Origin of the sequence: Streptomyces sp. NBC_00440 (assembly GCF_036014215.1) — a bacterium.
In the GTDB taxonomy this organism is placed as follows: Bacteria; Actinomycetota; Actinomycetes; order Streptomycetales; family Streptomycetaceae; genus Streptomyces.
The window spans coordinates 855,501-970,843 of the sequence record NZ_CP107921.1 but is presented as its reverse complement, the minus strand read 5'-3'; the positions used below and the strand labels follow the sequence as shown (position 1 = coordinate 970,843).

General features: G+C 70.9%; 96 protein-coding genes, 2 pseudogenes and 1 riboswitch (2 of these 99 cut by a window edge). Of the genes and pseudogenes, 59 read left to right on the top strand and 39 right to left on the bottom strand.

Translation table 11 applies throughout. From position 1 onward, the window contains the following. The 9 genes from OHB13_RS04350 to OHB13_RS04310 all read left to right on the top strand — a co-directional run. Positions 1 to 1,648 carry the 3' portion of a mannose-1-phosphate guanyltransferase gene (locus tag OHB13_RS04350; protein ID WP_328375781.1) on the top strand. The gene continues 848 nt to the left of window position 1, outside the view, so the window shows 1,648 of its 2,496 coding nt (coding positions 849-2,496); its start codon lies off the left edge, out of view; its stop codon occupies positions 1,646 to 1,648. A gap of 97 nt (positions 1,649 to 1,745) precedes the next feature. Then, complete coding sequence (locus OHB13_RS04345; RefSeq protein WP_266859156.1) at positions 1,746 to 2,669, top strand: DUF881 domain-containing protein; 924 nt, start codon at positions 1,746 to 1,748, stop codon at positions 2,667 to 2,669. After that, positions 2,666 to 2,998, top strand: a complete 333-nt coding sequence (locus OHB13_RS04340) for a small basic family protein (RefSeq protein WP_164266945.1) — start codon at positions 2,666 to 2,668, stop codon at positions 2,996 to 2,998. Before OHB13_RS04345 ends, OHB13_RS04340 begins: the two co-directional genes overlap by 4 nt. Before the next feature lie 20 nt (positions 2,999 to 3,018). Next, positions 3,019 to 3,918, top strand: coding sequence for a DUF881 domain-containing protein (locus OHB13_RS04335; protein ID WP_266859158.1), 900 nt, complete (start codon positions 3,019 to 3,021; stop codon positions 3,916 to 3,918). An 82-nt stretch (positions 3,919 to 4,000) separates the two neighbouring features. Beyond that, positions 4,001 to 4,933 carry an FHA domain-containing protein gene (locus tag OHB13_RS04330; RefSeq protein ID WP_266861248.1) on the top strand — a complete coding sequence of 311 codons (933 nt, stop codon included), beginning with the start codon at positions 4,001 to 4,003 and terminating at the stop codon, positions 4,931 to 4,933. Between the two features lie 17 nt (positions 4,934 to 4,950). Continuing rightward, the gene (gene ftsR, locus OHB13_RS04325) at positions 4,951 to 5,694 is read left to right on the top strand and encodes a transcriptional regulator FtsR (RefSeq protein ID WP_266859159.1); all 744 of its coding nucleotides are present in this window, start codon (positions 4,951 to 4,953) and stop codon (positions 5,692 to 5,694) included. A gap of 53 nt (positions 5,695 to 5,747) precedes the next feature. Then, positions 5,748 to 6,221, top strand: a complete 474-nt coding sequence (locus OHB13_RS04320; protein ID WP_164266948.1) for a bifunctional nuclease family protein — start codon at positions 5,748 to 5,750, stop codon at positions 6,219 to 6,221. Positions 6,222 to 6,407: 186 nt separating this feature from the next. Continuing rightward, positions 6,408 to 6,980, top strand: a complete 573-nt coding sequence (locus tag OHB13_RS04315) for a MerR family transcriptional regulator (RefSeq protein ID WP_401603659.1) — start codon at positions 6,408 to 6,410, stop codon at positions 6,978 to 6,980. A 56-nt stretch (positions 6,981 to 7,036) separates the two neighbouring features. After that, on the top strand, positions 7,037 to 8,644 hold the full coding sequence (locus OHB13_RS04310; protein WP_328375779.1) for a DNA polymerase IV: 1,608 nt from the start codon (positions 7,037 to 7,039) through the stop codon (positions 8,642 to 8,644). Here OHB13_RS04310 and OHB13_RS04305 read toward each other — a convergent pair. Continuing rightward, entirely contained in the window at positions 8,560 to 8,937 is a 378-nt protein-coding gene (locus OHB13_RS04305; protein WP_328375778.1) for a PRC-barrel domain-containing protein, read from the bottom strand. The two genes, OHB13_RS04310 and OHB13_RS04305, sit on opposite strands and share 85 nt — an antisense overlap. Positions 8,938 to 9,077: 140 nt before the next feature. Further along, a riboswitch (glycine riboswitch) is annotated at positions 9,078 to 9,176 on the top strand. Between the two features lie 187 nt (positions 9,177 to 9,363). Here OHB13_RS04305 and gcvP point away from each other — a divergent pair. Next, positions 9,364 to 12,249 carry an aminomethyl-transferring glycine dehydrogenase gene (gene gcvP, locus OHB13_RS04300; RefSeq protein WP_328375776.1) on the top strand — a complete coding sequence of 962 codons (2,886 nt, stop codon included), beginning with the start codon at positions 9,364 to 9,366 and terminating at the stop codon, positions 12,247 to 12,249. 110 nt (positions 12,250 to 12,359) lie between these two features. Here the strand turns inward: gcvP and OHB13_RS04295 are convergent, their stop codons facing one another. Together OHB13_RS04295 and OHB13_RS04290 are read right to left on the bottom strand one after the other, a co-directional pair. Continuing rightward, positions 12,360 to 12,563 carry a DUF5999 family protein gene (locus OHB13_RS04295; RefSeq protein ID WP_323183871.1) on the bottom strand — a complete coding sequence of 68 codons (204 nt, stop codon included), beginning with the start codon at positions 12,561 to 12,563 and terminating at the stop codon, positions 12,360 to 12,362. 299 nt (positions 12,564 to 12,862) lie between these two features. After that, entirely contained in the window at positions 12,863 to 13,453 is a 591-nt protein-coding gene (locus OHB13_RS04290; RefSeq protein WP_328375774.1) for a hypothetical protein, read from the bottom strand. Between the two features lie 529 nt (positions 13,454 to 13,982). On the opposite strand from OHB13_RS04290, the gene OHB13_RS04285 reads away from it, so the two are divergent. Further along, entirely contained in the window at positions 13,983 to 15,506 is a 1,524-nt protein-coding gene (locus OHB13_RS04285) for a glutamate--cysteine ligase (protein ID WP_328375772.1), read from the top strand. Positions 15,507 to 15,593: 87 nt separating this feature from the next. On the opposite strand, the gene OHB13_RS04280 is transcribed toward OHB13_RS04285, so the two are convergent. Beyond that, positions 15,594 to 17,396, bottom strand: a complete 1,803-nt coding sequence (locus OHB13_RS04280) for a substrate-binding domain-containing protein (RefSeq protein WP_328375770.1) — start codon at positions 17,394 to 17,396, stop codon at positions 15,594 to 15,596. A gap of 184 nt (positions 17,397 to 17,580) precedes the next feature. Here OHB13_RS04280 and OHB13_RS04275 point away from each other — a divergent pair, with 184 nt between their 5' ends. Further along, positions 17,581 to 18,360 carry a CPBP family intramembrane glutamic endopeptidase gene (locus tag OHB13_RS04275; RefSeq protein WP_266859171.1) on the top strand — a complete coding sequence of 260 codons (780 nt, stop codon included), beginning with the start codon at positions 17,581 to 17,583 and terminating at the stop codon, positions 18,358 to 18,360. 100 nt (positions 18,361 to 18,460) lie between these two features. On the opposite strand, the gene OHB13_RS04270 is transcribed toward OHB13_RS04275, so the two are convergent. Then, positions 18,461 to 19,270, bottom strand: coding sequence for a PhzF family phenazine biosynthesis protein (locus tag OHB13_RS04270; RefSeq protein ID WP_328375768.1), 810 nt, complete (start codon positions 19,268 to 19,270; stop codon positions 18,461 to 18,463). A gap of 140 nt (positions 19,271 to 19,410) precedes the next feature. Here OHB13_RS04270 and OHB13_RS04265 point away from each other — a divergent pair, with 140 nt between their 5' ends. Then, entirely contained in the window at positions 19,411 to 20,010 is a 600-nt protein-coding gene (locus OHB13_RS04265; protein ID WP_266859175.1) for a PadR family transcriptional regulator, read from the top strand. 75 nt (positions 20,011 to 20,085) lie between these two features. On the opposite strand, the gene OHB13_RS04260 is transcribed toward OHB13_RS04265, so the two are convergent. Continuing rightward, a complete protein-coding gene (locus tag OHB13_RS04260) occupies positions 20,086 to 20,514 on the bottom strand; it encodes a type II toxin-antitoxin system Rv0910 family toxin (RefSeq protein WP_266859177.1) in 429 nt (142 codons plus the stop codon). A 281-nt stretch (positions 20,515 to 20,795) separates the two neighbouring features. Between OHB13_RS04260 and OHB13_RS04255 the strand changes: the two genes are divergently transcribed. From OHB13_RS04255 to OHB13_RS04245, 3 genes are all read left to right on the top strand, one after another. Further along, complete coding sequence (locus OHB13_RS04255; protein WP_328380208.1) at positions 20,796 to 21,368, top strand: Clp protease N-terminal domain-containing protein; 573 nt, start codon at positions 20,796 to 20,798, stop codon at positions 21,366 to 21,368. Between the two features lie 31 nt (positions 21,369 to 21,399). Then, a complete protein-coding gene (locus OHB13_RS04250; protein ID WP_328375765.1) occupies positions 21,400 to 22,386 on the top strand; it encodes an EamA family transporter in 987 nt (328 codons plus the stop codon). A gap of 182 nt (positions 22,387 to 22,568) precedes the next feature. After that, positions 22,569 to 23,531, top strand: coding sequence for a DMT family transporter (locus tag OHB13_RS04245; protein WP_328375763.1), 963 nt, complete (start codon positions 22,569 to 22,571; stop codon positions 23,529 to 23,531). Between the two features lie 49 nt (positions 23,532 to 23,580). On the opposite strand, the gene OHB13_RS04240 is transcribed toward OHB13_RS04245, so the two are convergent. Further along, positions 23,581 to 24,270, bottom strand: coding sequence for a pyridoxamine 5'-phosphate oxidase family protein (locus OHB13_RS04240; RefSeq protein WP_328375761.1), 690 nt, complete (start codon positions 24,268 to 24,270; stop codon positions 23,581 to 23,583). Positions 24,271 to 24,319: 49 nt separating this feature from the next. On the opposite strand from OHB13_RS04240, the gene OHB13_RS04235 reads away from it, so the two are divergent. Continuing rightward, positions 24,320 to 25,651, top strand: coding sequence for an aminotransferase class I/II-fold pyridoxal phosphate-dependent enzyme (locus OHB13_RS04235; protein WP_328375759.1), 1,332 nt, complete (start codon positions 24,320 to 24,322; stop codon positions 25,649 to 25,651). 41 nt (positions 25,652 to 25,692) lie between these two features. On the opposite strand, the gene OHB13_RS04230 is transcribed toward OHB13_RS04235, so the two are convergent. Next, complete coding sequence (locus OHB13_RS04230; protein ID WP_443062922.1) at positions 25,693 to 26,694, bottom strand: DMT family transporter; 1,002 nt, start codon at positions 26,692 to 26,694, stop codon at positions 25,693 to 25,695. 74 nt (positions 26,695 to 26,768) lie between these two features. On the opposite strand from OHB13_RS04230, the gene OHB13_RS04225 reads away from it, so the two are divergent. Beyond that, positions 26,769 to 27,698 carry a LysR family transcriptional regulator gene (locus tag OHB13_RS04225; protein ID WP_328375755.1) on the top strand — a complete coding sequence of 310 codons (930 nt, stop codon included), beginning with the start codon at positions 26,769 to 26,771 and terminating at the stop codon, positions 27,696 to 27,698. A gap of 65 nt (positions 27,699 to 27,763) precedes the next feature. Here OHB13_RS04225 and OHB13_RS04220 read toward each other — a convergent pair whose 3' ends face one another. After that, entirely contained in the window at positions 27,764 to 28,225 is a 462-nt protein-coding gene (locus tag OHB13_RS04220) for a pyridoxamine 5'-phosphate oxidase family protein (RefSeq protein WP_328375753.1), read from the bottom strand. A gap of 152 nt (positions 28,226 to 28,377) precedes the next feature. Between OHB13_RS04220 and OHB13_RS04215 the strand changes: the two genes are divergently transcribed. Further along, the gene (locus OHB13_RS04215; protein WP_328375751.1) at positions 28,378 to 29,028 is read left to right on the top strand and encodes a cysteine hydrolase; all 651 of its coding nucleotides are present in this window, start codon (positions 28,378 to 28,380) and stop codon (positions 29,026 to 29,028) included. Here OHB13_RS04215 and OHB13_RS04210 read toward each other — a convergent pair whose 3' ends face one another. From OHB13_RS04210 to OHB13_RS04145, 14 genes are all read right to left on the bottom strand, one after another. Next, complete coding sequence (locus tag OHB13_RS04210; protein ID WP_328375749.1) at positions 29,029 to 31,146, bottom strand: LpqB family beta-propeller domain-containing protein; 2,118 nt, start codon at positions 31,144 to 31,146, stop codon at positions 29,029 to 29,031. Between the two features lie 418 nt (positions 31,147 to 31,564). Continuing rightward, on the bottom strand, positions 31,565 to 32,692 hold the full coding sequence (locus OHB13_RS04205) for an NADH:flavin oxidoreductase (protein WP_266859196.1): 1,128 nt from the start codon (positions 32,690 to 32,692) through the stop codon (positions 31,565 to 31,567). Between the two features lie 201 nt (positions 32,693 to 32,893). After that, on the bottom strand, positions 32,894 to 34,450 hold the full coding sequence (locus OHB13_RS04200) for an AMP-binding protein (protein WP_328380207.1): 1,557 nt from the start codon (positions 34,448 to 34,450) through the stop codon (positions 32,894 to 32,896). 2 nt (positions 34,451 to 34,452) lie between these two features. Next, positions 34,453 to 35,145, bottom strand: coding sequence for a 4'-phosphopantetheinyl transferase family protein (locus OHB13_RS04195; RefSeq protein ID WP_328375746.1), 693 nt, complete (start codon positions 35,143 to 35,145; stop codon positions 34,453 to 34,455). Then, a complete protein-coding gene (locus OHB13_RS04190; RefSeq protein WP_328375744.1) occupies positions 35,142 to 36,275 on the bottom strand; it encodes an acyl-CoA dehydrogenase family protein in 1,134 nt (377 codons plus the stop codon). The genes OHB13_RS04195 and OHB13_RS04190 overlap by 4 nt, the downstream gene beginning before the upstream one ends. Next, the gene (locus tag OHB13_RS04185; protein WP_266859200.1) at positions 36,268 to 37,446 is read right to left on the bottom strand and encodes an acyl-CoA dehydrogenase family protein; all 1,179 of its coding nucleotides are present in this window, start codon (positions 37,444 to 37,446) and stop codon (positions 36,268 to 36,270) included. Before OHB13_RS04185 ends, OHB13_RS04190 begins: the two co-directional genes overlap by 8 nt. After that, complete coding sequence (locus tag OHB13_RS04180; RefSeq protein WP_266859202.1) at positions 37,443 to 37,706, bottom strand: acyl carrier protein; 264 nt, start codon at positions 37,704 to 37,706, stop codon at positions 37,443 to 37,445. The genes OHB13_RS04185 and OHB13_RS04180 overlap by 4 nt, the downstream gene beginning before the upstream one ends. 76 nt (positions 37,707 to 37,782) lie before the next feature. Continuing rightward, positions 37,783 to 38,949, bottom strand: coding sequence for an acyl carrier protein (locus OHB13_RS04175; RefSeq protein WP_328375740.1), 1,167 nt, complete (start codon positions 38,947 to 38,949; stop codon positions 37,783 to 37,785). 74 nt (positions 38,950 to 39,023) lie between these two features. After that, positions 39,024 to 39,737 carry a maleylpyruvate isomerase family mycothiol-dependent enzyme gene (locus OHB13_RS04170; RefSeq protein WP_328375738.1) on the bottom strand — a complete coding sequence of 238 codons (714 nt, stop codon included), beginning with the start codon at positions 39,735 to 39,737 and terminating at the stop codon, positions 39,024 to 39,026. 64 nt (positions 39,738 to 39,801) lie between these two features. Beyond that, entirely contained in the window at positions 39,802 to 41,115 is a 1,314-nt protein-coding gene (locus OHB13_RS04165; protein ID WP_328375736.1) for a pyridoxal phosphate-dependent aminotransferase, read from the bottom strand. Then, on the bottom strand, positions 41,112 to 42,494 hold the full coding sequence (locus OHB13_RS04160) for a KamA family radical SAM protein (protein ID WP_328375734.1): 1,383 nt from the start codon (positions 42,492 to 42,494) through the stop codon (positions 41,112 to 41,114). Before OHB13_RS04160 ends, OHB13_RS04165 begins: the two co-directional genes overlap by 4 nt. Then, positions 42,494 to 44,173, bottom strand: a complete 1,680-nt coding sequence (locus OHB13_RS04155) for a carbamoyltransferase C-terminal domain-containing protein (RefSeq protein WP_328375732.1) — start codon at positions 44,171 to 44,173, stop codon at positions 42,494 to 42,496. Before OHB13_RS04155 ends, OHB13_RS04160 begins: the two co-directional genes overlap by 1 nt. 29 nt (positions 44,174 to 44,202) lie before the next feature. Then, positions 44,203 to 46,656 (bottom strand): ATP-grasp domain-containing protein, encoded by a 2,454-nt coding sequence (locus OHB13_RS04150; RefSeq protein WP_328375730.1) that lies wholly within the window; start codon positions 46,654 to 46,656, stop codon positions 44,203 to 44,205. A 189-nt stretch (positions 46,657 to 46,845) separates the two neighbouring features. Continuing rightward, positions 46,846 to 48,102 (bottom strand): condensation domain-containing protein, encoded by a 1,257-nt coding sequence (locus tag OHB13_RS04145; protein ID WP_328375728.1) that lies wholly within the window; start codon positions 48,100 to 48,102, stop codon positions 46,846 to 46,848. A 468-nt stretch (positions 48,103 to 48,570) separates the two neighbouring features. On the opposite strand from OHB13_RS04145, the gene OHB13_RS04140 reads away from it, so the two are divergent. From OHB13_RS04140 to OHB13_RS04100, 9 genes are all read left to right on the top strand, one after another. Beyond that, a complete protein-coding gene (locus tag OHB13_RS04140) occupies positions 48,571 to 50,316 on the top strand; it encodes an AMP-binding protein (RefSeq protein ID WP_328375726.1) in 1,746 nt (581 codons plus the stop codon). A gap of 68 nt (positions 50,317 to 50,384) precedes the next feature. Then, positions 50,385 to 51,605: an MDR family MFS transporter gene (locus OHB13_RS04135; RefSeq protein ID WP_328375723.1), complete on the top strand. Its 1,221-nt coding sequence runs from the start codon at positions 50,385 to 50,387 to the stop codon at positions 51,603 to 51,605. Then, complete coding sequence (locus OHB13_RS04130; protein ID WP_328375721.1) at positions 51,602 to 52,885, top strand: ATP-grasp domain-containing protein; 1,284 nt, start codon at positions 51,602 to 51,604, stop codon at positions 52,883 to 52,885. The genes OHB13_RS04135 and OHB13_RS04130 overlap by 4 nt, the downstream gene beginning before the upstream one ends. Further along, positions 52,882 to 53,955: a protein kinase family protein gene (locus OHB13_RS04125; protein WP_328375719.1), complete on the top strand. Its 1,074-nt coding sequence runs from the start codon at positions 52,882 to 52,884 to the stop codon at positions 53,953 to 53,955. The genes OHB13_RS04130 and OHB13_RS04125 overlap by 4 nt, the downstream gene beginning before the upstream one ends. A gap of 138 nt (positions 53,956 to 54,093) precedes the next feature. Continuing rightward, positions 54,094 to 56,514, top strand: a complete 2,421-nt coding sequence (locus tag OHB13_RS04120) for a SpoIIE family protein phosphatase (protein WP_328375718.1) — start codon at positions 54,094 to 54,096, stop codon at positions 56,512 to 56,514. 175 nt (positions 56,515 to 56,689) lie between these two features. Continuing rightward, entirely contained in the window at positions 56,690 to 57,433 is a 744-nt protein-coding gene (locus OHB13_RS04115) for a FadR/GntR family transcriptional regulator (RefSeq protein WP_266859228.1), read from the top strand. Between the two features lie 309 nt (positions 57,434 to 57,742). Next, complete coding sequence (locus OHB13_RS04110; RefSeq protein WP_266859229.1) at positions 57,743 to 58,621, top strand: cyclase family protein; 879 nt, start codon at positions 57,743 to 57,745, stop codon at positions 58,619 to 58,621. A 22-nt stretch (positions 58,622 to 58,643) separates the two neighbouring features. Continuing rightward, entirely contained in the window at positions 58,644 to 60,224 is a 1,581-nt protein-coding gene (locus OHB13_RS04105) for an AMP-binding protein (RefSeq protein WP_328375715.1), read from the top strand. A 76-nt stretch (positions 60,225 to 60,300) separates the two neighbouring features. Continuing rightward, entirely contained in the window at positions 60,301 to 61,362 is a 1,062-nt protein-coding gene (locus OHB13_RS04100) for an SMP-30/gluconolactonase/LRE family protein (protein ID WP_328375713.1), read from the top strand. Positions 61,363 to 61,544: 182 nt separating this feature from the next. On the opposite strand, the gene OHB13_RS04095 is transcribed toward OHB13_RS04100, so the two are convergent. After that, positions 61,545 to 63,083 (bottom strand): class I adenylate-forming enzyme family protein, encoded by a 1,539-nt coding sequence (locus tag OHB13_RS04095; RefSeq protein WP_266859235.1) that lies wholly within the window; start codon positions 63,081 to 63,083, stop codon positions 61,545 to 61,547. Positions 63,084 to 63,500: 417 nt separating this feature from the next. Here OHB13_RS04095 and OHB13_RS04090 point away from each other — a divergent pair, with 417 nt between their 5' ends. From OHB13_RS04090 to OHB13_RS04040, 11 genes are all read left to right on the top strand, one after another. Next, positions 63,501 to 64,643 (top strand): acyl-CoA dehydrogenase family protein, encoded by a 1,143-nt coding sequence (locus tag OHB13_RS04090; RefSeq protein ID WP_266859237.1) that lies wholly within the window; start codon positions 63,501 to 63,503, stop codon positions 64,641 to 64,643. A 2-nt stretch (positions 64,644 to 64,645) separates the two neighbouring features. Further along, the gene (locus OHB13_RS04085; protein ID WP_328375710.1) at positions 64,646 to 65,575 is read left to right on the top strand and encodes an acyl-CoA dehydrogenase family protein; all 930 of its coding nucleotides are present in this window, start codon (positions 64,646 to 64,648) and stop codon (positions 65,573 to 65,575) included. Next, positions 65,572 to 66,519, top strand: coding sequence for an acyl-CoA dehydrogenase family protein (locus tag OHB13_RS04080; RefSeq protein ID WP_266859241.1), 948 nt, complete (start codon positions 65,572 to 65,574; stop codon positions 66,517 to 66,519). The genes OHB13_RS04085 and OHB13_RS04080 overlap by 4 nt, the downstream gene beginning before the upstream one ends. Then, positions 66,516 to 67,349 carry an enoyl-CoA hydratase/isomerase family protein gene (locus OHB13_RS04075; RefSeq protein ID WP_266859243.1) on the top strand — a complete coding sequence of 278 codons (834 nt, stop codon included), beginning with the start codon at positions 66,516 to 66,518 and terminating at the stop codon, positions 67,347 to 67,349. The genes OHB13_RS04080 and OHB13_RS04075 overlap by 4 nt, the downstream gene beginning before the upstream one ends. A gap of 1 nt (position 67,350) precedes the next feature. Beyond that, positions 67,351 to 68,475: an acyl-CoA dehydrogenase family protein gene (locus OHB13_RS04070; protein ID WP_328375705.1), complete on the top strand. Its 1,125-nt coding sequence runs from the start codon at positions 67,351 to 67,353 to the stop codon at positions 68,473 to 68,475. Between the two features lie 163 nt (positions 68,476 to 68,638). Continuing rightward, positions 68,639 to 70,069 carry an MFS transporter gene (locus tag OHB13_RS04065; RefSeq protein ID WP_405945002.1) on the top strand — a complete coding sequence of 477 codons (1,431 nt, stop codon included), beginning with the start codon at positions 68,639 to 68,641 and terminating at the stop codon, positions 70,067 to 70,069. 176 nt (positions 70,070 to 70,245) lie between these two features. Then, entirely contained in the window at positions 70,246 to 71,889 is a 1,644-nt protein-coding gene (locus tag OHB13_RS04060; RefSeq protein ID WP_328375701.1) for an ABC transporter ATP-binding protein, read from the top strand. Beyond that, complete coding sequence (locus OHB13_RS04055; RefSeq protein WP_328375699.1) at positions 71,886 to 73,655, top strand: ABC transporter ATP-binding protein; 1,770 nt, start codon at positions 71,886 to 71,888, stop codon at positions 73,653 to 73,655. The genes OHB13_RS04060 and OHB13_RS04055 overlap by 4 nt, the downstream gene beginning before the upstream one ends. A gap of 93 nt (positions 73,656 to 73,748) precedes the next feature. Continuing rightward, positions 73,749 to 74,261, top strand: coding sequence for a GNAT family N-acetyltransferase (locus OHB13_RS04050; RefSeq protein ID WP_328375697.1), 513 nt, complete (start codon positions 73,749 to 73,751; stop codon positions 74,259 to 74,261). Positions 74,262 to 74,612: 351 nt separating this feature from the next. Beyond that, positions 74,613 to 76,085 (top strand): MFS transporter, encoded by a 1,473-nt coding sequence (locus tag OHB13_RS04045; protein WP_405755763.1) that lies wholly within the window; start codon positions 74,613 to 74,615, stop codon positions 76,083 to 76,085. Positions 76,086 to 76,095: 10 nt separating this feature from the next. Beyond that, positions 76,096 to 76,614, top strand: coding sequence for a DUF6314 family protein (locus OHB13_RS04040; RefSeq protein WP_328375695.1), 519 nt, complete (start codon positions 76,096 to 76,098; stop codon positions 76,612 to 76,614). A gap of 311 nt (positions 76,615 to 76,925) precedes the next feature. On the opposite strand, the gene OHB13_RS04035 is transcribed toward OHB13_RS04040, so the two are convergent. The 4 genes from OHB13_RS04035 to OHB13_RS04020 all read right to left on the bottom strand — a co-directional run bounded on the left by OHB13_RS04035 (position 76,926) and on the right by OHB13_RS04020 (position 81,350). Further along, entirely contained in the window at positions 76,926 to 77,525 is a 600-nt protein-coding gene (locus tag OHB13_RS04035) for a transglycosylase SLT domain-containing protein (protein WP_328375693.1), read from the bottom strand. A 544-nt stretch (positions 77,526 to 78,069) separates the two neighbouring features. Beyond that, entirely contained in the window at positions 78,070 to 78,876 is an 807-nt protein-coding gene (locus tag OHB13_RS04030; protein WP_266859256.1) for a lysozyme, read from the bottom strand. Positions 78,877 to 79,283: 407 nt separating this feature from the next. Continuing rightward, on the bottom strand, positions 79,284 to 79,670 hold the full coding sequence (locus tag OHB13_RS04025) for a hypothetical protein (RefSeq protein WP_328375691.1): 387 nt from the start codon (positions 79,668 to 79,670) through the stop codon (positions 79,284 to 79,286). A gap of 852 nt (positions 79,671 to 80,522) precedes the next feature. Next, the gene (locus OHB13_RS04020) at positions 80,523 to 81,350 is read right to left on the bottom strand and encodes an alpha/beta fold hydrolase (protein ID WP_328375689.1); all 828 of its coding nucleotides are present in this window, start codon (positions 81,348 to 81,350) and stop codon (positions 80,523 to 80,525) included. A gap of 489 nt (positions 81,351 to 81,839) precedes the next feature. On the opposite strand from OHB13_RS04020, the pseudogene OHB13_RS04015 reads away from it, so the two are divergent. The 7 genes and pseudogenes from OHB13_RS04015 to OHB13_RS03985 all read left to right on the top strand — a co-directional run. After that, a pseudogene (locus OHB13_RS04015) lies at positions 81,840 to 82,072 on the top strand (site-specific integrase); the annotation flags it as partial. A gap of 76 nt (positions 82,073 to 82,148) precedes the next feature. Then, positions 82,149 to 83,000 (top strand): HipA family kinase, encoded by an 852-nt coding sequence (locus tag OHB13_RS04010; protein WP_328375687.1) that lies wholly within the window; start codon positions 82,149 to 82,151, stop codon positions 82,998 to 83,000. Continuing rightward, complete coding sequence (locus tag OHB13_RS04005; RefSeq protein ID WP_328375685.1) at positions 82,997 to 83,395, top strand: DUF3037 domain-containing protein; 399 nt, start codon at positions 82,997 to 82,999, stop codon at positions 83,393 to 83,395. Before OHB13_RS04010 ends, OHB13_RS04005 begins: the two co-directional genes overlap by 4 nt. 145 nt (positions 83,396 to 83,540) lie before the next feature. After that, entirely contained in the window at positions 83,541 to 84,302 is a 762-nt protein-coding gene (fabG, locus tag OHB13_RS04000) for a 3-oxoacyl-ACP reductase FabG (RefSeq protein WP_266859259.1), read from the top strand. A 37-nt stretch (positions 84,303 to 84,339) separates the two neighbouring features. After that, positions 84,340 to 85,095: an SDR family oxidoreductase gene (locus tag OHB13_RS03995; RefSeq protein ID WP_328375683.1), complete on the top strand. Its 756-nt coding sequence runs from the start codon at positions 84,340 to 84,342 to the stop codon at positions 85,093 to 85,095. Between the two features lie 112 nt (positions 85,096 to 85,207). Continuing rightward, the gene (gene ung, locus OHB13_RS03990; protein ID WP_266859263.1) at positions 85,208 to 85,891 is read left to right on the top strand and encodes a uracil-DNA glycosylase; all 684 of its coding nucleotides are present in this window, start codon (positions 85,208 to 85,210) and stop codon (positions 85,889 to 85,891) included. 121 nt (positions 85,892 to 86,012) lie between these two features. Further along, positions 86,013 to 86,450, top strand: coding sequence for a hypothetical protein (locus OHB13_RS03985; protein ID WP_328380205.1), 438 nt, complete (start codon positions 86,013 to 86,015; stop codon positions 86,448 to 86,450). 33 nt (positions 86,451 to 86,483) lie between these two features. On the opposite strand, the gene OHB13_RS03980 is transcribed toward OHB13_RS03985, so the two are convergent. Both OHB13_RS03980 and OHB13_RS03975 read right to left on the bottom strand, forming a co-directional pair. Continuing rightward, positions 86,484 to 86,978 (bottom strand): hypothetical protein, encoded by a 495-nt coding sequence (locus OHB13_RS03980; RefSeq protein WP_328375680.1) that lies wholly within the window; start codon positions 86,976 to 86,978, stop codon positions 86,484 to 86,486. A gap of 307 nt (positions 86,979 to 87,285) precedes the next feature. Beyond that, positions 87,286 to 87,798, bottom strand: a complete 513-nt coding sequence (locus OHB13_RS03975; protein ID WP_328375678.1) for a DinB family protein — start codon at positions 87,796 to 87,798, stop codon at positions 87,286 to 87,288. 273 nt (positions 87,799 to 88,071) lie between these two features. On the opposite strand from OHB13_RS03975, the gene OHB13_RS03970 reads away from it, so the two are divergent. After that, positions 88,072 to 88,977, top strand: coding sequence for a Gfo/Idh/MocA family protein (locus OHB13_RS03970; protein ID WP_266859268.1), 906 nt, complete (start codon positions 88,072 to 88,074; stop codon positions 88,975 to 88,977). On the opposite strand, the gene lnt is transcribed toward OHB13_RS03970, so the two are convergent. Next, the gene (lnt, locus tag OHB13_RS03965) at positions 88,901 to 90,472 is read right to left on the bottom strand and encodes an apolipoprotein N-acyltransferase (protein WP_328375676.1); all 1,572 of its coding nucleotides are present in this window, start codon (positions 90,470 to 90,472) and stop codon (positions 88,901 to 88,903) included. The genes OHB13_RS03970 and lnt overlap by 77 nt on opposite strands. A 141-nt stretch (positions 90,473 to 90,613) precedes the next feature. Next, entirely contained in the window at positions 90,614 to 91,138 is a 525-nt protein-coding gene (locus tag OHB13_RS03960; protein WP_328375674.1) for a nuclear transport factor 2 family protein, read from the bottom strand. Between the two features lie 140 nt (positions 91,139 to 91,278). Here OHB13_RS03960 and OHB13_RS03955 point away from each other — a divergent pair, with 140 nt between their 5' ends. The 5 genes from OHB13_RS03955 to meaB all read left to right on the top strand — a co-directional run bounded on the left by OHB13_RS03955 (position 91,279) and on the right by meaB (position 101,299). Beyond that, positions 91,279 to 92,064, top strand: coding sequence for a crotonase/enoyl-CoA hydratase family protein (locus OHB13_RS03955; protein WP_328375672.1), 786 nt, complete (start codon positions 91,279 to 91,281; stop codon positions 92,062 to 92,064). Between the two features lie 257 nt (positions 92,065 to 92,321). Further along, entirely contained in the window at positions 92,322 to 96,029 is a 3,708-nt protein-coding gene (locus OHB13_RS03950; RefSeq protein ID WP_328375670.1) for a S8 family serine peptidase, read from the top strand. A 164-nt stretch (positions 96,030 to 96,193) separates the two neighbouring features. Then, entirely contained in the window at positions 96,194 to 98,098 is a 1,905-nt protein-coding gene (locus OHB13_RS03945; protein ID WP_328375668.1) for a methylmalonyl-CoA mutase family protein, read from the top strand. Further along, the gene (gene scpA / locus OHB13_RS03940; RefSeq protein ID WP_266859279.1) at positions 98,098 to 100,302 is read left to right on the top strand and encodes a methylmalonyl-CoA mutase; all 2,205 of its coding nucleotides are present in this window, start codon (positions 98,098 to 98,100) and stop codon (positions 100,300 to 100,302) included. The genes OHB13_RS03945 and scpA overlap by 1 nt, the downstream gene beginning before the upstream one ends. A gap of 1 nt (position 100,303) precedes the next feature. Then, positions 100,304 to 101,299, top strand: a complete 996-nt coding sequence (meaB, locus tag OHB13_RS03935; RefSeq protein ID WP_266859281.1) for a methylmalonyl Co-A mutase-associated GTPase MeaB — start codon at positions 100,304 to 100,306, stop codon at positions 101,297 to 101,299. A gap of 62 nt (positions 101,300 to 101,361) precedes the next feature. On the opposite strand, the gene OHB13_RS03930 is transcribed toward meaB, so the two are convergent. Then, on the bottom strand, positions 101,362 to 102,759 hold the full coding sequence (locus OHB13_RS03930; protein ID WP_328375664.1) for a hypothetical protein: 1,398 nt from the start codon (positions 102,757 to 102,759) through the stop codon (positions 101,362 to 101,364). A gap of 195 nt (positions 102,760 to 102,954) precedes the next feature. On the opposite strand from OHB13_RS03930, the gene OHB13_RS03925 reads away from it, so the two are divergent. Genes OHB13_RS03925 through OHB13_RS03915 form a run of 3 tightly spaced genes read left to right on the top strand, consistent with a single transcriptional unit; the run spans position 102,955 to position 105,812 of the window. Beyond that, complete coding sequence (locus OHB13_RS03925; RefSeq protein ID WP_328375662.1) at positions 102,955 to 104,244, top strand: molybdopterin-dependent oxidoreductase; 1,290 nt, start codon at positions 102,955 to 102,957, stop codon at positions 104,242 to 104,244. After that, on the top strand, positions 104,244 to 104,729 hold the full coding sequence (locus tag OHB13_RS03920; protein WP_328375660.1) for a hypothetical protein: 486 nt from the start codon (positions 104,244 to 104,246) through the stop codon (positions 104,727 to 104,729). The genes OHB13_RS03925 and OHB13_RS03920 overlap by 1 nt, the downstream gene beginning before the upstream one ends. A gap of 9 nt (positions 104,730 to 104,738) precedes the next feature. Then, the gene (locus OHB13_RS03915; RefSeq protein WP_328375658.1) at positions 104,739 to 105,812 is read left to right on the top strand and encodes a slipin family protein; all 1,074 of its coding nucleotides are present in this window, start codon (positions 104,739 to 104,741) and stop codon (positions 105,810 to 105,812) included. A gap of 146 nt (positions 105,813 to 105,958) precedes the next feature. Here the strand turns inward: OHB13_RS03915 and OHB13_RS03910 are convergent, their stop codons facing one another. Beyond that, positions 105,959 to 106,834 carry an undecaprenyl-diphosphate phosphatase gene (locus tag OHB13_RS03910; protein WP_266859288.1) on the bottom strand — a complete coding sequence of 292 codons (876 nt, stop codon included), beginning with the start codon at positions 106,832 to 106,834 and terminating at the stop codon, positions 105,959 to 105,961. A 124-nt stretch (positions 106,835 to 106,958) separates the two neighbouring features. Continuing rightward, positions 106,959 to 107,663, bottom strand: coding sequence for a TVP38/TMEM64 family protein (locus OHB13_RS03905; RefSeq protein WP_328375652.1), 705 nt, complete (start codon positions 107,661 to 107,663; stop codon positions 106,959 to 106,961). A gap of 409 nt (positions 107,664 to 108,072) precedes the next feature. Between OHB13_RS03905 and OHB13_RS03900 the strand changes: the two are divergent. Together OHB13_RS03900 and OHB13_RS03895 are read left to right on the top strand one after the other, a co-directional pair. Then, a pseudogene (locus tag OHB13_RS03900) lies at positions 108,073 to 108,756 on the top strand (GTP-binding protein); the annotation flags it as partial. Between the two features lie 189 nt (positions 108,757 to 108,945). After that, positions 108,946 to 110,079, top strand: coding sequence for a hypothetical protein (locus OHB13_RS03895; protein WP_328375650.1), 1,134 nt, complete (start codon positions 108,946 to 108,948; stop codon positions 110,077 to 110,079). On the opposite strand, the gene OHB13_RS03890 is transcribed toward OHB13_RS03895, so the two are convergent. Further along, positions 110,051 to 110,728, bottom strand: coding sequence for a hypothetical protein (locus tag OHB13_RS03890; protein WP_328375648.1), 678 nt, complete (start codon positions 110,726 to 110,728; stop codon positions 110,051 to 110,053). The genes OHB13_RS03895 and OHB13_RS03890 overlap by 29 nt on opposite strands. A gap of 210 nt (positions 110,729 to 110,938) precedes the next feature. Continuing rightward, positions 110,939 to 111,547, bottom strand: a complete 609-nt coding sequence (locus OHB13_RS03885) for an SMI1/KNR4 family protein (protein WP_328375646.1) — start codon at positions 111,545 to 111,547, stop codon at positions 110,939 to 110,941. An 84-nt stretch (positions 111,548 to 111,631) separates the two neighbouring features. Here OHB13_RS03885 and OHB13_RS03880 point away from each other — a divergent pair, with 84 nt between their 5' ends. Beyond that, complete coding sequence (locus OHB13_RS03880) at positions 111,632 to 112,477, top strand: spermidine synthase (RefSeq protein ID WP_328375644.1); 846 nt, start codon at positions 111,632 to 111,634, stop codon at positions 112,475 to 112,477. Here the strand turns inward: OHB13_RS03880 and OHB13_RS03875 are convergent. Further along, positions 112,439 to 113,812, bottom strand: a complete 1,374-nt coding sequence (locus tag OHB13_RS03875; RefSeq protein WP_328375642.1) for an MFS transporter — start codon at positions 113,810 to 113,812, stop codon at positions 112,439 to 112,441. The two genes, OHB13_RS03880 and OHB13_RS03875, sit on opposite strands and share 39 nt — an antisense overlap. Before the next feature lie 124 nt (positions 113,813 to 113,936). Beyond that, on the bottom strand, positions 113,937 to 114,986 hold the full coding sequence (locus OHB13_RS03870; protein ID WP_328375640.1) for a hypothetical protein: 1,050 nt from the start codon (positions 114,984 to 114,986) through the stop codon (positions 113,937 to 113,939). Between the two features lie 110 nt (positions 114,987 to 115,096). Here OHB13_RS03870 and OHB13_RS03865 point away from each other — a divergent pair, with 110 nt between their 5' ends. After that, on the top strand, positions 115,097 to 115,343 hold the 5' portion of the coding sequence (locus tag OHB13_RS03865; RefSeq protein WP_266861256.1) for a DUF4442 domain-containing protein. Its footprint extends 191 nt past the window's final position; 247 of the gene's 438 nt are visible here — the first part of the coding sequence; it begins with the start codon at positions 115,097 to 115,099; the stop codon falls past the right edge of the window.

Below are 115,343 nucleotides of genomic sequence, written 5' to 3'. Positions count from 1 at the left end.
GGAGCACACCGTCGTCGGTTCCAACGTGGTCGTCAAGACCGGTGCTTTCCTGCACAAGGCTGTCATCCACGACAACGTGTACATCGGCCAGCAGTCCAACCTGCGCGGCTGCGTGATCGGGAAGAACACCGACATCATGCGGGCCGCCCGCATTGAGGACGGCGCCGTCATCGGGGATGAGTGCCTCGTCGGTGAGGAATCCATCATCCAGGGCAATGTTCGGGTGTATCCGTTCAAGACCATCGAGGCGGGTGCGTTCGTCAACACCTCGGTGATCTGGGAATCCCGGGGCCAGGCACATCTTTTCGGTGCTCGCGGAGTCTCCGGAATCCTGAATGTCGAAATCACCCCGGAGCTGGCCGTACGGTTGGCCGGCGCGTACGCCACCACGCTCAAGAAGGGCTCCACCGTCACCACCGCGCGTGACCACTCGCGTGGTGCGCGTGCCCTCAAACGGGCGGTGATCTCCGCCCTTCAGGCCAGCGCCATCGACGTACGGGACCTGGAGAACGTGCCGCTGCCGGTGGCCCGGCAGCAGACCGCCCGCGGCAGTGCGGGCGGCATCATGATCCGGACCTCGCCCGGTGTGCCCGACTCGGTCGACATCATGTTCTTCGACGAGCGCGGGGCGGATCTCTCCCAGGGCAGGCAGCGCAAGCTGGACCGGGTGTACGCACGCCAGGAGTACCGCCGCGCCTTCCCCGGTGAGATCGGGGACCTGCACTTCCCGGCGAGCGTCTTCGACTCGTACACCGGTTCCCTGCTCCGCAACGTGGACACGACGGGGATCGCGGACGCCGGGCTCAAGGTCGTGGTCGACGCGTCCAACGGCAGTGCCGGTCTCGTCCTGCCCAGCCTCCTCGGACGGCTCGGTGTCGACGCTCTTGTCATCAACCCGGGACTGGACGAGTCACGCCCGACGGAGACCGCCGACACCCGTCGCGCCGGGCTGGTCAGGCTCGGTGAGATCGTGGCCTCGGCGCGGGCGGCGTTCGGAGTGCGGTTCGACCCGGTGGGCGAGCGGCTCTCCCTCGTGGACGAGCGTGGACGGATCATCGAGGACGACCGCGCTCTGCTGGTGATGCTGGATCTGATCGCGGCCGAGCGACGCAGCGGACGCGTCGCGCTGCCGGTCACGACCACGAGGATCGCCGAACAGGTCGCCGCCTACCACGGGACGCAGGTGGAGTGGACGACCACTTCGCCCGACGACCTGACCCGGGTGGGCCGCGAGGACTCCACCATCTTCGGCGGCGACGGACGCGGTGGATTCATCATCCCCGAGTCCACCAGCGTCTTCGACGGCACCGCGGCCTTCGTCCGGCTCATCGGCCTGGTCTCGCGTACGCAGTTGACGCTCAGTCAGATCGACGCCCGGATTCCGCGTGCCCATGTGCTCCGCCGTGACCTGGCGACGCCCTGGGCCGTCAAGGGTCTGGTCATGCGCCGGGTGGTGGAGGCGGCCGCCGACCGGTCCGTGGACACCACGGACGGGGTGCGGGTCGTCGAACCCGACGGCCGCTGGGTGATGGTGCTGCCGGCCCCGGCCGAAGCCGTCACTCATCTGTGGGCGGAAGGGCCGGACGACGCGTCCGCGCAGGTGCTGCTCGACGAGTGGTCGTCGATCGTGGACGGCGCAGGTCAGTGAGGTCGTAGCGGTGTACCGGACGGCCTGACCCCGGGCCGTCCGGTACACCGATGGGGCCATTGGGAGCCTGTGGCTGCGACGTGCGACGATGTGCGGCATGCCGAAGCAGCCCCCCGTTCGGAGCGCAGCCTCCCCGCCGCCGCGCCCCGATGCGTCGATGTCGCTGCTCAACAACGTGATGGACCACAGCCTCGACGACGGCTACGCCGAGGCCACCGCCCGGCGGCGGGCCGAGGGCAGTGTGGGGATGCCGCGTTCACTGCGGGCCAAGCTCGGTCTCGCCGCGGGTCTTGTGCTCGCCGCGGTCGTGGTCACCGTGGGCGCCGCGCAGGCCAGAGTGACTGCGCCGGTGGTCGCGAAGGAGCGCCAGGAGCTCATCGACCGTATCGACTCGGAGACTTCGTCCGCAGATGCGGAGCAGAAGAAGGTCGACGGGCTGCGCGACTCGGTGGGTGAGCAGCAGCGCAAGGCACTCCAGAAGCACGGGGGCGACCAGGGCGGTCCGGTGGCGCTGCTGTCCGGAGCGACAGCGGTGCACGGGCCCGGAGTGAAGCTGGTCATCGACGACGCCAAGGACAGTTCCCAGAGCGACGGCGGGGGGCCGCGCGAGAGCCCCGGGTTCTCCGACACGGGGCGGGTACGGGACCGGGACATGCAGCAGTTCGTCAACGCGCTGTGGCAGTCGGGCGCCGAGGCGATCGCCATCAACGGCCAGCGCCTGACCGCTCTGTCGGCGATCCGCGCCGCGGGTGACGCCATACTGGTCGACAACAGGCCGCTGGTACCGCCGTACACGGTGCTGGCGGTGGGGGACGGGAAGCAGTTGCTCAGCGAATTCGATGACAGCGTCGGCGGACAGTACCTGAAGGTCCTGAAGGACAGCTATGGCATCCGCACCAGCAGTTCCGACCAGGCCGACGTGCGCCTTCCTGCGGCCGCGAGCCTGATCGTACGTACAGCAAAGCCGAAGGCCGCCGGCACCGACCAAGGCGCGGCCGACACAGGGAAGGGCACATCGTGATCGCCGTACTGGGCCTCGTCGTGGGAGTCGTGGTCGGACTGTTGGTCCGGCCCGAAGTGCCGGCGATGGTCGAGCCGTACCTCCCCATTGCCGTCGTGGCCGCCCTCGACGCGGTCTTCGGCGGTCTGCGGGCCATGCTCGACGGAATCTTCGTGGACAAGGTCTTCGTCGTGTCCTTCCTGTCCAACGTCGTGGTGGCCGCGCTGATCGTCTTCCTCGGCGACAAGCTGGGCGTCGGCGCGCAGTTGTCCACCGGCGTGGTCGTCGTCTTCGGCATCCGTATCTTCTCGAACGCCGCGGCCATTCGCCGGCATGTGTTCCGGGCGTGAGGCCGATGGGTGACGAGCCGATGAGCAACGACGAGAATCCGCCCGACCCGCGGGATCCGGGTGACCCGCGGAGCCCGCAGGAGCCACCGCGCGATCCCGGCGGCAGGTCCGGGCGCTTCCCCGGCGCGCTGCCCGCGGAGAAGCCCGCACAGACACCGCAGGGAGACGCCACGGGGGCGACGCCCGCGGCGCAGCCGAGGCAGGCCGGACGGCAGCGGCTGATCGCCGCCCTCTGGCCACCCCGGGTCACCAGGGCGCAACTCGTCGTCGCCCTGCTGCTGTTCGTACTGGGTCTGGGACTTGCCATCCAGGTCCGCTCCAACAGCGACAACAGCCCGCTGCGCGGCGCACGCCAGGAGGACCTGGTGCGGATCCTCGACGAGCTCGACAACCGCACCCAGCGCCTGGACGACGAGAAGCAGCGTCTGCAGAGCCAGCGCAGCCAGTTGGAGAGCAGCTCGGACCAGGCCGAGGAGGCCCGCAAGCAGACGGACGAGAAAGCACGTCAGCTCGGCATCCTGGCCGGCACGGTGGCCGCCCAGGGCCCCGGCATCACCCTGCTCGTCAACGACCCGCACAAGACGGTCGAGGCGGACATGCTTCTCGACACGGTCCAGGAATTGCGGGCGGCCGGTGCCGAGGCGATCCAGGTCAACGGTGTCCGGGTCGTGGGGGACACCTACTTCTCCGACGCGGGCGGCGGGATCCAGGTGGACAAGGAGAAGATCAGTGCGCCGTACACCTTCAAGGTCATCGGGAAACCGGCCGACTTGGAGCCCGCGCTGAATATTCCGGGCGGAGTGGTGCAGACTCTGGAGAAGGAGCAGGCCACAGCCACTGTGACGCCTGAACAGAAGATCGTTGTGGACGCCTTGCGACCAGCGAAGCGGCCTGACTACGCTCGGTCTTCCGGGCAGTGAGGCGGGGGCGCGTGAGAGCCGCGGGACAAGGCCATGAGGTTGCGGGGGGTCGGCGCACCGATAGCGGGGTGCGTGGTGGAAACTGTCTGGGGGGTACGGACGTTGTAAGGATGTCCGGTTCGGCAGGTGTGTTCATCGAGAGTTCGTCCTGCCCCACGGGCGGGTCTGTTTCGGTCAAGGGGAATCGCCCGTGAAGTTGTTTGGGAAGTTGTTCGGCAAGAGTGCACGTGAGGACAGCGCACGGCACCGCGCCCCACGCCACATGGAGGGCGAGGACCAGGGTGGCGACCGCCCGCTGTTCCGGGACGAGGTGGGTCGGTCCGGTCGCGACATTTCGGGTGATCAGGGTGCGTCGTCTGTTGACCCTGCGGGTCAGGGCCGCATAGGTTTTGGTGAAGCATCAACCTCAAGTACGAGTCGAGGGTTGCCCTCCGATCCGTACGCAACCAACGCCCACGCAGGGCAGTCGCGGCAGGAGGATGCGTCCATGCCGGTTTGCACGAGGTGCGGCCACCACAATGCCGAGGACAGTCGGTTCTGCTCCAACTGCGGAGCGCCGTTGCGCGCCGGGGTGCCCGAGCGGCCCTCGGAGACCACTTCGACGATCTCCATCTCCGGGCTGGAGGCGTACGAGGCGGAGGTGACAGGTCAGACCGCTTCGCCGTCGCTCTCTCCGGAGGCCCAGGCGGCCGTCGACGCCCTGCCCCTCGGCTCGGCGCTGCTCGTGGTCCGCCGCGGTCCGAACTCGGGCAGTCGCTTCCTGCTGGACGGCGATCTGACCACGGCCGGCCGGCATCCGCAGAGTGACATCTTCCTCGACGACGTCACGGTGTCGAGGCGGCATGTGGAGTTCCGCAGGGGCGCCGACGGCGGATTCACCGTCTCGGACGTCGGCAGCCTGAACGGCACGTACGTCAACCGTGAGCGCATCGACGCCGTCGTGCTCTCCAACGGTGACGAGGTGCAGATCGGGAAGTACCGGCTGGTCTTCTACGCGAGCCAGCGGGGCGTGTGACCCGTCAGGGAAGGCCCATGCTGCAATCATCGACGGGCGGTGCCGGCGACGGCACCGCCACCGGGGACGACCGGCTGGTCAGTATCGGCACGGTCCTGAATCTGCTTCGGGAGGAATTTCCCGAAGTCACGATCTCCAAGATCCGTTTTCTGGAGGCCGAGGGGCTGGTCGAGCCGCAGCGCACCTCGTCCGGGTACCGGAAGTTCGGTACCGCGGACGTCGAGCGGCTGGCTCAGGTCCTGCGGATGCAGCGTGACCACTATCTGCCGCTGAAGGTCATCCGGGACCATCTCGACGCACTGGGCCGGGGCGAGCAGATCCAGCTCCCCGCGCCCGGTGCCGTCCGCGAGCCCGAGGACGGAGCTCCGGGCGGCGGCGCGGGTGAACCCACGGCGTCCCGGGTGGGCCGGGACGAGCTCCTCGCCGCCGCCGGGATCAGCGCGGACGACCTCGCCGAGTGGGAGTCGTACGGTCTGCTGTCGCCGCTCCCGGAGGGCGGATACGACGCGGAGGCCGTGAATGTGGCCGGGCTTGTCGCGGATCTGGGCCGATTCGGTCTGGAACCGCGGCATCTGCGCGCCATGAAAGCGGCCGCCGACCGTGAGTCCGGGCTGATCGAGCAGGTCGTCGCCCCCCTTCGGCTGAACCGCAATCCGCAGACCAGAGCGGATGCGGAGACCACCACGAAGGACCTGGCAGCACTGACCGTGCGGCTTCACGCGGCGCTCGTGCAGACCTCTCTCAGGGTCCGGTTGCACTGATCATGGGGGTGCCCGACTACCCAAACCTGCCGGGCACGTCCTAGGGTTGCTGTGTGAACGAGCTCGACGTTGTGGGTGTCCGGGTGGAAATGCCCTCCAACCAGCCGATCGTGCTCCTGCGTGAAGTGGGAGGCGACCGGTATCTCCCTATCTGGATCGGCCCTGGTGAGGCGACTGCGATCGCCTTCGCTCAGCAGGGCATGGCTCCAGCAAGGCCGCTGACCCATGACCTCTTCAAGGATGTCCTCGAAGCGGTCGGCCAGGAGCTCACGGAAGTGCGCATCACCGACCTGCGCGACGGGGTCTTCTTCGCGGAGCTGGTCTTCGCGAGCGGGGTCGAGGTGAGTGCGAGGCCCTCCGACGCCATAGCGCTCGCCCTGCGCACCGGGACGCCGATCTACGGCAGCGACGGGGTGCTCGACGATGCGGGAATCGCCATTCCTGACGAGCAGGAGGACGAGGTGGAGAAGTTCCGCGAGTTCCTCGACCAGATTTCTCCGGAGGACTTCGGGACCAACAGCCAGTGACGCTCCGCTCGGGTCGTCAGCGCATCCGGCAAGCCTTTCCCCGAAGAGGGGCACGCGAAACCACTCTTAGGGTGATTATCACTCGGCGTGCCGAGTGTGGCGATCGTTGACGCACCTCAAGTGACTGCCTACCGTCGAGTGGGCAGTTCAAGGACGGAGGTCGGCGTGAGAAGCACCGGCGAAGATATGGCAGGGGATTTCCCCGGACTGGGTCCGGGGGACGGAGTGCCGTATCCGCTTCACGGCTCAGCGGCCGAAACGACGACCGACACCGTCGGCTACCGGGGACCGACCGCCTGCGCGGCGGCCGGGATCACCTACCGGCAGCTCGACTACTGGGCGCGTACGGGACTGGTCGAGCCGAGTGTGCGGCCCGCCCAGGGGTCCGGCACCCAGCGTCTCTACAGCTTCCGCGACGTGGTCGTCCTCAAGATCGTGAAGCGGTTCCTGGACACCGGTGTGGCCCTCCAGAACATCCGGACGGCGGTCCACCACCTCAGAGACCGCGGGGCCGGCGACCTCGACCGTATGACGCTGATGAGCGACGGCGCGACGGTGTACGAGTGCACCTCGCCCGACGAGGTGGTCGGTCTGCTGCAGGGCGGCCAGGGGATCTTCGGGATCGCCGTCGGGGTCGTGTGGCGGGATGTGGAGAGCGCCCTCTCACAGCTGCACGGCGAGCGGGTCGACACCGGTGAGACCCTCATCGGCCACAACCCGGCCGACGAGCTGGCCAGGCGCCGCAACCGCGCCGTCTGACGGGCCTCCGCGCTGCGGGGACCCGATTGTCAGTGCCGTGAGGCAGCATCGGTGGTGTGAGAGCCGCGCCCACCATCCTGCATCTGGACATGGATGCCTTCTTCGCCGCCGCGGAACAGGCGGCGAAGCCGAGCCTGCGCGGGAAGCCGGTGGTGGTCGGCGGGCTCGGGCCGCGCGGAGTCGTGTCGACGGCCTCGTACGAGGCCCGGGTGTTCGGGGTGCATTCGGCGATGCCGATGGCCCAGGCCCGCCGGCTCTGTCCGAACGCCGCCTATCTGGTGCCGCGCTTCGCGCTCTACCGCGAGGTGAGCGGCCAGGTCATGGAGCTGCTCGGGCGGCTCTCGCCGCTGGTCGAGCCACTGAGCCTGGACGAGGCCTTCGTGGACCTGGAGGCGGGCGGAGTCGCAGACGGCAGGCGATCGGCGAGGCGCGCCGGTGAGCAGCTGCGCAGGGACATCCTGGCGGTCACGGGGCTCAGCGGGTCGGTGGGTCTCGCCGGCTCCAAGATGCTGGCGAAGATCGGCTCGGAGCGTGCCAAGCCGGACGGCCTGGTCCTGATAGAACCGGGCACCGAGCGCGAGCTGCTCGCGCCCCTCTCCGTACGGATCCTGCCGGGCGTGGGGCCGGCGACCGGTGAGCATCTGCGCAGGGCCGGGATGACCACCGTGTCCCATCTGGCCGAGGCCGGTGAGGACGAGCTCGTCCGGCTGCTGGGCAAGGCGCACGGCGCCTCGCTCTACCGGATGGCGCTCGGTCACGACGACCGGCCCGTGGTGTCCGAGCGGGACGCCAAGTCGGTCTCGGTGGAGGACACCTTCGACGTCGACCTGCACGACCGGGTGCGGGTGCGGGCGGAGGTGGTGCGGCTGGCCGGACGGTGCGTGGAGCGGCTGCGGGACGCCGGGCGGTCCGGGCGGACGGTGGTGCTGAAGGTCCGGCGGTACGACTTCTCGACGCTGACCCGCTCCGAGACGCTCCGGGGGCCCACGGACGACCCGGAGGTCGTCCGCGAGGCCGCAGGTCGGCTGCTGGAGGCCGTGGACACCACGGGCGGCGTGAGGCTGCTCGGGGTGGGGGTCACCGGCCTCGCGGACTTCACCCAGGAGGACCTTTTCGCGCAGGCGGCCACGGAGCGGGCGGCCGAGCTGGAGCACGCGGCGGCGGAAGAGGCGGCGCCCGGTCCCGCGGCGCCGCCGGAGCCATCCGCGGACGAGCCGCCGCCCGGCACCGGTCACCGCTGGCTCGCCGGGCACGATGTGCGCCACGACGAGTACGGCGCGGGGTGGGTGCAGGGCAGCGGCGTGGGCCGGGTGACGGTGCGGTTCGAGGATCCGTACGCGACCGTGCCCGGCCGGGTGCGGACCTTCCGGGTCGACGACCCCGCGCTGAGGCCGTCGGATCCGCTGCCGTTGGTCCGGGCTGCCCCGACTGCCCCGACGGGATCCGATGGCCCGTGCGGTGCGGATGGATCCGGCGGACCGGGCGGACCGGACGGGACAGTCGTGGGGGAGGAAGCGGACACCGGTGAGAGGCCCGGAAAGTCCGGGGAAGCAGTGCCTGGCGAGGGGGAGCCGGGTGGTCAGGCGCGTTCTTCTTCGCCCGCGAGCCGGCCGAAGTCCCGGTCGGGGGGCGGCGGCGTGGGGGCCGAGATACCGAGCCCGTAGTGGTGGTAGAGCTGGAGTTCCTGCTCGGGTGAGAGATGGCGGCCGACACCGAAGCCCGGTGCTTCCTTGATCAGCGTGCGGTCGAAGGGCACCCGGAGGGCTTCGCTGACCAGTTCGCTCGGCTTCAGCGGGACGAACGCGTCCCGGCTGAACAGCCCGGTGCGTACCGCGGCCCACTCGGGCACTCCGGTGGCGTCGTCGAGGTAGACCTCGTCAACCGTGCCGATCTTGAGGCCATTGCGGTCGAACGCCTTGCGGCCTATCAGGCTGCGCGGATCTATGTCGGTCTGCACGGTCCCTCCAACTGATCGCAACGGATCACGATGTCTCCCGCCCCCTGCGAAGGTCTCCCCCTCAGGGAAGTCCAGATCCGGGGCATCGGCCACTCGAACACCGTGCGAAGTGGCTCGCTGGTAGGCTGGCCCATGGCTGCTGACCCCGCGCGGGAGAGCCCTTCGGATGCGATGTCCGGGGGCGCCGAAGGAGCAAATCCTCCCCGGAATCTCTCAGGCACACGTACCGCGCGGACGAGGTCACTCTGGAAAGCAGGGCGGGCGTCGGGCGGGCACGTCCGGATCCCTACCTCACCGACGGTGAAAGCGGGCACGTCGAGCGACGGGCCGGTGAAACTCTCAGGTTGAGATGACAGAGGGGGAGGCCGTCCGGGTACCCGTGCCGTGGTACCCCTCGCAGGTCGTTACGACCAGGAGGCCTCCGCCATGACTGCTCACCGCATTCCGCTCTCCCAGCTGGAGCGTGGCATCCCCTTCGAACAGCGCCACATCGGGCCCGACGCGGGGGCCCAGGCCAAGATGCTCGCCCATGTCGGTTACGGATCGCTCTCGGAGCTCACCGCGGCCGCCGTCCCCGAGGTGATCAAGAGCGCCGAGGCGCTGAACCTCCCGGACGCGCGCACCGAGGCCGAGGTCCTCGCCGAGCTGCGTCTCCTCGCCGACCGCAACCAGGTCCTCGCCCCGATGATCGGGCTCGGCTACTACGGCACGTTCACACCGCCGGTCATCCTGCGCAACGTCATGGAGAACCCCGCCTGGTACACGGCGTACACGCCCTACCAGCCGGAGATCTCCCAGGGGCGCCTGGAGGCGCTGCTGAACTTCCAGACCGTTGTCGCCGATCTGACGGGCCTGCCCACCTCGGGCGCATCGCTGCTGGACGAGGGCACCGCGGCAGCCGAGGCGATGTCCCTCGCGCGCCGCGTCGGCAAGGTCAAGAACGGTGTCTTCCTGGTCGACTCCGACGCCCTCCCGCAGACCGTCGCGGTGATCGAGACGCGCGCCGAGCCTGCCGGTGTCGAGGTTGTCGTCGCCGACCTCAGCGACGGCATCCCGGCCGAGGTGGCCGAGCGCGGCGTCTTCGGCGTACTGCTCCAGTACCCCGGCGCCTCCGGCCGGGTCCGGGACATCGCGCCCGTCATCGAGCAGGCGCACGAGCTCGGCGCCGTCGTCACCGTCGCCGCCGATCTGCTGGCGCTGACGCTGCTCACCTCGCCCGGCGAGCTGGGGGCGGACATCGCGGTCGGTACGACCCAGCGGTTCGGTGTCCCGATGGGCTTCGGCGGTCCGCACGCCGGGTTCATGGCCGTACGTGAGAAGTTCGCGCGCAGCCTGCCGGGGCGGCTCGTCGGAGTCTCCGTCGACGCCGACGGAAACAAGGCGTACCGGCTGGCCCTGCAGACCCGTGAGCAGCACATCCGCCGCGAGAAGGCCACCAGCAACATCTGCACCGCGCAGGTGCTCCTCGCCGTGATGGCCGGGATGTACGCGGTCTACCACGGCCCGGACGGCCTGCGTGACATCGCCCGGCGCACCCACCGGTACGCGGCGATCCTCGCCGAGGGGCTGCGCGCCGCGGGCGTCGACGTCGTGCACGGCGAGTACTTCGACACCCTCACCGTACGGACCGCGGGCAAGGCCGCCGAGGTCGTCGCCGCCGCCCGCGAGGGCGGGGTCAACCTGCACCAGGTCGACGCCGACCTGGTCTCCGTCGCCTGCGACGAGACCACCACGCGCACCCAGCTGGCCGCCGTCTGGGCAGCCTTCGGCGCCGATGGCGACATCGAGGCGCTCGACGGGCGGACCGCCGACGCGCTGCCCGCGGGGCTGCTGCGCCAGGACACCGTCCTCACCCACCCGGTCTTCCACCAGCACCGTTCCGAGACGGCGATGCTGCGCTACCTGCGCAAGCTCGCCGACCGCGACTACGCGCTGGACCGCGGCATGATCCCGCTCGGCTCCTGCACCATGAAGCTCAACGCCACCACCGAGATGGAGCCGGTCACCTGGCCCGAGTTCGGTGCGATCCACCCCTTCGCCCCGGTCGAGCAGGCGCAGGGATATCTGACGCTCATCCGCGAGCTGGAGGAGCGGCTGGCCGAGGTCACCGGATACGACAAGGTCTCCCTCCAGCCCAACGCGGGCTCGCAGGGCGAGCTGGCCGGTCTGCTGGCCGTGCGCGCCTACCACCGGGCCAACGGCGACACCGCGCGCACCGTGTGCCTCATCCCGTCGTCGGCGCACGGCACCAACGCCGCCAGCGCCGTGATGGCCGGTATGAAGGTCGTCGTCGTGAAGACCCGCGAGGACGGCGACGTCGACGTCGAGGACCTGAACGCCAAGATCGAGCAGTACCGCGACGAGCTGTCCGTGCTGATGGTCACCTACCCGTCGACCCACGGGGTCTTCGAGGAGCACATCACCGACATCTGCGCCGCCGTGCACGACGCGGGCGGCCAGGTGTACGTCGACGGCGCCAACCTGAACGCACTGGTCGGCCTCGCCAAGCCCGGCAAGTTCGGCTCGGACGTCTCGCACCTCAACCTGCACAAGACCTTCTGCATCCCGCACGGCGGCGGCGGCCCCGGTGTCGGCCCCGTCGGCGTACGGGCCCACCTGGCGCCGTACCTTCCCAACCACCCGCTCCAGCCGGCCGCCGGCCCCGCGACGGGTGTCGGTCCGGTCTCGGCCGCCCCGTGGGGCTCGGCCGGCATCCTGCCGATCTCCTGGGCGTACGTACGTCTCATGGGTGGCGAGGGGCTCAAGCGGGCGACGCAGGTGGCCGTGCTGGCCGCCAACTACATCGCCAAGCGCCTCGAACCGCACTACCCGGTGCTGTACACGGGCCCCAAGGGGCTGGTCGCGCACGAGTGCATCGTCGATCTGCGGCCGCTGTCGAAGGCGACGGGTGTGAGCGTCGACGACATCGCCAAGCGCCTCATCGACTACGGCTTCCACGCGCCGACGATGTCGTTCCCGGTGGCCGGGACGCTGATGATCGAGCCCACCGAGAGCGAGGACCTGGCGGAACTCGACCGGTTCTGCGACACGATGATCGCGATCCGTGCCGAGATCGAGAAGGTCGCCTCGGGCGAGTGGGCGGCGGACGACAACCCGCTGTGCAACGCCCCGCACACCGCGGCGGCGCTGGGCGGTGAGTGGACCCACGCGTACACCCGCGAGGAGGCCGTCTTCCCGGCCGGCGTCTCGCCCGCCGACAAGTACTGGCCGCCGGTGCGCCGGATCGACGGGGCCTTCGGCGACCGCAACCTCGTCTGCTCCTGCCCGCCGCTGGACGCGTACGACAACTGACGGACATGCGGGAGGGCCGGTTCGGGGATGTCACCCGGGCCGGCCCTTCGTCGTCTGTGCCAGTGCTGTCGCTGTGGCTGTGCAGTTCTGTTTCTGCGGACGTAACAGGGTCAGGCCGCGGTCGCCAGTCCCGAACCCAGGGGGCGGTGCGGCGCGATGATCTGGCCGTCGGGCAGCAGTTCACCGGTGTCCTCGAAGATGAGAACGCCGTTGCACAGCAGACTCCAGCCCTGCTCCGGATGGTGCGCGACGAGGAGCGCGGCCTCCCGGTCGGCGGAGGTGGCAGACGGGCAGGTGGGCTGGTGCTGGCACATGGATGCGTTCTTTCGCTGCGTTGTAGTGAGTGTCCTGCGGCTCGATGCGGAATTCATGGCCGCCCCCCGATCAGTCGGTGATCCCAGTGTTGCCCTACGGACGTCAATCCGCAGGTATTTCACGGCAGCACTTGCTACAGCATAAGGACGCATCACCCGTGCGGACGGTTCAGCTCAACTTGACTGCCTGTTCGGGTGGTTCGAAGGTGGCCCGACCGGGCTAGACCGGATGGGCAGGAAGAGCGCCGCGCCCCGCGACCTGATGTGGTCACGGGGCGCGCGGTGGTGCTCGGCAGCTGTCAGGCGGACGAGCTGAGCAGCGGGGGTGACAGCCTCATCGTCATCACCGGGAGCAGCTCCGACACCCGGTGCGGGCGGTGCGCGGCGATGCCGGGCGGTGCGGGTGCGAGGGGCACCAGCAGGTCCGTGGGGGCCGGCATCGTGCCGGAGACCGAGGCGTCGGCGCCGGTGTCACCGTGCAGCCACAGCGTCAGCATGTAGAGCTCCGGCACGGACAGCAGCCGGGGCTGGAACGGTGTGTCCATCGCCTCGGCCCGGCGCAGCGCGCTTCCGGTGGCGGTCGCGTACGGGCCCTCGAAGAAGTGCGAGAAGGTCCAGCCGTCGGCGGTGAGTTTGGTGTCCGCAGCGGCCACGGCGCGATCGCCGCTGCGGATCAGGAAACGCCAGCCGGTGAGCCGGGTACGTGGGGTCCCGCCGCTCGGCATGATCTGGTCCAGTACGTAAACAGGAAGGGGCAGTTCGGGGGTGAGCGGTCCCGGGGCGGAGCGGAGAGCCGGGGTTCGGGCCTCGCGTACGGCAGTGGGGGAGCCGAGTGCCGCGAGGACGCTGCGCAGGGCCGGCGCGGGAGCCGGAGGGACATACAGCGGCATGATGTGGTCGCCTCTCACTTCGGAGACACGTTGATGCGTGGGCTGTGCGGACAGCACTGTCAGCAGGCAGGGGCAGAGGGGGGCCGTGGGGCGTGGAGGGGTACCGCACTCTCCGGGGGCCGGGGCGCCAACTCTCTGCCTCGTCTGCGGAGTTTATACGACACGTGTTCACGCGGGGTTTCAACTAGCTGACGCGGATATTGCAAACAAGTTGCTATTCGGTCTTTCTCCTGCGGAGATTATCCCGGTTTAGCGTAGGCGCGCTCCTGTGGCCTCACGGTTCCCCGTGCGAGTGGTCGGCCGAAAACCGTCGGTCGTTTTCACCGGGTCACGGAGTCGCACAGGCTTGGAAATTGCACCGGGCGTCTGCCCGGCGAATGTGCCAAACGTCATGTGCCACACGTCATCTTCTCGTCACCTTACTCGCTCCGGAATCCGGGTGGGGGGAGTTACGGATCACCGAGTGTGGGCATTATCGACCGTGACCCGGGCGGCCGTTGCCGCCGCACACGCGTGGAGGGGTGCCCCGATGGGGGAGAAGCTGGAGGCGGACGGTGTCGATCCGTCGGGCAGGCAGCGGTACCGGAGGAAGCTGCAGCAGTGTCTGGAGGTACTGGAGAGACTATTGGAGGAGAAGAGGTTCGACCGCCCGAGAAATCTCATGGGGATGGAGATCGAACTCAATCTCGCGGGCGCCGACGGCATGCCCCGGATGATGAATGCCGAGGTGCTCGACCGCATCGCGAGCCGTGATTTCCAGATGGAACTCGGGATGTTCAATCTCGAAGTGAATATTATCCCGCACCGGTTGGGCGGCCGTGTCTTCGACCAGCTCGCCGAGGAGCTCCGTACCGGTCTCGCATACGCGCACAGAAAAGCGGCCGAAGTCGACGCGGGGATCGTGATGATCGGAATCCTGCCGACGCTGGAGCTGCAGGATCTCGGCGCCGCGAACCTCTCGTCGGCCGACCGCTACACCCTGCTCGACGATCAGATGCGCGCGGCCCGCGGTGAGGACTTCGACCTCGACATCACCGGCGTCGAACGGCTGACCTGTTCCTCGTCCTCGATCGCGCCCGAAGCGGCCTGTACCTCGGTGCAGTTGCACCTGCAGGTCACTCCGGCGCGGTTCGCCGATGTGTGGAACGCGGCGCAGGCCGTCGCCGCCGTGCAGGTCGCGCTGGGTGCCAACTCGCCGTTCCTGTTCGGCAAGGAGCTGTGGCGGGAGTCCCGGCCCCCACTCTTCCTCCAGGCGACCGATGTGCGCCCGCCGGAACTCCGGGCCCAGGGGGTGCGGCCGCGTACCTGGTTCGGTGAGCGCTGGATCGACTCGGCGTACGACCTCTTCGAGGAGAACCTCCGGTACTTTCCGCCGCTGCTGCCGCTGTGCGACGACGAGGACCCGCTGCGGGTGCTCGACGACGGCGGGGTGCCGGGCCTTCAGGAACTCGTCCTGCACAACGGGACCGTCTACCGCTGGAACCGCCCGGTCTACGACGTGGCCGACGGTGTGCCGCATCTGCGGGTCGAGAACAGGGTGCTGCCCGCCGGCCCCACCGTCACGGATGTGATGGCCAACGCGGCCTTCTACTACGGGTTGGTGAGGGCGCTCGCCGACGACTCCCGCCCGGTGTGGCGCCGGCTGCCCTTCGAGGCCGCCGCGCGCAACTTCGACGCGGCCTGCCGGTACGGGATCGACGCCGAACTGGAGTGGCCCGGGCCCGGGCGCTCAGGTGGCGTCACGGCGGTGCCCGTGGTGCGGCTCGTCAGGGACGAGCTGCTGCCGCTGGCCGCCGCCGGGCTCGACGCCTGGGGGATAGAGGCCACGGACCGCGACCGCTGCCTGGGTGTCATCGAGGAGCGGTGCAGGCGCCGTACGAACGGCGCCTCCTGGCAGGTGGACACGTTCCACCGGGCGCTGGAGACGGGGCTCGGGCGGCGCGAGGCGCTGGCGCTCACCACCCGGCGGTACGCCGAGCTGATGGCGGGCGGCGAACCGGTGCACTCCTGGCCGGAGGGTGTTCCGGCTACCGCGAGGGCTCGCGGGCGGTGAGCGCGCCGGGGACGGTGACGGCTCGCGGGCGGTGAACGCGCGGCGGGGCGCTGCCCGCCGATGCCCGGCCGGCCGGTCAGCGCCCGGTCAGCGCCCGCCGACCGCCATGACCGCTTTCAGCAGGACCGAGTTGATCTGAGAGGGGTCGCTCACCTGGTACCCCGCGCCACCCGTCGCCCTGGCGACCTGCTCGACCTCGGTCCTGTCCGTGTCGGGGCCCACCGCGATCATGATGAGCGGCACGGGGCGCTCGGGATCGGTGAGCTCCCGGAGCTTGGCGATCAGGGCGCTGCGGGAGATGCCGTGGTCGTCCTCGTTGACGCCGTCGGTGAGCACCACCACCGCGTTGAACTTCCCGCGGGCGTAGGTCTTCCGGGCGTCCTGGAACGCCGCCAGCGTGGTGTCGTACAGACCGGTGGCGCCACCTCGCACGGGCCGCAGCGCGGAGAAGGCTGCGGCGAGCCGGTCGCGCTGGGTCCCGCCGCGCTGGGTCCCGCCGCGCTGGGTCCCGCCGCCCTGGGCCGGACCGCCGAGGCGGACCGTCGGCACGCGCTTGCGGTAGTCGCGCGTTCCGTCGAGGTGTGTGGCGAAGTCCCAGAGCCCGATCTCGTCCTCCGGCGTGAACTGGTCGAGGGCCTTGAGCAAGGACGCTCTGGTGATGTCCATCCTGGTCTGCCCGCCCTTTCCCGGCACCGGGGTGGACATCGAGCCCGACGCGTCGACGACGGTGGTCAGCCGGGCACTCTGGACCGTGATGGTCCACATGCCGAGCGTCTCGTCGAGAACGTCCTCGGACGGCGGCTCCGGGGAGGCGTCGGTGTACGGCTGCGGGGTGCGCCCGCCCGCCGCCTCCACCCGGCTCGCCGTCGCGGGACGGTCCGGGATCCTGAAGCCCTGCCGGTCCAGCACGGTGCGGCTGACGCCCTCGCCGAGATAGGTCATGAACCGCATCGCTGCCCGGCTCTGATCGGTGGTCAGCGCCGCCTCGTCGACCACCGTGTACGGGTAGTCCAGCTGGGGCGTGCCGTCCTTGGGGTAGAAGAGCCGCAGCTTCCGGGCGCCGCCCCGCGACGTGTTGTGCGCGAAGGCCGCCTGCTCGGACAGGACCAGGGCCTGGTTGCGGTGGGGGTCGTCCTTCTCCGTACCGGACCCGTCCTGCGCGAGTGTGGCGAGCACCTTGGAATCCGCGTCCGAGATGCGCCGGGACAGCACCTTGGCGGTGGCGGCGACCTGGGTGTCGCCACTCGCTGCCTGGCCCGGTGACTGGGCGATGCTGCTGAGGGCGAGCAGCCCGGTGGCGCTGCGGGCCGGGTCGGCCGCGCCGATATGGATCTTGCCCGAGCCGGTCGCAGCCGCGGTGAGCCCGGCCCAGGTGTAGGTCTTCTCCGGCCAGCCCAGCGCCTTGGCGGCCGAGGGCACCATGGCCAGGGTGACCGGGGACTCCGCGATGCTGGACGCGGGTGTGAGCGGGACGTTCTCGCCGGTGTCCTGGGCCCGGTCCACCCATGCCCCGGAGTCCGGCAGCCATATCTGGTACCCCGGCTCGGCGCTGCTGGTGCCCAGATCGTGCGCGACCTCGTACGAGTCGCGTGCTGTGACCGTGATGTCCAGGCACTGGCCGTCCGACCGCACATGGTCCTCGCGGGCCCGCTCGGCAGCCGTGCGTACGGCCGGGGTGATATCGGGCGATGCCACCATGCGCAGTTTCACCGCGGAGCCGTGGCAGGGACCGGAGAGCCCGAACACGCCGCGCTCGACAGCCACGCCCGTGCCCGCTGCCGCACCGAGGACGAGCACGGTGGCGATGGCGACGGTACGACGCCGCCGAGCACCGGAACGGGGCCGGGTTGCCGGTGCCGTGAGGTCATCGGGCAAGCTGTGACGTCCCATGCGGTGGTGCTCCTCCCCTGAAGGACGAACAAGGAAAAGGGGGAGCGCGCCACCGAATTGGCGCCCGTCCCCCGGCCTGTCGTGCACGATCTTCGTACCTGTATTCGAGACCCTAGTGGCACGGTGGTGGGGATGAGGCGCGATTGGCCAACTGGAGGCAGGTGTGCAGGCGGAGGGCGAGCGCGTGGCTGATTTTGTTCCCACACAGGGGGTGCCGCAGCGGTTCTTGCGGTCCGAGACGGTGCTGGTACTCGCACTCTCGCTCGGCGCGAGCGGCGTTTCGGCACTGATCAGCTTTATCGGGGCACTGACGAAACCAGGAGGGCTCAAACACCAGGCCGCCAATCTCAACGGGTCGTACGCGCCGGGGCGGCCATGGCTGGATCTCGCCTGGCAGCTCTTCGGGATCGCGACGGCCCTGGTGCCGGTCGCGCTGGTGGTGCATCTGCTGCTGCGCGAGGGGTCGGGCCTGCGTGCGATCGGCTTCGACCGGACACGGCTCCGGGCCGACCTCGGCCGTGGGGTACTGATCGCGGCGGGGATCGGCAGTGTGGGCCTCGCTTTCTATCTGGGCGCGCGGGCCACCGGGTTCAACCTGACCGTGGTGCCGGAGTCGCTGCCCGATGTGTGGTGGAAGATCCCGGTACTGATCCTCTCGGCGGTGCAGAACGCTGTACTGGAGGAAGTCATCGTCGTCGGGTATCTGCTGCGCAGACTGGGGCAGTTCGGGTGGACCCCGATCGCCGCTCTGGCGGCGAGCGCGGTGCTGCGCGGTTCGTACCACCTCTACCAGGGGGTCGGCGGGTTCCTCGGAAATGTGGCGATGGGCGTGGTGTTCGTGCTGCTCTACCGGCGCTGGGGGCGGGTCGGACCGCTGGTCGTCGCGCACTCGCTGCTCGACATCGGGGCGTTCGTCGGATACGCGCTGCTGGCCGGGAAGGTGGGGTGGCTGCCCACCGGGTGAGCGGCCACCCCACTGTGGATCGGCGCTGCGGCGGCCGGCCCTCTCGCGGTGCTGCGACGGATGGCCCGTCCCGGCGCCCTGAGAGGGCCGGCCGTCCTTCTCAGACGTGCAGTTCGCCGTCGATGACGGTGACCGCGCTGCCGGTGAGCAGCGTCCGGTCGCCGCGCAGTGCCGTCCGTACGAGGCCGGAGCGGGCCGAGGCCTGGAGGCCCGTCAGGTCGTCGCGGCCCAGCCGGGCCGACCAGAACGGGGCCAGTGCGGTGTGGGCGCTGCCGGTCACCGGGTCCTCGTCGATGCCGACGCGGGGGAAGAAGCAGCGCGACACGTAGTCGTAGCCGAGCGAGGGGTCGTCCGCCTCGGCGGTGGCGATGATGCCCCGCCGGGAGTGGGCCTTCAGCGCCGCGGAGTCGGGCGACAGTGAGCGGACCGTCTGCTCGTCGGCGACCTCGACGAGCAGGTCCCCGATGTGCGGCCCGGTGTCCCTCACCCCGGTGATCCGGGCCCCGAGCGCCTCACTGAGACCGACCGGGACGGCTTCCTCGGTGAGCGGCGACGTGGGGAAGTCCAGCGTGATCGCGCCGTCCTCGCCGACCGTCGCGGTGAGCAGTCCGCAGCGCGCCGCGAAGCGGACGGTGCCGGTCGCCGCGCCCGTGGTGTGCAGGACATGGGCGGTGGCCAGGGTGGCGTGGCCGCACATGTCGACCTCGGTGGCCGGGGTGAACCAGCGCAGCGCCCAGTCGGCCTCGCCGCCGGCGGGCAGCGGGTGGGCGAACGCGGTCTCGGAGAGGTTCACCTCCGCCGCCACGCTCTGGAGCCAGCCGTCGTCCGGAAAGGAGTCGAGGAGCAGCACCCCGGCCGGGTTGCCGGCGAAGGGGCGGTCCGTGAAGGCGTCGACGATTCGTATGCGCATGGGACAGACCGTAGGCGCGGGGCAACACCACAGGCCAAGGCCACTCGCGGGGGAGTGGCCCGGAAAAGATTGCTAAACGAACAGTCCCGATATATCGTTGACGCATCGCGACAGATCAACGATGTAAGGAAGTGAGTGCGATGCGTTCCCATGGACACGCACACGGACATGGACACGGCGGCCCCGGCCGTCACGGCGGGGACTTCGAGGAGCGCCGCGGCGCCTTCGGGTCGTTCGGTCCGCCGTTCGGTGGCCCGTTCGGCGGGCGCGGCGGCAGGGGCGGACCCCGGGGGAGGGCGCGCCGCGGTGACGTACGCGCGTCGATCCTGGCGCTGCTCAAGGACCGGCCGATGCACGGTTACGAAATGATCCAGGAGATCGGCGAGCGCAGCGGCGGGGCCTGGCGCCCCAGCCCCGGCTCCGTCTATCCGACGCTCCAGCTCCTTGAGGACGAGGGGCTGATCGCCAGCGAGAGCGAGGGCGGCAAGAAGCTGTTCACGCTCACGGAGCCGGGGCGCACGGCGGCCGACGAGGGCCCGGACGCTCCCTGGGAAGGGGCCGGGCGTGGCGGTGACTGGGAGACGGTGAACGAGATCCGTCAGGCCGGCTTCGGTCTGATGGAAGCGTTCGGCCAGGTGTTCCGGACGGGTACGCCGGAGCAGCGCAAGAAGGCGATGGCCGTGATCAGCGAATCCCGGAAGAAGCTCTATCTGATTCTGGCCGATGAGGATGAGGACTGAGACCGGTCCAGCGGCCGAGGCGGCGCCCCCACGGACATCCGTGGGGGCGCCGCTGTCGTACGGGGCCTGCCGGGCTCAGGTCACCAGGCCGGCGAGTTTGCGCAGGGACTCCTGGAGTGCGGCGGTCGCCGAGTCCTTGAGCTTGCCGGCCATCAGCGACACGGCGGCCCCCGTGAACTCGCCGTCGATCCGGACCACGGTGGCGTCGCCCTCCGGGGTGAGCGAGTAGCGCATCGCGAGGCTGACACCCATCGGGCCCTTGCCGCGGGTGACCAGCAGGGCCCCGGGCGTCAGCTCGTCGACCGTCCAGTTCACCTCCGCGGGGAAGCCCATGAGCTTCATGTTCTCCTCGAAGGTGGCCCCCACGGCGAGGTTGGCCGGGCCGCCCTTCGGGAAGCTGGTGTGTGTCGCGTTCCACTCGCCGTACGCGCTGAAGTCGGTCAGCTGGGACCAGACCTTCTCGGCCGGTGCTTCGATCCGAGCCTCGGCGCTGACTTCGGCCATGCGACCACCCCTTCTCGTCGGGTTGTGATGTCGCGGAACGTAGCCCCTGGACCCGGAACATTCAATACTGATGAACCGTCAGGTCTCATCGGCCGGTCCGCGGGTGGACGGAGGGGCGGGCCTAGGAGCCCGGCGTGTGCGGACACGGGGGCCCGGGCGTGCGGACACCCTCCAGGGGGCGTGCGCCCGTTTCGCGCGCAATCGCCGTCTCATCCGTAAGGAGGAGAGTCCCGGCGGGCGTGCCCAACTTCCGTCGGACGGGTAAATGCTCCCCGGCGGGGATGTTCCGGGCGCGGGTGGCTGATGAGCTGGGAGATGTGCATAGCCCTACCCAGCCGGACGACCAGCCCGCCCCGTCCCGAGCCGACATCGAAGCCAGGCTCACCGTGGAACTGGCGACGGTCGTGGCGGGCGCACGCCGGCGTGCGCTGCGTGACGGCGACCGGCAGATCGACACGGCCCATCTGCTGCACTCGGTGATCGAGACCGACCCCGAGGTGCGGGCAGCCTTCGAGGGCGGCCCCCAGGTGGCCAGGGTGCTCGGCTATCTCGTGCAGCGCAGCATCGGCTACGGGCTGCGCTGGCAGGGGTCGGTCGAGGACTCGGGGGCCGTTCCGGTGGTGACCGAGCCCGGGGTGGCGGGCTGGTCGCCTGCCGCTGTCGCGGCCATGGAGGGCGCCCTGGAGAGAGCGGGGAAGGACGGGAACCGGCGGGCGAGCGGGCTCGACCTGCTGGCCGCGCTCGCCCGCGACCGCGAGTGCCGCGCCGTGGAGGTGCTGGGCCGCGCAGGAGTGGACGCGGAGTTCCTCGCGGGGCGCCTGGAGGGCGGCACCCGGCAGACCCGTCGGTGGTGACGCGCCCGATCCCACCTGCGATGATGTGCCGATGCGTGCGTCTCGGGGAAAGAGCGTCGGCCTGGGACTCGCCCTGGTGTCGGCCTTCGCGTTCGGTGGATCGGGTGTCGCGGCCAAGCCGCTGATCGAGGCGGGTCTCGACCCGCTGCAAGTGGTCTGGCTCCGGGTGGCCGGGGCCGCCCTGGTGATGCTGCCCGTCGCCTGGCGCCACCGCGACCTCGTACGGCGCAGGCCCGCGCTGCTCATCGGTTTCGGACTGCTCGCCGTCGCGGGCGTCCAGGCCTGCTACTTCGCGGCCCTCTCCCGTATCCCGGTCGGTGTCGCCCTGCTGGTCGAGTACCTGGCGCCCGCGCTCGTCCTGGGCTGGGTCCGGTTCGTGCAGCGCAGGCCGGTGACGCGCGCCGCCGCCCTCGGGGTGGTGCTCGCGGCCGGGGGGCTCGCCTGTGTGGTCGAGGTCTGGTCGGGGCTGAGCTTCGACGCGATCGGGCTGCTGCTCGCGCTGGGCGCCGCCTGCTGCCAGGTCGGCTACTTCGTCCTGTCGGACCACGGCGGCGACGGCGACGACCGGACCGACCCGCTGGGCGTCATCGCGTACGGACTCCTCGTCGGCACCGCCCTGTTGACGGTGGTCGCCCGCCCGTGGCGGATGGACTGGTCACTGCTGGCGGGTCAGGCGGACATGAACGGGACACGGGTGCCCGCCTGGCTGCTGCTCGGCTGGATCGTGCTGATCGCCACCGTCGTCGCGTATGTCTTCGGCGTGGTCTCGATCCGCAGGCTCTCCCCGCAGGTGGCCGGGGTGGTCGCCTGTCTCGAAGCGGTCATCGCGACCGTGCTCGCCTGGGTGCTGCTCGGGGAGCATCTCTCCGCGCCGCAGATCGCGGGCGGGGCGGTGGTGCTGATCGGTGCGTTCGTCGCCCAGTCCTCGGCGCCGAAGCCCCCTTCGGGCCCGGTGGCGGGCGCAACTCCCGCCGTGGGGGCCGAGTTGCCCGCAGCGGAGCGGAGCGCGAACCCGTGAACGAGGCCTTCGGTTAGGGTTTGGCCATGCATTTCACCGTACTGCCGCCCCCCGCTGCATAGCGCGGGCGGCCGCATCCACTGACGGAGACCGGGCTCGGGTTGTTCCCGAGCGGCTCGTCGCTGCCCGCGCACGGAGTTCAGCGACCGCCCTTTCTCAGTCTTCCCTCATGGAGCACGTACGTGACGCATACGCCGAACCCTGCCGCCGGGCTGTCCGTCCGCCGGAGTCTCATCTATCTGTCCGTGGCCGGAGCGGCCTGGGGCACCGCGGGGGCCGGGGCCTCGCTGCTCTACCGGGCCAGTGATCTCGGGCCCGTCTCCCTCACGTTCTGGCGCTGCGCCGGCGGCCTGGTGCTGCTGCTCGCCGTGCGGGCCGTGCGCCGCCGACCGCGCGGTGTGCCCCGCCCCGCCGAACCCCGCACGCGTCCGGCTCTGCGCACCGCTGCCACCGGCCTGGCGTTCACGCTCTTCCAGGTCGCCTACTTCGCCGCGGTCCAGCTCACCGGGCTCGCCGTGGCCACCGTCGTCACTCTCGGCGCCGGGCCCGTGCTCATCGCCGTCGGTGCCCGGCTGACTCTGGGGGAGCGGCTGGGCGCCGGCGGGATCACCGCCGTCGCGGGTGCGCTCGGCGGACTTGTGGTGCTCGTCCTGGGCAGTGGCAGCGGAGCCGTACGCCCCGCCGGGGTCGGCTGGGCGCTGCTCTCCGCCGCCGGATACGCGGCGATGACCCTGCTGACCCGGTGGTTCGGCCGGAGCGGTGGCGGCGACCCGTTGTCGACGACGGCCTGGTCCCTCGCCGTCGGTACCGTCGTCCTGCTGCCGCTCGCCGTGGCGGAGGGGCTGTTCCCGCACACCGTCGATCTTGGCAGGGTGGTGGGCCTGCTGGCCTATGTGGCCGCGGTGCCCACCGCGCTCGCGTACGCCCTGTACTTCACCGGGGCCGCGGTCGTCCGGTCCGCCACGGTCTCGGTGATCATGCTGCTGGAACCGGTGAGCGCGGCGGTCATCGCTGTCGCCCTGCTCGGGGAGCGTCTCACCACGGCCACCGTCCTCGGCACGCTGCTGCTGCTCGCGGCCGTCACCGGTCTCGCGTACGGGGAGATGCGGGCGGCCGCGGCGCGGCGCCGCCCGGTACCGGTCTGAGCCGGTCCGGGGCGGCGGCAGCCTCTCGCCCACGCTTCCCGGAGCGGGATCAGCGCCGGTCGAGGTAGCCCGGCAGGGCGATGGCCGGGTCCAGGTCGTCCGACGGGACCGGTGCGCCGTATCCGCGGGTCAGCGGTACGACACCCGACCAGTACGGGAGGGTGAGGTCCTCGGGCTCGTCGTTGGGGCCGCCGGCGCGGACCTTGGCGGAGACCTCGTCGAGGTCCAGGCGGACCACAGCAGTTGCCGCCAGCTCCTTGGCGTTCGCCGGGCGTGAGTCGTGCGACCGGCCGGGCACGGCCTGCTCGACGATCGCGTCGAGAGCGGTGCGCCGTTCGTCGGCGCCGGTGACCTGGCGGGCCGTTCCGTGGACCACCACCGACCGGTAGTTGATCGAGTGGTGGAACGCGGACCGGGCCAGGACGAGACCGTCGACATGGGTGACCGTCAGGCAGACCGGGATGCCGGGGTCCGCCTCGCCGGCCGCCCGCAGCGGGCGGGAGCCCGTCGAGCCGTGGATGTAGAGGCGCTCGCCGACCCGCGCGTACAGCGTCGGCAGCACGACGGGCGCACCGTCGCGGAGGAATCCGAGGTGGCAGACGTATCCCTCGTCCAGTACCGAGTGCACCAGTTCACGGTCGTACGAGGCCCGCTCCCGGGAGCGGGTGGGAACGGTCCGCGCGGTCGGTACGTAGGGCGCGTCCTGCTGCCGGGGAGAGGCCGGAGGGGTCTCGGACATCGCGTTCTCCATGTTGCGTACTCCATTGCATTAGTGCATAATCTCGTTTGTGCTAGGAGAATATGGGATCGAAGGGCGCCGTGCAACGGACATCGCGGCGAGCGTGGAGCGTGCGGTCAGCTCCGGTGCGCTCGCGCCGGGGCAACTCCTGCCGCCGTTGCGGGAGTTGGCGGAGCAGCTGGGGGTCAATCCGAACACCGTCGGCGCCGCGTACCGGACCCTCCGCGACCGCGGAGTGATCGCGACGGCGGGCCGCAGGGGGAGCCGGGTGCGGCCCCGGCCGGCCAGCACGGCGCGTGAATCGATCAGGGCCGACATCCCCGCCGGCGTACGGGACCTGGCGTCGGGCAATCCCGACCGCGCCCTGCTGCCCCCGCTCGCCGGGGCCCTGGCGGTCGCGGCCGCGCGCAGCGACGAGCGGGCCGTGCTCTACGGGCAGGCGGGCGTCGACCCGGAGCTCGAACGGCTGGCGCGCGCGGCCCTCGCCGCCGACGGCGTGCCCGAGGGGCCGGTCGCCGTGGTGTCCGGTTCGCTCGACGGGATCGAACGGGTGCTGGCCGCGCACCTCAGGCCGGGTGACTCCGTCGCCATCGAGGATCCGGGCTGGGGCGCCCTGCTGGATCTCGTACCGGCGCTGGGGCTGCGCGCGGTGCCGATGGCGCTCGACGGCGAGGGGCCGCTGCCGGGAGAGGTGGAACGGGTGCTGCGCGAGGGGGCGCGCGCGCTCGTGGTCACCGCCCGCGCGCAGAATCCCACCGGCGCCGCGGTGAGTTCAGCGCGCGCCGAGGTACTGCGGACCGTCCTGCGCGACCATCCCGGCGTCCTGCTGATCGAGGACGATCACGGGCACGGGATCGTGGATCTGCCGCTGAGCCCGCTGGCGGCGGTGGCGGACAACTGGGCTTTCGTGCGGTCGGTGTCCAAGGCGTACGGGCCCGATCTGCGGCTCGCCGTGCTGACCGGTGACGCGGTCACCGTGGACCGGGTGCTGGGCCGTCAGCGGCTCGGCCCCGGCTGGGTCAGCCATCTGCTCCAGGGTGCGGTGGTCCAGCTCTGGAGCTCGGGGGCCGTCGATGTCTCCGCGGTCTCGCTGTCCTACGGGCGGCGCCGGGAGTCGCTGGTCAGGGCCCTGGCCGAGCAGGGCATCGACGCCTGCGGCCGGAGCGGGATGAATGTGTGGGTGCCGGTGCCGGACGAGACCGGGGTGGTGGCGCGGCTGCTGCACTCCGGCTGGGCCGTCGCCCCCGGCGCCCGCTTCCGGATGGCCGCGCCGCCGGGGGTGCGCGTCACGATCTCCACGCTGGGCCCGGACGACATCGGTCCGGTCGCGGACGCCGTCGCGTCGGCGGCCGGACCCGCGCCGGGCAGGCGCTACGACTGACCGTGTCCGGCAGGCGCTACGGCTGACGTGCCCGGCAGGCGCTACGACTGGCCGCCCCCGGCCGATGTCACGGCTGGCCGGCCCCGCCGCCCGGCCCCGCGCCTCCTCGGCCTGCTCTGTGTCAGGGCGGCGCCGGCCAGCACGATCACCGCGCCGACCGGGGTGTTCCACCCGATGTTCTCGCCCAGCACTGCCACGCCCGCCGCGGTGGCGATCACCGGGATGAAGTACGTGACCATCTGGGCGGTGGTCGGGCCGACCTCGGCCACCAGGCCGTACTGCAGCAGCAGGGCGACGCCGGTGCCCAGCGCGCCGAGGGCCGCGACGGCGAGCAGCGGCACCACCGGGAAGGACCTGGGCAGCGCGGTGAACAGCGGGGTGACCAGGGCGAGTTCGACGGTCGCCACCAGGAGCTGCGAACCGGTGAGGGCGAGATGGGAGCTGCCGGTGCCCGCCAGGGTGCGCCGTACGTAGATCCAGCCGACCGGGTAGCAGAGGGACGCCACCAGGGCCATCGCGGTGCCTCTGAAGTCCAGTCCGGAGAAGCCCTGCCAGACGCCGAGCACCGTCAGGACACCGAGGAATCCGACCCCGAGCCCGGCGACCCTGCGGCGGGTCGGGCGGTCCTCGGAGAGCGCGACGAGGGAGAGCGCCATGCCCCACAGCGGGGAGGTGGCGTTGCAGATCCCGGCGAGCGTCGAGGGGATCGTCTGCTCGGCGTAGGCGAAGAGAGAGAACGGCGCCGCGTTCAGCAGCAGGGCGGCGACCGCGAGATGCCCCCAGGTCCGCGCCCCGCGCGGCAGCCGCTCGCGCCTGAAGGCGATCGCCGCGGCCAGCACGGCGGTGCCGAAGAAGAGGCGGCCGAAAGTGACCTGGAACGGCGCGTAGCCGCCGGTGCCCACCTTGATCAGCAGAAAGCTGAAGCCCCAGATGAGCGAGAGCAGGGCGAAGCGGATGCGCCAGTCGACAGCGGGGCGGCGGGTGGTGGGCGGCGGTGCGATGACCGGTGCTGACACGGTCCTGGCGGGAATCGCGGTGCTCATACGGACCACTCTGGACCGTGCTATCTCGTAGCACAAGCGAGATTATGTGGAGTGGTTGCCTTAGCATTGCTTACATGTTGAATCTGGAGCGTCTACGCATCCTCGACGCGGTGGCCCGGCACGGCTCGGTGAGCGGAGCGGCCGACGGGCTGCACGTGACCACCTCGGCTGTCTCCCAGCAACTGGCCAAGCTGGAGCGGGAGGCGGGGCAGCCGCTGCTCGCCAAGAACGGCCGGGGGGTCCGCCTCACGGACGCGGGGCGGCTGCTCGCCGACCACGCCGCCCGGATCCTCTCCCAGGTGGAGCTGGCCCAGTCGGATCTGGAGGCCCAGCGCGGCCGGGTGGTCGGGGAGCTGAGGATCTCGGCCTTCCCCACCGCTGCCCGCGGGCTGCTCCCCGGAGTGCTCGCCTCGCTGCGGGCCGGCCATCCCCAACTGGCGGTCTGCTCCCAGGAGCTGGAGGGTGAGGACGGTGTCCGGGGTGTGGTGCGCGGCGACCTCGATGTGGCCGTGGTGCTCGACTGGTACAACAAGCCCACGGCGATGCCCGAAGGGATGGCCAAGCGCGCACTCTTCGACGACATCGCCGATATCGCGGTGCCCGCGGACCATCCGCTGGCCGGCGCGGCCGAGGTGGAGCTGGAGGCGTTCGCGCAGGACGAGTGGATCACCTGGCCGGAGGGCGAGTTCTGCCGTGAGTGGCTGATGTTCACCCTGGGGGGCAAGGGGTTCGAGCCGCGGATCTCCCATGTCGCGGGTGAGCACCCCACGCAGATGGCGCTGATCGCCGCCGGGCTCGGGGTCGGTGTCGCGCCGCGGTTGGGGCGGGGCCCGGTGCCGGACGGCGTGCGGGTCGTCACCGTACGGGACGCGCTGCGGCGCCATGTGTACGCGATCTGGCGCGCCGACGCCGACCGCCGGCCCTCCATCCGGGCGGCGGTCGACGCGCTGCACGCGGCCGGTGCGGGTCTGGAGGGCGCGGGCCCGGACGGAGCCGGTGGCTGAGCGAGGCCGGGTGGCGCGCGGGCTCAACGGCCCACCGGTCAGCCGAGTTCGCCCAGCCGGGTTTGTCAGCCGAGTTTGCGGAAGTCCCAGGAGACGACCGCGTCCGGGGTCAGCCGCAGCCAGGCGTGGCGCCCGTCGTACGGCATGAGGTCCATCCCGAAGTTCTTGCGCGCGAACAGCTTCTCGGGTGCGTCGAGTTCGGGGCAGGGCTCTCCCGTACGGGGCGCCTCGCCGACCATGACCGCGCTGCCGGAGAGTTCCACGCCGCGCAGCTCGCCGTACTCCTCGCCGTCGTCGACCACCACGGCCAGGCGCGGGTCCCGGGACAGCTGCGACCATCGGCGGCTGCGGGTCAGCGAGTAGAGCCAGAGCGATGTGCCGTCCCAGAGGAACCAGAGGGCGCCGACGTGCGGACGGCCGTCGGCCGAGACGGTGGCCACCCGGCAGGTGCGCCGCTCGCCGAGGAAGGTGTCGCGCTCCGCGTCCGTCATCATGATCCTGCGGCCTCGGCGCTGGGTGTCGGTCATGGGGCGTCTCCCGCTGTCTCGGCTGTATCTGACTGTGTGTCAGGAATCAGGTGTCAGAAATCATGGAGTCTCTTCCTTCATGACGCAATGGGCGTTAGCCTCGCGCGCCCGGCCCTGCCCGGTGGGCCGCGTTCCACGAGAGGTGAGGGCCCATGCCGTCGTCCGAACAGCTTGCGCAGCAGCTCGACCCCGCCACGGCGGTGCTGCTCACCGTCGAGTGCCAGGAGGGCGTGGTCGGCCGGGACAGCGCCCTGCCCGAACTGGCCGCCGAAGCAAGGTCGTCGGGGGCCCTGGGGCGCGTCGCCCAGTTGGTCGCCCGCGCACACGAAACAGGGGTGCAGGTGGTGCACGCGGTGGCGGAACGGCGCCCCGACGGGCGGGGCGCCAACCGGAACGCCCGGCTCTTCCGGGCGGCCGGCCGGCTCCCCGTCCAGCAGCACACCGGCTCACCGGCGGTCAGGGTCGCCGAGCCGGTCGAGGTGGCGGACGAGGACCTCGTCGTACGGCGGCTGCACGGCCTCTCGCCCATCGCCGGCACGGACGTCGACGCGCTGCTGCGCAACATCGGCTGCCGCACACTGGTCGTCACCGGGGTCTCCGCCAATGTCGCCATCCCCAACGCCGTCTTCGACGCGGTCAATCTCGGCTACACGGTGGTGGTTCCGGCCGACGCCATCGCGGGGGTGCCCGCCGACTACACCCCCGCGATGATCCGCAACACCCTCGCGCTCGTGGCGACGATCACCACGACCGACGACGTACTCGCGAGCTGGAAGCAGTCCGGGAATCCGGCGGGCGACTGATCAGGACACGTCGGCAGTCCGTGCCAACGCCCGCTGGATGAAGTCGAGTTCCAGGGCCAGCAGCCGGTCCGCCACGCCTTCCGCGTGGACGAGGTGCCCCGCACCGGACAGCGGCAGGACGGTGTGCGGCCGGCCGGCGGCCAGCAGCGCGGCCGACAGGCGCAGCGTATGGGCGGGCGCCACATTGTCGTCGGCGAGTCCGTGCACCAGCATCAGCGGGCGGGAGAGCCGGTGCGCGTGGGGGAGCAGCGAGGAACGTTCGTACCCCTCGGGCTGGACGTCCGGGTGGCCGAGGAAGCGCTCCTCCCAGTAGCTGTCGTACAGCCGCCGGTCCGCGGGTGCGGCGCCCGCGACCGCCGCGTGGAACACATCCGGGCGGTGCAGCACCGCCCCGGCGGCGAGATAGCCGCTGTACGACCAGCCCCGGATCGCCACCCGCCCCAGATCCAGGGCGTCGTACCGTTCCGCGGCCGCGTGCAGGGCGTCGACCTGGTCGTCGAGCACCGGCCCCAGCCGGTCGCCGACGATGGCCCGCTCCCAGGCGATGCCCCGGCCGGGGGTGCCGCGTCCGTCCGTGGCCAGTACGGCGAAGCCCTGCTCGGCGTACCACTGGCAGACGGCGGTGTACCAGCCCCGCCCCCTGGTCACCACTTGCAGGCCGGGCCCCGCGTAGGGGCTGAGCAGCACCGGCAGCCGTTCCTGCCCCGGCGCGTACCAGGAGGGCAGATGCAGGCGGCTGCGCAACTCGCGTGCGCCGAGGGTGAGATGGACCGGCGCCGGGATGACGAGCGGCTTCTCGGTGAGCACCGCGATCCGCCCGTCCGGCCGCCCGGCCCGGCGCACCGTCACCGACTGGCCGTTCTCCGTCATGCTGTCGACGACCAGCGTGGAGCCACCGGCGGCGGCCGTGTGCACACCGGGGTCCTGCGTCAGCCTGACGAACCCGGGCCCCTCCTCGTACGACCAGACATGGACCTCCGTCGGCTCCTCGCTCGCGGTGAAGAAGACCCGCTCGCCCACCGAGCCCACCACTTCGCGCACATACAGGCCTTCGGGACTGATGGCGTCGCCGATCCGGATTCCGCGCACATCGCCACGGACCCAGGGCAGGATCCGGACACCTCCGGGGGTGTGCGGCGGTGTGCCGGGCTGGAATCGCACCCAGTTCTCGTCGGACATCCGGGACAGCACCTCGTACCCGCCGCCCGCCGGGTCGGCGGCGACGACCCACACCGTGCGCTGGTCCCGGGTCTGGAGGACGGCGACGGGCCCGGCACTTCCCCAGGACGCGGAGACCAGGTACTCGAAGGCGGGGGCGGTCCAGGCACCGGGCGGGGTCTGCTCTTCGGGCACCGCGTGGGGCAGCGGGAGGGGGGTGCGGTCGCCCCCGGTGCTGATCACGAGCAGCGAGGTCTCGGCGTTGGGGGTGCCGGCCGCCGGGTAGCGGATGGCCACGGGGGGCTTCTCCGGGTCGGCGGGGTCGGCGATGTAGCGGCGGCGCACCATCGAGGTATCGACCCGGGCGACGAGCAGCGCGTCGCTGTCCGGGGACCACCAGTACCCGCGCGACCTGCCGATCGAGGCGGTCGCACAGTAGTCGGCGAGACCGTAACCGACATCGGCGTCCTCGGGCGCGGCGAGCAGCCGGTCGGCCGTCCCGTCGGTCCGTACGACGTGCAGGGCGCCGTCGGTGACGTATGCGATCAGGGTGCCGTCCGGCGAGGGCCGGGCGTCGGTCACCGGTCCGGCGGTGCGGATACGGAACGGGGCGGCGGTGGCCGACGCGTGCTCCGGGGCGCCCGGCGGGCTGTCGGGACGGTGCTCCGGGCCGGACTCCGCGCGGACGGTCCAGAGTTCGCCGTCCGCGGCGTAGGCGACGACCCGTGCGTCCCGGTCGGCGGCGTACGCGGTCACGCCCCCCGAGGGTGCAGGGTGACCGGCGAGAAGACGCTCCTGCCCGTCCTCGTACATCCAGAGGAGACCGCGTGCGTCGGTGCCGGACGCGGACCGTACGAACAGCACGCGTTCGCCGTCCGGGGAGACGGTGAACTGCCGGGGGGTACCGAGGGTGAAGCGGCGGGTCCTGGCGAACTGGCGGGGGAATCCGTTGATGTCCATGGCTCCATGTGCTTTCCGTGGGTGTGACCGGGAGGAACAGAAGAAACGGGCGGGAACAGAAGAGGGAGGGAACTGAAGAGGGCGGGAACAGAGGAAACAGTCCGGAACAGAGAAAGATCGTCGCCCTCTGTCCCCCGGAGCGACCCGGCGGAATCGCGCCGAAATCACAGCGGCCCCTCTCACGACGGTGCGTGGGAGGGGCGCTTCCGGGGACCGTCGAGGCCGACGATCTCGGTGTGTACGTCTTTGTGTACGACTTATTGCTGTGTGTCTTGGGGGACCGGGCTGCCGCGTGCGAGGCGTCTGAACGGCAGGCTCTCCCCGCGGCGGGCCGCGGGTCTGTCCTGGGTGTGCCGGAAAACCTATCAGTGGGGCTGCCCGGCGAGGTGACCGGGTCCGCCGGGAGGCCGGGTGCCGGTCAGCTGAGCGTGCTCAGCGCCGCCGGGTCGTAGGCGGCCAGTTCACCGAACCGCCCCTCCAGCACCTTGGCCGCCCACTGGGGGTCGTGCAGCAGCGCACGGCCCACGGCGACGAGGTCGAACTCGTCGCGCTCCAGGCGGTCGAGAAGGTTGTCGATCCCCTTGACCTGCGAGCCCTCGCCGCGGAAGGCGCTGCTGAACTCGTTGTCCAGGCCGACCGATCCGACGGTGATGACCGGCTTGCCGCTGAGCTTCTTCGTCCAGCCGGCGAGGTTGAGGTCGGAGCCGTCGAACTCCGGCTCCCAGTATCGGCGTGTGGAGGCGTGGAAGACGTCCACCCCGGCTCCGGCCAGCGGGGTCAGCAGGGCGTCCAGCTCCTCGGGGGTCCCGGCGAGCTTCGCCTCGTACGACTGCATCTTCCACTGGGAGAAGCGGAAGATCACCGGGAAGGTCGGCGAGACCGCCGCGCGGACCGCGGCCACGATCTCGGCTGCGAACCTGGTGCGGGCCACCGCGTCACCGCCGTACGCGTCGGTCCGCCGGTTGGTCCCCTGCCACAGGAACTGGTCGATGAGGTAGCCGTGGGCGCCGTGCAGTTCGACCCCGTCGAAGCCGATGCGCTCGGCGGCGGCCGCGGCCTCCGCGAACGCGCCGATCACGTCGTCCAGGTCCTGCTGCGTCATGGCCTTGCCGTCGTCCCCGGTGCCTTCGGGGAGGCGGAGGCCGGAGGGGCCCATGGCCGGTGCGTCGGGGAACGGGGGCCGCCCGGCGGTGCGGGCCATACCGATGTGCCACAGCTGCGGCACGATCGTGCCGCCCGCCGCGTGCACGGCGTCCGCGACCTTCGCCCAGCCCGCGAGCTGGTCATCGCCGTGGAAGCGCGGAACGCGGTCGCTCTCCCCGGCCGACGCGTGTCCGACATAGGTGCCTTCGGTGACGATCAGGCCGACACCTGCGGCGGCCCGGCGCGCGTAGTACGAGAGCACGTCATCGCCCGGTATGCCGCCGGGCGAGAACTGCCGGGTCATCGGCGCCATCGCGATCCGGTTGGGGACGGTCAGGCCGTTCAGGACGACGGGCCGGGACAGGATCTGCGCCGCACGGCTGGCGGAGGCGGTGGTGGTCACTTTGACGGGCTCCTCGGGAAACGGCTGACCGGAACTGGCACGCGGTGTGCCGTCGGGGTCAACCGGAGACAGGCTCCGGTCATTCCGCCATTCTGTTGTGACCCCGGATACGTCTGCGAACCCGGCGTTCCGCGGTGGCCCCGAAGCCACCGGGGAACAACGTCCATGACCCCGGATGCTTCCGCCGACGCCCGTACCCCGTCAGCCCCGCGCGCCGGAGCCCTCGCCCAGAGTGGCGCCGAGTGCCGCACGGTCGACCTTGCCGTTGCCGTTCAGCGGCAGGGCGGCCAGCCGGGTGAGGACGGCGGGCACCATATAGGCGGGGAGGCGGTCGCGGAGCGCCGCGCGGACGTCGTTCGCACTGTCGGCGGCCCCTGTGTAGGCGGCTGCGATCTCGGTGCCCGCCCGGGTCGCCAGCGCGACGGCCGCCGCGTCGCTCACTCCCGGCTGACCGCGCAACGCCGCTTCGACCTCGCCCAGTTCGACCCGGTACCCGTGCACCTGGACCTGCTGGTCGCTGCGCCCGATGTGCACCAGCGGCAGGTCATGCGACCCGGCGCCTTCGTCGGGCGGCAGCAGGGCGACGCGGTCGCCGGTGCGGTACCAGTGCGTGTCGGTCAGCGCGGTGGCCGGATCGTACGGGGCTCCGTCGGCTTCGAGGAACCGGCCGGCGTTGTTGTCCGGGTCGAGGTAGCCGGGGAAGCGCTGCGGGCCCCGTACGCACAGCTCGCTCCCGAACAGACGGTGTTCCATCCGGGGGTTCAGGGTGCCGATCGGCACGGTGCCGTTGGCGGCGGCCGGCCAGTGCTCCGGGTCGTCGGGCAGCCGGTACGCGGTGCAGGTGACGGTCAGTTCGGTCGGACCGTAGGCGTTCTCCAGGGAGCTGCCGGGGGCGGCCCGCTGCCACGCCCGCGCCTGCTGGAGTGTCAGCGGCTCCCCGCAGAACATGCTGGCCCGCAGCGTCGGCATGCTTCCCGGGCCGAGCGCGCGCAGCCGCTTCGCGAGCGAGATGACCGACGGTACGGAGTTCCAGTGCGTGATGGCGTGCCGGTTGACGAAGCGGACCGGCGCCAGCAGATCGGCGCGGGCCGGTACGACCAGGGCGGCGCCGCTTCCCCACGCGGTGTACATGTCGAAGACGGAGGGGTCGAAGGTCAGCTCGAAGGTCTGCGAGAAGCGGTCGCCGGGGCCCGCCGCGCAGCGCGGTACGGCGTGGGCGAGGTAGGCGCAGATGTTCCGCTGCCGGATGGGGACGCCCTTGGGGACCCCGGTGGATCCTGAGGTGAACATGATGTACGCGAGGTCATCGGGGCCCGCTCCCACGGCGGACGGCTCCGGAGCGGGGGAGTCCAGGTGGCGGAGCAGCTCACCTTCCGTCATTTCTGTTGTCCGCACGTCCAGTTGGCCGGGGTGCTCGGCGGTTCCGTCGCTGAGGACCCTGTCCAGCGACGCCTGGCGCACGATCGCGGCGTTGCGCTCGGTGGGGAACGCGGGACCGAGCGGAACCACGGCGGCGCCGATGCGCTGGATGGCCAGGTATCCCGCGTACGCGACGACGCTGCGCCCTGCCAGCAGCCCCACTCTGCGCGGCGGCGCCCCGTCCCCGCCGCTGACGAGCGCCGAGGCCAAGTGGTCGGCGAGAAGGGAGAGTTCGGTGTACGTCAGCTCGGTGTCGCCGGTCTCCAGCGCCGTACGGTCGCCGTGGGCCGCGACCGATGCCGCGAACCAGTCGTCGAGGGTGTGCCGTGGGGCGGGCATGTTCACGGTCTGTCCTTGTCGGATGTTGGGGTCTCGCCGGATGCCGGGGTGCTGCCGGACGTATCGGTTCCGCACGCGGCCGGTGCGGGGCGCGTGGAGAACGCGCAGCTGAACGGGGTCTGTGACCGGTCGCGCAGACTGATCCAGCGGTACGCGCCCCAGTGGCCGTGCCGGGAGCCGGGACGTACGTCGATGGTCCAGGGGCGGCCGGAGACACCCGCGCCGCTGGCCTTCACACAGGCCTCCTGGACGGTCCACACCCAGGCGACCTCCTCGGCGGCCCGCTCCGGCGGCAGCGCGGTGACCCGGTCGGCGTGGCCGTGCAGCACCCGGCGGGCGAACAGGGCCGACACGGATTCCGCGGGCTGCTGGAGATCCACGCCGACGGCCCGTCCGACGGCGACCCCGGCCGCGACCGCGCCTCCGCTGTGCGACACGCTGATCCCCACCCCGGGCAGTCCCGCGATACGGGGTCGGCCGCGCTCGTCCGCAGCGATCCGGGCCCCGTCGGCCGCCGGGTGGACGGCGGTGATCAGCCGGCGCAGCAGCCCGCGCCCGGCGAGGAATTCACGGGCGCGCCACTCGGGCAGCAGGGCCGCGCGGCGCAGATCGTCCCGGTGGGTGCTCGGTGGGGTCCGGCCGGCGGCGGCCTCGGCCACCCAGACCCGGTCCGCGACCTCCAGCACGGTGTTCACCGCAGTACGTCCGGCCGTGCGGGCTCGGCCAGGATGCTCTCGGCGGCGTCGGCCAGCGCGCCGAGCACCACCTCGTTCGCACCGCCGCCGATCCCGAACAGCGCGGCCTGGGCGCGTACTTCCTGGATGCCGCCGGTGGTGAAGCCCGCCGCGCCCCACAGCTGACCGCATTCGGCCAGCACCTCGCTGACGGTGGCGCCCGCGGCCGCCTTGAGCGTGGCGGCTGCCGTCGTGTCGTACCTGGACACCACGGGCTCCCCGAACTCCGCCACCAGTGCCTGGAGTTCGCGCAGCCGCAGCAGGCAGCGGGCGAACCGCTGGCGTACGGATTCCAGGTCCCACAGGGTGCCGTCCCCGTGCGCGCGGGCGGCCAGATGGCGCCGGGTGTCCCGCAGGGTGCGGCGGCACAGGGACACGCCCCACTGTGCGCCGGCGAGCCGCTCGGTGGCGATATGGCGGGCGAAGAGCGGCAGTCCGAAGCCGGCCCGGCCCACCACCTGGTCCCGCCCGACCCGTACACCGTCGAAGGTGAGGTGGCCGGCGCCCGAGTCCGCGAAGAGGGCCGAGTCCGCGGGGGTCACCGCCACGCCCGGTGCGTCGGCGGGCACCAGGACCCAGGTGAAGTGGGTGAAGTGCCGCCCGGGGCGGTGCCGGGCGAGGACGAGGTGGTGACCGGCGGTGGTGGCGTTGGCGATCCAGTTCTTCCCGCCCGTCACCACCAGGGTGTCGTCCTCGGCCCGCACCTCGGTGCGCAGCGCCGTGAGGTCGGTCCCCGCGGTGACGTCACTCGCTGCCAGCGAGACCGCGGTCCGGCCCGCGAGCGCCTCCTTCAGGGCGGACCGGGCCGCGGGCGCGGTACCGGCCGCGAGGACCGGCAGCGCGGTGGCGAGCTGAACGCTCACCGACAGCGTGGCGGCGATCGAGAAGCGGGCGTCCACGGCGGCCAGCAGCCCGTCGAGACCGTCGAGATCGGCCCCGGCCCCGACCGAGCCGTCACGGTAGGCGCGGGCGGTCAGACCGCCCCGGCCCAGCGCCGCCCAGACCCGGTCGCCGCTCGCCGTGGCGGGCAGCGCGTCGAGCGCGGTCCAGTCGGGGCCGCCCGGCCGCTCCCGGCGGGATGTGTCAGGCAAAGTTCACCCCCTGGTCCCGGAGCGCCAGCCGGCCGTCGGCGAGGTGCAGCCGGTCGTTGCTGTAGTTCAGCGCCGCCGAACGCAGATCCCGCAGGGCGCGTTCGAGGTGGGTGGGGGAGTCCTTGAGATAGCCGTGCCGCAGCCCGAGCGCGGTGACCAGGCCGTCCACCGCCGCGTGGCACTCGTCGGCAGCGGTGATCTTCAGCGAGTTGAGCAGCAGCTGACGTGCCGGGGCCGAGAGGTCGCCGCCCGACTCCACCACCCCCAGCGCCCGGGTGAGCAGCGCGTGCACCGCCTCCAGACGCTGCCGGGACCGGGAGATCCGGGAGAGCAGGAGTTCCGACGTCAGGTCGAAGCGTTCGCGGCCCGCCGGGCTGCGCAGCAGTCGCAGGACACGGGAGAGGGCGCCGGCCGCCGTGCCGAGCCACACGGCCGACCAGCCCAGATGGGCCAGCGGACCGAAGACCTGGGCGGCGATCTCGTGGAACCCGCCGTGCTCGCCCACCACTTGGCGGGCCGGCACGCTGCCGGACAGCTTGAGCGCGCCGCTGTGGCTGGCCCGCATCCCCATCGGCTGCCACTCCCCTGAGCCGCTGATGCCGAGCTGGCTCCGGTGCGCGTACACCAGGGACACATCGCTGTCGGTGACGGCGCCGGGGCTGCGCATCGTGATGAGGAAGCCGTCGGCGTACCCGCCGCCGGTCACGACCGGCGCGAACCTGTCGATCACCAGCTGCCCGTCGCCGCCGGTCAACTGGGCCTGAGCGCTCAGCAGATGACCGCCCTTGCCCGCCTCGGTCGTCACCGACGCCAGATAGATCCCGCCCTTGGCGATGTCCGGCAGCAGCTCGTCGCGGAGCGCCCGGTCGCCGTACCGGACAATGGCCTCCGCCTGCTGGCAGTGCATCGCGAAGATCATGCCCACCGACATGTCGCTGCGCCCCAGCGTCTGCGCCGCTGCCACCAGGTCCGCCACGGTGCCGCCGAGCCCGCCGTGCGCGGCGGGCACCATGAGTCCGAGCAGACCGGTGCTGCGGAGGGCGTCCAGCGCCTCGACGGGGAACTCCGCGTCCCGGTCGGTCCGCGCCGCGTGCTCGCCGGTCACCGCGGTCACCTCCGCGAGCGCGGCCGTCAGGTCCAGCGGGCCGTTCGCCGCGGGCTCCGTGCTCATGCGCCCACCTGGCCGGCGGAGCCGTCGGAGAGCTGCGCGGAGATCACGTGCCAGAGGCTGCCCGCGGTGGCGAACGTCGTGTCGTTGAGCTCCTCGTCGGGCAGGGATATCCCGAAGGTGTCCTCGACGGAGAACAGCAGCTCGATGGCTTGCATCGAGTCGACGCCGAGCCTGCGCAGATCCGTGCCGGGGGTGATGACGACGTCGGGTCCGGCGTTCTTCAGGAAGGGGCGGAGCAGTTCGGTGAATCGGGAGTCCATGGCGGAGCCTCTCGGGTGGGACGGTGAGACGAAGGGGCTTACGTTCGGATCAGGCCTGATCAAGGAGCGGGCATGGTCAGTGGGCGATACGGCACAGGTCGTCGACCCGGCGGAGGTTCTCCGGTACGAGGTCGGCGGCGGCGAACTCCGTCCCGAGGTCGTCCTCAAGGCGCTCGATGATCTCGATCAGCCGGAAGGAGCCGAACGAGGCGAACGAGTCGAAGGCGGCACCCGCCAGCAGTTCGGCCTCGGAGACGCCGAGCACGGCCCCGGCCACGGCCGCCACCCGCAGGCGCAGCGCCTCGTCCGGCGGGGCGGGGGACGCGGACGGTTCCAGGTGGATCTCCAGGTCGGCCGCGAGTACTTCGCGCAGGCGCTCCACGAGCTGCGGCGGTTCGGCCCTGCCCCGCGAGACCCGGCGGTGGGCGAGATACGTCTGCTCGACGACCTTGTCCCAGGCGCGCAGCTGCGCCTCCTCGGCCTCGCTCGCGGAGGACCGGCCGGAGTAGAGCTCGCGGTATTTCGCGTGCAGCCGGCGGCTGCGGGCCAGCAGCCAGGTCTCCACCGTGAGCTGCTCGACGGCGCGCGCCCGGTCCGGCCAGGTCTCGTACGCGCCGAGGTACTCCCGTACCGCGTCGTCGTCCGCGGTCAGCACGGGCGGCAGGGCGGTGAGCGGCGGCAGGTCTCCCGGGCCGATCCCGACCGCGTCGGCCGGTCCGATGCCCGCCAGATCCGCGTCGGAGAGGACCCAGCGGCCGGGCACCGCGGGCCCCCAGGTCGTCTCGCTGCGGTAGGCATCCGTGATGTGCCAGCCGTCCGGCCCGGCGGTGAGCAGGAAGCTGTGCTCCATGTGCGCGTGCCCGTGGTACGGCAGCCAGGGCAGCCGGAACGAGTCCGCGATCACATAGTGGGTGGAGCCGCGCCGGGCGACGGCGGCCGGCAGTTCGGACCCGGACAGCCGCTCACGCCGTTCCGCGCGCAGTCCCAGCAGGCCGGGCAGCGTGCTGAGTTGCTCGTCCGGCGGGGGTTCCACCGTCGGCAGCCCGTCGGGCCGCTTCCAGGTGCGGAAGTCGAGGGCCGCCCCCGCCCGCAGATGGGTCCCGGCGCCGTGGTGGTGGTCCGCCAGTACGGCCAGATTGACCTGCACACAGTCCAGCAGGCCGGTGTGGACCGAATCGAAGTCGAAGTGTTCCGGCCCACCGGGGCGCGGGGCGCCCGTACTCGGTATGTCCGTGTCCGCCATGTCCGCTCACATTCCTTGACTCATCGGTCTCTGCTGCGCCTGCCCGCGCCCTGTTTCCCGTCCGCCGCCAACGGTCAGAGCCACGGCGGGAGTACGGGCAGCCCGGCTGTCGACGTGAGGCCCGTACCGCCCGACCGGCCCGCCAGCCAGGCGAGCGCGTCCGCCGGCGTGCCGGTGACGTCCGGGCCGCCCGTGCCGAACCGGCCGAGGACATCTCCTCCGGTGTCGCGCAGGGTGAAGTCCGGTACGCCGTCGGCCTCCGCGTAGTAGCCGAGCACGTCGGCCAGGATGATCTGCCGCGCCGACGCGGGGATGTCGTCCCATCCGTAGCCGATGTCCAGGTCCACATGGTGCAGTTCGAGTTCGCGCAGCCGGATCACCAGAATCCGCTGCGGGGTGCAGAGTTCCCCCGTGAAGGGCCTGACCGTCGCCTGCCACGCGGCGGCGGGCAGCGTTTCGATCGTGTGCTGGAAGTGCTCGGCGCTCTCCCGGACGTCGGTCAGCTGGACCGCGGCGGGACGGCCTGCGCCCGCCTCGATCTCGGTGTCGCGGGCCCCGCGGTTCGCGTACTGGGGTGTCTCCACCCCGGTCCGCGCCCACTCCAGCAGCCGTTCCAGTGCGGGGGCCTGGCGTGCCAGATGGCTCAGGACATGGCCGCGGGTCCAGCCGGGCAGCCGGGACAGCTCCGGGACGTCCTGGTCGCGGAGCCCGGTCAGCCCGGCCAGCAGCCGGTCCGCCGCGGCGGCGATCTCCTGGAACGACTCCCGGGTGGGGGCGATCTCCTTCAACGGGACTCCTTCTGCGTCTGCGTCTGCTTCTGCATCTACGTGGACGTGCGGTTCGGTTCCGGGCTCAGCTCTGTTCCGGGCCGCTCTCCGCTCGGCGTGGTCTGCCGCTGTCCGGCCGGGTGAGCCGGGCGAACCCGTCGGCGATGGTGGACAGCGTGGCCGCGATGTGCGGGAGGCGCGCCGGATCGTCGGCCAGCAGGGCCTCTTCCTGCTGCCGCTCATCGCCGTACAGCAGGCTGGTGGCCGCCTTGAACCGCAGCGCGTGCGGCCGGTCACCGAGCAGATGACCGCCCAGGACGACGATCCCGGAATCGTCGAGCAGCCGTGCCGCGAGGGACGCCGAGTCCGTGATGCCGCGCGCGGCCAGCCGGTCGCGCAGCGGCTCGAAGTCCGGATAGACGTAGAACCCGCCGGCCGGCGGCCGGCACTCGGCCCCCGCTTCGACCGCGATCCGGTGCACCGCCCGCGCCACCGCACCGTGCAGCCGGGCGCTCGCCCGCTTCCTGGCGACGATCTCCGGGGGCTCCGCGAACGCGTACTCCGCGACCTGCTGCATCGGCCCCGCGAGCGTCGACCACAGCTCGCTGGCCGCCGCGACCACGGAGTCCCGCAGCAGTTCACCCGCCTCGCCCGCGGGGAACCGCGCGGCGCCGATGCGCCAGCCGCCCAGCCCCAGCGTCTTGGAGAGACCGGTGGTGACGACGGTGCGCTCCGGGGCCACATCCGCCGGGCTCAGGAAGGGCGTGGCCCGCGGGTCGTGGACGATGTCCCGGTAGATCTCGTCGGAGACGATCAACAGGTCCTCGGCCTGCGCGACCGCACAGATCTCGCGGACCGCGGCGGGCGGCGCGAGCGTCCCGGTCGGGTTGTCCGGCAGCGTCAGCACCAGCAGCCGGGGGTCGCCGCCGGTCCGTCTGGCCCGCCGGATCGTCTCGCGCAGCGCACCGGGCTCCGGCATACCGCCGTACTCCCGTGGGATCGGCACCCCGAAGACCTGCTTGCCCGCGTACGCGGCCTGCGGCGCATAGGTGTTCCAGGCGGGCTGCGGCAGCAGCACATCGCCGGGGACGGCGAGCTGTACGGCCATCAGCAGCGGCTTGCTGCCGGGGCCGACCACGATCCGGTCGGCGTCGGTCGGCAGCCCGCGGCGTGCGAAGTACCCGGCGACGGCCGCCCGTACGCCCTCGGCGCCCGCCACCGGGCCGTACGCGGAGCGGGACGCGCCGATGGCCAGCTGTTCGGCGAGCTGCGGCAGCACCGGCAGTCTGGCCTCGCCGAACGCGAGGTGGATCAGGGAGTCCCCCCGGGCCCTGCGCCGGTCCACCAGCTGGTTCAGCGCCAGGTTCGGGGAAGGCGGTGCGAACGTCACTGCGGTCATGTCCGGTTCCTCTCCGGCAGCCCGTGCGCGCCGTCACCCGCGGGGCCGGACGTTCCGGCACCGCCCGGGGCGCCGCCGCGCACGGCCGCCGCGATGTCTGCGGGGGTCGAGGGGTCGAGTTCCAGCTCGTCGAGCCAGGCGGCGTCCGGCGAGTAACGCGCCCGGAACGGCCTGCCCACCAGCGCGGGATCACGAGCCTGGAGCATCCGCAGCCGGAAGAACGCGCCCTCGGCTGTCTCCTCCACCCCGTCGACCACGACCTTGCCCGGCGTCGCCGACATGACGGGCCCCCGTACCGTGCGGGCCAGGCCCGGCAGCGTGCGGTACGCCTCGGTGAAGATGTCCGCCGCCCTGGCGAGCGGCACCTTGAAGTAGTCGTACGGTCCGGTGTCCCGCTCCACGAACAGGTAGTACGGCACCGCCCCGGCTGCCAGTTCCGCACGCCACAGCGCGCTCCACACCCGGGCGTCGTCGTTGACGTGCCCGATCAGCGGGGCCTGGCAGTAGACGACCGCGCCGGTGGACCTGATCCGGGCCACGGCCCGGCGCGCGAGGTCGCTCTCCAGCTCCCGCGGGTGGCTGAAGTGCGCCATCACGGCGAGCTGCCGCCCGGACGCCACCACGGACTCGAACAGCCGCAGCACCTCGTCGGCGTCCGGGTCGGTGACGTACCGATGCGGCCAGTAGGCGACGGACTTGGTGCCGATCCGGACCGTACGGACGGACTCGACGCCCAGCAGCGGTTCGATGTGGGCGCGCAGCCGCTCGGTCGACATCACCATCGGGTCGCCGCCCGTGACCAGGACGTCGTGCACCTCGGGATGGCCGCTCAGGTACTCGACGAGCCCCGACGGGTCGGGGGCCGCGAAGCGCAGATCGGCGTCGCCGATGAACTGCGCCCAGCGGAAGCAGTACGTGCAGTACGCGTGGCAGGTCTGCCCCTGGCCGGGGAAGTAGAGCACCGTCTCGCGGTACTTGTGCTGGAGCCCGGGGAGCTGGACGCCCTCCTGGCTCGGCACGTTGAGCTGCTGCTGGCCGGACGGATGCGGATTGAGCCGCTCGCGGATGTCCCGTACGGCCTCGCGCAGCAGGAGCTTGTCCGACGGGTCGCCGGAGAGCTTGGCGAGCTGGTCCTCGTCGGAGCGCGCCAGCATCCCGCTCTGCGGGAACGTCAGCTGGAACATGGGGTCTTCGGGGACCCGGTCCCAGTCGATGAGGTGTGACAGCACATATTCGTTGACCCGGAACGGCAGCACGAGCGACACCCTGCGCACGGTCTCCGTGATGTGTTCGGGCAGCCCGAACCGCCGGGCGATGTCGTCGATGTGGCGCGGCCCGAACGCCCGGAACCTGTCGGGATCCCGCTGTCCGGCCGGCATCAGTTCGGGCCTCCTGTCCGGTTCGGTTTGCGGTACAGCTCGTCGCCCAGGACCAGGAAGTCGAGGTCCATGGAGCGGAACGCCCGCACCGCGTCGGCCGCGGTGTTGACGACGGGTTCGCCCTTGTCGTTGAAGGAGGTGTTGAGCAGCACCGGTGGCACACCGTCCCGCCGCAGGCCGTCCAGGGCCGCCCCCACCGCCGGTGCCTCGTCGCCGTGCAGTACCTGCGGGCGGGTGGTGCCGTCGACGTGCACGACACCGGGTGCGACACCGCGCCCGAGTTCGGTCGCCCTGGCCGCGCCGAGCATGTAGCGGCTCAGATGCTCCTGCTGCTCCCAGAGCAGGGCGCCGTAGTCGGGCCGGGTGACCCCCGCGAAGGGGCGCCACTGCTCGCGGTTCTTGATGGAGTTCACCCGGGCGTGCACCGCCGCGGTGTCCGGTACGGCGATGATCGACCGGCGGCACAGCGCACGCGGCCCGACCTCCGCCCGGCCCTGGGCGACCGCCCCGACCTGGCCGTCGATGAGCAGTGCGGTCAGCTCGTCGGTGTCGAGATCGCTGCGGAGCAGTCCCGAAGTGTCCGGCCTGCCGGGCCCGTTGGTGTGGTCGTAGCCGTGGATGTCGGTGCCCAGATAGGGGCTGAGCGCCCCGGCCCGCCGCTTCGGCGGCCGTACGGTCCAGGCGGCTCCGAGCGCTACGCCCGCGTCGTGCGGCACCGGCGGGACGTACAGCGGTCCGGGCAGCGTGCCGTTGGTGCTGCAGTTCAGCGCCACGCCGCCGCTCATGCAGAGCTGTTCGACACCGGACGTCTTGCGGGTCAGCGCCGCGAGATGACTGACGGTCTCCTCGATGAGCCGCTGTGCGGTGTAGGCCACGAGAATCGCGCGGGGGTCATCGGTGAGTGCCTCCTCGGGGGCGCTCGGCGCGGCGGCGCCCGCGATCCGGGTGTAGCGCTCCCGCCACCGGGCGACCGTCGTGTCGTACTGCTCCTTGATCTCGTCGGCGGTGGCGTGCCCGGTGCTCTCCGCCAGCGGCTCGACGGCCAGCCGGAAGTCGTCGGCCCGGATGTCGACCAGGGACTCGACGTCAAGACCGGCGGCGCGGCCGTACGCGGCGAGACCCATGGTCTTGCCCGCGTTGAGGAAGGAGAAGCCGAGCCAGGTGGACGCGGCGTCGTAGGCGTACCCCAGCGACGCGGTGCGCTGCCAGGTCCGCTCCAGGCGCGGTTCGGCGCCGTCCTCGTACGTCCAGATGGTGGAGGACTCGTTCTCGCCGTGCCCGTCGACTACCAGGACCCCGGCCCTGGAGAAGGGCGATGCGTAGAACGACGAGGCGGCGTGCGCCTGGTGGTGGGGTACGCGGACGACCTCGGGCGTGCGCTCGCCGAAGTCCAGGCCGACGGCGTACGCCAGGAACTCCGCGTCGGTCGCGAACCGGCGCGGGTACAGCTGCTCGCTGTCCCAGCCGAGCGCGACCACATCGATGTCGGCGGCGGAGATCCCGGCCTGTTCCAGACAGAACCGGGCAGCGCCCAGCGGTTTGCGGTAGAGCGAGTGCCGGCGCCGGTTGCACCGCTCCTCCTCGGAGAAGGCGACGATCTCACCGTTCCCGTCGATGAGGCAGGCGGCGCTGTCGTGCCACCCGGCGGGAGGGGCGTTGACTCCAAGAATCCACGTCATGCGCGTCTCTCCTCGTTGGCTGTGGTCAGTCACGGAAGTCGGGTGAGGGTGTGCCGCACGGCACGCTGGGCGCGGCCGAGCGCGGCCGCGCACTCGTCCGGGCTGTCGCCGACGGCGATCAGCGCGGCGAGGCGGGGCACGATGCCGCGTGGGGGCAGCAGCAGTTCGCTGCCCGGGGCGACGAGCGGGACCGCTTCGACGATGCCGGGTTCGGCAGCGGCGGCGGTCAGATCGAGGGAGTCCACAGTGCAGTCGTGCTCGGGGTAGACGAAGCGGACCTCGGCGCAGCGGTCCCGGGTTTGGGTGAGGTCGGGGGTGCGGCCGAGCGCGATGTCCACGGCGGCCGTGACCGGGCAGACGCCGGTGGCGAGCGTGCCGAGCAGCGGGATGAAGTCGCCGCCGAGCCGGCCGTTCACCTCCACGACGCGCGGCCCGGTGCGGGTGAGGCGCAGCTCGGTGTGGGTCAGGCCGGTGCGGACACCGAGGACCGTATGGGCCCGCGCCACCACGGACCGCACCTCGTCGGCCCAGGGCTCGTCGCGCCAGGGGGCGACCCGGTGGCCGGTCTCCTCGAAGTACGGGGCGAATCCGAGCTGCTTGTGCGCGACGTTGACGATGCGGACCGCCCCGTCGGAGACCGCGCAGTCCACACTGATCTCCGGGCCCTCCAGATACTCCTCGACGATCGCGCCGTCCAGGGCGCTGATCCCGGGGAACGAGGAGGTGCGCGCCTGCTCGAAGGCGCGGGCGAGCTGTTCGGGGCCTTCCACGAGGCTGACCCCGATGCTGCCGGCAAGCCCGCGCGGTTTGACCACGACCGGCCAGCCGAGCGCCTCGGCGGCCTCCGCAGCCTCCGCCCGGCTGTGCACATGGCGGTACGCGGCAGAGGGGACCCCGGCCGCGCCGAGCAGCCGCCGGGTGGCCAGCTTGTCGCGGCAGCGCCGGGCCGCCTCGGGGCTCATATGCGGCAGCCGCAGCAGCCGGGCGACCTCGGCGGTGGTCTCCAGGAGGGTCTCGTCCCAGGTCAGTACGGCGCCGGGTCCTTCATGGCCGTCCAGCAGTTCCGCCACGGCCCGCGCGGTGGCCGTGGCATCGGAGGTGTCCGCGGTCCGGAACCGGTCGCCCACATAAGGGCGTTGCCAGTCGACGGCGGTGCTCTGGACGAGGGCGGCCTCGACCCCTGCGGCGACGGCGCTCAGCGCGTACGAGCGGTAGGGCGGATTGCCGCAGCCCACGACGGCGAGCCGGCCGGGCCGCCGGACGTCGACGGGGGCGCACACCAGCGAGGCTTCCCGGATCGTGCGGCGGACGGCCTCCGTGACCCCGGCGCTGTCCCGCCCGCGGAACCGGAACCGGATGCCGGCGTTCTCGTACCCGCTCTCGCTCAGCAACGCCCCGTCGTGCGGGCGTACTTCGGCGTACGGTCCGGGCGCCGCGTCGGAGGCCCGGGGCCCGGTCGCCGAGAGGACCCGGCAGGGCATCGGCACCGAGGGCGGCACCAGCAGCCAGCCCGCCACATCGGCGGGTCCTTCGAAGGCGGGCGCGGATGCGTTCCCGATGCCCGTCTGCTGGGCGACGGCCACCGCCATCAGGTCGATACCGTGCACCTCACGCCAGATGAAGGGCACTTCGGCGCCGCCCGGCCTCGCCCCGATCTCCAGGACGGTCAGTGCGCCGCTCCCGCTCTCGAAGAGCTCCAGATGGAAGACCGCGGGCCCGGCGAAGAGGGCACCGGCCGTCGCCGCGGCGATCTCTCCGATCCGGCCGAGGAGTACGGGGTCGTCGATCTCGACGGAGCCGAGTGCGGCGCCTGCGGTGAACTCCAGACAGGTGCTCAGATAGCGGGACGCCCGCCACGCGCCGAGGCCGTCCCCTGCGTCCCCCGTGTACACGCCGTCGACGTGCAGCACCTCGTCGGGCAGCCACGGCTGTACGAGCATCTCGGTGTCGCGCGGGAACGCGTACGCCCGGAGCGCGTCGGGGGAGTCGAGCCGGCGGATTCCGTTACTGGCCGTGCCCCGCCGCGGTTTGACCAGCACCGGCCAGCCGTGCCGGGCGGCGAAGGACCCGACCGCGGCGTGGTCCGGCGCGTCGGCCGTCGCGGGGACGGGGACGCCCGCGGCCGTGAGCCGCTGGGCCATCAGCAGTTTGTCCCGCAGGGGTTCCAGGTCCTCGCTGCGCTGTCCGGGCAGGCCGAACTCGCCGCGCAGATCGGCGGCCAGGTCGAGATCGGTCTCCTGGAGCGCCACGATGCGGGTCGGCGGCCCGGTCTGCTCGGCCAGTGAGCCGATCGCGTCACGGACCTGTTTGACGTTCTCCGTGCTGTCCACGAGCCGTACGCCCGCGGCCTGTTCGTGCGGCAGATGGCGGGCGGCCCGTTCGGTGGTGACATAGCTGACGCGGTGGACGGCGTGGTCCAGATACGCGGCGTAGTCGGCATACCGGTCGGTCCAGCGGTGGATGACCATCACGTGTTCGGGCACTGAGATGCCTCCTGGGGCAGGAACGAGCACGGGCGGGGCGGGGAGGGCGGTACCGGGGCGGCGGGCCGTCCGGCGCGTGTCGGGGTGGGGGCGGGCGCCCCGCCGGTGCGGGCCGACGGCGGTGGCGCGCCCGGGTGCGCCGGGCGTTCCGTGCCGGACGGCGGTTTCGCGGTGCTGACCGTGGGCCGGTCAGCACTCTCCGGCGGCGGACAGGAGCGTGTGGTGCATGTCCCACAGCAGTTCCGCACACTGCTCGCGGCCGATGTCCTTGGCGGTGAGCCGCACCGACAGACCGGACGCGCTCTCCTGGACGCGGGCGTAACAACGCGGGCCGATCGAGGTGAAGGGCTCCTCCCAGGTGATGGCGGGCTCGTCAACGGGTGCCGGTTCCCCGGAATCGGGAGGCTGCCGCTCCGGCAGGGTCACGTAGTTGAAGGCACAGGCGGGTTCGGGCGCCCCCGGCCTGCCGGCGAGCAGCGCGGCCACCGCGGTGACGTCGTGCGCACCGTGGCGGAAGGCACCGAGGCTGCTCCAGTGCGTGGCGGACGCCAGCTTGCGCAGGTCGTCCTCGCGGGCGCCCTCGATCAGGGCGGGCACCCACTGGTTCATCGAGGTGACCACGTTCTTCCAGCGGGCGGAGAAGCGGTTGGCGCTCATCAGCTGCACCAGCAGGGCGTCGGTGCCGCAGATCCGGGCCACGCTGCGGGCGTAGGCGGCGAGGACGACGCTGGAGGGGGACACCTCCGCCGCAGCCGCGACCGTACGGGCGGCGGCGCGGGCGGGTCCGGAACGCAGGGTGGCCTGGACGGCACCGGCACCGGCACCGGCCGTGGCCGGCAGGGCGACGGGCGGTGCCCGGTCGAGAAGCCGGTCCCAGTGGTCGAGTGCGGCGCTCTGCCGGCGCAGGCCCGCGGGGGTGAACTGGTCGGCGGCCAGCTCGGCGGGGCCGGGTGCGGGGACAGGTCCGGCTCCGGACGGGTCGGTGAGCGCCCCGGTGAACTCCTGGTGCAGCACTTCCTCGGCCCAGGCGTCAGCGGCGATGTGGTGTTTGACGAACAGCAGGTGGGAGGCGGTCCCCGCCCGGGTCAACAGGGCGGCCCGCCAGCCGTGTTCATCGCCGAGGCGGAAGCGCAGGGAGGCCGGGCCCGTGACGAAGTCCCCGGGTGGAGTGCCACCCGTCTCGACCACCAGCAGCGAGTCGGAGAAGTCATCGTCGGGCGTCAACTGACCTGGTGAGCCGGGATCCTGGAGGTCGTAGCGCGTCCTCAGCGACGGATGGCGGGCGACAACGGCCCGCAGGGCCGTGCGCACCTCCTCCGTGCCGACGCCGTGGGGGAGCGCCCAGAGCGCGGCGTTGTTCGCCTCGTGCCACCGGGTGCTCGGCAGATCCCGGATGTCGTGCCAGACCGAGAGCTGGCCCAGCGAAAGCGGTCCCGCCACAGACATCCACCCCCTCCATAGACATGAGCCAAGACTTTCGCATCGTGAAATCAATTTTCCACGTACCGCTGACGCTGCCACACACTGTTGAAGCCTGTCCAGGTTGAACGGCCCCCCGCCGCCCCTTCGCTCACCGCTCATCACCACGCAACACCGGTCTGGAGAAAGGGAGTTGGGACTTCGTGAAAATTGACCGCACTCGCACTCCCGCGCGTGGCGCGCCCCTGTACCGGTCGCGGAGTGAGCCACATCACATGCCATCCCTGGCGTCTCCGTGAGAGTCTGGGCCCGCCCTTCGGAAGTAGGTTTCCGCGATGCGAAATATGCAGAGTCGGATACGAGAAGAGCGCGACGGTAGCCGTCGGCCGGGTCCCGCGCGGCACGCTCCCGCACCCGGTCGACCTGCCGGAGAGGCGGAAGGGCCGGCCCGCCCCCGGACCATCGTTCCCGCACCAGACGAGGGGCCTCAGCAACGTGACGCAACAGCCGTACCACCAGGCCGGTGACGCCGGGGAGTTCCTGCACGACTTCCTGCTTCGTGCGGTGGGGACGACCCCGGACCGCCCCGCCGTGGTGGAGTCCCCCCGGCCCGGGCAGACCACCGTGACGACCTACGGCGAACTCGGCTCCCTGGTGCACACCTACACCGCGGCGCTGGAGGAACTGGGCATCGAGACCGGCGCCCGGGTGATTCTGGAGGCCGAGACGACCGCGCTGTCCGTCGCGATGTTCCTGGCCTGCTCACGGGCCGGCCTCACCTTCATCCCGGTGAGCCCCGAAATGTCGGGCCGGCGGCTGCTGTCCATCATCGCGACCGCGCGGCCCGCCCTCCACCTCCAGGCGGCGGACGGCGAACGTGCGGACATCCCCCACGAGGTCGGGGCGGCCAGGTTCGGGCCCGGAGGGCTGGCCGTGGAGCGGATGCCGGACTGGCGTACCCCCCGGCGGCGTACCCCCTGTGTCACCGACCCCGCCTACATCATCTTCACGTCCGGTACCACGGGGCGGCCCAAGGGCGTCGTGATGAGCCACCGGGCCGTGGTCGCCTTCTACCGGGGCATGCTGGGCCACCGCCTCGCCACCCCCGACGACCGGATCGCCAGCACCTCGCCCCTCCAGTTCGACTTCTCGCTGCTCAACATCGGCCTGGCGCTGGGCAGCGGAGCATCGGTCGTCCCCGTCCCGCCGCGACTGGTGCGCTGGCCGAGGCACTTCCTGCGGGTGCTCCGGGAGACGGGGGCGACCCAGGTCAACGGCGTACCGTCGATCTGGCGCCAGGCGCTGCGGTACGAGCCCGCGCGGCTGGCCGCGCTCCAGGGGCTGCGCCGCGTCCTCTTCTGCGGCGAGGTGTTCCCACCGGCCGAGCTGCGCCGGCTCCAGGAACTCCTGCCACGGGCGGAGTTCACCAACTGCTACGGCAGCACCGAGTCGATGGCCTGCTCGTTCGAGCCGGTGCCCCGCCCGCTCCCCGAGACGGCGGATCAGCTCTCCATCGGCATCGCCCATCCCGGCGCGGAGCTGCTTCTCGTCGACGGCACGGGCGAGATCGTCGAGGAGCCCGGCGTACCCGGCGAACTCCATCTGCGCAGCCCCGCGCTGTTCACGGGGTACTGGGACGACCCGGTGGCCACCCGGGCCGCGCTGGTGCCCGATCCGCTGTCCCCGCAGTCGGGCCAGCTGGTCCTGCGCACCGGGGATCTGGGCGTACGGGGCAAGGACGGGGAGTTCTACTTCTGCGGCCGGGCCGACTCCCAGGTGCAGATCAACGGCAACAGGGTCGAACTGGGCGAGGTGGAGCAGCAGTTGCAGGCGTACCCGGGTGTCACGGCGGCCGCCGTCCTGGCGCTTCCGGGGCCGGACGGCGGGCAGCATCTGACGGCGTTCACCGTGCCGGCCACGCGCCGGACCGGCACTGACGGGCCCCACGGCGAGGCGAACGCGTGGGACGCGGGCGCCCTGCGGGACTTCTGCGCGCGGACGCTGCCCCCGTACATGGTCCCGCAGGAGTTCCACCTGGTGGACACGCTGCCCACGACGGCGAACGGCAAGGTCGACCGCGCGGCGCTGGCAGCGGGTGTCGGTGCCGTACCGGAATCCGGTGGCGGCTCCGTAAAGGGCTCACCGGGCTCACCGGATTCAGCAGGGGCGCCGGATTCCACAGGACGGCCGCCCGGGATTCCCGTCCGGGCCCCGGCCGTTCTGCGCGGGTGCGGTCGCTGAGTCCGCCCGGTCCGCGGTGATCCGGCACCGAACCCGCCCCGTAGGAGAGAGCTTTGAGCAGAACCGACATGCCAGCGACCCGCCCCGCCGAGCAATCGGAGAGCCGGCTGCGCACCTTCGTGCGGGTCCGCGCGGGCGGGCTGCCCGGGGCTTTCTGGGTGCTGTGGGGCGGGACCCTGGTCAACCGGCTCGGCTCCATGGTCAATCCGTTCCTCAGCCTCTATCTGACCGGGATCCGGGGCGTCCCGATCGGCACCACCGGGCTCATTCTCGCCACGGCCGGCCTGGGGTCGGTCATCTCGCAGCCGCTCGGCGGGTTCATCGCCGACCGCTTCGGCCGCCGGGTGGCCCTGAGCGGCGGCATGCTGGCGAACGGCGCGACGCTCCTGACGCTCGGGCACGCCCACAGCCTCGGCGTGCTCGTCCCGGCCTGCTTCGTACTCGGCATCACCATCGACTTCTTCCGCCCCGCCGCCCAGGCCCTCGTCGCGGACACCGTCCCCACCGCCGACCGCACCCGTGCCTTCGGTCTGCTGCTGTGGTCGGTCAATCTCGGGTTCTCGATGGCGATGGTGCTGGGCGGCTACCTCGCCTCCCACGGCTACCAGTTGATCTTCTGGCTGGACGCCGGAGCCTGCTCGGTCTTCGCCGCACTGGTGTGGCTCGCCGTCCCCGAGACCCAGCCACCCGCCGGCGAGCACAGCCCCGGCGGATTCCTCACCCCCGTGCGCGACCGCACGATGCTGGCCTTCGCCGGCATCATCGTGGTCTACGCGACCGTCTTCCAGCAGGCTTTCGCCACGCTGCCCCTGGCGATGCGGGGCGAGGGCCTGTCCAGTACCGCGTACGGCACGGTCATGGCGGTCAACGGGCTGGTGGTCATCGCCGCGCAACCCCTGATCGGCCACCGGCTCGGGGCCTTCGACAAGAGCCGGGTGCTCGCCACCGGCTTCGGCGTCGCCGCCGTCGGTACGACCGTGATGGTGTTCGCCTCCACGACCCCCCTGTACGGGCTCGCCATCGGGGTGTGGACGCTGGGGGAGATCCTGGTCTTCGCGATGACCGCGTCCGTCGTCGCCGACCTGGCACCGCCTCATCTCCGTGGGAGATACAACGGGTTGATCGGGATGGCCTGGGGTACGGGCTTCCTGCTGGCGCCGGTCGCGGGCACCCGGCTGCTGCTCGTCGGCCCGACGACGCTCTGGCTGACCAGCGCGTGCCTGTGCCTTGTCGCGGCGGCGGGCCAGCTCTCGCTCGCTCCGGTCCTGCGCCGCAGAACGGCGCAGTGAGCACTCACCTCACCGACCTCCTCGAAGGGGACCCCACCGTGCAGAAGGTGCTGCTGATAGAGGCCGACGTATCCGCGGGCGAGGACATACTGACCGCGGCGGCGGAGCTCGGCGTCGAGGCGCATGTCGCCACCCACGAGGACGTGTTCCGTTCCTACCGGCCCGAGTTGAAGGCGAAGATCAGCGGCACCGTCTTCACCGACTTCGCCGATCCGCAGACCGCTCTCGACGACCTCGCCCGTTTCTGCCGGGAGACGGGTATCGACGGGATCGTGGCCTGCTGGGAGTTCCTCTCGCCGCTGGCCACCCGCCTCGCGGACCGGCTGGGGCTCCCCGGCCATCGCCCGGAACTCGCCGACGCCTGCCGCAACAAGCGCCTCATGGCCGAGGTGTTCGCCGCCCACGGGGTTCCCGCCCCGCGCACCGTCGTGGCCCGGGACCCCGGGGAACTGACCAGGCGCGTGGCGGAGAGCGGACTCGGCTTCCCCCTCGTCGTCAAACCGGCGGAGAACGCGGCATCCATCGGAGTCTCGGTCGTACGCTCGCCCGCGGAACTCCCCGAAGCCGCCCGGCTGGCCCAGTCGCAGACCCACAAGACCTCGCACGGTCTGGCCCTCGACATCACGCTGCTGGCCCAGGAGCACGTGGACGGCGACGAGTTCAGCGTCGAGTCCGTCATCTTCGACGGCGAGATCCACCATCTGACGATCACCGAGAAGCTCACCACCGGAGGGACGAGCCGCGCCGAACTGGGCCACACCGTGCCCGCGGACACCGCACCCGCCGTCGGCGCGGCGCTGTACGCGGCGGCCACCGCCGCGATCAGGGCGCTGGGGCTCCGCAACGGCGTCGCCCACACCGAGGTGAAGGTCAGCAGCGGGGGAGCGCCCAAGGTCATCGAGGTGGGCGCGCGGCCGCCGGGTGACCACATCATGAGGCTGGTCAGGGAAGCGCTCGGCATCGACGAGGCGCGTGCCTGCCTCCAGACGGTGCTGGGCCTGCGGCCGGACGTCGCACCTCGGCGCGGCGCGGCCGCCGCCATCCGGTTCATCACCGCTCCGGGGGCCGGAGTTCTCCGGTGGACCAGCGCGCTCCCCTGCGGCGACCACGTGATCGCGACGGCCATGTCGAAGATGCCGGGTGACGAAGTGGGCGGCCCGTACGACAACATGGGCCGCATCGGACAGATCATGCTCCGCGGAGCCACCGCGGCGGAGGTCAACAAGGTGGCGGCCGAGGCCATGGAGGCGATCACGGTGGAGATGGTGACCCAGTGGTGAGGGGCACGGAACCCTGCACGGTGCCCGGTGCCCGTCCGGCCGGGTACAGCACCGTTTCCACGTCCCTGGCCCTGCACAGTGACCGGCGACTGAGCAAACTCGTGGCCGCCGCCGCACCGCTCGGCTCCGGCATCGGCGGAAGCTCGGCACTGCTGGAAGTCGCCGGTACACCGGTCTTCGTGAAGCGGGTGCCACTGACCGAGCGGGAACTCCGTCCGGATCACGTCCGCTCCACGGCGAACATCTTCGGCCTGCCTGCCTTCTGCCAGTACGGCATCGGTGGGCCGGGCTTCGGGGCCTGGCGCGAGCTCGCCGCTCACACCATGACCACCAACTGGGTGCTCGCAGGGCAGTACCAGGGCTTCCCGCTGATGTATCACTGGCGCGTACTGCCGGGCGCGGCCCCGGCCCTTCCGGAGGAACTCGCCGACGTGGAGCGGGCCGTGGCCTATTGGGGAGGCGGGCCGGAGGTGCGCGCCCGTATCGAGGCCCTTGAGCAGGCCCCGGCGAGCCTGCTGCTGTTTCTGGAGTACATCCCACAGACGCTGCACGCGTGGCTCTCCGAGCAGGTGCGGGCCGGTGACGAGACCGCCGGCCGGGCCTGTTCCCTGGTCGAGAAGGAACTGGTGGCCGGCACCTCCTTCATGAACGACCGCGGGCTCCTGCACTTCGATGCCCACTTCGAGAACATCCTGACCGACGGCCGTCGCCTCTACTTCGCGGATTACGGCCTGGCTCTCTCGTCCCGGTTCGACCTGTCGCCCGGCGAGGCGGACTTCTTCGACAGGCACCGGACGTACGACCGCGCCTACACCCTCAGTTACCTGGTGAACTGGCTGGTCAGTGGCGTGTACGGGTGCGCGCGGCCGGAGCGGGAGGCCATGATACGCGCGTGCGCCGCAGGGGAACGTCCCCCGGCGGGCCCGTCAGAGGTGACGGCGGTCCTCACCCGCCATGCGCCGCTGTCGGCGGTCGTGACGGACTTCTACGGCAGGCTTCAGGACGAGAGCCGGGAGATTCCGTACCCGGTCGAGGCGATCCGCCGGATCCTCGATTCGCGCGTCTGCTGAGAGCCCATGCCCCGAGAGGGTGGCCGGTACACGAAGCCGCGGAGTTGAAGCGGACCCTGCGGCGGCGCATCCTGGACACGGCAGGCGCAGGGGAGCCATCCGATGCCGTCGGCAGCCTCCAGCCATGAGACGGGGCGTATGAACATCGACGACGCCGTTCCGGAGCAGGGACAGGCCGGAGGACACCCGTCCCAGTGGGCCGTGATCACGGTTGACGAACAGGGTGTCGTCACGGGATGGAGCCCGGCTGCCCGGCATCTGCTCGGTTACGCCGACACCGAGGCCGTCGGAGGGCCGATGGCGCGCTTCCTCGATCCGGCCACGGCTCCCCGCTTCTGGACATTCCCCGCGGACCGCAACGACTGGGCGGGTGAGATCACGGCGCAGCGGCAGGGCGGCGGCCCGCTGACCCTGACCGCCTCCGGCCACCGGTTCGCCGGCCACGGCGCACGCCGGCAGTGGGTCCTGCTGCTGGCCCTCCCCGGGCCGCCGCACCCCGCGGAGGAGGAACGGCCCCTGCTCGACTGGGTGTTCGCGGGATCACCGTTCGCGCTGACGGTCTACGGCCGGGACCTGCGGTGCAGGCAGCAGAACGCCGCCATGTCCCGTCTGACCGGAGAGCCGGAGGGTGACCGGCGGGGCAAACGCCCCTCCGAGTCGTTCTCCGGCCCCGACGTACAGGACTGGGAGAACCGCCTGCGCCGGGCGATCGAGACCGGTGAACCGGTCCCTGACACCGAGCTCCACGCTCACGTGCCCGCCCACCCCGGCCAGGACCGCATCTACACCGCCTCCGCCTTCCCCCTCCATGACCGGCACGGAGCCGTTCTCGGCATCTGTGCGACAGCCACCGACATCACCGAGCAGCACCGGGCCCGTCAGGCATGGGCCCTGCTCAATCAGGCCAGTACCCGCATCGGCAGCACCCTGGACGTCATGCGCACGGCTCAGGAACTGGCCGACGTCGCAGTCCCCGGGATCGCCGACTGGGCCAACGTCGACCTGCTGGAGACCCTGCTCCAGGGCGAGGAACCCACGCCTTTCACCGCCGGGGTGGAATTGCGCCGGGCCGCGAACCGGTCCGTACACGAGGGATCCCCGGAAGCGCTGCACCAGGTGGGAGACGTGGGCTTCTACCCGGCGGACTCACCACCCGTCCGCTGTATGGCCACCGGAGAGTCCGTCATCCACCGGATGACGGACCGCGCCGCCGTCTCATGGCTGGCGCAGGACCCGGTGCGTGCCGACAGCTTCCGCCGGCACCGCTTCCAGTCGGTCATGGTCGTCCCCGTGCGTGCGCGGGGGACCGTCCTCGGCGTCACCGTCCTGCTCCGGCGCTCCGGAGAACCCTTCACGGACGACGACCGCCGCCTGGCGGAAGAACTCGTGGCGCGGGCCGCCGTCTGCCTGGACAACGCACGGCGCTTCCAGCGTGAGCGCGCCGCCGCCCTCACACTCCAGCGAAGCCTTCTCCCGCACCGGCTGCCCCCGCAGACCGCGGTCGACACGGCCTGGCGCTACCTCCCCGCAGGCAGCCAGTCCGGCGTCGGCGGCGACTGGTTCGACGTCATCCCGCTGTCCGGCGCCCGCGTCGCCCTGGTCGTCGGCGACGTCGTGGGCCACGGCATCGCCGCGGCCGCCACCATGGGCCGCCTCCGCACCGCGGTACGCACCCTCGCCGACGTCGACCTGCCCCCGGACGAACTGCTCACCCACCTGGACGACGTGGTCACCCGCCTCGCCACCGAGGGCCGCACCCCCGACGCTGCCGCCGGGCTCGCGGCCACCTGTGTCTACGCCGTCTACGATCCCGTCTCCCACACCTGCTGCATCGCCCGCGCCGGGCACCCTCCGCCGGCCGTGATCGCGCCCGACGGCACGGTGGAATACCTCGAACTGCCCCTGGGAGCCGCACTGGGACTCGGCAGCCAGCCCTTCGAATCCGCCGAGGTCGACCTCGCCGAAGGCAGCCTGCTGGCTCTCTTCTCGGACGGCCTGATCAACTCCCACGAGAACGGCACCGACGACGGGCTCCGCCTGCTGGGCCGCGTGCTCGCCCAACGCACGCCGTCGCTGGACGAGTTGTGCGACAGCGTGCTCAAGGGCCTGCTCCCGGCCCGCCCGGCCGACGACGTAGCCCTCCTGATCGCCCGGACGCGAGCCCTCGCCGCGGACCGTGTCGCGGTACTTCCGGTGCCGGCCGACCCCGCGTTCGTGACCTCGGCCCGTTCCTGGGCCAGCCGTCAGCTGAACGAGTGGGGACTGGACGATGAGGCCTTCGTCATCGAACTGGTCGTCAGTGAACTGGTCACCAACGCCATCCGTTACGGTCGGGTGCCCATCGAACTCCGGCTGATCCGGGACCAGTCGCTCATCTGTGAAGTGTCCGACAGCAGCAGCACCACCCCCCATATGCGACGGGCCCTGCTCTCCGACGAGGGGGGCCGCGGTCTGCTCCTGGTCGCTCAGCTCACTCGGCGCTGGGGCACCCGCCACTCCCACGAAGGGAAAACGATCTGGTGCGAACAGCCGCTGCCCGCGGACGCCGCCGCACACTGAACCACTGAGTTGCCTACAGATGAGCCCGGTGAGGATGAGGGGCCTTATTTGGTCACATCCCGCAGATCCACGCGGGCTTTGTCCCAGGTCAACTATAATGGGCCGCAGAAAGAGTGCTCTCTATGCACTGCGGTGTTGCCAAGGCAATGATTCTCAGACAGGGCAGATCTTCTCCATGACGGGTGACCCGAAGAGCGACGCTGCACCTGCCGGGCGCGGGAGCCGGCGACTCGCCGAGACTGTGGCGGGGCTGATCGAGAAGGACATCGTGAAGGAGGGCTGGCGCACCGGGTCGGTCCTCGGATCCGAACGGGAACTGATCGAACGCTACGGCGTGAGCCGTGCCGTGTTCCGCGAAGCCGTGCGGCTCATCGAGCATCACCAGATGGCGCGTATGCGTCGTGGTCCGGGTGGTGGCCTCGTCGTCACCGAACCGGATCCCGGCATCGTCCGCGATGCCGCGCGGGTCTATCTCCGGCATGCGGCCGTCAGCCGGCGCCAGCTGTTCGAGGCGCGGATGGCCCTCGAACTCGCAGGTGTCACCACGGCGATCGAGAACCTGACAGAGTCCGGAATCGCCCGCCTGACGGACGCGCTGGCGACCGAGCAGGAGCTGATCGACCGCGGTGTGACACTCGGGCACGCGCGGAACCTCCACAGTGTGATCGCCGAGTTGGCGGGCAATCCGGCGATCACCCTCTTCGTCGAGGTGCTGGCCCAGCTCGACCAGGACATGGTGCAGGACGAATGGGAGTCCGGCGACCAGCCGGACGAGGGCAGCCGCGATGCCGCGGTCAAGTCCCACCAGGCGCACCGGGCGATGGTCGCGGCGATCGTGGCGGGCGACGCTCCGCTCGCGCAACACCGGATGCGGCGGCACTTGCAAGCCGTGGCGGAGCTCCTGAAGAACGAGTCGTAACCACAAGTCCCCCCGGAACCGCCCGGAGCCCCTCGCCGTATAAAAAGTGCACTCTTTATCGGCGAAGGGGAGGGGCGGCGCTCCCGCCGCGCTCCCGGGCTAGGCAACTTACGTCCGATCCACTGCCGGGCTAGACCTTGTTCGAGTAATGAGTACACTGAACTGAAGCTGAGCAGAACGGGATACGCGGAGCGCAGTTGTGTCGTGGCTCCGGCGCGGACAGCGGGATCGGCGGCGGAGCCGATCGGTGTGCGGCCGGCCACGTCGCGATGCCGCGGATGAACCAGCACTCGCGAAAGGGACGTCCTCATGAACTCGCAGACCGGGCCGCACCACCAGGCAGACGACCTTCTCCGCAATCTCGGCGTTCCCACCAGAGGCGCGGTGTACGACCTGTCCTCGGGCTGGTGGCGGCACATGCCCACCTTTGACGGCTATCCGCGTTTCGAGGTCCTCACCTACAGCTCGCCGCAGGGCCAGCGGGCATCGCAGCGGTTCCCGTTCGACAATCCCGATGAGAACCAGGTCCAGATGGGCTATGTGTCCGAGCTCATGTCGGGCAGCCTGCACACCGGGACCCATATCGACGCGCTCTGCCATGTGACGTGCGGGGAGAACGACGAATGGCACGGGGGTGTGTCGGCGAATGAGGCGCTGGGCGACTACGGCGCCGAACGCGGGGACGCCTCCGAGTTGGCTCCCATCATCGGAAGAGGCGTTCTGCTGGACGTCCCCCGAGCGCTCGGCCTCGATGTCCTGCCGCCCCACTTCGCGATCGGTGAGCAGCATCTGCGGCAGGCCGCGGACGCTGCCGAGGTGACGATCCAGGCCGGGGACATCGTGCTGGTGCGGACGGGGCAGATGAAGTTCTGGCCCGACATCGACCTGGTCCGCAAGCACGGCGACGGCAGTGGTGTGGCACTGGACGGAGCGCAGTGGCTCGTGTCGCAGGGCGCCGGTTATGTGGGCGCGGACACCATGTCCTTCGAAGTGAGGCCGTCGACGGTGCCCGGGAACCAGCTCCCGGTGCATCTGTACCTGCTCCATGAGCAGGGCATCCACATCATGGAGTGGGTCAACTGCGAGGGCCTGGCGGCCGACGCGGTCTCCAGCTTCCTCTTCGTGGGCCTTCCGCTGACCATCCGCGGCGGCACAGGGTCGCCGCTCCGGCCGATCGCCGTGGCGTAACCGGGCGGGGAGGCGCGTCAACATGCACGGGATGGTCTTCTCCGAGCTGACTCCGGTGGCGTTCGCCGCGCGCGCCGCCAAAGTGTTCGCCGACCGCCTCGCGGTCGTCGACGGTGACATGCGGTACTCCTATGCCGAGCTCTGGCAACGGGCACAGGCGCTGGCCGGCGTGCTGGACGGGCACGGAGTGCGGCCGGGGGACCGGGTCGCGGTACTGGCCCCCAACACCCATGTGCTGCTGGAGGCGCACTACGGAGTGCCCCTGGCCGGCGCGGTCCTCGTGGCGCTCAACACCAGGCTGGCGCCCGCCGAGATCGCCTACATCCTCGACCACAGCGCCCCTGGCGTGGTGATCGTGGACGCCGCATGCCGTGACCTGCTGACCGAGGCGCTGAAGCACAGCGAGATCCGGCCGGCAGTGATCAACTCAGGGCGCCCGCAGGACGAGTACGAGTCCTCGCTGGCGGCCGCCACCCCGGGGGCGGTGGCGGTCACCGACGAGAGATCCCTGCTGTCGATCAACTACACCAGTGGTACGACCGGCCGGCCGAAGGGAGTGATGTACCACCACCGTGGTGCCTATCTCCAGGCGCTGGCGATGGCCTACCACGCCAAACTGGACACATCGGCGCGATATCTGTGGACGCTGCCGATGTTCCACACGAACGGCTGGTGCTTCCCGTGGGCGGTGACCGCGGCCGGGGCGGTGCACCACTGCCTGCGCAAGGTGAACCCGTCGGACATCTGGCATGCCATCCGCGAGAGCGGTGTCACCCACTTCTGTGCCGCACCCACCGTGCTGGCCATGCTGGCCGAGGACCCCGCCGCGGCAGCACCGGTCTCCCACCCGGTACAGGTGTTCGTCGGGGGTGCGCCGCCGTGGCCCGCACTGCTTGCCAGGATGAGCGCGCTCGGCATCGGGATCCGTCATCTCTACGGACTCACCGAGACGTTCGGGCCGGCCGTCGTGTGTGACCCGCAGCCCGAGTGGCGGGATCTGCCGGCCGAACAGCGCGCACCGCTGATGGCACGACAGGGCATCGCCAACGTCATCGCCGAACCGCTGCGGGTGGTCGATTCCGACGGTGCCGATGTGCCGGCTGATGCCAACACCCTCGGCGAGATCGTGCTGCGCGGCAACGACGTGATGCTCGGCTACTACCGCGACGACGAAGCGACCGCGGCCGCGGCGACCACCGATGGCTGGTTCCGCTCGGGCGACCTGGGCGTCATGCATCCGGACGGCTATGTCGAGCTGCGTGACCGGGCCAAGGACGTCATCATCTCCGGCGGCGAGAACATCACCTGCGTCGAAGTGGAGAGCGCGCTCGCGGAGCACCCAGCGGTGGTCGAGGCCGCGGTCGTCGGCACGCCGCACCCGAAATGGGGTGAGGTTCCGATCGCGTACGTCAAGCTCCGTGCCAACGCGTCGGTCACGGAAGCAGAACTCGTCACCTTCGTGCGGGCCAGGATCGCGGGGTTCAAGGCACCACGCCAAGTGGTCTTCGGCGAGCTGCCCAAGACGTCGACGGGAAAGATCCAGAAGAACCTGTTGCGGCAGCGGTCCGCTCATGCCGCGACCGATCAAGCCCCCTGCCAGTGACGTGACGGCATCCGGGATCCCGCAGCTGGGCCGCGGGCCGGAAGAACATGATCAAGAGCTGTGAATCAGGAGAGTCATGATCAAGACCAGGAAATCGCTCGCGTTCGCGGCCGCCTTGGTGGCCCTGGTCGCCGGCGGTTCGGCGGCCACGGCTGCTGCGAGTACGACCGGCGGCCGGGGTGCCGTCGCCACCTCGGACGCGGGGCGGGGGACGCCACAGCCGCGGGTCATCCGGGCGACTCAGGATGCCAGGGTGGCGCCTCTGGACCCGCCGTCGGCGTTCGGGCACGCGACCGTGCTGGAGGGGCCTGCCCTCGGACCCGACGGGCAGCTGTACTTCGTCGACTTCACCGCACCTGCGGGAAAGCCCAAGATCCTCCGGTACGACCTGCGGACGAAGGCCGTCAAGCCTCTCTACACCGACGCCACGAGCCGTTTCTCGTCCCTGCAGTTCAGCCCGGCCGACGGGAAGATCTACGTCACCGACTACGACCACGGGAAGATCGACCGGCTCAACCCCGACGGCACCGGCTTCACCACTGTCTTCTCGGGTCCGGTGGACGGCCGGTCGATGGTGCCCGACGACATCGCCTTCAACAAGGCGGGGGACATGTACATAACCGACTACCAGGGCTCGCTGAAGAAGCCCGACGGCCGGGTCGTACGTCTCGACGCCGACGGCAGCAATCCGATCGTCCTGCAGGACGGCCTGTCCGATCCCAACGGCATCTCGTTCACCCCGGACTTCTCCGGCCTGTGGGTGGGCGAGTACAACCTCGGCCGGGAGAACTACTTCACTCTGGCGCCCGACGGGAAGAGCTTCACCGGAGGCGGCGTCGGGATGTCCGCCAATGTCGGCACCGCCGGCTTCGACTCCAACACCGTCGACTCCGCGGGCAACGTGTACCAGGTGGTGCTCGGCGCCGGGAAGATCCTCGTGTGGAACCGGACCGGAGACCTGATCGCCACGATCGCCATTCCGCAGAAGCCGAAGCCGGAACTCCTCGTCAGCAACCTGGTCATCAAGCCGGGCACCACCCACGGGTACATCACCGTGGGCGGAGACAACGGCGGCTACATCTATAAGTTCCGTGCGCTCGCACCGGGGATCCCGCAGTCCAACGGCGGAGGCGCCTGAGAGCTCCGCACACCATGCCTGCGCGGCCGGCGACGGTGAACACGTCGCCGGCCGACGCCGGATGGACGCCTTCCGCATGAGCCGACGGCGGCATCGCTTCCCGGGCCGGACACTGTTGCAGTGTCCGGCCCGGGAAGCGATGCCGCCGTTCGACGATGTACGGGTACGGGCGGGGCGACGCGTTATCCCTCAGCGCCGTGGCCCGCGGTTTCGGCCAGCGCTTCCGCGCGCACACGCCGGCGATCGGGCTTGCTGTTCGGGGTGAGTGGGATCGCGTCGAGCAGGCGCAGGTTCTTGGGGATCTTGTATCCGGCCAAATCCGCCCGGCAGAAGCTGCGCAGCTCCTCCAGATCAACCGTCTTGTCCTGGACGGCCACGATGCCGGCTTCGACGCGCTCCCCCCAGTGCCCGTCGGGCAGGCCGTACACCACGGCGTCGGCCACCAGCGGGTGCCGGAGGATCACTTCCTCCACCTCCCGTGGGTAGACGTTCTCACCACCGCTGATGATCACCTCCTTCGTACGCCCGGCGATGAACACCCAGCCGTCCTCCGTCCGTGAGGCACGGTCACCGATGTGCACGCCATCGGCCCGGAACGTCTCCTCGGTCTCCTCCGGCATTCCGTAGTACCCGTGGGCCTGCCAGGGGCAGGCGACCACGAGGTCGCCGACGACACCTGCGGGGACCTCGCGGCCGTCCCCGTCGAGGATCCGGACGACCGCGCCGGGGAGCGGCCTGCCCACACCGGTGAACCGGCCGGCCAGCAGGTCTTCGTGGTCGAATCCCATGACCGAGCCGAATTCGGTGGCGCCGAATCCGGCACGAATCCTGGCGTTGGGGAAGTCACGCAGCAGACCGCGTACGAAGTCGTCCGTGGACGGAGCCGACCCGAAACGGATCGCCGTGACGTTCTCGCGGCGGGTGGTGGCGAAGTCGGGGTGTCCGCGCAGCGCGGCGAACATCGTCGGCGCACCCATCAGACGGCTGGCGCCACGGTCGATGGCAGCGAGCGCGGAACCGGCGTCGAACCGCCGCTGGATCCAGACCTCCCCACCCGCGAGCAGGGGGGCCAACAGGTTCGTGCCCAGCGTGATGTGGAAGAACGGGGAGAAGAACAGCTCGATATCGGTGACCGTTCGCGGGTTCCCGTGTGCGCAGGTGTTGAGCCAGAGCCACAGGCTGCGATGGGTGTGGAACACGCCCTTCGGCGTTCCGGTCGTGCCGCCGGTCGCGAAGATGACGGCCGGGGCGTCCTCGGCCGGGGGTGCGAGAGGCTCGCCGTGGGCCGCCAGCGGGGCGGTCCGGTCCGCGATGGGCATCCGGTCGGCGGCGGCCGGCAGCTCGATGACCCGGCAGCCCGTCTCATGAGCCAGGGACGTATGGGCGGGGTCCGCGATCACGGCACTCGGGCGGAGTGTGGCGAGGTAGGAGCGTGCTTCCGGCCCGGTCAGGCGGTCGTTGAGCGGTGCGGCCACCAGGCCGGCGGCCATGGCGCCGAGGATGACCACCGTGTGCGGTATCGACGGCTCCATGGCCGTCACGACCCGGTCGCCGGGGTGCAGGCCGGCACGCCGCAGCCCCAGGGCAACAGCATCCATCGCCCCGACCAGCTCGGTAAATGTCAGTTCGCCGGAGTCGTCACGCAGCGCTCGTCCATGGGCCCCGTGCGGCCCGGCGCCGATCGTGCGCAGCCAGTTCGGCAGTGTCAGTACATCAGCCACGGAGTTGCTCCCTTGGTCGTCAGCCGGCGCAGTCAGCGCGAGAGTTTCCGCCAGGCTATCGGCTAAAACGGCAATTGAGTGCCATCTTCTTGCATTGATTGATCAGTTCGCGCTCGGCTCCGGACTCCCGGCGTGCGCGTGTCGGGATCGCCTCCGGGCCCCTGGTGGGTCGATCGATCCCTCGCCGTAAGGCCTGCGTGCTGACGTGGCACTGCCGATCACCGGGCCGAGCGGGCCGAAGCTGCGACGCCCCGCCTTCGGTCGTGCGAGAGGCCTTGCCGCTGGCCCAATAAAGTGTACTCTTTTCTCCAGAGCGCCTTGCTCCTCGGATGGGAGCGACCGACGTGGCACCACGGGATGCGCTCGCTCCTCAAGGTGCAGCGCGGGAGGCGCACGACCGAACACGGGGAGGGACTGATGGAATTCGCTTTGAGTGAGGCCGACACGGCGTTTCGGAGCGACCTCGTCGGCTTTCTTGACCAAGAACTGGCCGACGGATGGAACCGCTCCGAGCACGGTCTCGGCAGCGCGGTGTACACCGACTTCTCAAGAGGCTTCGTGCACACCCTGGCGGCCAAGGGGTGGCTCACCCCGCACTGGCCGCCGGAGTACGGCGGCGGTGGCCAGGGGGCGTGGCAGCACTTCGTGCTCGGCGAGGAGATGTGGAAGCGGGGGGAGCCCCGCGGCCCGCAGTACATGAATGTGAACTGGGTCGGCCCCTCGATCATCAAGTACGGCACGGAGGAACAGAAGAAGGAGCTCCTGCCGCCGATCACCCGGGGCGAAGTCTTCTGGTGCCAGGGCTTCTCCGAGCCGGAGGCGGGTACCGACCTGGCGTCCCTGCGGACCCGCGCGGACCGCGACGGTGAGGACTACGTCCTCAACGGCCAGAAGATCTGGACGTCGTATGCGAACGCGGCCGACTACTGCTTCCTCCTGGCGCGCACCGGTTCCGTGTCGGACGGCCGGAACGGGATCTCCGTCTTCCTGCTGCCGCTGAAGACGCCGGGTGTCGAAGTCAGGCGCATCGACGGGTTCGTCGGGGACCACTCGTTCAACGAACTGTTCCTCACGGACGTCAGGATTCCCAGGAACTGCCTGCTCGGCGAGGAGAACAAGGGCTGGGACATCGTCCGCCGGACACTCGCCTACGAGCGCGTCGGCGCCCCGCGTTACGCGCGTGCGGCTCTTGTTCTCGACGGGCTCGCCGACTGGTGCCGAACGGCCGGCCTGCTCACGGATCCCGGCGTACAGGAGCAGTTCGGCGATGCGCGAGCGCTCTGTGAGGCTGCTCGTGTCCTTGTCTACCGAGTCATCGACGAGCGGGCCAAGGCGAAGGAACCCTCGCCGCTGGCCTACCAGGCCCGCGCGGCGATGGTCCAGGCCGAGCGTGCGGTCGGCGACCTCGCGCTCGATGTCATGGGAAGCGAAGCCCTGGTCGAGAAGTCGCCCGGCGATGCGCAGTTCCGCAACTCGCTCGGCGCCGGCATCGCCGCAGGGAGCTATGAAGTCCAGCTCAACCTGATCAGCCGCCTGATCCTGAAGCTGCCGAAGGAATAGACGTGGATTTCGAACGATCGGATACGCAACACGCGCTGCTGGACGCACTGGGCACCCTGCTGAGCCGGCACGCCGGCACCCAGCGTTGCCGAGAGCTCGCCGAGCGCGGGGCATACGACCACGAGCTCGAATCCGAGCTGCGCGCGGCCGGCTTCCTCGACGTGTTCGGCGAGGACGGCGCGGGGCCGCTGGAAGCCACCCTCGCGGTCGAACAGATCAGTGCCGAACTCGGCGCGATCACTCCGGTACCGCATCTGCTCGTGCTGCCCGCGCTCGGGCTGCCGGTACCCGAGGGCCCGGTCGTCCTGGCCGGCCGCGACGGGTCGGGCCCGGTGCGGTACGGCAGCGAGGCCAGGCAGATCCTCACCGCCGGGGCCGATCGCTGCGTCGCGGCGGAGCTGAGTCCTGACGACGCGGAGCCGGTTCCGTCGGCGTACGGCTATCCGCTGGCCCGGGTGGTTCCGCGCCGCGCCGAGGACCTCGCTCCCGGGACGTCACAGACGATGATGAACTGGTGGCGTGTCGGGGTCTGTGCCGAGGCTCTCGGGATGATGCAGAGGGCGTTCGACCTCACCGTCCAGTACGCGAAGGACCGCACCGTGTTCGGGCGCGCCCTCGGTTCGTTCCAGGCGTTGCAGCACCGTCTCGCCGAGGTGAGTGTGCTGGTCGAAGGGGCGCGCTGGCTCACCTACGAGGCGGCGTTCCGCGGCGCCACCACGGAGTCGTCGGCTGTCGCCGCCGCGCACACGATGGCCGCACTGAACCGGCTGACGCGGGAAACACACCAGATCACGGGTGCTGTCGGGCTGACCAGGGAACACGACCTCCACCTCTGGACGCTTCGTCTGCAAGCGCTCAGAGCGGAGCTCGGTGGACTGCGCGCGCACCGGCGTGCCGTGGTGACATCTCGCTGGGAAGTCGCGGCGGCATGAGCGAACCTGTCACGTTCACCCCGGATCAGGAAGCGCTCGCCGGGTCCGTCCGGAGCTACTGCGCGGCCCGGTGCCCCGAAGAAGTCCAGCGTGCGGGTTCGGATTCGTTTCCCTGGCCGTTCTGGTACGGGCTGGCCGAACTCGGTGTGCTGTCGTTGGCCGTGCCCGGTGAGGAGGGCGGGGCGGGTGAGATCTCCGCCGTCGCCATGGAGCTGGGACGTGCCTTCGCGCCCGGGCCGTTGGCGGCCACCGTCTTCGCGGCACATACGCTGCCGTCCGCGCACTCGCTCCCCGTGGTCTCCGGCGACAGCCTGGTGTCCTGGGGATGCCCCCCGCTGATGCCCTGGTCGCCGGTCGCCGACGTCTTCATCGAGACGGACGGCGAGCGGGCCTGGCTCGCGCGTCCGGCCGGTGAGGTGAACCCGCTGGAGACCCTCGGCAACGAGCCATGGGGACGTGTTCCGCTGGAGCGCGTACTCCCGCTGGAAGGCGTTCGGGAGGGAACGGACCTCTCGAACATGGCGCTTGCCGGGTATCTGTGGGGCGCGGGGAAGCGCGTGCTGGACGCCGCGGTCGAGCACGCACGTACGCGAGTCCAGTTCGGCCGCGCCATCGGCACCTTTCAAGCCGTCGCACATCCGATCGCGAACGCCGGCCTCGGACTTGAGGCCGCGGAGAAGCTGATCAAGGTCGCCGCGCGGGCGGTCGACCACGGTCACCCCCAGGCGTCCGGCCTCGCGTCCGCCGCGCGGCTGTCCGCATCGAGAGCCGCCATGGACGCGGCTTTCGTCTCCCACCAGACGCACGGTGCCATGGGCTACTCCGTGGAAGGGCCGGTCGGCCACATCGCGCAGCGCATCCGGCAGCTCTCCATGTTGCCGTCACATGCGAACGAAACAGGCGAACAGGTATTGGCGATGTATTCGGAGAGTGGTCGGGAATGACGCAGGACCAGGATCATCCGGCGGACGTCGAAGAGCCGGAGGTGCTCTTCGAGAAGCGTGAACACGTCGCGTACATCACGCTCAATCGACCGCACAAGGGAAACTCCCTGACCGGCACGATGATGCCGCAGATGAAGGCCGTATGGAGTGAGGTCCGGGACGACCCGTGGATCCGGGCGGCCATCGTCACCGGCGCAGGCGACCGGCACCTGTGCACCGGCGCGGACGTGAACGTCGTCGCCGGCCGGGGCGGCATGAGCACCGGCACGGGGCCGCTGACCGACGAGGTCTTCTGGTCGCCGCGGCAGAACCGGGTGTGGAAGCCGGTCATCTGCGCGGTCAACGGCCTGGCGGCCGGAGCCGGGCTGCACTTCGTGGTCGACGCCGACATCGTGGTCGCATCGGAGCAGGCGAGTTTCATGGACACCCATGTCAATGTCGGCCTGGTGGGGGCGATGGAGAACATCGGTCTCGCCAAGCGGCTGCCGCTGGGCTCCGCGCTGCGGATGACCTTGATGGGCAAGGGCTACCGGATGCCGGCCGAGCGCGCGTACCAGCTGGGGCTGGTGGACGAACTGGTCGCCCACGGACAACTCATGGACACAGCCGAAGAGATGGCGCAGTGCATCGCCAAGAACTCGCCGGCCGCGGTGTCGCTCTCGCAGCAGGCGATCTGGGGGTCGCTGGAAATGGGATACACCCAGGCGTGCGAGTACGGATGGTCGCTCCTGCGGATGCACTGGGCACACCCCGACTCGAAGGAAGGCCCCCGGGCGTTCAGTGAGGGGCGCGAACCGAAGTGGACCACCGCGGCCGGCAAGGACGACTGACATGGACTATGGATTCACCCCCGAGGAGGAGGCGTTTCGCAGCGAGGTACTGGAGTTCCTCGCCGACTTCCAGGGGCTGGACGGCTACTTCCACCGCCGTGAGGGCACGGGGGAGGGCGTACGGAGGGTCTACCGGGCGCTCGGGGAGCGCGGTTGGCTGTCACTGTCCTGGCCCGCGGAGTTCGGCGGCGGGGGGTTGTCACCCGCGTACGAGTTCATCCTGTGGGACGAGATGGCCTATGCGCGGGTCGCCCGGCCGCCGATGGGTCCGGGCCTCGTCGCCAAGGCGCTCATGACCCACGGGACGGCCGAGCAGTGCGAACGTTTCCTCCCGGGGCTCCGGCTCGGACAGATCAACTTCGCGCTCGGCTATTCGGAGCCGGACGCCGGTTCGGATCTGGCGGCAGTGCGGACCCGGGCGACGCGAGCCGGTGACGACTACGAGATCAACGGCGCGAAGTGCTGGACTTCCAACGCCCACTGGGCCGACTACATCTGGCTGCTCTGCCGGACCGGAGCCCCCGACAGCAGATCGCGCGGACTCAGTGTCCTGATCGTTCCCCTGGACCAGCCCGGCGTCTCGGTCTCCCCGATCCCGACCCATGACGGCGGTCGCCTGAACGAGGTCCGGTTCGACGGCGTACGGGTCCCGGCCGGGAACCGGGTCGGCGGCGAGAACGACGGGTGGCAGGTGGTCGCGTCCGCGCTCGCGGTCGAACGACATGTCCAGTTCCCGCCGAAGCGGCTGCGAAGGGACCTCCAGGACCTCCTCACCTGGACGGAGAAGTCGGGCCTGAGCCACGATCCCGTCGTCCGCCGGCGGCTGTGCGACCTCGCCGTGAAAGTGGCGGAGGCCGAGGCGCTGGCGCTGGCGCTGCTCGGCGAGATCATCAGCGGTGAACCCTCGGCGGTCCCGGCGGCGTACCACAAACTGGCCGGCACCCTGCTCGCCCAGGAGATCGCGCGTTCGGCCATGGAGTTCGGATCGGGCGAGGCGCTGATCAAGGACACCGATGTCGAGTTCATGTGGCGGCAGGCCATCCTGGAAACCGTCGGCGGCGGAACATCGGAAATGATGCGCGGACTCATCGCACGACAGGCGTTCGGGCTCGACAGCAAAGGCTGAGAGCCGTCGCGCAGTTGCCGGTCACAGGAAAACTGATCCAGGTCTCGCTCATGTGAGGCCCGTTCTCCCGGAATTCACCGAGGAGAACGGGCCCTGCACACACCGCGGAAACCGCTCATCGTTCACCAACCCGCAACATCCCTCACGCTCAAGGGAGTCAGGCATGTCCGCTGCACCCTCCGCGTCGTCCCCGGAAAGCCCCGAGAGATCCGCAGGGTCCGGGATACCACCCACGGCAACGGATCCCGCACTGCTGCGCAAAGTGGCACTGTCGAGCCTGCTCGGCACCGTCATCGAGTACTACGACTTCCTGCTCTACGGCACGATGGCAGCCCTGGTCTTCGGCCCGTTGTTCTTCCCCGAGTCGAACTCCACGGTCGGCACGATCGCCTCGTTCGGGACACTGGCCGCCGGCTATGTCGCGCGGCCAGTCGGGGGCGCTGTATTCGGGCACTTCGGCGACCGGCTCGGACGCAAGACCGTGCTCATCGTGACGATGGTCCTCATGGGCGCGGCGAGCTCCCTGATCGGACTGCTGCCCACGTACGCGACGATCGGCGTCGCGGCTCCCGTGCTGCTGATCCTGTTCCGTATCGTCCAGGGCATCGCCATCGGCGGTGAATGGGGCGGCGCCACGCTGATGGTCGTCGAGCACGCCGACGCACGGCGCCGCGGCCTGTGGAACGGCGTGATGCAGATGGGGTCACCGATCGGATTCCTCCTGTCCAGCCTTGTGGTCACCGCGATCACGCTCCTTCCCCAGGACCGGTTCATGGCGTGGGGCTGGCGCATCCCGTTCCTGTTCAGCGCGCTGCTGGTCGGCATCGGCCTGTATGTGCGCATCAGCGTCACGGAGAGCCCGCTGTTCCAGCAGGCGGCGCGGGCCCGGGACGAGCAGGCCGCGGCACAGCCACCCCGTATCCCCCTGGCACAGGTGCTGCGGGCGCCCCGTGTCCTCGTCCTCGCCTGCGCGGTCGGCATCGGCCCCTTCGCCCTGACCGCCCTGATCGGGACCTTCATGCTCACCTACGCCAAGGCCGTCGGGTATGAGACGTCCGACGTGATGACCGGCCTCACGGCCACCTCGATCACCGGGCTGGTGGCCATCCCGTTGTTCTCCGCGCTGTCGGACCGCGTTGGCCGCCGGGCGGTGTCGATGGGGGGCGCCGCGGGTATCGTCCTGCTCGCTTTCCCGATCTACGCCCTGATCAACACGGGGTCCGTCGCTCTGCTGATCCTCGGCATGGTGCTGGGACAGGTGGTGCAGAACGCGATGTACGCACCGCTGGGGCCACTGCTGTCCGAGATGTTCGGCACCCAGGTGCGCTACACCGGAGCATCCATGGGCTACCAGCTGGCCGCACTGATCGGCGGTGGCTTCACCCCGCTCTTCGCGAGCAGCCGGCTCTCGGCTTCGGGCAGCATCTCCAGCACCCCCCTCGCCATCCTCGCCATCGTCTGCGGGCTGATCACCGCACTCGCCATCTGGCGCACCGCCGAAACCCGCGGCCGGGACCTGTCCGAGGACCCGGGCGCGGAGCCACTCGGTCAGGTGACGCAGGGCGTGCTGGACAGATCGACCGGCGGAGAGTAGACAAGCACGCCAAGCTCCTGGTGAGTACGGGTCATCCTGTTCGAGAACCCGTCCGCCAGGAGCTTCGCCATGTTGTACGTCGGTACCGATCTACGAGTGAGGCGTGTGTGCGGAGCTTCTCCGGAACGGACCACGGGAAGCCGGACATACGCGGCCCGTGGCATTACCTGCTGTGGATGGCGGCCGGACATCGCCGCCTCCTGCTGTCCGACTGTGTCTTCAACATGATGTGGTCGGGCGGACTGGCGCTGACACCGGCAGTGATCGGCCAGGCCATCAACACCGGCCTGGTGGCGAAGGATCAGACAGCACTTGTCGGGTGGGGCCTGGCGGTCCTCGGACTGGGCGTCGCCACGGCGCTGTCCGCCCTGCTCGTGGAGCGCCTCGAACTGCGGCTGAAGGTCGAGCCCGGGTACGAGACCATGCGGCTCGTCACCCACAAGGCATGTGAACTGGGCACGACGCTCGACCGGAAGTCCTCGGCCGGCGACCTCGTCACGGTGGGCGTCTCGGACATCAGCCTCATCGGCCAGACCCTGGAGGTCGGCGCCCGCGGTGTCGGCGGAGCGGTCGGGTTCGTCGTCGTCGCCGTACTCATGCTGTTCGCCTCCTGGCAGGTCGGCCTGCTGGTGCTGGTCGCGGTGCCGGTCATCCTCTTCATCACCACCCGCCTGGCCCGCACCCTGCGCAGCAGGCAGAGCCATCTCCGCGCACAGCAGCGGGAGCTCACCGACCAGTCCGTCGACATCGTGCGAGGACTGCGGGTCCTGCGCGGAATCGGCGGCGAGGAGCTGTTCGCCGACCGGTACCGTGACGGCTCGCAGCGCCTCAGGTCCGTCGCGCTGCAACAGGCGCGGGCCTCAGCGCTCCTGGGGGCGGCCAGGACGTTCCTGCCGAGCCTGCTGCTCGCCGGAGTGGTGGCCCTGGCCGGGGAGCTGGTACTGACCGAGCGGCTGAGCGCCGGTCAGATGGTGGCCTTCTACGGGTTCGCCACGTACCTGGTGATTCCCACCAACCAGATCACCTTCGCCGTCTCCAAGGCCATGCAGGGCCATGTGGCCGCCACGAACGTCATCCGGCTGCTCCGGACGGAGCCCGACGTCGGCCCGGGCCCCGCATCGGGCGCGATGCCCGGCACCGGTGTCCTGGCCGACCCCGATTCCGGCCTGCGGGTGCCCGCCGACGGCCTGACCGCCGTCGTCTGCTCCGCGGGCGACTCGGCCGCCCTGGCCGACCGGCTGGGACGCTACGTCGAGTCCGGCGCGACGTACGCCGGACGACCGCTGGCCGAACTGCCGTTGGCCGGGGTGCGCGAGCGGATCCTCGTCACCACCGCCGACGAGCATTTGTTCGCGGGACCACTGCGCCGCGAACTGAACCCGACGGGCAGGCCGGACGGCTCCGGCTCCGACGACCAGCTGTGGGCGGCCATCGACGCGGCCGCCGCCCGGGACATCGTCGAGGCGCTGCCCGAGCGGCTCGACACCCATGTGGCCGCGGGCGGCCGGGAGTTCTCAGGGGGCCAGCAGCAGCGCCTGCGGCTGGCCCGCGCCCTGATGGCCGATCCGGAAGTCCTGGTCCTGTCCGACCCGACCAGCGCTGTCGACGCGCATACGGAGAGCAGGATGGCCGAGGGAATCGCGCACTTGCGCCAGGGCAGGGCCACCGTCGTGTTCACCACGAGCGTCCTGCTGCTGCACCGGGCCGATCACGTGGCGCTGGTCCTCGACGGCACGGTGGCAGCCGACGGATCCCATGAATCGCTGATGGCGGACGCGCGCTACCGGTCCCTGGTCGAGCGCTGGACGGCCGTCGCATGAGCGCGCTGCCCGTTGCCACGAGCCGCGAACTCCGCGCGTATGTGCGGCGCGCCGTCCTGACCAACCGCGCCGAGTTCGGCCTGGTGATCGCCTTGCAGGCGTGCTCGGCGGCCACCGGGCTGTTCGCCCCGTGGCTGCTCGGCACCCTGGTCGCGGACGTGACCCAGGGCAAGGACACGGTGGAACGTCTGGTTCTGCTGATCCTCGGCTGTCTGGCGGGCCAGGCCGTGCTGGTACGCCTCGCGGGGTACGCGGCCGCCGCGCTCGGCGAGAAGATCCTCGCGGCACTGCGCGAGGAATTCGTGACGGACCTGCTGGACCTGCCGCCCGAGGTCGTCGAGGACGCGGACAGCGGTGACCTGATCACCCGGACGACCCGGGACGTCGACCTGCTGTCCAACGCCATCCGGGCCGCGATCCCGGCGACCCTGACCTCGATCGGCATCGTCGCGTTCACCCTCGGTGCCCTGGCGCTGATCAGCCCGGTCCTGCTGCTGCCGTGCCTGGTCCCCGTCCCGGTGCTGGTCGGCGCGGGCCGCTGGTACCTGCGCCGGGCGCACCAGGGGTATCTGCTCCAGGCCGCCTCCTACTCCCGGCTGACCGAGAGCCTGGCCGAGACCGCCGAGGGCGCCCGTACGGTCGACGGGCTGCGACTGACCGCCCGCCGTATGGACCAGCTCAACGAGGACATCGCCCACTCCTACGCCGCCGAACGCCACACCCTGCGGCTGCGGAACGTCTTCCTCCCGCTGTGCGACACCAGTTACGCCCTGCCGGTGGCCGCGATGCTGATCATCGGCGGCTCGCTCTACCTGCACGGAGTGGTATCCCTGGCCGCTGTCACCGCGGGCACGCTGTACGCCTCGCAGCTGCTCAACCCGCTGGACCAGCTGATGTTCTGGCTGGACGAGCTCCAGTCGGCGGGTGCCGCGCTGGCCCGGCTGCTGGGTCTCGCGCGGTTCCGGGGCGCGGCCTCCGTACCGGCGCCCCGGACCCCGGCCGCGGCGCCGCCGGACGGGCACGGCGGCGCGGCCGGGCCGCCGGACATCGAGGTACGGGATCTGCGCTACGCGTACCGGCCGGAGCACGAAGTGCTGCGCGGCATCAGCCTGACCATCGGGCAGGGCGAATGGCTCGCCGTCGTCGGGCCATCGGGCGCCGGTAAGACGACGCTGGCCAAGCTGCTGGCCGGTATTTACCGACCACCCACCGGCGGTGTCACCATCGGCGGCCGGGACATCGCGGACCTGCCACCCGCCGAGCGGCGCGGCACGGTGGCTCTGGTGACCCAGGAGCACCACGTCTTCCGCGGCACGCTGCGCGACAACCTGACCATCGCGCGACCGGACGCGGGAGAAGACGAGATGGCGGCCGCCCTGAGGGCGGTCGACGCATGGGACTGGGCCGAGGCGATGGGCGTGGACACTCCGGTCGGGCCCGGGGGACAGGCGCTGGACCCGGCGAAGGTGCAGCAACTGGCTCTGGCCCGGCTCATCCTCGCGAGTCCGGACGTCCTGATCCTGGACGAGGCGACCTCGCTGCTGAACCCCTCGGCCGCGCGGCACCTGGAACGGTCGCTGGCCGCCGTCACGAGCGGCCGCACCGTGATCGCCGTGGTGCACCGACTGCACACCGCCCGGGACGCCGACCGGATCGCGGTTCTCGACGACGGCCGGATCACCGAATTCGGCCCCCACGAGGAACTCCTCGCCAGGAACGGCGCCTACTCGGGGCTGTGGCGCGCCTGGCAGGGGCAGAACGTGTGAACACGACGGCAGCCCGGTGCAGTTGGCCTCGCCCCCCGGCTGGGCCCCCTGCGCAGCCGAATTCAGCCGCCGACCGATGAGGAAGCAGCGCCCATGGACATCCGCCCGTGCCAAGAAGGCGATCTTCAAATCCTGGAGAGGCACATGCCCTCACCCGGACAGACACACCGCCATGCGATGCGCTTCGAAACGCAGGAGCAAGGTCTCAGTACCTTCCTGGTCGCCTGGGCCGACCGGATCCCCGTCGGGACAGCACAGATTCTGTGGCACGGATGCAGAGCACCCGAAGTGCACGACCGCTTCCCGGAATGCCCTGAGCTGAACGGCCTGGGAGTCTGGCCGCCGCAGCAACGGTCACAGGGCATCGGGAGAGCCATCATCCACGCGGCGGAAACCCAGGTGCGGCGCAACGGCTACCACCGGTTCGGCTTGGGCGTGGACGACCAGAACCACCGTGCGGCCTCCCTCTACCTCCGACTCGGCTACCACGAAACCGGCTGCCGCTACCTCGACCGCTACCACTACCTGGACGACGAAGGCTTGCGCCATGAGGTCGCCGACCCCTGTCGGTTCCTGGTCAAACAGCTCACCGGACAGCCCGGCTGACACCGACGCCGAGCACTGAACGGCGCACGAGCCCGCCCGCCCGCGGTGGTGCGTGCGCGGCGATCTTGCGCCAGGCTGGGGTCCGAACCGTTCCGCCGACGGCGCCCGATCCGCGCCTGTCTCCGGCGGCACGGCGAACGCCACTGGAGGTGATGGGTGGACCAGGGCCCCGCGGACCGCGGCATGGACCACGAAGAGCCGGGCCGCGGTGACGTGGCACGGGACAGCGGCCACCCCTCCGGCGCGACGTCCGGGGCGAGCGGTCCGGGCCCGGCGGATGCGGCCGGGGTCCTGCCGCTGGCCTCCACGGCCGGGCGCGGTGTGCTGGCCTGCGCGGTGCTCGGTTCGGGCATGACGATGCTGGACGGCACGGTGGTCAACGTCGCGCTGCCGCGGATCGGAGCCGACTTCGACGTACCGCTGTCGGCGCTCCAGTGGACCATCACCGCGTACATGCTCCCGCTCGCCGGGCTGATCCTGCTCGGCGGCGGGCTCGGAGACCGCTACGGGCGGCGCCGGATCTTCATGATCGGCGTGGCATGGTTCGCGGCGGCGTCCGTGCTCTGCGGGCTGGCGCCGAACGACGGAGCGCTGATCGCGGCCCGCGCGTTGCAGGGGGTCGGCGGGGCGCTGCTCACGCCCGGCTCGCTGGCGCTGGTGCAGGGCACCTTCCGCGCACAGGACCGTGCCAAGGCGGTCGGGCTGTGGTCCGGTCTGGGCGGCGTGGCGACCTCCGTCGGGCCGTTCCTGGGCGGCTGGCTGGTGGACGGGCCGGGCTGGCGGTGGATCTTCTACATCAACGCGCCGCTCGCCCTCGCCGTGCTGCTGCTCGCGGTCCGCTGGGTGCCGGAAAGCCGCGACTGGCAGGCGACCGGGCGGTTCGACGTGGCCGGCGCCGCGCTCGCCGCCCTCGGCCTGGCCGGCATCACGTACGCCCTGATCGACGCGACCGGCGGTTTCGGGCCGACGGTGATCGCGGCGGTGCTCGCCGGGCTGCTGTTCACCGCGCTGTTCGTACGGCGGGAAGGCAGGACCGGGCATCCCATGCTCCCGCTGGGGATGTTCCGGGTGAAGCTGTTCACCTCGGTCAACCTGGTCACCCTGTGTCTCTACGCGGCGATCGGCGGGGTGTTCTTCCTGCTGCCCACGCAGCTGCAGAACGGCCTGGGGTACGAGGCGCTGGCCGCCGGGGTGGCCTCGCTGCCGATCACCATCCTGATGATGCTGCTGTCCGGCCCGGCCGGCGCCCTTGCGCAGCGGATCGGCCCGCGCCCGCTGCTCACCCTGGGGCCGCTGGTCGCGGCGGTGGGTCTGGTCCTGCTGCGCCGGGTGCATCCCGGCGGCTCGTACTGGGCGGACGTACTGCCCGCCGTGGTGGTCCTCGGATTCGGCATGAGCATGTTCGTCGCACCGCTCACCGCGACGGTCCTCGCGTCCGTCGACGTACGGCGGGCCGGAATCGCCAGCGGCGTCAACAACGCCGCCGCCCGGGTCGCGCAGTTGCTGGCGGTGGCCGCTCTGCCGCTCGCGGTCGGCCTGTCCGGCAGCGGATACCGCACCGTCTCCACGGTCGACCACGCCTTCGGCGCGGCGGTACTGATCTGCGCCGGGCTCATGGTGCTGGGCGCGGCGGTCTCGTGGTTCACGGTGCCGCCCGACGTGCTGCGGCCCGCCGAGGACACCCCGCACGCTCGCCCGGAGTGCACCGTGCACGGCGCCCCGGCGCTCCCGCCGCTGGAGCCCGGCCGACGCCGCGACGCCGGCCCGCTGCCCGGTCCCGGCGGGCCCCCGGGCCCCGAGGGGGACGGCGCCGCGCCCGCCTAGACTGCTGACAGTGAGCGGATGGACGGACCGGCAGGGCGGTGGGACGGTGGCACGACAGGACACGGCGGCGGGCGAGGACGCCTCCCCGCCCGGCGGACTTCACCAGGTGGCGGACACCCTCGGCTATCTCGCCGGAGGGTGGCGGGTCGAGCGGACCGTGTACGACCTTTCCCAGGACCGGCACGGCACCTTCCGCGGTACGGCCGACTTCACACGCGGGGAGCCCGGCGCGGAACTGCGCCACGTCGAGCGCGGCGAGTTCACCTGGGGCGGGGTGACCCGGCCCGCGTCCCGCGAGCATCTCTTCGAGCGGGCCGGCGACGGGGCGGCCTTCGTGCGGTTCGCCGACGGCCGCCCGTTCCACCCCCTGGACCTGCGCGACGGACGGTGCGTCGCCGACCATCCGTGCGCCGAGGACGTCTACCGCGGCGAGTTCAGCGTGCTCGCAGCGGACCGCTGGCGGGTGGTGTGGACGGTACGCGGCCCGACCAAGGATCTGCGGCTGGTGACCCTGCACCACCGGATCTGAGACCGCAGGCGAAGAACAGCAGTACGCGGCTGACGAACTCCCCACGCTCAGTCCGGTGGTTGAGGAGGCATGCCCGGCCGGGTCCATGGCTGGGGTGCCGCTCGCCGGCGCAGATGCTCGCCGACCGGTTCGCGGGGGACGGCGGGTGCCGGTGCGGGGGGTGCGGTGGCGGGGAATGAGGACGAGGGCTGGAACGGGTTCACCCATGAACCTGTTCCAGCCCTCGCCTGGACCTGAGTCCTGCCGTCCCCGCTGGGGGGTTGGCCGTCCCACGGACTCAGGTGGTCGTGGGGTGTGGGGGTTCCGCTTGGTCAGTAGGCGGAGTTGACGTTGTCCATCGAGCCGTATTTGTCGGCGGCGTAGTTGGCTGCGGCGACGATGTTGGCGACGGGGTCGGTGAGGCTGTTCTTGGTGCCCTTGACGTGGTAGGTGTCGAAGGTGGGCTGGATGACCTGGAGGAGTCCCTTGGAGGGGATGCCGTTCTGGGCGTTGACGTCCCAGTTGTTCTGGGCGTGGGGGTTGCCGCTGGACTCGCGCATGATGTTGCGGTGCAGGCCTTCGTAGCTGCCGGGTATGTGCTTGGCCTTCATGATGGCCAGCGATTCCTTGATCCAGCCGTCGAGGTTGTTGCTGTACTTCGTGCTCTTGACGATCGCGGTGACGGCGTCGACGTGCTTGGTGCTGGGGGCCTTCTTCGCCGCGGTGTGGTGGGCGGCCTTGGCTGCGTGGTCGGCCTGCTTGGTGATCTGGGCGGCGGTGACGGCGGTGGCCGCGGCGGGTGCGGTGGGGGTGTGCTCGGCGGCGTGGGCGTGCGGGGCCAGGGTCAGGGCGCAGGCGGCGGCTGCTGCGGTGGCGATGGCGGTGATGGTGGTCTTGCGGAGGTTCAGGGTGTGGCGGGTGGTGGCAGTCATGGGTGTACCTCTCCATTCGGGGACGTCGTTTGGGGAGGCCGACTGGGGGGTCGGCGACACGGGTGGGCCGGTGGGGGCCGTGGTGCGTGTCGTGGGGCCGGTGTCTGGATGGCGGGCGGTGTTGTTCGCCCGGTCCGGCGCTCGGCTCCCCGGTACGTCCAACACCTTGCGAGACCGCCTTGGGCGTTGGCAATTGTGTGACCTACTACCCCAGATAGCGACAAACCGGACAGGGGTGGGGTGGGGCCCGCAATGAGCGGGAAAGGTCCGCCGTGCATCTACTAGGTGTCGTCCTGTGTGACGCGGGCCCTATGCCCGGGCTCACACCTCACCGGTCCCGACACCCCGAATTACCACTCCGCGTCACCACCCGTACACAGCAAAACCCACCCGTCCCGCCCTCCATCGGGGCCGCCGCGAGGACACCCTCCAGCAACCGAAACGGCCCGCCGGGTAAGCCGGCGGGCCGTTATGAAAGATCGAGGTCAGGTAAGGAGAGGGGGCCGGGCCGTGGCCCGGGCTTGCCGTGCTGTGAGGGGGTTGGTCAGCCGTTCGCGAGGGCCTTCACGCGGTCGAAACGCCCATTGAACCGGTCATGGTCACCGACCGCCGCTCCCTTGGAGGTGTACTGCCAAATGGTCTGGTACTTCCAGCCCGCCGGCAGGGCTCCGACGGATGAACCGTAGTGCGGCACCCACAGCGGATTGGTCCTGCCGAACCCGGAGTTGTTCCCTGTGCAGGACTTCCACCAGTTGGTGGAGGTGTACAGGACGACATCCCGGCCGGTCTTCGCCTTGTAGGTCCTGGAAAAGTCCCTCACCCAGCTGACCATGCCCTGGTGGCTCAGTCCGTAGCAGGAGCTGCCGTAAGGGTTGTACTCCAAATCGAGAGCGCCGGGCAGGGTCTTGCCGTCCTTGGACCAGCCGCCGCCGTGCGCCAGGAAGTACCGGGCCTGAGTGGCGCCGCTGGAGGTGTTGGGAGTGGCGAAATGGTAGGCGCCCCGGATGATGCCGGCTTTGTACGACCCGTTGTACTGCTGGGTGAAGGACGGGTTCTTGTAACTGGTTGACTCCGTCGCCTTGACGTAGGCGAACCTCACGCCGGAATTCCGCAGCGGGGACCATGCGACGCTGCCCTGGTAACTGCTGACGTCGACGCCCTCGGTACCCCGGGGGGTGGTGAGTTTGACGCCACTCCTGCTGGTGTCCTCATGTCTGAGGATCTGGGAGCCGGCGAAGTCGTCCCCGGGGTGAGAGGGCTCGGGGACGCCGGTAGCGGCGGCTGCGGTACTGGACAGCACGAGGGCAAGGGCAGGAATACCCACGGCCAGAGCGGCTAGGACAGTCGACATCTGGCGAGGTGTGGCGGGCACAGACATGAGACGCCTCCAAGGGTCGTGCCCAGCCTGCGCGGATTCGGAGGAACACACCGTGAGGCGCGCGGAGGGCGCGGCTCATATCACCCGATACGTCGTACGGCGGACGGCGATCGGCGTCCGGAACGCCGGAGCGGGCGTGGTGCGGACGTAGAAGTCCAGTACCCTCTTGATCGTCCTGCACGACGTAGGGAGACCCCCAGGGCTCCGGATCGATCGCGTAGTGGCCCCGCGGAATGGTGGAAGGTGCCCCGCGTGTCTCCTTGTCCCGGTCACGCTCGTCGTCGGAGACGTCACGGACGGCGGCCGGCTCGGCCGGCTCCGGCGTGATCGCGGTGCCGCACTTGGAACAGAGGAAGACAGCCATCCCCTCGTTGTAGTGCTCAGGACTGGTGTTTCGCGTCCGCGTTTCGCTGCTCGGAGTCGATGCGCGCTACGACGCCACGGGAATCGGGCATGTCCAGGCGGACGGCGGTGTGCCGGACTGCGAGGTCGTGCATGGCGGCGAACTCTTGCTCGTGGGCACCGGATGCAAGCGGGCTTATGGGCGGTGTCCGCAGGTGCTCCAACTCCGAGACGCTCTTGCCGTCGGGGGCCTTCAGCAGGTCGGGCATCGTCTGTCGCGGGCCGTCCGGGACGGCCTCGTTCAGCGTCCGGTACGGGGCGGCGTTCTCCGTCGCGCGGACCCCGGCGACCTGCCGGGTCAGCGTGGTGATCCCCGGCAGCAGCACCCGGTTGTCCACCAGCCGCACCACCGCCCGGTCGAACAAGGCCCGAGGCCCCTCCAACGACGCCCAGACCCGTAGGCGGGCGTCGAGCGGAAGCTACGGGAGATGCTGCCCCGTTGATAGCGCCGTTCCATCCACGTCGGCAGAGCGCCGGAACGACCCCGGGGGATCGGAAGGTGTCCGCGCGATCATGTACGCGCTGACCACGGCGATCCAGCCCGGGGCGGTGAACAGCCGTAGTGACTGTGCACCGTAACGGTCAAGACATCGGCTTGCGGCGGCGGTGCTGGCCCGGTGAGGACGAAGCGGCGAGCGGGCGGTGAGGGCGCCGTGTACGGCGCGGCGGCCGGTTGTCCGGCGTCTGCATGGAGAGTGGGCCGTTCCCGTACGGCACGCTCAGGCTGTGACAGGTAAGTCACCGATTCGTACCGATCTCTGCGAAAAAGTAAGTAGCCGCCATGAGGTAGCGCTATGTCCACGATCTAGCCCTGACCAACACCCGTTAATCAGTTGACCTCGCTCCAGCGGCCGACGCCGCACCGGCCGACCTGGAAGCGGCCGCCGAAGCGTACGGCTACGGCGATCGACACCGGACCGAGTACCCCCGACCGTCCCGATCCGGGCAGCGAACCGGAGTCCCGTACCGACCGGGTCGCGGCATCGTACGGACCGGGAATGGACGCCCGTACCGCCTGGGCGTACGTCGCTCGATCACCGTGTGGGCGGCGAGCCGGGCGCCCGCAAGCATCCGGTGCGAGAACCCATCGGGTTTCGGTGGCGGCGACGGCCCAGTACGTCGCCGTGGCTCCTTCGCCTCACCTGCCGAAGAACCGGCATCGCGTGGGGCATGGGTGCTGAGTGGTCCCTGCCGATCCCGTCGGCAGGGACCCATGGTCAGCTCTTGAGGAAATCCAGCAGGTCCTGGTTGAACTTCTGCTTGTCGCCCGGCACGAGGGCGATGCCGTGGGAACCGCCCTTGTAGACCTTGAGGGTGGCGTTCGGGATGATCTTTGCGGACTTTCGTCCCGTCGCGTCGATGGGGACGACCTGGTCGTCGTCACCGTGCACGATCAGGGTCGGGATGTCGAACTTCTTCAGGTCCTCGTGGAAGTCCGTCGCAGCGAATGCGTCCACGCAGTCCACACCGCCCTCGATGGTCTGGGCCATGGCCATGTACCAGAAGGCGTCCTTGTTGCCCTCGGTGACCTTGTTGCCGTCCCGGTTTGCGCCGAAGAAGCCGACAGCGGTGTCCTTCCAGAACTGCGAGCGCTCGGCCAGGATGCCGTTCTTGATGTCGTCGAAGACGGACTGCGGCACACCTTCGGGGTTGTCCGCTGTCTGCAGCATCAGTGGCGGGACTGCGGAGAGCAGCACGGCGGACTTGATGCGGTCGGTACCGTGGCGGCCGATGTAGCGGGCCAGCTCGCCGCCGCCCATCGAGTGGGCAACCAGCGTCACGTCCCGCAGGTCGAGCTGAGTGATCAGGTCGTGGAGGTCGTCGGCGAAGGTGTCGAAGTCGTAACCGCCGTACACCGGTGTGGAGCGCCCGTGGCCGCGGCGGTCGTGGGCGATTGCGCGGTAGCCCGCGTCGGCGACGACCTTGAGCTGGTCCTGCCAGGCGTCGCCGTTGAGAGGCCAGCCATGGATGAAGACCACGGGACGTCCCCGGCCCCAGTCCTTGTAGAAGATGTCGACACCGTTACGGGTGGTGCAGATCGGCATGGCGTACCTTTCAGCTCCGTGGCAGCCGGACCATGATGCGTCCGGCTGGGATGAAAAGGCTCTCCGCTTCGCGGTCAGCTCTGCATTTCACCCTCGCTCCATTCTTCATCCGCGGTCGCCGCACCCGCACCCTGACAACCCCGCGAAGCCTCCGGCCGGCGCAGAACGGGACTCTGCTCGCCGGAGTCGTCGTGCCGGTGTCCGGCGCGGACGGGCGCGCCCTGCACGTCCTGGCCCCTGCACCGTGAGGGCCGGCCCAGCCACGGTGGCCGCCGACCCGGACCCGCAGCCGACGGCGTCCGCCGCGCCGGTGCAGCGGAGGACTCCGCCGGACGGCTATCACCGTGTGATCGAGGCGCACCGCCAGGCCACGGCTCAACGGAAACGCGCCGGCTGCCCCTCACAAGTCGGTGTCACGGATGGGCGGGAACATCAGGCCACCCGATCGCCTCGCTGCGCAAAAACCCGGCAAGCTTACAGGCGACGGCCTTCGGGCGGCTGCGGCACACCTCCGCGTCGATCATGCCGGAGGCCGGGGAGTCCGTCGTGACCCTGGCGCGGTGGCTCGGGCATTCCTCGCCGGCGATCACCCTCGGTTACTATGCTCACTTCATGCCGGAGGCCGGAAGCAAGGGGCGCGCCACCATCGACGGACTGCTCGGGGAGCAGGGGGAGATCGGTATGCGGGTCGAGACTCCCCAGATTCTCCCCAGGCCCGTTGACGGGTGATTTCCGCTGCTAGGCCCTCCTCAAGTTGTCCGTGGATTGCAAGGTTGAAGAAATAGGTGGCCTGGGAACATGCTGAGTGAGGTGACCGCGACCCGCTATGTCACGCCCTTGCGTGAGGGCGGATCGCTCCCCGGGATCGTCGAGGCCGACGACCTCGGTACGTACGTCATGAAGTTCACCGGCGCCGGGCAGGGCCGCAAGACGCTGGTGGCCGAGGTCATCTGCGGTCAGCTCGGACGCAGGCTCGGGCTGCGGGTGCCCGAGCTCGTGCAGATGCAGCTGGACCCCGTCATCGGGCTGTCCGAGCCGGACCAGGAGGTGCAGGAGCTGCTGAAGGCCAGCGGCGGGCTGAACCTGGGGATGGACTACCTGCCGGGATCGCTCGGCTTCGACCCGCTCGCCTACCAGGTCGGTCCCGAGGAGGCCGGGCGGATCGTCTGGTTCGATGCGGTGATCAACAACGTCGACCGTTCCTGGCGCAACCCCAACATGCTTGTCTGGCACGGCGATCTCTGGCTCATCGACCACGGCGCCACCATGATCTGGCACCACAACTGGCCGTCCGCGAAGAACTACGGCAGCAAGCCGTACGACGCGTCCGACCACGTCCTGGCGACCTTCGCCCCCGATGTGGCCTCCGCCGCCGCCGAGTTGGCGCCGCTGGTCACCGAGGAGCTGCTCACCGAGGTCGCCGCCGACGTACCGGAAGCCTGGCTGGAGGAGGAGGCCGGCTTCGGTACCACCGACGAGCTGCGGCGCGCGTATGTGGAGGTCCTGCTGGAGCGGGCCGCCTCCGTGCACACCCGGATCACGTTCGGGCCGCAGACCCCCACCGGTCCGTCCCGCGCCCCGGGCTGGCTCTCCGAGCGCCTCGCGCCCCCGGTGCGGCAGCGGGACGAGAAGAAGGACGGCACCCGATGACCGGGTCTGAACCCGGTCGCCGGGACGTCTACGAGTACGCCCTGGTGCGGGTGATGCCGCGGGTCGACCGTGGTGAGATGTTCAACGCGGGGGTCCTGGTTTACTGCCGGGCCAGGTCGTTCGTCGCCGCACGTACACATCTGGACGAGGCGAAGCTGAGGATGCTCGACCCGCACGCCGACGTCGTCGGGGTACGCGCCGCGCTGCGCGCCGTCGAAGGGGTCTGCCACGGCGGAGAGGCCGCAGGGCAGGCGGGCCCCGACGACGCGGGGCGCCGGTTCCGCTGGCTGATCGCACCCCGTTCGACGGTCGTACAGCCCGGTCCTGTGCACACCGGGCTGACCACCGACCCGGCCGCCGAGGCCGACCGGCTGCTCGGGCTGCTGGTGCGCTGAGAGGGTGGCACCCGGTGTGACGTTCACTGCTGACCCCGTCTGCCGTTGACACCGGGTGCCAGGCCTTCTAGCGTCTCGTCTGCTGAAGGTACTAAGCGGTTGCTCAGTGATCTGGGGCCGCGATCCGAGGGCGAGGAGAGCCAGTATGTCCACCACCGAGCAGCGCGTTGCCATCGTGACGGGGGCCGCGCGCGGCATTGGCGCAGCCACCGCCGTACGTCTGGCGGCGGAGGGCCGCGCTGTCGCCGTACTCGACCTCGACGAGGCGGCCTGCAAGGACACCGTCGAGAAGATCACCTCCGCGGGCGGCCGGGCCATCGCCGTGAGCTGTGACGTCTCGGACAGCGCCCAGGTCGAAGCGGCGGTGGCCCGGGTCGCGGAAGAGCTCGGCGCCCCGACGATCCTCGTCAACAACGCCGGTGTCCTCCGCGACAACCTGCTCTTCAAGATGAGCGAGTCCGACTGGGACACGGTCATGAACGTCCACCTCAAGGGCGCGTTCCTGATGTCCAAGGCGGTCCAGAAGCACATGGTGGACGCCAAGTTCGGCCGGATCGTGAGCCTGTCCTCCAGCTCGGCGCTGGGCAACCGCGGCCAGGCGAACTACTCCGCCGTGAAGGCCGGTCTCCAGGGCTTCACCAAGACGCTCGCCAAGGAGCTCGGCAAGTTCGGCGTCACCGCCAACGCCGTCGCTCCCGGATTCATCGTCACCGAGATGACCGCGCAGACCGCGGCGCGCGTCGGCATGGGCTTCGAGGAGTTCCAGGCCGCCGCCGCCACCCAGATCCCGGTGCAGCGCGTCGGCAGGCCCGAGGACATCGCCAACGCCATCGCCTTCTTCACCGGCGAGGACGCGGGATTCGTGTCCGGACAGGTCATGTACGTCGCCGGCGGCCCGCTCAACTGATCAGGGAATTACGGGAATCACAAGGGGTTCAACGGACATGACTGCACAGGACAGCGGGAAGGTCGCGCTGATCACCGGCGCGAGCCGCGGCATCGGATACGGCATCGCCGAGGCGTTCGTCGCCCGCGGCGACCGGGTCTGCATCACCGGCCGCAACGAGGACGCGCTCAAGGCGGCGGTGGAGCGGCTCGGTGCCGACCGGGTGATCGGCATCGCGGGCAAGGCCCATGACGAGGCGCACCAGGCGGCGGCCGTCGAGCGGGTCATGGAGGCATTCGGCAGGGTCGACCACCTGGTCAACAACGCCGGTACCAACCCGGTGTTCGGCCCGATGGCCGACATGGACCTGAACGTGGCGCGCAAGGTCTTCGAGACCAACGTCATCTCGGCGCTCGGCTTCGCCCAGCAGACCTGGAAGGCGTGGCAGAAGGAGAACGGCGGCGCGATCGTGAACATCGCGTCCATCGCCGGTGTCTCCGCCTCGCCGATGATCGGCGCGTACGGCATGAGCAAGGCCGCGATGGTCAACCTCACGCTCCAGCTGGCGCACGAGTTCGCCCCGGTGGTCCGGGTCAACGCCATCGCGCCCGCTGTGGTCAAGACCAGGTTCGCCGAGGCGCTGTACGAAGGCCGCGAGGCGGAGGCGGCCGCCGCGTACCCGATGGGCAGGCTCGGAGTGCCCGCTGACATCGGGGGCGCCGCCGCGTTCCTCACGTCGGACCAGTCGGGCTGGGTCACCGGTCAGACCCTGCTGGTCGACGGCGGGATGTTCCTCAACGCCGGCGTCGGCTGACGTCCGCGAAGCCCGCTCACCGCACGGCCCCGGACATCCGTCCGGGGCCGTTGTCAGTGGTCGCCGGTAGGTTCTGTGATGAAGAACGGATCGCACACCGGAGGTTGTTGACGTGACCGGAACCGACATGCTGCCCGCGTCCTGGAGCGGCGTCCTCGGCGATGAGCTGGAGAAGCCCTACTTCAAGGAGCTGACGGCGTTCGTCGAGGAGGAGCGGGCCAGGGGACCGGTCTACCCGCCGCGCGACGAGGTCTTCGCCGCGCTGGACGCCACGCCGTACGACCGGGTGAAGGTGCTGATCCTCGGCCAGGACCCCTACCACGGCGAGGGCCAGGGCCACGGTCTCTGCTTCTCGGTGCGCCCGGGCGTCCGTACGCCACCCTCCCTGCGGAACATCTACAAGGAGATGAAGGAGGAGCTCGGCCACCCGGTCCCGGACAACGGCTATCTGATGCCGTGGGCCGAGCAGGGCGTCCTCCTGCTCAACGCGGTGCTCACGGTGCGCGCGTCGGAGGCCAACTCGCACAAGGGCAAGGGCTGGGAGAGGTTCACGGACGCGGTGATCAGCGCGGTGGCCTCGCGGCCCGACCCCGCGGTCTTCGTCCTCTGGGGCAACTACGCGCAGAAGAAACTGCCGCTGATCGACGAGGAGCGCCACGTGGTGGTCAAGGGCGCACACCCCTCGCCGCTCTCCGCGAAGAAGTTCTTCGGCTCGCGGCCCTTCACCCAGATCGACAAGGCGGTCGCCGAGCAGGGCCACGGGCCGATCGACTGGCGGATCCCCGACCTGGGCTGACGGGGATCACCGGAGGTTGCCGCTAGCGTCGGTGGTACGCCGGGATAGACCGGACATCTGTGTGCGGCGACAGGAGGCAGCGGTGACGGAGTCGCAGCGGGAGACGTCGGGGGACGTCGTCATGGGCAGGATCGGACAGGTGATCATGCTGCTGCACGGAGGCGACCGGGAAGAGGCCCGCAACCGGTTCGCCGGGCTGTGGGACGAGATCGGCGAGTCCGGCGACGCACTGCACCGCTGCACCCTCGCGCACTACATGGCGGACGCCCAGGACGACCCCGAGGACGAGCTGCTCTGGGATCTGCGGGCACTGGCCGCGGCAGAGGGCCTTGACGACGAGCGCGTCGGCCGCCACGACACCGCGGTCGCCGTCCGGGGCTTCTACTCCTCCCTGCACCTCAATCTCGCGGCCGACTACCTGAAGCTGGAGCGCAGAGAGGCCGCGCGCGTGCATCTGGGGCGTGCGCGGTCCGCGACGGGCGAACTGGCCGACGACGGCTACGGAGACGGCGTACGGGCGGCGATCGAACGGATGGAGTGGCGGCTGGGGGAGGGGTGAGGGATGAGGTGGCAGGGCGAGGGGGCTCGTGCGTCACCGGCCGTACGTCTGGTGGCAGATCCGCGCCTGGGGGCTGTCCGGCGACCAGCCTCCGTAGCCTTCGCCGAGCGCGCAGACATCCGACGTGGTGCCGGACGGGTGGACCGGGTGCTTCTGATACCGCCGCGGAGCCGGCTGCGTCCGGTGGACGCGGCGGGGGTGCGCCGTACGGGGGCGTGCGGGCCGGACCGTGTGGCGGTCCGTCGCCGGACCTGTAGCGGTACCGCGCCCCGGCCCGGCCTCGCCGCCCGGGCGCGGTACGGGCGGGGTGGCGCCCCGGTGGCCGGACCCCTTTCCGGGAGGCACGGTCTCCAGGGCCTCGACCGGGGGCCCCTGCGCGATCTGCGGGCCGGTGTGCTGCGCGTGGTGACCGGGCGTACGGGACGGTCCGGGCGAGGGCGCGGGCGCCGGAGGGACGGCCACACAGCCGGAGGCGGCCGAGACGGCTGCACCCAGCAGGGCCAGAGTGATGATCTTCGTTCGGTGCACCCGTCCAACTCTGCCGCCCACAAGGGCCGTTCCGGGTACCGGAAGCGGAGATTGGCCCCACACGGGTGACCCGGCAGATCCGGACGGAAGCCCCTAGAGGCTGTCCGGCGCATCGTGTCGCAGACGCGGGGTTTGGTACGCCCATCTGCGGCGTTGTCGTCGGTTGCCGACTCCCCCAGCCTCCGGCCGGGGGGACCCCCATCGCGTCGACGCCCTCCTCCGCCTTGCAGCTGGACGCACCAAACCCCTCTCACCGGGACCGATCAGGCACCGGTTCATTCCTGCGACCTGATCCGCCGGGCAGCCCCTAATCGCCGGTGACGCCGTCGATCCGCTCGCGCAGCAGATCCGCGTGACCGTTGTGACGGGCGTACTCCTCGATCATATGGGTGTAGATCCACCGCAGATTGAACTGCTCGCCCCGCCGGCTGAGCCCCTTGGACAGGTCGTCCAGCGAGTGGTGGGCCGCCACCTCGCGGGCATACGCGATCTCCCGCTGCCAGGTGCTGTACGCCTCGTCCCAGGTGTCCGCATCGGTGAGATGGAACTCCCCGTCCGGGTCTTCCTCGCTGTAGTAGAGCGGCGGGGTGTCCTCGCCCTCCAGCACCTCGCGGAACCAGCCCCGTTCCACCTCGACCATATGCCGTACGAGCCCGAGCAGGGACAGCTCCGAAGGCGGCACCGAAGCCTCACGCAGCTGCTTGTCGTCGAGCCCGGCGCACTTGTGAGCCAGGGTGGCGCGGTGGTAGTCCAGCCATCCTTCGAGCATGGTGCGTTCGTCGGCCCTGAGCGGCGGTTCCTGGCGTTCCTGAGTCGTCATGCGGAGCATCATCACCCACGGGTCGGCGGCCCCGCCATGCTTTATCGGTGCCGGGCATTCCGGTGCTGCGCTCCTTCGCGGACATCGCCGGTCGGCAGCCGCCGCGGCGCACGTATGCTGCCCAGACACACGGCACCGGGAACGGCACCGGGACACGACGGGCCGGTCAACAGGCCGGTCAAGAGCGTCGGTCAACAGGGTCGGCCGCCAGGCCGGTCGGCAGAGCGGCACATCGGCAGACGGACAGATCGAAAGACGGATAGGGAGACCCCTGTGAAGGTCGGCTGTATCGGGCTCGGGGACATCGCGCAGAAGGCATACCTGCCGGTACTGACGGCCCTGCCCGGGATCGAACTGCATCTTCAGACCCGGACCCCGGCGACCCTCACCCGTACCGCCGAGACCTTCCACATCCCGGCTGACCGGTGCCACACCGACCTGGACTCCCTGCTCGCGCAGGGGCTTGACGCCGCGTTCGTCCACGCGCCGACCGGTGTGCACCCCGAGATCGCGAGCCGGCTGCTCCGGGCGGGCGTGCCGACCTATGTCGACAAGCCGCTCTCGTACGAACTCGCCGAGTCCGAGCGGCTGGTGGCCCTCGCCGAGGACCGCGGTGTGAGCCTCGCCGTCGGCTTCAACCGGCGGCTGGCACCGGGCTACGCCCAGTGCGCCGACCACCCCCGCGACCTGATCCTGATGCAGAAGAACCGGACCGACCTCGCGGAGGACCCGCGCACCCTGGTGCTCGACGACTTCATCCACGTCGTCGACACCCTGCGCTTCCTGGCGCCGGGCCCGGTCGAGCACGTCGATGTGCGGGCCCGGATCCGTGCGGGGCTGATGCACCACGTGGTGCTCCACCTCTCCGGTGACGGCTTCTCCGCGATCGGCTCGATGAACCGGGTGAGCGGCTCCACCGAGGAGATCCTCGAAGTCTCGGGCCACGGCACCAAGCGACAGGTCGTCAATCTCGCGGAGACCATCGACCACAAGGGGCAGCCGACGGTCCGCCGCCGCGGCGACTGGACACCGGTGGCCCGCCAGCGCGGCATCGAGCAGTGCGTGACGGCCTTCCTCGACGCCGTGGCGGCGGGCAAGCTGCTCAGCGCCAGGGACGCCCTGCTGACCCATGAACTCTGCGAGCGTGTGGTCCTGCGGGCTCAGGCGCAGGCCGTCTGACCGAGCGCAGCCCCTCGACGGCGCACAGCACGGCGAGCACGGCCAGCGCGCCGTGGACCGGCCAGTCGCCGAACCTGACATAGAGCGTCGTGCCGTGGGCCAGCGGGATGTCGTACACCTGCGCGGTGCTGCGGCCGGTCCCCAGCCAGGGGCCGACCCGGTCGCCGCCGGGGCCGTACACCGCGCTCACCCCGGTGAGCGTGGCGTGCACCATCGGGCGGCCGCTCTCGGCCGCCCGCAGCGCGGCCAGCGACGCGTGCTGCTCGGGCGCCCAGCTGTGCTGGAACGACGAGGTCGACGACTGGGCCACCAGGAGCTGCGAGCCGTCCCTCGTCAGCTGCCTGCTCATGTCGGGGAACGCCGTCTCGAAGCAGATCAGCGGCCCCACCCGGAGCCCGCCGGGCAGCTTCATGACGACCTGGTGTGTGCCGTGCCTGCGGTCCTCGCCCGCCGCCCGCCCCACCGAGGTGGCCCAGCCGAGCACCGAACGCGCCGGAATGTACTCGCCGAACGGCACCAGCCGCATCTTGTCGTAGCGGTCGCTGGTCAGCCCGGACGGACCGACGAGTACGGAACTCTTGTAGATGCCCGGCGCGTCGGACCGTCTGGCATCCACATTGACCAGGATGTCCGCGCCGGTCTCCCGGGACAGCCGGGCGATACGCGCCGTCAGATCCGGGCGGGCGGCCAGGTCATGACCGACGCTGCTCTCGCCCCACACCACCAGGTCGATGTGGCGGCCGGTCAGCTGCCTGGTCAGGGCCTCACTCCGGGCGAACCGGTCTTTGATTTCCCGGGTGACTCCCGGCTGGACGACCGCGATCCGGGTCCCGCCCGACGTCTCGGGGCGCGGTGCCCACACCCAGACGGCCCCGGTGAGGACGGCGCAGGCCAGCACCCCGGCCACCGCCGTCGTACGGGCCGACTCGACCACCAGCAGTGCCACGGCTCCGGTGTTGACCGCCACCACGAGAAGGCTCACCAGCCAGACCCCGCCCACCGAGGCGAGCCGCAGAGCCGGGGCCACCTGCCACTGGCTGGAGCCGAGCAGCCCCCACGGACCGCCGAGCCCCTGCCAGGACCTCACCAGCTCGACCATCAGCCATCCGGAGGGCAGCACGACCAGAGCGGCTGCCACCCGCGCGGCGCTCGCCGCCCCGCCCAGCATCCAGCGGACCAGCCATCCCCAGGGCGCCCAGAGCAGCCCGAGCAGCGCGGCCAGCACCACGATGAAGACATTCAGGCTGGGAATCAGCCAGTGGTGCACGGCGATCATGTACCCGGTGCCGCCGAGCCAGCCGTCCAGGGCGGCCCGCCGCCCGGTGGGCGCAGCCCGTGCCAGCAGCATCCAGGGCACCAGGGCCACATAGGCGAACCACCAGAGGGACGGCGCCGGGAAGGCGAGCATCGGCAGCCCCCCGGCCAGCAGCGCCGCGGCGCCGCGCCACCAGGGGGAGCGACCGGCTCTGCGCAGTCGCTCCAGCGGAATCTGCATCCAGCGCCTCCTCGCTCCCGCCCGGTGAGCAGCCTCGTGCGGACAGTCTCCGCCGAGTTGTCGCTTCCCGCGGTTTGTCGCTTCCCACAGTGTGGGGGAGCAGGACGGCTACCGACAGTGCGCCCGCACACGCACGGCGTGTCAGATTCCGGCCGGCGCACCGGGTGTGCGCCGCCACTTCTCCTGTACGACGACGCCGAGCAGCCGCCAGCCGCTCTCCGTGCGCACCAGGCTGAAGGCGTAGCGGCCGCCGGAGACGAAGTCCGGCGCGGTCGGTCCTGCGGCGCCTGGGGAATCCCCACCGGCACCCGCATCACCGCCCTCGTCGGACGACCGGGACTTCAGCCGCATCGGGTTGAGGTAGTCGGCCTGGAGCTCCGCCCGGTCCCCCGGGTAGCCGCCCAGATCCTGGAGCCGCAGCCGCCGGTTGACGATCAGGTGCTGGCGTACCGGAAAGAGCCGCATCGTCTCCGCGAGCCAGTCGGCGACCTCCGCCGCGGGCCCCTCCACTCCGCCCGCCGCGCGGTAGTCGGCCCGGCCGTCCGGTGCGAACAGGGCCCGGTAGTCGGCCCATTGACCGTCGTCCACGGCCACCGCGTAACCGGTGATCAGTTCGTCGATGTCCAGCCGGTCCATCACGGTAGCGAGTTCCACGCGCTGAGTCATCGGCTCAGTCTCCGGCACCCGGTGCCCCGGGCCAAGGGGTTTGCAGGGCTGCCTCGGCCCCACCGCACGGGACCGCGCCCGGCAGCACCACCCGACAGCCTGCTCGACATACCGCGCCGGACCGGGGAAGAGTGACGCGGATGACTGTACGTATCGAACGCAACGGCCCCGTCACCACCGTGGTGCTCGCACGGCCCGGGGCGCGCAACGCCGTCGACGGCCCCACCGCTCTCGCGCTGGCCGATGCCTTCCGCGCCTTCGACGCCGACCCCGACGCGGCGGTGGCCGTGCTCTGGGGCGAAGGGGGCACCTTCTGCGCGGGGGCCGATCTGAAGGCCGTCGGCACCCCGCGCGGCAACACCGTCACCGCCACCACCGGCGAAGGGGACGGCCCGATGGGGCCGACCCGGATGCGGCTGGGGAAGCCGGTGATCGCCGCCGTCTCCGGTCATGCGGTGGCCGGTGGACTGGAACTCGCGCTCTGGTGCGATCTGCGGGTGGCCGACGAGGACGCCGTGTTCGGGGTGTTCTGCCGCCGCTGGGGTGTGCCGCTGATCGACGGCGGGACCGTACGGCTGCCACGCCTCATCGGTGAGAGCCGGGCGATGGACCTGGTCCTGACCGGCCGCCCGGTCGGCGCGGCCGAGGCGCACGCGATCGGACTGGCCAACCGGGTGGTCCCTGCCGGTACCGCACGGGCGGCCGCGGAGGAACTCGCCGCGTCCATCGCCGCGTTCCCGCAGACCTGCCTGCGCGAGGACCGCCTCGCGCTGCTGGAGCAGAGCGGCCTGTCCGAGGCCGACGCACTGGAGGGCGAACTGCGGCACGGCCGGATCTCGCTCACGCAGATGCGGCGCGGGGTGGACGAGTTCGCCGCGGGCGCCGGGAGGCACGGCTCGTTCGGCCCGCCGTCTCCCGGTGCGTGACGATCCGGGTGACGTGCCCGCACATCGCCCGGGGCGACCGGCAGTTGACGTGCCCGCACACCCCCGCACACCCCCCCCGCACACCCCCCGCACCCCCCGCCGCTGGCCCGTCCCGCACGTCACCCGCTGGCAGTTAGCCGCCATGGCGCCTATCCGCCAGCCCATTCACCCCACGGCCACCGCGAGCGCCCCGAGACTCTTCGCAGTGCCCGGGACCACCACCCCCGTCAGCCCGGGCCCCCGGAGAGAGGGGCACCATGACCAGAGCACCTGCGTGGCGAAGAGCCAGATGGATCTCCGCCGGACTCGCGCTCGCACTGCTCCCGGCAGGCCAGGCGCTCGCGGTGGCAGGAGCGGGCAAGACCCACGCGCCGTCCCGCACCGCGCCGCCGTCCGCCACCGCCCACGCGACACACACCGTCACACTGATCACCGGTGACCGGGTGACCGTCACCGACCTCGGTGGCGGCCGCAGCACGGTCTCCGTCGAGCGCCCGAAGGGCGCGACCGGAGCCGTCCGCAGCCAGACGTCCAACGGCCGGGTCACCGTGCTGCCCGACGAGGCGCTGCCCTACCTCCGCTCGGGCGTCCTCGACAAGCGGCTCTTCGACGTCACCGGCCTCATCGAGCAGGGCATCGGCACGGCCAAGACCGGCGGGCTGCCGCTGATCGTCACGTACGGCAAGGGCGTCCGCAGCGCCGCACCGACTGGTGCCACGACCGTCCGGGCCCTGCCGAGCGTCGGCGGCGCCGCGGTACGGGCCGCGACATCCGGCACCTTCTGGAAGTCGCTCACCGACTCCCGTACCCGGCAGGCCGGTTCGTTCGCCGACGGGATCGGGAAGGTCTGGCTCGACGGCAAGGTCAAGGCCGACATGGCCGAGAGCAACGCGCAGATAGGCACCCCGGCCGCCTGGCAGGCCGGACTCACCGGCAAGGGCGTCAAGGTCGCCGTTCTGGACACCGGTGTCGACGCCGACCACCCCGACCTCAAGGGCCGGATCAGCGCGTCCAAGTCCTTCATCGCCGGGGAGGAGACCACCGACCGCAACGGCCACGGCACCCACACGACGTCGACCGTGGGCGGCAGCGGAGCCGCGTCCGACGGCAAGGAGAAGGGCGTCGCCCCGGACGCCGACCTGGCCGTCGGCAAGGTGCTCTCCGACGCGGGCTCCGGCACCGACTCCGAGATCATCGCGGGCATGGAGTGGGCCGCCAAGGACATCCACGCCAAGATCATCAGCATGAGCCTGGGCTCCCAGGAGGCCAGCGACGGCACCGACCCCATGGCGGCGGCGGTCAACACCCTCTCCAAGGACACCGGCGCCCTGTTCGTGGTCGCCGCGGGCAACTCCGGCGCCCCCGGCTCCATCGGCTCGCCCGGCGCAGCCGACTCGGCGCTCACCATCGGCGCGGTGGACTCCGCCGACCAGCCCGCGTACTTCACCAGCCAGGGCCCGCGCCTCGGCGACAACGCGCTCAAGCCCGACCTGTCCGCCCCCGGCGTGGACATCCTCGCCGCCCGCTCGCAGTACGCCGAGGGCACCGGCCCGTACCAGACCATGAGCGGGACGTCGATGGCCACCCCGCACGTGGCCGGCGTCGCGGCGCTGCTCGCCCAGAAGCACCCCGACTGGACCGGACAGCAGCTCAAGGACGCGCTGATGTCGACGTCGAAGACGCTGCCCGACCCGGTGTACACGCTGGGCGCCGGCCGGGTCGACGTCCCCGCGGCCACCACCGCGAGCATCACCGCCACCGGCAGCGCCGACCTCGGCTTCTACTCCTGGCCGTACGAGGACGACAAGCCGGTCACCCGCACGCTGACCTACGCCAACTCCTCCGACACGCCGGTGACTCTGGCGCTCGCCGCCGACGGAGCAGCCGACGGCGTCGTCAAGCTCGCCGACGCGAGCCTGACCGTGCCCGCGCACTCCACCGCACAGACCACCGTCACCGGGGACGGCGCCAACGCGCCCGTCGGCAACACCTCGGGGCAGATCACCGCGAGCACCGGCGGCAAGATCGTCGCGCACACCGCCTTCGGCCTGGTCAAGGAGGAGGAGCGGTACTCCCTCACCGTCCATGTGAAGGACCGGGACGGCGCGCCGACCGCCGCGAACCTCGCCGTACAGGAACTGGCCGAGGGGACCGACCCGGAGAACGCGACCGTCGGTGAATCCGGCACCATCACCCTGCGGCTGAAGCCCGGCACCTACTCGGTGGCGTCCTTCCTCGACGTACAGGGCGCCAAGGGCAAGGACTCGCTCGGCCTCGGCTTCCTCACCGACCCGCAGATCGTCGTCGACCGCAACCGTGAGATCACCCTCGACGGACGCCAGTTGCACCAGATCACGGCACAGGTGCCCCGGCGCACCGAGACCCGGCAGCTGCTGATGGAGTTCGACCGCAAGGCGAACGGCGCCGACTTCGGCGGAGCCGTACAGGTGCCGCTCACGTACGACAGCATCTTCGCCGCGCCCACCAAGAAGGTCACCGACGGCACCTTCGAGTACCGCACCGTCTGGCGCCTCGCCAAGCCCCTGCTCGAAGCGGTCGCGGACGGCAAGCGGATCGGTGACACCGTCGTACAGGCCGGCTCCACCGTCCTCGAAGGCAGCCACCGGGTCGGCGTCGCCGACCTCGGGACCGGCACCGCTGCCGAGTACCAGGGCAAGAACGTACGCGGCAAGGCCGTCCTGGTCCGCGCCACGCCCGATGTCACCCCGCAGCAGCTCACCGCCGCCGCACAGCAGGCCGGAGCGGTCTCGCTCTTCGTCACCGACGACACGCCGGGGCGGCTGGCCGCCTGGTTCGGCGCGGACGACGGCTCGGACACGCCTCTCCAGGTGGCGTCCGTGAACGCGGCCGACGGCGCCCTGCTGGCCGCCACCGCACGCCGCCACGGCACGGTGGAACTCACCGGCACCCGCTACACGCCGTATGTCTACGACCTCTCCGACGGCCACCCCGGGGCGGTCCCGAAGGACCTGGCGTACAAGCCGGGCAAGAAGGATCTCGCCACCCTGGACACCGAGTTCTACGCCGCCAAGCCCGTCGACGGCGGTGAGTTCCGCTACTCGCTCACCGGTACCTTCCCGGTCGGCTTCGGTTTCCTGGAGCGCACGCACTACCCGGCCGAGCGCACCGACTACGTCAGCACCGGCGCGGGCCAGACCTGGGAGCAGTCCGTCACCGCGGGCCCGACCTCGCTGGAGGAGCGCAGCGGCCTGGTCGCCTACAAGGGCGGCAGCCACACCGGACTCGACTGGTTCAAGCCCGTGCTGCACCCGTGGCTCGGCACCGGACTCGGCTGGGGTCAGCAGCGCACCGGCAACGACCTCCAGTTCAACACCCCGGGCTGGGGCGATTCCGGCCCCGACCACACCGGATTCGGCGACGTCTGGAACGACGACTCCATGACCCAGACCACCGATGTGTACGCGAACGGGGTCCAGGTCGACCACAGGACCGGCTCGGGCGCCTACGCCTGGGACGCCGACCCGGCCGAGACCACGTACAAGGTGGTCACCGACACCACGCGTGACCCGGCCACCTGGGTGCTGTCCACCAAGGGCCACTCGGAGTGGACCTTCAAGTCGGCCGAGACCCCGGCGGACCACGCCACCTATCTGCCGCTGCTCAACCTGGGCTTCGGCCTCGACACCGACTCCGCCGGTGACGTCCGCGCCGGGCGCACCCTGCCCGTCTCCATCAGCGCCGAGTACGTCAAGGGCGCCCCGGACACCGGGACGATCAAGTCGGGGGCGCTGGAGGTCTCCTACGACGACGGCAAGACCTGGACCTCCGTCGGGCTCAGCACCGCTCACGGCGAATCCGCCGTCTGGAAGGGCTCACTGCGGGTGCCCAAGGACGCCGGGTACATCTCGCTGCGCGCCTCCGCCAGCGACGACCGGGGCGGCTCGGTGAAGCAGGAGATCATCCGCGCGGTGGGGGTGAAGTAGCGGAAACAGTGCATCTCCGGACCTCTGAGGCCTTTCGGCTGGATCGGTCCGGATCAGGAGCCCGGTACGGCGCAGGCCGTACCGGGCTCCGCACGGACCAGAGAGTCCAAGGTCACAGTGGTTCTCCCAACTGCGCACCTGGCCCCCTCGCCTAGCATCTGAGCATGACGGTCCTGCCCGACAACGGGTTCCCCCTGGCCGCCGGATTCCCGCATGCGACCCATGAGCAGTGGCAGCGCCTTGTGGAAGGTGTGCTGCGCAAATCGGGTAAGGATGTCCCGGGTACGGCGGCGGAAGAAGCGCTCTGCACCGCACTGGATGACGGTCTGGTGGTCCAGCCGCTCTACACCGCGCCGGACGGCGGCGGGGGTGAGCAGTCCGGGGCCACCGCGCCGGCCGGGCTCCCGGGGTTCGCCCCGTTCACCCGCGGCAGCACCCCGGCCGGCCGTGTGGCCGGTGGCTGGGACGTACGCCAGCGGCACAGCCGGCCCGATGCCTCGCGCACCAACGCGGCCGTGCTCGCGGACCTGGAGAACGGCGTCTCCTCCGTATGGCTCACCGTGGGCGATGCGGGAGTTCCCGTGGCCGGTATCGGCGCGGCTCTCGAAGGCGTCCATCTCGACCTGGCGCCGGTCGTCCTCGAAGCGGGCGCCGAATTCGACGGCGCCGCAAGGGAATTGCTCCGGCTCTTCGACGAGCGGGGCGTCGCCCCCGAAGCGGCCCTCGGCTCCCTCGGCGCGGACCCGCTCGGCCATGCGGCCCGCACCGGTGCGCACGACGCCGTGGCCGGGCACACCGCGCAGGCCGTCGCGCTGGCCGAGCTGTGCCACCAGCGGTATCCGCAGGTGCGGGCGCTCGTCGTGGACGCACTGCCGTACCACTCGGCGGGCGGCTCGGCGGCCCAGGAACTGGGCTGCTCGCTCGCCACCGCGGTGGCGTACCTCCGCGGGCTCACCGCGGCCGGACTCGACGTCGCAGCGGCCTGCGGACAGCTGGAATTCCGCTACGCGGCCACCGCCGACCAGTTCCTGACGATCGCGAAGCTGCGCGCCGCCCGCCGCCTCTGGGCCCGGGTGGCCGAGGCGAGCGGCGCCCCGGCGGCCGGGGCGCAGCACCAGCACGCGGTGACATCCCCGGTGATGATGGCGCGGCGCGACCCATGGGTGAACATGCTGCGGACGACGGTCGCCTGTCTGGCGGCCGGTACGGGCGGCGCGGACGCAGTGACCGTGCTGCCCTTCGACCACACGCTGGGCCTGCCGGACGACTTCGCCCGCCGCATCGCCCGCAACACGTCGACGATCCTGGTCGAGGAGTCCCATCTGGCCCGGGTCATCGACCCCGCGGGCGGCTCCTGGTACGTGGAGCGGCTCACCGACGAACTGGCGCAGGCGGCCTGGGAGTGGTTCCAGGAGATCGAACGTGCCGGGGGCCAGGAGCAGGCCCTGCGGTCCGGGCTGATCGCCGGACGGCTGGCGGCCACCTGGGAGCGGCGCAGCGAGAAGCTGGCCGCACGGAGCGAACCGGTCACCGGCGTCAGCGAGTTCCCGCAGCTGGTCGAGCGCGCCGTCGTCAGGGACCCCGCGCCCGCCGCTCCCGGCGGCGGCCTTCCGGTGGTCCACCGCGACGACGCCTTCGAAGCGCTGCGGGCCCGTTCGGACGCCCATCTGGCCGCGACCGGCGCCCGCCCACGGGTGTTCCTGGCCACACTCGGCCCCGCGGCCGCGCACACCGCGCGGGCCGGCTTCGCCGCCAACCTCTTCCAGGCGGGCGGCATCGAACCGGTCAACGGCCCGGTGCCGGGCGCCCCCGACACGGCCGCCGCGGCGTTCGCCGACGCGGGCACCACCCTGGCCTGCATCTGTTCCAGCGACACCATCTACGCCGAACAGGCAGCGGACACCGCTGCCGCGCTGAAGGCCGCCGGGGCGCGGCAGGTGTTCCTCGCCGGCCGCCCAGGAGACCGGCGCGACGCGTATCTGGCCTCCGGGGTTGACGAGTTCGTCTTCGCCGGAGGAGACGTGGTGGCCGTGCTGACCTCCGTCCTCGACCGTATGGGAGTGGCGTAATGCAGATCCCGGACTTCACCGAGATCGAACTGGGGCCTGGCGGTGCCTCCGCCACGCCCACCGACGAGCAGTGGCGGGCGGCCGTGAAGGAGTCCACCGGCCACAGCGTCGACGAGCTGGTCTGGCAGACCCCCGAGGGCATCCCCGTCAAACCCCTCTACACCGGCCAGGACACCGAGGGGCTCGACTTCCTCGGCACCTACCCGGGCATCGCGCCGTACCTCCGCGGCCCCTACCCGACGATGTACGTCAATCAGCCCTGGACGATCCGTCAGTACGCCGGATTCTCCACCGCCGAGGAGTCGAACGCCTTCTACCGCCGCAACTTGGCGGCGGGTCAGAAGGGCCTCTCGGTCGCCTTCGACCTGCCGACGCACCGCGGGTACGACAGCGACCACCCGCGGGTCACCGGCGACGTCGGCATGGCGGGCGTCGCGATCGACTCGATCTACGACATGCGGCAGCTCTTCGACGGCATCCCGCTGGACAAGATGTCGGTGTCCATGACGATGAACGGAGCGGTACTGCCCGTACTGGCGCTGTACATCGTCGCCGCCGAGGAGCAGGGCGTACCGCCGGAGAAGCTGGCCGGGACCATCCAGAACGACATCCTCAAGGAGTTCATGGTCCGCAACACCTACATCTATCCGCCGAAGCCCTCCATGCGGATCATCTCCGACATCTTCTCCTACACCTCACAGAAGATGCCGCGCTACAACTCGATCTCCATCTCCGGCTACCACATCCAGGAAGCGGGCGCGACAGCCGATCTGGAGCTCGCCTACACGCTGGCCGACGGCGTGGAGTACCTGCGGGCCGGTATCGCCGCCGGGATGGACGTCGACGCCTTCGCACCGAGGCTCTCCTTCTTCTGGGCGATCGGCATGAACTTCTTCATGGAGATCGCGAAGCTGCGCGCGGCCCGGCTGCTCTGGGCCAGGCTGGTCAAGGAGTTCGACCCGAAGAACGCCAAGTCCCTGTCGCTGCGCACCCATTCGCAGACCTCCGGCTGGTCGCTCACCGCGCAGGACGTCTTCAACAACGTGACCCGCACCTGTGTCGAGGCGATGGCCGCCACCCAGGGCCACACCCAGTCGCTGCACACCAACGCACTCGACGAGGCGCTGGCCCTGCCGACCGACTTCTCCGCACGGATCGCCCGCAACACCCAGCTGCTGCTCCAGCAGGAGTCGGGCACCTGCCGGGTCATCGACCCGTGGGGCGGCAGCGCGTACGTCGAGAAGCTCACGCACGACCTGGCGCAACGCGCCTGGCAGCACATCGAGGAGGTCGAGGCGGCCGGCGGCATGGCGCAGGCCATCGACGCGGGCATCCCCAAGCTCCGGGTGGAGGAGGCGGCAGCCCGCACCCAGGCGCGTATCGACTCCGGACGTCAGCCCGTCGTCGGTGTCAACAAGTACCGGGTGGAGACCGACGAGGAGATCGACGTACTCAAGGTCGACAACTCCTCGGTGCGCACCCAGCAGGTCGCCAAGCTGAAGCGGCTGCGCGAGGAGCGCGACGAAGCGGCCTGCCAGGACGCCCTGCGGGCGCTGACCGATGCCGCAGGCCGCGACCCCGGGCCCGGACTTGACGGCAATCTGCTGGCGCTCGCGGTCGACGCGGCGCGGGCGATGGCCACCGTCGGTGAGATCTCCGACGCCCTGGAGAAGGTCTACGGGCGGCACGCGGGACAGATCCGTACGATCTCCGGTGTGTACCGGACCGAGGCAGGGGAGTCGCCCTCCGTGGAGCGGACGCGCCGTCTGGTGGACTCCTTCGAGGAGGCAGAGGGGCGCCGTCCGCGCATCCTCGTCGCCAAAATGGGCCAGGACGGCCACGACCGCGGCCAGAAGGTGATCGCCACCGCCTTCGCCGACCTGGGCTTCGACGTGGACGTCGGCCCGCTCTTCCAGACGCCGGGCGAGGTGGCACGGCAGGCGGTCGAAGCGGACGTGCACATCGTCGGGGTCTCCTCGCTCGCCGCGGGACACCTCACGCTCGTCCCCGCGCTGCGGGAGGAGCTGGCAGCGGAGGGCCGGGAGGACATCATGATCGTCGTCGGCGGGGTCATCCCGCCCGCGGACATCCCGGCCCTGCACGAGGCCGGCGCCGCCGCGGTCTTCCCGCCGGGCACCGTGATCCCGGACGCGGCGTACGACCTGGTGGTCCGGCTCGCCTCCGCACTCGGACACGAGCTCTGACATGGCGCCGCACATCGATCCGGACCGTTATGCCCAGGGCGTCATCGACGGGTCACGGGCCACTGTCGCGCGGGCCATCACGCTGGTGGAGTCCTCCCGGGCGGACCACCGGGCCCTCGCCCAGCAGTTGCTGACCGCGCTGCTGCCGCACGCCGGGAAAGCACGCCGGATCGGGATCAGCGGGGTGCCCGGCGTCGGGAAGTCCACCTTCATCGACGCCTTCGGCACCCTGCTCACGGGCCTGGGCCACCGGGTGGCGGTGCTCGCCGTCGACCCCTCGTCCAGCAGGACCGGCGGCTCCATTCTGGGCGACAAGACCCGGATGGAGCGGCTGGCCGTGGATCCGGCGGCCTTCGTCAGGCCCTCACCGACCGCCGGCACCCTCGGTGGGGTGGCCCGCGCCACCCGGGAGGCCATGGTGGTGGTGGAGGCGGCCGGCTACGACGTCGTCCTGGTGGAGACCGTCGGGGTCGGCCAGTCCGAGACCGCCGTGTCGGACATGGTGGACTCCTTCCTGCTGCTCACCCTGGCCCGCACCGGCGACCAGCTGCAGGGCATCAAGAAGGGTGTGCTGGAGCTGGCCGACGTCATCGCCGTCAACAAGGCGGACGGCCCGCACGAACGCGACGCGCGCTCGGCCGCCCGCGAACTCGCGGGCGCGCTGCGGCTGATGCACCCGGCCGACGCCGCGTGGACCCCGCCGGTGCTCAGCTGCAGCGCCCGGGAGTCCCTCGGTCTCGACACCGTGTGGGAGCGGCTCGAACAGCACCGCAAGGTCCTGGACGCGTCCGGCCGGCTGGCCGCCAAACGGCGTGACCAGCAGGTCGACTGGGCCTGGACGATGGTGCGCGACGGGCTGCTCAAGGAACTGCACGACCACCCGGACGTCAAGCGGCTCGCCCCGCTGCTCGAACAGGAGCTGCGCGGCGGCACCTTGACGCCGACGCTCGCCGCCGAGCGGATCCTCGGCGCGTTCCGGGGGGCGTCACCGGGCTGAGACGGCTGACATGCTGTTGCTCAGCGCCTGTTGCTCAGCACCTGTTGCTCAGCACCTGCGGTTCACCAGGTGGTGAGCAGCAGGTGGTTGACGAGCAGGGCGAGGAGCGCCTGCAGCGTCAGCCAGCGGCGCCGGTCCGCGGCCGGGAGCAGGGCCGCCGCGGGCAGCATCCAGAGCGCGAAGGGAATCCAGATGCGCTCCGTCTCCGCCTTGCTCATGCCCGACAGATCAGCGATGAGCAGTGCGAGCAGAACGGCCAGGGCGAGCATCCCGAGCCGGTCGGCGGCGCCGTCCCGCGCCCCGCGCCAGCGGCGGACCGCACCCGGGAGCGAGGCCCCCGCGCGCCGCAGTCCGGCCACCGAGGCCGGCCCGGTGATGACCACGGTGCAGGCGAGGTTGCCCCAGACCCAGTAACTCTGCGGCCGGTCCCCTCCCACGCCCTGGTAGTAGCGCTGCACCAACAGGCCGTACGCCTCCCACCAGTTGAAGCCCGCGAGCGTGAACGCGAGGGCGACGAGAGCCACTCCGGCCAGCGCGGGAGCCAGCGGGCGGGCGTTGCGGGCGAGGAGGAGGACCACGACGGCCGGCACCGCGAAGAGGGTCAGCCCGTACGAGATGTAGAGGGTCCAGCCGAAGAGCAGTCCCGCCGCCAGCGCGACGAGTGCGGGGGCGCGGACCGTACGGGTGGCCGCCAGGGCGAGCAGGGCGACCGCCCAGGCGGCGACCGCCGCGAAGTAGCCGTCCGCCGACGTCCCGATCCAGACCGCGGCCGGTGCCAGGACGAGGAAGGGCGCCGCCCGGCGCGCGGTCCGCTCGGAGGTCAGCGCGCGCAGCGCCACCAGCACGGCGACCGCCGCCGACGCGCCGACCGTGATGCACCAGACGCCGGCCCAGCCACCGCCGCCCAGCCCGATCCGGTCCAGCCAGACGAAGGTCAGCGTGGCACCCGGCGGATGCCCCGCCACATGCGCGGGCCAGTTGTGCGGGTGCCCGATCAGGATGTGCTGGTTGAAGGTACGCAGCGTCGGACCGATGTGCGCGAACCGGTCGATGACACTGAGGTACTCGTTCCTGTTCACGAGCCGGTTCGCGACGCCCCGCTGCCAGCCGTCCACCAGGGCCAGCGACCAGATCCAGGCCAGCGACGTGCCGTACGCCACCAGGGTCAGCGTCCGCCAGGACAGCCGGGCGGCGAGCACAGGACCGTGGACGATCACCCCGGCCGCGACGGCGAGCGCCGCAGGAGTGCCGGGACCCGCATGCGGGAGCCAGTCGGCCAGCAGCGGCGGCCACGCCACGTGCAGGGTGCCGTCGGCGTTCTGGATGACGGTGCCGACGACGGCGGCCACAGCAACGAGCAGTGCTCCGGCGATCGCGGCGATGACGTCGGGACGCCGTCCCCGGCGCGCCGGGGACACGGGCTCGGTGGACTTCTCAGCGAGGGGGGCGGGGGCTGTCACAGGCCCACGCTAGGCCGCCGGGCTGCGGGAAACACCGAGGCGAAGCCGTCCGTCACCGAACCGTCAGATCTCCTCGCGGGGGCCGCCCGACGTCAGAGTTTCGTCATCGGTTCCGGGCCCCGCAAGGCCGGTGCACCGGCTTAACGTCGTGGCGCGGCCGTGGACGACCACCGCCGGAACCGTCCGGGAAGTGCTATGCGCGCCAAGCCGAATGCCCCGCAGATCCTCTCGCCCGCCGCCCCCGAATTCTGGCGCAGTCCGCTGCGCGGGCCATGGCTGACGGCGCTGCTCGGCGTCGTCCTGCTGGCCGGGATCACCGTCCTGGTCGTGACGGGCCTGCTGTCCTACGCCGCCTACAACCCGGATCTCGCCGCCGTCAACGACAAGACCCCGGACAAGGGGCTGCTCGGCCTCTACCTCTTCGCATGGCCCACCCACCCGCACTGGCTCTACCGGCTCACCCAGGGCGTGCATGTGACGCTCGGCGTCGTGCTCGTCCCGGTGCTGCTCGCCAAGCTCTGGTCCGTCGTCCCGAAGCTCTTCGCGCTGCCGCCCGCCCGGTCGGTGGCCCACGCACTGGAGCGGATCTCGCTGCTCCTGCTGGTCGGCGGGGTGCTCTTCGAGTTCGCCACCGGCCTGCTCAACGTCCAGCTCGACTACCTCTTTCCCGGGTCGTTCTACAGGCTGCACTTCTACGGCGCCTGGGTGTTCACCGCCGCCTTCGCCGCGCATGTGGCTCTCCGCCTCCCCATGGCGGTGCGGGTGCTGCGTGAGAGGGGGCTGCGGGCGCCGCTGCGGGAGCCCGTGGTCCGGCAGCAGGAGCCCCCCGACAACTCCGGCCTGGTCACGCCACGCCCAGCGGCGATGACGCTCTCCCGGCGCGGTCTCCTGGGGCTGGCCGGCGGCGGATCGCTCCTGCTGTTCGCGGTCACGGCGGGCCAGAGCATCGGCGGACCGCTGCGCCGGGTCGCGCTGCTCGCCCCGCACGGCGGCGGGGAACCCGGGCGCGGCCCGAACGGTTTCCAGATCAACAAGACCGCGGCTCTGGCCGGCATCAGGTCCCGGGACACCGGCGACGGCTGGCGGCTGGAGGTGCGGGGCCCCCGGGGATCGGTGCGTCTGACGCGTGAGGAGCTGCTGCGCCTGCCGCAGCACGGCGCGCACCTTCCCATCGCCTGCGTGGAGGGCTGGTCGACACCGAACCAGGGCTGGCACGGCGTACGGCTCCGGGATCTGGCCGCCCTGGTCGGCGCGGGGGACCGGCCACCGGGGGTGCTCGTACGGTCCCTCCAGCGGCACGGTTCCTTCCGGGTGGCCGCGCTGCGGGACAACCAGGTGCGCGACCCGGGATCGCTGCTGGCGCTGCGCGTCAACGGCGCCGATCTCTCGCCCGACCACGGTTACCCGGCACGGATCATCGTCCCGGCGGCTCCGGGCGTGCTCAACACCAAATGGGTGGCCTCGCTGACCTTCGGGGAGTTGTGATGCGGCGGTTCGAGCGCCGGTACGGGACAGGTCCGCTGCAGCTCACCGTGCTGCTGGTCTCCTTCGCGGTGGCGGGATACGCGGGGGTGCGGCTGCTGGCGGGCGACTGGTCCGGGATCGTCGTATGGTTCGCCGGCGCGGCCCTGGTGCAGGATCTGGTGCTGATTCCGCTCTACTCACTGGCCGACCGGGCCCTGCGGGCGCTGCCCGGCGTGGTCCGCGGAGGGTGGACCAACACGCTCAGAGTGCCGGCGGCGCTGTCCGGACTGCTGCTGCTCGTCTGGTTCCCGCTGATCCTCGGCCCGCCGGAACGCTACGGGCGGGCCACGGGGCTGCCCGGCGGAGTGTTCCTGACCCGGTGGCTGCTGATCACGGCGGCGCTCTTCGCGCTCTCGGCCGGCTGGAGAGCGGCCAGGGCGCTGCGCCGATCGCCGATTACGGCATTTGGGGCATATCGTGGGAAGCGTAAGCGACTCGGGCAATAGGGGGTCGTAATGGTGGCAGTACTTCTGACCGCGATAGTGGTGATCCTCTGTTGCGCCGCTGTGTACGGAATCTCCGCGGCGCGCGTGATCAAGCAGTACGAGCGTGGTGTGGTCTTCCGGTTCGGTCGGCTGCGTGAGGCGGAACGGCTGCCGGGATTCACCACGGTGATCCCGGGCGTCGACCGGCTGCACAAGGTGAATCTGCAGATCGTGACGATGCCGGTCCCGGCCCAGGAGGGCATCACGCGGGACAACGTGACCGTACGGGTCGACGCGGTCGTCTACTTCAAGGTGGTCAACGCGGCCGACGCGGTCATCGCTGTCGAGGACTACCGGTTCGCGGTCTCGCAGATGGCGCAGACCTCGCTGCGTTCGATCATCGGTAAGAGCGATCTGGACGATCTGCTGTCGAACCGCGAGAAGCTGAACCAGGGCCTGGAGCTGATGATCGACAGTCCGGCCATCGGCTGGGGTGTGCAGATCGATCGGGTGGAGATCAAGGACGTGTCGCTGCCCGAGACGATGAAGCGGTCGATGGCACGGCAGGCCGAGGCGGCCCGTGAACGGCGTGCCCGGGTCATCAACGCCGATGCCGAGCTCCAGGCGTCGAAGAAGCTGGCCCAGGCCGCCGAAGTGATGTCCGAACACCCGGCAGCCCTCCAGCTCCGCCTGCTGCAGACGGTGGCCGAGGTCGCGTCCGAGAAGAACTCCACGCTGGTCCTGCCGTTCCCGGTGGAACTGCTCCGGTTCCTGGAGCGGGCACAGCGTTACCCGCAGATGCCGGGGGCAGAGCCCGAAGCGGAGACCGGCACGGCGAAGTCCGGTACCTCCGCGACCGAGGCGGTGGAGGCCGCCGTACCCGGGCTCTCCGCCGAAGAGGTCGAGGCGGCGAAGCTGGACCTGACCACACTCGGGATCCCGCTGCCGGGGCTGGAGGCGCTGGAGCGGTCCCGGCCGGCGGAACCCGGTCCGTCCGGGGAAGCGGAGGCGGAGCCCGACCTGCCCGTACCGGAGGACGAACCGCCGGTACGGGAGGACGAGCCGCCCCTCGGTCCGGACGAGGGGTCCGGAACCGGCAAGTGAACCAGTCGGTGAACCGGCAGCAAGCGAACCGGCAGTGCGTGAACCGGCGGGTGAACCGGTAAGTGACGGCGCCCGCCGGTTCAGTACGGTGCGGTGCGGTGATCCGGTCCTAACACGCCCTGCTCCGCCGCCCGTTCCCCGCCCCCTCAGCCCCCGGCCGGACCCGCGTCCGGGCTGAGCACCCCCGTACCGACCAGGACGAACAGGGCGACACCCAGCAGGATCCGGTAGACCACGAACGGCATGAAGCTCCTCGACGAGATGAACCTCATGAACCACGCGATGACCGCGTACCCCACGGCGAACGCCACGACCGTCGCCAGCAGCGTCGGCCCCCACGGCGTCCCGCCGCTCCCGGCCGCGTCCTTGAGTTCGAAGGCCCCGGAGGCGAGGACCGCGGGGATCGCCAGCAGGAACGAGTACCGGGCGGCCGCCTCACGGGTGTAGCCCATGAGCAGACCGCCGCTGATCGTGGCGCCCGAGCGGGAGACGCCCGGGACCAGCGCGAGCGCCTGGCAGAGCCCGTAGACCAGCCCGTCCCGGACGGTCAGCTCCTCAAGCGACCTGCGCTCCCTGCCCGCCCTGTGCCTGCCGCCGCTCTCGTCGCGGGCAGCCAGCCGGTCGGCCGCGCCCAGCACCAGGCCCATCCCGATCAGGGTGCAGGCGATGACCCGCAGGTCCCGGAAGGACGTGTCGATCTGGTCTTTGAGCAGGATCCCCAGCACACCGATCGGGATGGTCCCGACGATGACGAGCCAGCCCATCCGGGCGTCGTGGTCCGCGCGCAGCGAGCGGTCGGTGAGCGAGCGGAACCACGCCGAGACGATCCTGGCGATGTCCTTGCGGAAGTAGATGATGACCGCGGCCTCGGTGCCTATCTGCGTGATCGCCGTGAAAGCCGCACCCGCGTCGGGCCAGCCCGCGAAGGCCGAGGCCAGCCGCAGATGGGCGCTGGAGGACACGGGCAGAAACTCGGTCAGCCCCTGCACGAATCCGAGGACGAACGATTCGAACCAAGACATGGGTGGGGGCCGTCCAAAGGATCAAGGGGCTGATGCGCAAGGAACGTAACCGCCGAAGGTGTACGGTCGGCGACCCTCTCGCGTACGGACGGCCAACGGCCCCCGCCACGGCCCCCGGACGGGGTCAGTGGCCGCGCAGCCGGTGCCGCTTGCGCCAGGCGATCCACGCGGCGCCCGCCCCGGACACCACGATGAAGCCCATCGAGACCAGGAACGCCGGGGAGGTGGGCGAGGACGCCCGGCTGCCCGCCACCACGTACGCCGCCGTGTTCGGGACCGACCCGAGCCCGGTGGCCACCAGGAACGGCAGCCACCCCATCCGCGACACCGCCGCGCAGTAGTTGGCGGCGGCGAACGGCACCCCGGGGAAGAGCCGCAGCGCGAGCATCGAACGGAAGCCGTGCCGGCTCAACTGCCCGTCGGCCGCCGTCAGCCAGCGCCCGCGCAGCAACGACCGCAGCGCGCTCTGGCCGAGCAGCCGGCCGAGGCCGAAGGACACGCCGGCCCCCAGCACCGTCCCGGCGACGGCCGCGCCGAGCCCGGCCTGGCTGCCGAAGAGGGCGCCCGCCGCGAGATTCAGCAGCGGCCTGGGTACGAAGGCGGCCGTGCAGGCGCCGTACGCGACGGAGAACAGCACGATGGCCGAGATCCCGCTGAGTTGTGGCGGCCAGCCCGCCGCGAGGAGCCGCTGCGGCTGGAAGAGGAGCATCAGGGTCGCCGCGGCCACCAGCAGCACCACGAGCAGGGAGAGCCGGGACCACGGCGAGGCAAGTGCCCTGACGCAGCGCACGGTCAGTCCGGCGGCGGGTCGGGCAGCGGGCTCCAGCATCCCGGGAGACTAACCGACACCCGGGTGTGATCGTCGTAATGGCTCCAGGCTTCCGGCGGCGCGGGGCGCTCCGCGGCTCAGCACGGGCCGTCAAGGATTCCCGGACGAGCGGGAAAACCGGTCGACGTACCGACGACGCCGGGGGGAGGATCAGGGCATGTTCCGGTACGCCTTCCTCGCAGCGCCGTCCGCAGTCGCGGACGCGCCGAAGGCTGCCGGTCTCCCCGATTCCGCCGCACCTGCCGCAACGGCCGTGCACCGTGCGGCCGTTGCCGCAGCGCCCCTCGGCGGCGCCCGAAGCTGACCCTTCCCGGATTGTCCGGCGGACCCCGCAGGGGGAGGGTCGGCCGGATCCGGGGGTCCCGCCACACTTCGGTATTTCCCGAATTTCGCGAGGAAGAAAAAGGCCATGCCCAAGACGGCATACGTGCGTACCGAGCCCCGCCTCAACATCGGCACCATGGGCCACGTCGACCACGGCAAGATCACCCTGACCGCTGCCATCACCAAGGTGCTCAGCGACCGCGCGGACAGCAGTACCTCCTTCGTCTCCTCCGACCGGATCGACCGGGCGCCGGAGGAGGCGCAGCGCGGCATCACCATCAACATCACGCAGGTGGAGTACGAGACCGACACCCGGCACTGCGCCCACGTCGGCACGCCGGGACACGCGGACTACGTCAAGAACATGGTCACCGGCGCCGCCCAGCTCGACGGGGCGATCCTCGTCGTCTCCGCACTCGACGGGGTCATGCCGCAGACCGCTGAGCACGTCCTGCTGGCCCGTCAGGTCGGCGTCGACCACATCGTCGTCGCCCTCGACAAGGCGGACGCGGGGGACGAGGACCTGACCGACCTGGTCGAGCTGGAGGTCCGTGAACTGCTCTCCGCCCATGGATACGGCGGGGACGCGGCCCCGGTCGTACGGGTGTCGGGGCTGAAGGCGCTGGAGGGCGACCCGCGCTGGACGGCCTCGGTCGAGGCGCTGCTCGACTCGGTGGACACCTATGTGCCGATGCCCGAGCGGTACACCGACGCGCCGTTCCTGCTCCCGGTGGGGAACGTACTCACCATCACCGGGGTGGGGGATGTAGGCGGTTTCACGTTTCGAATGGAGTGCGGTGGGTGTGTTGAGGGGCTACGCGCGGCCGGGGTGGAGAACTGGCCGTTCCATCGCTCATGACGGTCCTGCACAGAGGGGGCGCTCTTGTCAGAGTCATCGGACCCTTGCACTCTGTAATACGTCGAGGTGTAACTCGATCCGTGCCGGGGGGAGCAGCGGATGACGGGGTACGAGAACGGCGACTTATCCGGGCGGAGGCGGTCCGCACGGCAGGCCCTGGGGGACAAGGTCCTGCTTCACACGCGCACCGCGGAGCCGCCGGCGGACGATGGGGCCGGCTTCGGCGGGATCATCCTGTGCGGCACCAAAGCCCTCGCGGAGACCAAAGACGCGCAGCGCCATCTCGCCGATGAACCGCTCCTGCTCGACCCGGCCCTGTACGAACAGCACACGGCCGGCGCCCACGAGTCCTTCCTTCAGACCCGGCCACGCTTCGCACCGCCGGGTCTTTACCCCGAGCCGGCCACCTCGATGTACCCAGGGTCCGAACAGCTCGACGCCGGCGCGACCGCCGTCCTCACACCCACCCGGTACTTCGAAGCAGGGGACACTGCGGCCGTGGCGGAAGCCACCCGCCGTATGAAGCAACTCGACCCGGACACCGTCATCTTCACCGTCCCGCTCGACGCACGGTGGCTGCGGAGCGACGACATGGTCGGCTTCCTGATCCGCACCCTCAACCGAGTGCCACACCTCAAAGCCATCGCGCTGGGATCTGTCGACGAGCCGCTTCCGGACCGGGACACCGCACTGCGCCTGCGTGCACTCATGTCTCGCATCAACAGCACTGGCCTCATCCGGACCGGCCTCTCCGGACTCGACGCCCTCGCTCACGGCGCGACCTTCGTTTCCATCGGAGTCCAGCCGGCCTGCCGCACCTTCCGGCCACCCGGAGCTGCCGGGACGCCCGGCGCCAATCCCTCCGGAACGCGCCGGGCCCGCGTCCTGCACCCCGCCCTCATGGAGTACTTCCATGGAGACCGGCTCGCCCATTTCTACGGATTCTCCGACGCACCCGAGTGCCACTGCGACGCCTGCAACGGCCTCAGCCTCGCCCGCTTCAGCGATGACGCGGAAGACGTCCAGGCCGCAGACGAGCACAACGTCGCCACCTGGCTGCCATGGGCGCAAGAACTGCAGAGAACTCCAGCAGGTCCTCAACGCCGAAGGCTGTGGCAGAAGCGCTGCTGGAAAGCCATCGATGGCAGGGGAGAAATAGTGCGCCGATGGAGGCTCGCCAGGGCCCCTGAACCCCCTGCCGCCCTTATGCAGTGGGCGGTCGCAGAGGACTGACTTCCCCGGGCCCCCCGACCCGGCCCGACACCTGCTCATAGGCATGCTCGGTGAACCGCCACCCGGCGGCCGTGCCGGCCACGTCCGCCAGCGGCTGCACAGGAACCAGCACCTGCGGCTCACCGGCACCCTGCCAGTGCACGACCCCCGTGCTGAAGTGTGCCGCCTCCTCCAGCAACTGCTCCGATCCTGCCGGGAGGCAGTCCAGCCAGATGGCCTGTGGCGCGTACGCGCCGAACGGCATCACATGCAGAGCCTCCAAGCTCGCAGTTTCGCTGCGCACCACGGCCAGATCCACCCACAGTGGCAGTGTCGCCGCCCGCTCCACCATGTCCGCCCGCTGCTCCACCGCTCCCGCCGGCCACCCCTTGGACAGCCGACGCCGGTCCCTGCCCTCCAGCATGGCCAACGGCACCGGTCTGCCAACGGGCAGCTTCAACAGGGTGTCCAGCAGCCAGAGATCATTGAGGGGCTCGGCGTTCGATGCAGCTCGTCGGCGGTGTTCCGCCTCGTCGAGCCGGTACACCAGCACCACCCTCACACCCCACAACGCCACCTCGGAGACTCGGGCACCCGACGGAAGCTTTCCGCCCAACACGGCCTCAACCACCCGCCATGCGCGCTCATCAGCCGACGCGAACTCGGACATGACCCACAACCTCATCCTTCTCGACGACCTCAAGCACCCAACCACGTCAACAACGGACGCCGGAACTTTTCACGGGTATCGGCCACCTGCTGCGCCGAGACGGCGTACAACACCACACGATCAACGATCAACGATCGACGCGAGTGCCTGGGGCTGTCAGAGGCGGATGCAGGGCTGAACACCGGGGCGCCGTGCCGGAAAGAGGGCAGGTCAGGGGTGTAGCGCTGCCCAACCGGGGAAGCGCAGCGCGGGTTTGTCGACCGGGTCGGCCCAGATCAGTGCGCCGTCTGCAAGGCCGGGCACTGTGCCGCCCTGCCCCGGGCGGGGCTTCAGCCGGCCAGTGCCCGGCTCCAGGGCTTCGATGACGTCTCCGAGCAACTCGGCCAGGGCCGTTCCGCCCGGTGTCTGCGGCTCGTCCTCCATGGACCAGGCGCCGAGCCGGCCACCGTCACAGTTGATGGTGGCCCCCATCCACGGTTCGTTCACCTCGTTCGTGGTGATCGGAAGCCACAGATGGCCCCAGCCATCGAAGGAATCGGCCAGATCATCACGCAGTTCCAAGGCGGTGTCGATCGGCATCAGCGCATACCCGTCGAGGAACGCGCCCGCACCGGTATCGATGTCATCGGCGACTCCGTCAGTCAGCCCCCACAGCGTCCGCAGATCCGGGTGTATGGGGAAACCCAGATGCTGCTCGGCCCGTGTGATCTGCTCCTTCGGGACACCCGGCCGCAGGGTCTCGGCAGACTTCGGTGCCTGTTCTCCAAGCCACCGCACGATCCAGACCCACGCCTCTTCCACATTTCGTTGACTGCTCATCCCGCCAACCTATCGGCGGGCAGGGACGCATCCTCGGCAGCTCGGGCAGATCAAGCTCGGCGACACGGAGGGCACAATGGGACGGTGAACGAGGCGATACCGGTGATCCGGGACGTGGACCAGGGCACCGCGAGGCTGCTGCCCGACGTCGACCGGGAGCGGGCCTGGCTGCTCACCGTCGATGGCGCGCCCCAGTCGTATGTGGACCTGGACGATCCGGCGTATCTGGAGTTCGAGTACGCGCGCAGACTCGGCCACGTCGTGGACTGTGCGGCCGGCCCCGGAGAACCGCTCGATGTCGTGCACCTCGGCGGGGGCGCCCTCACACTGCCCCGCTACGTGGCGGCGCTCCGGCCGGGATCGCGGCAGGACGTGGTGGAGGCGGACCGGGGACTGGTCGCCCTGGTCGCCGGGGAGCTGCCGCTGCCGCACGGTTCGGGGATCACCGTGCATGCCATGGATGCGCGGGCCTGGCTGGAGGGCAGACCCGCGGCATCGGCCGACGTACTGATCGCCGATGTCTTCGGCGGCTCCCGGGTGCCCGCGCACCTCACATCCGTCGAGTACGCACGGTCGGCCGCCCGGGTGCTGCGCGACGGCGGGGTCTACGCGGCGAACCTCGCGGACGGCGCCCCTTTCGGCTTCCTGCGCACCCAACTCGCCGCATTCTCCGAGGTGTTCGCAGAGATCGCGCTCATCGCCGAGCCGTCGGTGCTGCGCGGCCGGCGCTTCGGCAACGCGGTAATCGTCGCCTCGCAGACCGAGCTGGACACCGCGGCGCTGAGCCGCCGTACGGCCTCGGACGCCTTCCCCGCGCGGGTCGAGCACGGTGCGTCGCTGGCCCGGTTCACCGGTGGCGCCCGGCCGGTCACGGACGCGGAAGCGGTCGCCTCACCCAAGCCGCCCGACGGAGCTTTCAGTATCGGCTGACGGCGCGGCGCCGGGGACGCGCTCCGGGGCGAGGACGTCAGCAGCGGTGTCCGCCGTGGCCGTACCCGAAGCCGCGAGGTCAGCGGCTGTCCGGTCCGCAGCCGTGCGGCGCGTCAGATTCCGTACGTCGGGCACACACAGCACCGCTGCTGTCAGCAGGGCCACCAGCCCCGCGCACCCCCACAGCGAGGCTGTCCGTCCGAACGCCTGCTCCGCGGGGCCCGCCAGGGCCGTGGCCAGCGGGAGCATCGCGAGCGAGCCGAGCCAGTCGTAGGCGGAGACCCGGGAGAACTTGTCCTCGGGGATCTCCTGGTGCAGCGCCGTCATCCAGGAGACGCCGAACGTCTCGACCAGTACGCCGCTGAAGAACATCACGCACACCAGAGCGGCGAACGGGACGGGCACCGCGAGCGCCGCCGACGGCAGCGCCAGCGGGAAGACACACAGCGTTCCGGTCAGCAGCAGCCGGCGTGGTTTCCAGCGCGTCATGATCAGTGCCCCGCCGACCGTGCCCGCGCCGAAGGCGGCGAGCGACAGCCCCCAGGGGCCCGCGCCGCCCAGCGAATCCCGCGCGACCAGTGGCCCGTACACCGCCTCCGCGGCGCCGATGACGGCGTTGACCACGGCGAACTGCAGGATGATGCTCCACAGCCAGGGCCGCCCGATGACCTCGCGCCAGCCCTCCCGCAGATCGGCGAGCATCCCGCCGCCCGGTGGGCGCGGAACGATATGGCTGACGTCGAGGAAGGCCCGGAGCGAACCGGCGACGGCGAAGGCCGCCGCATCGACGGCGAGCACCCAGCCCGGTCCGATGGCGGCGATCAGCGCGCCGCCCAGCGCGGCGCCGCCGATTCCCGCGCCCTGCATGGCCATCCGGTAGAACGCGAAGGCCCGGCCGGCCTCTTCTCCCCGGACGGTGGACAGCAACATGCCCTCGGACGCGGGCGAGAAGAACGCCTGGCCCGTACCGCACAGCGCGGTGAGCACCATCATCTGCCAGAGCGGCGGGTGGCCGGTCAGGACCAGGATGGCGAAGGCGGCCTGGGACACGCAGTTCAGGCCGTTGGCCGCGACCATCACCCGGTGGCGCGGCAGCCGGTCGGCCAGCGCTCCGCCGATCAGCAGGAAGAGGACCAGCGGCAGTGTGCGGGCCGCCGCGAGCAGGCCCACGTCGCTGCTGTCGCCACCCGCGTCCAGCACCGCGAACGCCGAGGCGATCAGGGCTCCGTTGCTGCCCAGACTCGTCACCACGGCGGCCGCCGTGAGCAGGGTGTAGTTGCGCCCGGCCCACGCGGGGCGGCGGGAGTGCGGAGGGGCGGCGGCAGGAGACGTCACTCTGGGACTATCGCTGCCGTCGCCCCTCCATGCCAAACGCCTGGGCGATGCCGATCCATTCGAAAACCGGGCGCAATCAGGCGGATTGGGTCAGATCGGGTCGGATTCCGTCAAGAACCGAGCCTCAGTCGTCGCTCGCGCCCGTGGGCTTGCCCGCCAGTCGCACCGTGCTGAGGATCTTGTCGACCGTCGACTGGGGGATCGCCCCGGGGACGCCGGTGCTGTTGTAGAGGGAGAACGCCACGAAGTCGCCCGCGGAGTTCTTGAATCCGAAGGTGATGGCCTGGCCGTCGGTGGTGCACTTGGACTTCTTCGGCACGTTGGTCGCCCAGGCGCGGGCAAGACTGCCGGTGACCCCGGACTTGGTCGTGTACGGCTTCGCCTTGGAGGTCTTCACCAGCTTCTTGTTCGGCTGGGTGTACGCGCCGTAGACCCACCAGGGCACCTGCTTCTCGGCGACATCCTGGGTGCTCTTGGCGCCGTCGGCCCCCTTCGTCCCCGCGCCGCCGAGTCCGGTGTCCTCGGTGTAGCCGTCCTTGTCGGAGTCCTCCGTGCACCACTTGGACTTGTAGAACGCGGGCGCCGACTGGCCGATCAGGGTCTTGCCCTTGTCGTCCTCGAAGCCGCTGAAGGTGCCCGAGGACGCCACTTCCCACTGCGGCGGTACGTCGAAGGCGGTGCCCCACTTCGGGTTCACGACGACCTTCCACCCGGCGATGACCGGCTTGGGGCCCTCGCCCCCGGCCCGCGGGTTGGGAGCAGGTGCCGGGTTCTTCTGGTCCGTGGACGCGGACGCCGACGGGGACGGCGACTTCTTGTCGGCCTGGACCGTACCGCCCTTGTCGCCGTCGCCCTTGAACACGACCACGCCGGTGATCACCGCGGCGGCTACGACCGCCGTCGCGGAGATGATCGCGATGATCGTCGTCTTCTTCTTGTCCTCGGGCGAGCGGGGTGCGCCGGGCGGCGTTCCCACCGCGTACTGCGGAACCGTCGGCTGCTGGTACGGACTGGGCTGCTGGTAACCCTGAGGGGCTCCCTGCTGCGGAGGTCCTGGCTGAGGTTGTCCCTGCTGATAAGGGTTCGGCTGCTGGTACCCCGGCTGCTGATAGGGATTCGGATTCTGGTCCTGCGGGTTCTGCTCGCCCCCGGGCGGCTGCTGTCCTGGCCACATGGCGAGTAACCATAGAGGTGACAGGGGCACGTCGCTACGGCCGCCCCCGGCCCGGTATGGCCAAGCCGACCTACTCGCGGGTAACCTCCCGTTCCATGACCGCAGAACAGATGTCCGCAGGCGAGCTGCTCGCTGCCACCGTGCCCATGGCCAGGACCCTCCAACTCGACTTCATCGAGACGACGCCGGAGCGGGCCGTCGTCCGGCTGCCGGACCAGGCCGACTTCCACAACCACGTCGGCGGACCGCACGCGGGCGCGATGTTCACCCTCGCGGAGTCGGCGAGCGGTGCGATCGTCATCGCCGCGTTCGGCGAGCAGATGTCGCGTGCCGTGCCGCTCGCGGTGCGCGCCGAGA

Bases quoted from the DNA above. Each gene is read 5' to 3' on its own strand.
- OHB13_RS04345 (WP_266859156.1), top strand. From the start codon at position 1,746: ATGCCGAAGCAGCCCCCCGTTCGGAGCGCAGCCTCCCCGCCGCCGCGC.
- OHB13_RS04335 (WP_266859158.1), top strand. From the start codon at position 3,019: ATGAGCAACGACGAGAATCCGCCCGACCCGCGGGATCCGGGTGACCCG.
- ftsR (WP_266859159.1), top strand. From the start codon at position 4,951: ATGCTGCAATCATCGACGGGCGGTGCCGGCGACGGCACCGCCACCGGG.
- OHB13_RS04315 (WP_401603659.1), top strand. From the start codon at position 6,408: ATGGCAGGGGATTTCCCCGGACTGGGTCCGGGGGACGGAGTGCCGTAT.
- gcvP (WP_328375776.1), top strand. From the start codon at position 9,364: ATGACTGCTCACCGCATTCCGCTCTCCCAGCTGGAGCGTGGCATCCCC.
- OHB13_RS04295 (WP_323183871.1), bottom strand. From the start codon at position 12,563: ATGTGCCAGCACCAGCCCACCTGCCCGTCTGCCACCTCCGCCGACCGG.
- OHB13_RS04290 (WP_328375774.1), bottom strand. From the start codon at position 13,453: ATGCCGCTGTATGTCCCTCCGGCTCCCGCGCCGGCCCTGCGCAGCGTC.
- OHB13_RS04285 (WP_328375772.1), top strand. From the start codon at position 13,983: ATGGGGGAGAAGCTGGAGGCGGACGGTGTCGATCCGTCGGGCAGGCAG.
- OHB13_RS04280 (WP_328375770.1), bottom strand. From the start codon at position 17,396: ATGGGACGTCACAGCTTGCCCGATGACCTCACGGCACCGGCAACCCGG.
- OHB13_RS04270 (WP_328375768.1), bottom strand. From the start codon at position 19,270: ATGCGCATACGAATCGTCGACGCCTTCACGGACCGCCCCTTCGCCGGC.
- OHB13_RS04265 (WP_266859175.1), top strand. From the start codon at position 19,411: ATGCGTTCCCATGGACACGCACACGGACATGGACACGGCGGCCCCGGC.
- OHB13_RS04260 (WP_266859177.1), bottom strand. From the start codon at position 20,514: ATGGCCGAAGTCAGCGCCGAGGCTCGGATCGAAGCACCGGCCGAGAAG.
- OHB13_RS04255 (WP_328380208.1), top strand. From the start codon at position 20,796: ATGTTCCGGGCGCGGGTGGCTGATGAGCTGGGAGATGTGCATAGCCCT.
- OHB13_RS04250 (WP_328375765.1), top strand. From the start codon at position 21,400: ATGCGTGCGTCTCGGGGAAAGAGCGTCGGCCTGGGACTCGCCCTGGTG.
- OHB13_RS04240 (WP_328375761.1), bottom strand. From the start codon at position 24,270: ATGTCCGAGACCCCTCCGGCCTCTCCCCGGCAGCAGGACGCGCCCTAC.
- OHB13_RS04230 (WP_443062922.1), bottom strand. From the start codon at position 26,694: ATGAGCACCGCGATTCCCGCCAGGACCGTGTCAGCACCGGTCATCGCA.
- OHB13_RS04225 (WP_328375755.1), top strand. From the start codon at position 26,769: ATGTTGAATCTGGAGCGTCTACGCATCCTCGACGCGGTGGCCCGGCAC.
- OHB13_RS04220 (WP_328375753.1), bottom strand. From the start codon at position 28,225: ATGACCGACACCCAGCGCCGAGGCCGCAGGATCATGATGACGGACGCG.
- OHB13_RS04215 (WP_328375751.1), top strand. From the start codon at position 28,378: ATGCCGTCGTCCGAACAGCTTGCGCAGCAGCTCGACCCCGCCACGGCG.
- OHB13_RS04210 (WP_328375749.1), bottom strand. From the start codon at position 31,146: ATGGACATCAACGGATTCCCCCGCCAGTTCGCCAGGACCCGCCGCTTC.
- OHB13_RS04200 (WP_328380207.1), bottom strand. From the start codon at position 34,450: ATGCCCGCCCCACGGCACACCCTCGACGACTGGTTCGCGGCATCGGTC.
- OHB13_RS04185 (WP_266859200.1), bottom strand. From the start codon at position 37,446: ATGAGCACGGAGCCCGCGGCGAACGGCCCGCTGGACCTGACGGCCGCG.
- OHB13_RS04180 (WP_266859202.1), bottom strand. From the start codon at position 37,706: ATGGACTCCCGATTCACCGAACTGCTCCGCCCCTTCCTGAAGAACGCC.
- OHB13_RS04175 (WP_328375740.1), bottom strand. From the start codon at position 38,949: ATGGCGGACACGGACATACCGAGTACGGGCGCCCCGCGCCCCGGTGGG.
- OHB13_RS04165 (WP_328375736.1), bottom strand. From the start codon at position 41,115: ATGACCGCAGTGACGTTCGCACCGCCTTCCCCGAACCTGGCGCTGAAC.
- OHB13_RS04160 (WP_328375734.1), bottom strand. From the start codon at position 42,494: ATGCCGGCCGGACAGCGGGATCCCGACAGGTTCCGGGCGTTCGGGCCG.
- OHB13_RS04155 (WP_328375732.1), bottom strand. From the start codon at position 44,173: ATGACGTGGATTCTTGGAGTCAACGCCCCTCCCGCCGGGTGGCACGAC.
- OHB13_RS04145 (WP_328375728.1), bottom strand. From the start codon at position 48,102: ATGTCTGTGGCGGGACCGCTTTCGCTGGGCCAGCTCTCGGTCTGGCAC.
- OHB13_RS04135 (WP_328375723.1), top strand. From the start codon at position 50,385: ATGCCAGCGACCCGCCCCGCCGAGCAATCGGAGAGCCGGCTGCGCACC.
- OHB13_RS04120 (WP_328375718.1), top strand. From the start codon at position 54,094: ATGAACATCGACGACGCCGTTCCGGAGCAGGGACAGGCCGGAGGACAC.
- OHB13_RS04115 (WP_266859228.1), top strand. From the start codon at position 56,690: ATGACGGGTGACCCGAAGAGCGACGCTGCACCTGCCGGGCGCGGGAGC.
- OHB13_RS04110 (WP_266859229.1), top strand. From the start codon at position 57,743: ATGAACTCGCAGACCGGGCCGCACCACCAGGCAGACGACCTTCTCCGC.
- OHB13_RS04105 (WP_328375715.1), top strand. From the start codon at position 58,644: ATGCACGGGATGGTCTTCTCCGAGCTGACTCCGGTGGCGTTCGCCGCG.
- OHB13_RS04100 (WP_328375713.1), top strand. From the start codon at position 60,301: ATGATCAAGACCAGGAAATCGCTCGCGTTCGCGGCCGCCTTGGTGGCC.
- OHB13_RS04090 (WP_266859237.1), top strand. From the start codon at position 63,501: ATGGAATTCGCTTTGAGTGAGGCCGACACGGCGTTTCGGAGCGACCTC.
- OHB13_RS04080 (WP_266859241.1), top strand. From the start codon at position 65,572: ATGAGCGAACCTGTCACGTTCACCCCGGATCAGGAAGCGCTCGCCGGG.
- OHB13_RS04075 (WP_266859243.1), top strand. From the start codon at position 66,516: ATGACGCAGGACCAGGATCATCCGGCGGACGTCGAAGAGCCGGAGGTG.
- OHB13_RS04070 (WP_328375705.1), top strand. From the start codon at position 67,351: ATGGACTATGGATTCACCCCCGAGGAGGAGGCGTTTCGCAGCGAGGTA.
- OHB13_RS04065 (WP_405945002.1), top strand. From the start codon at position 68,639: ATGTCCGCTGCACCCTCCGCGTCGTCCCCGGAAAGCCCCGAGAGATCC.
- OHB13_RS04060 (WP_328375701.1), top strand. From the start codon at position 70,246: ATGGCGGCCGGACATCGCCGCCTCCTGCTGTCCGACTGTGTCTTCAAC.
- OHB13_RS04055 (WP_328375699.1), top strand. From the start codon at position 71,886: ATGAGCGCGCTGCCCGTTGCCACGAGCCGCGAACTCCGCGCGTATGTG.
- OHB13_RS04050 (WP_328375697.1), top strand. From the start codon at position 73,749: ATGGACATCCGCCCGTGCCAAGAAGGCGATCTTCAAATCCTGGAGAGG.
- OHB13_RS04045 (WP_405755763.1), top strand. From the start codon at position 74,613: ATGACGATGCTGGACGGCACGGTGGTCAACGTCGCGCTGCCGCGGATC.
- OHB13_RS04035 (WP_328375693.1), bottom strand. From the start codon at position 77,525: ATGACTGCCACCACCCGCCACACCCTGAACCTCCGCAAGACCACCATC.
- OHB13_RS04030 (WP_266859256.1), bottom strand. From the start codon at position 78,876: ATGTCGACTGTCCTAGCCGCTCTGGCCGTGGGTATTCCTGCCCTTGCC.
- OHB13_RS04020 (WP_328375689.1), bottom strand. From the start codon at position 81,350: ATGCCGATCTGCACCACCCGTAACGGTGTCGACATCTTCTACAAGGAC.
- OHB13_RS04010 (WP_328375687.1), top strand. From the start codon at position 82,149: ATGCTGAGTGAGGTGACCGCGACCCGCTATGTCACGCCCTTGCGTGAG.
- OHB13_RS04005 (WP_328375685.1), top strand. From the start codon at position 82,997: ATGACCGGGTCTGAACCCGGTCGCCGGGACGTCTACGAGTACGCCCTG.
- fabG (WP_266859259.1), top strand. From the start codon at position 83,541: ATGTCCACCACCGAGCAGCGCGTTGCCATCGTGACGGGGGCCGCGCGC.
- OHB13_RS03995 (WP_328375683.1), top strand. From the start codon at position 84,340: ATGACTGCACAGGACAGCGGGAAGGTCGCGCTGATCACCGGCGCGAGC.
- OHB13_RS03985 (WP_328380205.1), top strand. From the start codon at position 86,013: ATGGGCAGGATCGGACAGGTGATCATGCTGCTGCACGGAGGCGACCGG.
- OHB13_RS03975 (WP_328375678.1), bottom strand. From the start codon at position 87,798: ATGACGACTCAGGAACGCCAGGAACCGCCGCTCAGGGCCGACGAACGC.
- lnt (WP_328375676.1), bottom strand. From the start codon at position 90,472: ATGCAGATTCCGCTGGAGCGACTGCGCAGAGCCGGTCGCTCCCCCTGG.
- OHB13_RS03960 (WP_328375674.1), bottom strand. From the start codon at position 91,138: ATGACTCAGCGCGTGGAACTCGCTACCGTGATGGACCGGCTGGACATC.
- OHB13_RS03955 (WP_328375672.1), top strand. From the start codon at position 91,279: ATGACTGTACGTATCGAACGCAACGGCCCCGTCACCACCGTGGTGCTC.
- OHB13_RS03950 (WP_328375670.1), top strand. From the start codon at position 92,322: ATGACCAGAGCACCTGCGTGGCGAAGAGCCAGATGGATCTCCGCCGGA.
- OHB13_RS03945 (WP_328375668.1), top strand. From the start codon at position 96,194: ATGACGGTCCTGCCCGACAACGGGTTCCCCCTGGCCGCCGGATTCCCG.
- scpA (WP_266859279.1), top strand. From the start codon at position 98,098: ATGCAGATCCCGGACTTCACCGAGATCGAACTGGGGCCTGGCGGTGCC.
- meaB (WP_266859281.1), top strand. From the start codon at position 100,304: ATGGCGCCGCACATCGATCCGGACCGTTATGCCCAGGGCGTCATCGAC.
- OHB13_RS03925 (WP_328375662.1), top strand. From the start codon at position 102,955: ATGCGCGCCAAGCCGAATGCCCCGCAGATCCTCTCGCCCGCCGCCCCC.
- OHB13_RS03920 (WP_328375660.1), top strand. From the start codon at position 104,244: ATGCGGCGGTTCGAGCGCCGGTACGGGACAGGTCCGCTGCAGCTCACC.
- OHB13_RS03915 (WP_328375658.1), top strand. From the start codon at position 104,739: ATGGTGGCAGTACTTCTGACCGCGATAGTGGTGATCCTCTGTTGCGCC.
- OHB13_RS03910 (WP_266859288.1), bottom strand. From the start codon at position 106,834: ATGTCTTGGTTCGAATCGTTCGTCCTCGGATTCGTGCAGGGGCTGACC.
- OHB13_RS03905 (WP_328375652.1), bottom strand. From the start codon at position 107,663: ATGCTGGAGCCCGCTGCCCGACCCGCCGCCGGACTGACCGTGCGCTGC.
- OHB13_RS03895 (WP_328375650.1), top strand. From the start codon at position 108,946: ATGACGGGGTACGAGAACGGCGACTTATCCGGGCGGAGGCGGTCCGCA.
- OHB13_RS03890 (WP_328375648.1), bottom strand. From the start codon at position 110,728: ATGTCCGAGTTCGCGTCGGCTGATGAGCGCGCATGGCGGGTGGTTGAG.
- OHB13_RS03885 (WP_328375646.1), bottom strand. From the start codon at position 111,547: ATGAGCAGTCAACGAAATGTGGAAGAGGCGTGGGTCTGGATCGTGCGG.
- OHB13_RS03870 (WP_328375640.1), bottom strand. From the start codon at position 114,986: ATGTGGCCAGGACAGCAGCCGCCCGGGGGCGAGCAGAACCCGCAGGAC.